Genomic DNA, 115,343 nt, shown 5'->3' with positions numbered 1-115,343 from the left:
CCGCCGCCGGGTCGGACGGCACCTGCCACTCGGCGACCCGGTCGGCGCCCAGTACCCGGGTGCGGGCGACGATCAGCGCGACGTCGTCGCTCGGCCGGGCCGGCAGCCGGCCCAGCACGGCACGGCAGGTCTCCTCCGGCGACGCGTCAGGCGTGCCGCGCAGGGCGTCGCTCAGCAGATCGAGACCCACGTCGATGTCCCGCTCGCGGTCCTCCACCAGCCCGTCGGTGTACAGCACCAGCCGGCTGCCCTCGGTCAGCTCCAGCTCGGCCGTCTCGAACGGCAGCCCGCCCAGCCCCAGCGGCGGCCCCGCGGGCACCTCGGGGAACTCCACCCGGCCGTCGGGGTGGACCAGCGCGGGCGGCGGATGGCCGGCCCGGGCCAGGGTGCAGACCCGCGCCACCGGGTCGTAGACCGCGTACAGACAGGTCGCGCCGGTGATCGCCGCGGTGCCGTCCGCGGCGGTCTCGTCCTGGTCGATCCGGCCGACCAGCTCGTCCAGCAGCCCGAGGAGTTCGTCCGGCGGCAGGTCCAACGCCGAGAAGTTGTGCACCGCCGTGCGCAGCCGGCCCATGGTGGCCGCCGCGTGCAGCCCGTGTCCCACCACGTCCCCCACCACCAGCGCCACCCGCGCGCCGGACAGCGGCAGCACGTCGAACCAGTCGCCGCCCACCCCGGCCTGCGCCGGCAGATAGCGGTAGGCGAGCTCCAGCGCGCCCTGCTCGGGCAGGCTGCGCGGCAGCAGACTGCGCTGCAGGGTGACCGCCATGCTGTGCTCGCGCGTGTATCTGCGGGCGTTGTCGATGGACACCGCCGCCCGCGCGACCAGCTCCTCGGCGAGGGCCAGCTCCTCGGCGTCGAACGGCTGCGGCTTCTCCGCCCGCCAGAAGTTCGCCACGCCCAGCACCAGGCTGCCCGCCCGGAGCGGCACGGTGATCAGCGAGTGGATGCCGTACGCCAGGACCTGGTCGGTGCGCTCCAGGTCCTGCGCGCGCCAGCCGGGCGCCTCGCGCAGCCGGGGCACCAGCACCGACTGCCCGGTGGTCAGGCTGCGCGCCTGCGGCGAGGTGGCCACGAACCGGATCCGCTCGCCGACCGGGTACAGGGGTTCGTCCTTGCGGATCCCGGCACAGGCGGCACGGCGCAGCGCCGTGCCCGGCCTCGGCTCCTCGCCGTGCAGCACCGCGTCGAACAGATCGACGGTGGCGAAGTCCGCGAACCGGGGCACCGCCAGCTCGGCCAGCTCCTCGGCGGTACGGCTCACGTCCAGGCTGGTGCCGATGCCCACTCCGGCGTCGTACAGCATGTTCAGCCGTTCCCGTGCCACCTCGGCACGGCCGGACAGGGCGCGCAGCTCGGTGGAGTCGCGCAGCGTCGTGACACTGCCGGCGGGGCCGCCGCGCAGGTCGGTGGGGCGCTGGTTGATGGCCAGCAGCCGGTCCTTGACGAGGTGCACCTCGTCCGTGGCCACCCGGCCCGAGGCCAGCAGCGCCGCCGTCTCGCCGTCCAGTCCCAGCTCCAGCACGCTGCGCAGCTCGGCGTTCCGCGGCAGGTCGAGCAGGCGGTGCGCCTCGTCGTTCGCGAGCAGCAGCCGGCCGTCGCCGCCGACGATGAGCACACCCTCACGGACCGCGTGCAGCACCGCGTCATGGTGCTCGTACATGCGCGTCATCTCGTACGGTCCCAGGCCGTGCGTCTGACGCAGCAGCCGTCTGCTGACCAGGGCCGTGCCCGCGGTGGCCAGCGCGAGCGCCGCCGCTGCCGCCGCGAGCAGCAGGGGCAGCTGCTGGGCGGCGGCCCCGCCCACGTGCGCGGTGGTGATCCCGGCCGACACCAGACCCACCACCGTGCCGCCCGCGTCCTTCACCGGCACCACGACCTGCACCAGCGGGCCTATCGTCCCGTTGACGTGCTCGGTGACCGTGCCCCCGGCCAGCGCCGGGCCGATCGTGCCGACGAACTTCTTGCCGATGCGGTCGGGCTTGGGGTGCGTATAACGGATGCCGTCGGTGTCCATCACGACGATGAAGTCCACGCCGGTCGCCTTGCGGGCCGCCTCCGCGCGCGGCTGCAGCACGGCCGTGGGATCGGGGGAGCGCAGCGCGGCGGCCGTGCCGGGCGCGTTCGCGAACGTCTCCGCGACGGCGAGCGACCGGTTCTGCGCCTCCAGATCGCTGTCGTGCCGCACCTGCAGCACCTGCGCCACCACCGCCGAGACGACCAGTAGCAGCACGATCACCACTTGGAGGACGAAAACCTGCCCGGCGACGCTGCGCCCGGTCACCGCGGACCGCAGCACCCCGGGCCGGCTGCCGTTTTCACCCGGGCCGTCGGGCCGCGGGCCCTGCGCTGCGCGCGGGTGCCCGAAAGGACGGGGCGGCCGGGTCGCAGGCCTGCCGGGCAGTCGCACCATGTGCCCATGTCTACACTGCCCGGCTCCGTCAGGCGAGACTGCGGCCCGTTGCGGCGGTTGCCGATCGGTGTGACATGCTCCGGTCACCGGTGACGCAGGGGAGCCGAACGGCGGGCGGCGAGCAGCAGCGCCACGTCGTCGGGGCGGTCGGTGGCATGCCGGGCGGTGGCCGTGAGCCGGTCGGCGACCCCGGCCAGGGACCGCCCGCCGCGCCGTCCGGCCGCGGATCCGGCCCTGTTCAGCGCCAGCCGCAGCGCCGTGATGCCGTCGTCGATGTCCGCACCCGGCCGCTCCACCAGCCCGTCCGTGTACAGGGCGAGGATCGCGTCCGGCTCCAGCACCAGCTCGGTCACCGGGTACCGGGCCCGCGGGTCGACACCGAGGACGACACCGCCCGGGATGTCCAGTACCCGGGTCGGTCCGCTGGGCGGGCGCAGCAGCGGCGGCGGATGCCCCGCCCGGGCGATCCGGACCCGGCCGGTGGCGGGGTCCAGCCGCAGATAGCAGCAGCTGGCGAACTGACCGGGATCGAGGTCGATCAGCAGGTGGTTGGTGCCGCTCATCACCTCGTCGGGCGGCCGGTCGCCCAGCGCGAACGCGCGCACCGCGGTGCGCAGCTGCCCCATCGTGGCCGCCGCCTGCACCCCGTGCCCCTGCACATCACCGATCACCAGCGCGAGCCCGTCACCGGCCTCCACCACGTCGTACCAGTCGCCGCCCACGTCCATGCCCTGCGTGCCGGGCAGATACCGGCCCGCGGTCTCCACCTGCGGATGCGCCGACAGCCGGCGGGGCAGCAGAGCCTGCTGCAGACCGCGGGCGAGGGCCGCCTCGCTGTCGTAGCGCTGGGCCCGCTCCATGGCGTGCGCGATCAGCCCGGCGAGCGCGGTGAGGACCGTGCGCTCCTCCGTGCTGAAACTGCGCTGCCGTTCGAAACCGAGGATGCAGGAGCCGACCGGCCGGCCGGACGCGATCAGCGGCAGGAAGGCGCGGGCGCCCTCGTCGGCGTCCAGCGGGATGCCCGGGTAGGCGACCGCGATCTGCTGCATCGACTCGAAGAACAGCGGCCGGCCCGTGGTGAGGGTCTCCACGCCCGGCACGCGCGCGTCCAGGCCGACTCCCTCGAACGGGGCCAGGAACCCTTGCGGGAAGCCGGTCTCCCAGGCGAGGTACAGATGCCGCTCCTGCAACAGGTAGATGGCGAGGCGACGGCCGCCGAACGCGGGCAGCAGCTCCTGCATCACCACGGCCGACACCTGCCGGGCGGTCACCGCGTCCGTCAGCGCGATGGCCAGGGCGATCGGCCGGTACAGCGGGGCCATCGAGTGGTCGGCCGCCGCGGTGTCCTCCGGGACATGCTCCTCGACGACCGGTTCGACCGGTGTGTCCATGCGGCTGGCCGGGACGAGTGTGCAGGTCAGCAGGTCTTCACCGGGATGCACCGACACGGCGAGCCAGTCGCCCGCCCCCGGCTCGGCGCGGTCGTCGGCCGGCCGGCGCACATGGAAGTGCACCGGCTCCTGGGCCAGCAGGGCGCCGCGCAGATGGTCGTCGTACGGCGGACCGGCCAGCCACGGCATCGCCTCCCACAGGGGCCGCCCGAGCAGCCACTCGCGCTCCCGTCCGGCGAGCCGGGCCGCGGCCTGGTTGGCGTACACGACCAGACCCACCCGGTCCAGGCAGAACACGCCCTGCGGCAGCAGGTCGGCCGCGCCCTCCGCGGAGGCGGCGGGACCGGGCTCGAACACCACCCCGCCGACCCGCTCCGCCGCCCCTTCCGGGGCGGCCGGCCACAGGTGCAGCAGCCGCGGTGTGCCGTCCCGCCCGCGCAGGCACAGCGGCGCGGCGGGCGGCCTCCCGGCGGCGGTGTCGCGCAGCGCGGTCAGGATCCGGTGCGCGTCGTGCGGGGCCACGGCGTCCGCGAGTGCCGCGTCACTCCCCACGACATCCCCGGGGCGCAGACCGAGGAGGCCGTTCAACCGCTCGTCCGCGTGTACCGCGCAGCTCTCGGGATCCCAGTCGAACTGCGCCACGACCGCCTGCGCGGGCCGGCTCACGGGCGGCCGTACGCACAGCGGCTCGCCGTCCCAGACCACCGCGCCGGCGTCCCCGTCGGCGAGTGCGAGCAGCTCGGCGCCCAGTCCCTCGGCCAGCCGGGCGAGCAACTCGGGGTCCGGCAGTTCGTCCGCCGTGTCCGCGACCGCCGGGTGCAGCACCGTGAGCACCCCGAGCGGCTCGCTCCCGCCCGGCACCGGGACGTGCACCGACCCGAACGGGAAGGGCAGGCCCGCGGCGAACTGCGGATACCGGCGCACCGTCTCGGCGGCGTTCGGCAGCACCACCTGCACGCCGAGGCGATAGGCGTCGGCGACGGGGAAGGGGCGGCCGATGTGCAGCCGCCACCAGGCCCGGAACAGCGGGCCGGGAAGCCCGGCGAGCACCGCCAGACGCAGCAGACCGGGGGTGCCGGACCGCAGATAGACACCCGCCACCCGGCCGCCGGCCGCGCCGAGGGCGCCGGTCGAGGCCTCGGCCAGCAACGTGGCCAGCCGGGTCCGCATGCGGACCACCTGCTCGCCACCGCTCCCAGCCATCGCCCCTGCCTCGTCCCATGCGCCTTCGGGTGGATGACACAGCAAGAATGCGCCCGGAGGACCATGCGACGCACCTGGGAGAGGGCGGTGAAACCTGGAGAAGGCCCGCACCCGCCGGGCCGCCTCACACCAGTGCCCCACCGGAGTGGCGGGCGCACCGACACGCTCCTACTAATGGACTGCGTAATGCCGCGGCCGTGCGCGGGGGCGCAGCCGCGCCCGCACCCTGCGACTGGAGCCGAGATGACGACCCGCTCTCCGTCCCCCCGTCCCGACGACGCCCTCATATCCTCCGCGCCGGTCCTCACCCCGTCCCCCCAGTTCGTGACGTGGCCGCCCACGCCCCCGGAGCCGATCCCCGAAACCCCCGACGAGAGTCCTCCGGACGGTCCTCACGAGCGGTCCGCCGGTACCGCGCACGCCGGCACACCGTGCGACGACGCCCCGCGCGAGGACGCCCCGTGCCAGGGCGACCTTCCGTACGACGACCCGTTGCAGGGCCTGGTCCGCGCGGCCGTCGCCGACCGCCCGGTCGAGGACGTCGTCCGGCTCATCACTCTGTTGGAGAACTCGGCCGAGCACCCCCGGGCGACGGCCGACGCGTTGCGCGCGATCGGGGTCGACCGGTCCGTGGAGGACCTCGCACGCCTGGTGGCCCTGCTGACCGAGCCGCCGCGGAACACCGACAGCGCCGACGAGGTGATCCGCGCCGCCGCCGAACGCCGGCCCCTGGACGAGGTCGCCCGGCTCGTGCAGCTGCTGCACCGAGCAACCGTCGAACCGCACTGCGGACAGGCCGCGCTGCGGGCCGCGGCCGCCAACCGGCCCGTCGAGGAACTCGCCGAGCTGATCGCCCGGCTGGCCGCGGACCGCCCGGGCCACGAGACCCTCCTGTTCGAGGCTCCGCTGCCCGAGACCCCCTCGCCCCAGCCCCCTTTGCCCCAGACCGCGCTGCCGGGGTCCCCGCTGCCCGGCGCCGCGCTGCGTAAGACGCCGCTGCACGAGATGCGGTACTCCGATCCCGCCACCCTCGCGTCCGCCGGACCCGTGGCTGCGGAACCGGGGGCCGTCGAACCCGTGGCTGCGGAACCCGTGGCCGCGCCCGACGACACGGTCGCGGCGGCCCCCGGCGGGAGGGGCGGCCCGGGGAAGGAACGGCCGGCGAAGGTCAGGCCCGCAGGCGGCCGGCCGGTGCCGCTTCGCCCGGCGAAGGGCCGGGACCAGGACGCCTGGAGGTCCGTGGCTCCCGCGTGGGGCGTGCGTGGCGCCGCGCTGCTGGTCTTCCTGTGCGGGGTGGCCCACGCCCCGCACTCCTGGCCCGGACCGTCCCAGGGCGTCGTCCCGGCCACCGTCATCGCCTCGGTCCTGTGCGTCCTGCTGGCCCTCGCGCTGCCCGCCCGGTCGTCGCAGGCCCGGCTCGTCACGGCGACCGCCGCGCTCGGTGTCACGGCGGCGCTCGCCGCCGGACAGCTGCTCGGCGGATGGTCCGGCGTGCCCGGCCCGTCCCGGCCCTGGGACGCGACCCTGGCCCCGCCGTGGCTCGCCTACACTTCGGCAGCGGTGGCCGCGCTCGCGGCCCTCGCGGTGCTGCTGGGCACCCTGGTGGCGGGCAGCGACCGCCGCGCGGACGCGGGCTGACTCAGACCGCCGGGCGCGCCGGTCCGCCGCGGCCCGGATCCCCGCTGCCGGCGTCCACCGGACGCAGCACCAGACGACCGTCCACCCGGTCGGCCGCCATGGCGAACGGGAAGGCGTCCGCCTCCAGGCACATCGCCACGTCCTCGGGGTGGACACCGGCCCAGCCCCGCCGCACGCCGTCCGCGAGCCGCGCGGCGGCGTCGGAACGCCGGGCCCGCTCGAGATAGGGGGCCGGGTCGGCGTCGGCCGTGCGGACGCGGTCCGCGATGTACTCGGCGCACGCGCGATCCTCCTCCGCCCGGCCGCCGTCCCCGGTGACGACGAAGGTCACCGTCTCCGGCCGGGCCCGCCGCAGCACCTGCGCGGTCGCACCGGCCACCACGAAACTCGCGCACAGCAGCAGCCCGGCCTCCGCCACGGCCAGCGCCCCGGCCGTCCCGGCGGTGGTCTTCTGCACGACCGTACGGCCTCGCACGTCCAGCGAGCGCAGCCGGGCAGGGGAGTTGGCCAGGTCGAACCCCGGCACCGGCGCGCCGTCCTGGAAGGCGAGCCACCCCGGGTGACGGGCCTTCAGGTCCAGGGCCTCCTGCTGCGTGCCGGCGAAGACGATCCGCTCGGCACCGCGCCGGAACGCCCAGGCGGCCACGGTGAACGCACGCATGACGTCGATGACCACGGCCACGTCCGGGGCCGTCGGCGTACCGGGTGTACCGGTGAACTCGGTTCGCATCGCTCCATGATGAGGCCGCGGCGGCCGTTCAGGGCTCGGTCGGACCGGGCGGCAGCGGCCGGGCGGCGCGCAGGCTGCGCAGCGCCAGCAGCAGGACGGCGATGTCGTCCAGGTAGACAGGATCGGGCAGCAGGTCGGTGGGGAGCAGCAGATAGGCGATGGCGCCCCAGAACACCCAGCGCGGCCCCGTCGGCAGTCCGGCCCGCTGCAGCGCGCGCCGGGCACGCACCAGCCGCACGAGCAGTCCGAGGGCGACGACGAGCAGCACGGCCGCGACGACGGCGCCGATCACCAGCAGGGTGGTGGCGGAATCCATCCGGCCTCCTCCTTCCGGCCTCCGACGAGACGGCTCCGACGAGACGGCTGCGACGAGACGGCTACGACGAGACGGCTACGACGAGACGGCTACGACGACTTCCGGCTCCTACGGAGAGGGTGTGCGCCGACTGCCGGTCCCAAACCGTGCCGTCGCAGCGGGGCCGGGAGCCGTCGTGACCGTCCCCCGTAGGACCCGGCGGCCGGCGTGACCGACGGTCACGACCGCCGCTCCGTCCCGTCGCAGGTCTGCGTGCCGCCGCTCTGCGCCGCGGGTCCGGCCGACGCCGGTGTGTCCGGTGCGCCGCGGCTCGCCGGGTCCTCGGCGGGGCCCTGGGGGGCCGGCGGCAGCTGGCGGCGGGCCTTGGCCGCCGACCTCAGGCGTTCGAACGTCCGCGTCAGCGGCTGCAGCGCACCCGTTGTCCGGGACTCGGGCCGTTGCTGCGGCAGGGCGGGGACGGGGACGTCACGGTAGGCGGCGAGGGCCTCCAGGGCCTGCTCGGCGGCCTCCTTGTACAGGTCCCGGGACTTCGTCATCGCCTCCAGCGCCTCGGCGTACACGGCGACCAGCCGCCGTTCACGCTCCAGCTCCTCCTGGAGGGTCATCAGGGTCCAGTTCTCCCGCAGGTCGGTCAGCGCCTCCTCGACCTCGCGCGGTACCGGCCGGGGCAGGGCGACGAAGTGCCGCAGCACCGCGACGAGTTCGGCCGGTTCGGAACCGTCCAGGAAGACGCTGCGCACGCGGTGCTCGCCGCCGTCGTAGCCCTCCGGAGCAGGATCCGGAGGCAGCAGCACGGCGCCGCCGCGCGGCACCTCGACGCCGAGGTCCTTCAGTGCCCAGTTGACGGCACGGAACTGGTGCGGCGCGGCCCGGTGCTCGACGACGCGGTGCCTGAGGCCCGGCGGCAGCAGCCGGGCCAGCGGCAGCCGGCCCTGCTCGTCCGGGGTCATCGCCTCGTGCACGACGACGTTGACGCACCACGCCTCGCGCGCCGCCTCCCGCAGCCTGCGCCGCATCTCCTTGTCGTCCGCGGGCAGCGCGTTGACCTGCCGGAAGCGCACGCCGGCGACCGTGGCGTGGTGGTCCCAGGAGCCGTCCTCGCCGCCACCGCCCGCGGGCCAGAACAGCGTCGCCGGTGAGGGCCACGCCTCGTCCCACGGGCGCTCGGCCTCCGCGACGAGCCGCCACTCGTGCCCGGGGGGCCGGCCCTCGCGCGCCACAAGGGTGAGCCGGGCCCGCACGGTGACCGTGCCGCCGGCGCGCCAGCGCGCCTCGAAGACCCGCCGCCCCGAGTCCTCGCGGGGTTCGGCTGCGGGGGATTCACCTCCGGGGGATTCACCTACGGGGGGTTCGGCGAAGTCGTCGATGTCCCCGTTCTCCTTGTGCCGGCGCAGGGTGCGGCGGACGACCTCCTCGGGGGCGGGACCGGTGTGGCGGCCCCGGGCCGCCCAGAGGGTCTGCGGGATGGTGGCGCGGTCGGTGGCGGAGTTCGACATGAGCCAATCTGCTGATGGGGGCGGGTGTGTCTCCCAGTATCACCGCTCGCCCGTGCGTGACGTCGTCCGGGGCCGGGAGGCGGCGCGTGGCGGATCCCGCGCGCCCCCGCGCACGGGACGCGCGCCGTACACCCGGGGCGCGTGGGGCATGCGTCGGCCCGCCGTCCCTCACACGTGGTCGTGCCGTCGTACGGCGCCCAGAATGGTCCGCGAACGGGGTCCGCCCGTCCATCCGCTCAGGGGCGGACCCCGTTCCCATGGCACGCGGGTTCCGTCGGCACGCGCACGTGTCAGCCTCTCGATATATATCGGCAGGCGATATATTCTGGCTTCATGACAGCGAAGAGCATGACCCGGGCGGCGTTCTTCGTCCTGACGGCGCTCGCCGACCAGCCTCGGCACGGTTACGGCATCCTGCGCGAGACGGAGGAACTGTCCGGCGGAGAGGTGCAGTTGCGGGTCGGCACGCTGTACGGGGTGCTGGACCGGCTCACCGCCGACGGCCTGATCGTGCTGGACCGGGAAGAGGTCCAGCAGGGCCGGCTGCGGCGCTACTACCGGCTCACCGACGGCGGCGTCGCGGCCCTGGACGCGGAGGCCGAGCGGATGGCCGCCGGGGCCGGGGCGGCCAAGCGGCGCATCGCCGAGGGCCGCCGCGCCGGTGCCGCCGTCCGCCCCGCCGCCGAAGGCCCGGCCGGGCTCGAACCCCCCACCGCACCCGGACTCGCGGGAGGTTACGCATGACCACGCTGCTGGAAGCCCGCTACCGAGCCGTCCTGCGCCTGCTCCCCGCCTACTACCGGCGCGAGCGGGAGGAGGAGATGGTCGAGACGTATCTGGGCGACCTCGACCGCGACACACAGGACCAGAGCCGGCCCACGCTCGGCGAGGTGGCGAGCATCGCCGCCCTGGCGGTGCGCAGCCGCCTCGGCGCCGCAGGGGCGCCCCGCCCCTACGTGCTGCTCGGATCGGGCGCCCGGCTCTTCGCGCTGGTCGCCGTCCTGGTCCTGGCGGCCTCCGCCGTCGTCGAGCCGATCCTGCAGCTGACCTGGTCGTTCACCCGGGGAAGTGCCGAACGGCGGATGTTTTTCTCGGGGTTCACCGGCCAGGGGCTCCTGGGCGGGACGGTCGCCGTCGCCCAGTGGGTCCTGCCGCTGGGCTGGACAGCCGCCTACTTCGGCCTCCTGTACGGCCGCCGCCGCCTCGCCCGGACCGGTGTCCTGGTGGCCGCACTGCCCACTCTGTGGCCGCTGGTGTCCTCACTGACGGGGGCGACGACCATCGCGGAGCCCGCGTTCGTGGTGACGCTGGCGCTCCTCGCGTGGCTGCCGGCCCTCATGCTGTGCGCCGCCCACCACCGCGACGCGCCCCCGGCCCGGCTGCCGGCCGGCACCCCCGGGCTGGCCCTCATGGCGGCGTGCGTGGTGACGGGCGCGTCCCTGGTGCTGCTGCCCGGCGCCTCCGACCTGGTGTGGGGCCCCGGCAACTGCTTCGTCGTGGGCGCCCTCGGCTGGCTGCTGTGGAGCGTGCGCCGCACGGAGCGGGCCGCGCCGGGCGGTGCGCTCGCCCTCGCCGCGCTCGGCCTGCTCCTCCTGACCGTGCGCGTCGCCGCCCTCTACCCGTGGCTCGGGCTGCCCGAAGCCGCCGCGTACCTCCGCGGCGAGATCGCCCAGGCGGTTGCGCTCGCCCTGCTGACCGTGGTCCTGGCGGTGGCCGGCCGCCGCGAGTTCGCTCCACGCTGAGCCGCCTCGACGCCGGCGACACGCGGGAGACCGAGACGTCTCAAGCCCGGTGACCCGGAGGCGGAGAGGAGCGCGCTCGCGCCGGGTGCCGGACGCACGGCCTTCCCACGCGGCGCCTTGGAGGCTCCGGGGGCACTCCGTCTGCCGCTGGGGAACGGCAGGTTGACCGCCCGAGTGGGCGGGCCACCCAGGCCTGAACGGGGCGAGGGGGCCGGCGCTTCGGCGCCTGCCCCCTCGCGAGCCCTGCGGAATCGGGGACCTACGCCCCGCTCTCCCGCAGCATGTCCTCACGCTCGACGAGCTTCACGCGCTCGCGGCCCTGCGGCTCGCCCAGGGCCCGCTCGGCGGCGTCCAGCTTGTACCAGCCCTCCCAGGTGGTGAAGCGGACCTCGTGCTCGGCGAGGAAGGCGTCCACCGCCTCGGGGTCGGGCGCGCTGGGGGTGTGCAGCCTGCCGTTCGCGTAGTCGTCCAGCAGGTTGGCGACGGTCTCGTTGGCGTCACCCTTGGTGTGGCCGATCAGACCGATCGGGCCGCGCCGGATCCAGCCGGTGACGTAGGTGGACTGCAGGGGGGTGCCGCCCTCCTCGATGACCCGGCCGCCCTCGTCCGGGACCGTGCCCGTCTCGAGGTCCCAGGGCAGCTTGGGCAGCTTCTCGGAGAGGTAGCCGACCGCGCGGTAGACCGCCGTGACGTCCCAGTCCTTGAACTCACCGGTGCCCTTGACGTTGCCGGTGCCGTCCAGGGCGGTGCGCTCGGTGCGCAGGCCGACGACCTTGCCGTCCTCGCCGAGGATCTCCGCCGGGGACTCGAAGAAGTGCAGGAACAGCTTGTGCGGCCGGTCGCCGACGTCACGGATCGCCCAGTTCTCCAGCGTCTTGGCGACCATGTCGGCCTGCTTGTTGCCGCGCCGGGTCTCGATCGAGCCCTCGTCGTAGTCGATGTCCTCGGGGTCGACGATGACCTCGATGGTGGGGGAGTGGTCCAGCTCGCGCAGCTCCATCGGGCTGAACTTGGCCTGCGCCGGGCCGCGGCGGCCGAAGACGTGGATCTCCACGGCCTTGTTCGCCTTCAGGCCGTCGTAGACGTTCGGGGGTATCTCGGTCGGCAGCAGCTCGTCCGCCGTCTTGGCGAGGATCCGGGCCACGTCGAGGGCCACGTTGCCGACGCCGAGCACGGCCACCTTCTCGGCCTCCAGCGGCCAGGTGCGCGGCACGTCAGGGTGGCCGTCGTACCAGGACACGAAGTCGGCGGCGCCGTAGGAGCCGTCCAGGTCGATGCCGGGTACGGACAGCTCGCGGTCGGCCGTCGCGCCGGTGGAGAAGATCACCGCGTCGTAGAAGGCACGCAGGTCGTCGAGGCCGATGTCGGTCGGGTAGTCGACGTTGCCGAACAGGCGGATCTGCGGCTTGTCGAGCACCTGGTGCAGGGCGGTGATGATGCCCTTGATGCGCGGGTGGTCGGGGGCGACGCCGTACCGGATCAGGCCGAACGGGGCGGGCATCCGCTCGAAGAGGTCGATGGACACACCGGGGTCGGCGGCCACCTCGGACTTGAGCAGGGCGTCGGCGGCGTAGATCCCGGCGGGGCCGGCTCCGACGATGGCTACCCGCAGGGGGCGCGGCATGATCAGGTTCCCTTCGAGCGTGAATGGCGACTCGATCAAGAAGCCTAAACTAAGGCACACCTAAGTTGGTACGAGGGTCCCGTCTATGACCTCATAAGGGGATCTTATGACTCGCCCAGTGCTGTCTTATGGCCCGGGCTGCTCCCCGGAACCGTCCGGCACCGCCGCCGACCCCGGTCAGGCGGGCCGCACGATCCGGTGGATCGCCGACTCGCCGGCACCGTAGACCGACTCCTCGCGTATCGACGCCCCCGGGCCCGGCGCGTGCACCATCATGCCGCCGCCGACATGGAGGCCCACGTGCCGGTCGTCGTCGAAGAAGAGGACCAGATCACCGGGCTCCATCCCCGCGAGAGTGACCGGGGCGCCGGCGAGTGCCTGCTGGTGCGCGGCCCGCGGCAGCGTCACGCCGGCGGCCTTCCAGGCGGCCTGGGTGAGACTGGAGCAGTCGTACGAGTCCGGCCCCGTCGCACCCCACACGCACGGCTTCCCGATCTGTGCCCGAGCGAACGCGATGGCCTTGGCGGCCCGCACCGCCCGGGGTGACTCGGGCAGGGGCGGGAAGGAACCGGTACCGGTCACGGAGGCCCCGGTGGTGGACCAGGAGGACCAGGTGTCCTCGGCCGGTATCGCGGCGACCAACCCGTCCGGTGACGTCCACTGCGACTGCTGCCACTGACCGGTTCCGGGGTCCGAGGCGGGCTGCGCGGGAGATACGGGCGCGAGGGGCACGGCAGTGAGGGCGGTCGGCGGTGCGGGCGCAACGGGTGCGGCAGTGAGGAGGGCCGGCGGTGCGGGCGCAACGGAAGCGGGCGGCTCGGCCGCTAGGGACATGGGTGGTGATACCGGGACCGGTGCGGCCGGTGTGGTCGTCATGGGTGTCGGTGGCGCGGCCGTAACCGGCGTGGGCGGTGCGACCGAAACGGCAGCGGGCGGTGCCGCCGCGCTGGACGCGGGCGGCATGGCCGTGGCGGACGCGGGTGGTACGGCCATCGCGCCGACGAGTTGGGCGGCGTACCGGGAGATCACGTCACTCGCGGCGGCGAGCTTGCGCTGGTTGCCGGCCTTGGACGCGGCGGGGGAGGGGCGGCCCGGCGCGGTGGGGCCGGAGGGCGTCCACGGTTCCTGGGCCGGGACGTCCTGGGGCGCGGGCAGTCCGGTCACCGGAAGGACCGCCGTCTCGCCGGGGCCCGGGCCGGCCGGTTCCAGCGGAAGACCGAGCCCGGGAACATCCGGCACCGGTCGCGGCATCCCGACGTCGGCCGGTACTGCCTGCCCTTGCGCACCCACCAGGGCCGCGGGGCCCGGCAGCGCCGGTGCCGGTGTCCGCGCGCCGCGCGCTCCCGTACCGGCAGGGCCGGTCAACTCGTCGGCCACGCCGGGAAGTTCGGGGCGCCGAGGGGTGGGCAGCGCCGCGCGTCCGCCCTCTCGCGCGGCTCGGGCCAGTTGCTCGGGGTCCGGTGCCGGGCCGGCCGTCAGCTCGGCCACCGCGCGGTCGGCGGCCCGCTCCAGGGCCTCCGGCCGCCGAGCCGACAGGCCCGTTCCCAGCGCGTCCGGTGTGCCGCCCGGAAGGTCACCCCCCGTGCGCCCCCGGAGGCGCCCCGGAGCCGGGCGGTCGGGAAGCCGGTCGGCGGGCAGCACGGCGGGGACGGTCGGTCCGAGCTTGGCGCGCGCCATGTCGAACCACGGCCGGGCGACCTCGTCGAGAGCGGGATCCGGCCGCCGGCCCGACCGCTTGGCCAGCGGAACGCCCCGCGAGCGCGTCACCGAGGCCATGGCCCGCGTCGCGTTGTAGTTCCCCGTCGCGTTCTCGGCCTGGTCGTAGAGGGAGTTGATCCGCTGCCGGACCTCGTCCCGGTGCGGAACCTCGTCGCGGCTCTCCGGCGCCATGGAAGACATGCTCCTTCCTTGCCCCACGGGGCAGTTGGGCCGTCTCGTCCGGCTCCGTCGAGCGCCGGGCGGCCTCGCGTCAACCTAACCAACGTGTGTACCTCGTGTGAAGGTTGAGGCGTGGAATGTCCGATACGTATTTGTGATGTTCGTGGCGGCGTTCGAAGGGGAAGGGGAGGGATCCGCGTTTTCCTGTGAGATACCGGTGAATTCACGAGGCCGTTGAACACATCGCCGCCGCCCTCCGTATCAGGCGGGGGAGCTCCATGCCCGACCGGCGCACACACCACACAGGGGACGACCTTGGCACGCAACAACCGCAGACGCCCGACCGGCGTACGACGCGCGACCTTCGCAGCGGTCGCCCTGATGCTGGGTGGAGGCGGCCTCGTCGCGGCGAACGTCTACGCCTCGGCGACCGAGGGCTGGGGTGACGGGGCCGGCGCGAACGGCACCGGCCACGTCCTGTCCGCGGGCATGGCGACGATCGACTGCCCCGATGTCGGCAGCCGGCTGACCGCAGTACCGGACGCGGCCCGTTCCGACGTGGACCGCGAACTCGCCCTGCTGGACCGGCAGACGGCGGCGGCGTACCGGCAGCTCCAGCAGCAGCCGGGCCAGGCCGCCGGGCAGTCCACGGGCCAGGCCACGGGCCAGGCCTCCGGCTCCGTCGACGACACGATCATGAACCCGCTGAAGGAGCAGCGGGCCGCGGCGATAGGACGGATCGCCGACGCCATCGACCGGGTGGGGGAGCGCCCGCAGGGCCTGGACGCCCTGGCCGCCTGCACCCTGCGCCCCGCCGGCGGCGGGGCGGGTGACGCTGCTCAGGCGACCGCCGCCCCGAGCGGGGGTGCCCAGCAGACCGGAGCCGGCCAGGGCGGCAACGGACCGGTCGTCTCCGACTACGCGGACATCACCTCCGTACAGCCCGGCCTGCCGACCCCGCCGCAGCAGGCGGACGCCTCGCGCGGCACCTTCTCCTCCGAGTGCGGGGTCAACGCGAACGGCCTGTTCAACTCCGACAACGTCATCGTCGCTCCCGGCGTCTCCAACGGCGCCCACCACTTCCACGACTACGTCGGCAACCAGGGCAACAACGCCTTCGCGAGCGACGACGACCTGGCGAAGGCCGGGACGAGCTGTGCCGACCAGGGCGACAGGTCCACGTACTACTGGCCGGTGCTGCGCCTGCAGAACGGCACACAGGAACGCGACGCCGGTTCCCCGGGCGGCGGCACGGAGGGCAACGCGGGCCAGATCGTCACGCCCCGGCAGGTCACGCTGACGTTCGTGGGCAACCCACGCGGCAAGGTCACCGCCATGCCGCGGTTCCTGCGCATCATCACCGGCGACGCCAAGGCCTTCGTCAACGGGCCCGGCAACGCCAACGCGTCCTGGAGCTGCACCGGTTACGAGGACCGGCAGCTCAAGGACAAGTACCCGCTGTGCCCGCCGGGCAGTGACGTGGTGCGCACCTTCCGGTTCCAGAGCTGCTGGGACGGCCGCAACATCGACAGCGCCAACCACCGCACCCATGTGGCCTTCACCGCTCCCGACGGCTCCTGTCCGGCCGGCTTCCGCGCCATTCCGCAGCTGGTGCAGCGCATCGTCTACGACGTCAAGGCGCCGAGCGTCCAGGACGGCGGCCGTACGGTGCCGCTCTTCGCGGTCGATTCCTTCCCCGAGCAACTGCACAAGCCCGTCACCGACCACGGCGACTTCATCGACGTCTTCGACGAGGACCTGATGCGCGAGATGGTCGACTGCATCAACTCCGGCCGCACCTGCGGCCATGGCGGCGACGGCTCCGGTACGACGCCGGCCCCCACGGCGAGTTCCGGTTCCGGTGCTACGGCTGTCCCGGGCGACGGTGTGACGGAGCAGCCCGGCGGCACCGCCACCTCCGCACCGGCATCCTCGGCCGCCCAGCCCACCGAGAGGCCGAGGACCGACGCGACGACCACACCGCACCGCTCCACCCAGCGGCAACAGCAACAGCCCACCAAGCAGGACCAGCCCACCAAGCAGGACCAGCCCGCCGAGCCAGGTCAGCCCACCAAGGCGCAGAGCCGCCCCTCCCAGCAGAACGGCGGCACCACCCAGCACGGTCCCGCCCGGCAGGACAGCTCCGCGGCACCGGCCACACCGACACCGACACCGACACCCACACCCACGGCCGTCCAGTCCCCGCCCGCACAGGCCACCGCCGCCGGAAACGTCCCGCCCGCCTCCGCGCGGCCCCAACCGCAGGGCACGCAGGGCGCGCTCGCGGAGACCGGGGCGCATCTGTGGCCCGCGGCCCTCGGCACCCTGCTCGCCCTGTCGGGCCTGATCATGCTGCTCCGGGCCAGGCGCCTGCGCTACTGACCGCCGCCGCCCACGCCTTCGGCGACCGGCTCGGCCGCCACGGGATCCCCGTCGCGGACGCCGGATCTCTCACGTACCCGGGCCGGTCCATGACGTCGAGTGAGCGCGGCCCGCAGCTGCGCTCAGCTCAACTTCAGTGTCCGCTTGGCGAGTTCGTACGCGGGCCGCATCGCGTCGTGCTCCTCGCTGTCCATGCCGCCGAGGTGCAGGACGACCGGGCCGTCCGGCGTGCTGACCGCGAGGGCGGTCTCCTTCTTCGTCTCTTCCAGGAGCTTGCTGGTGTAGAGGTACTCCACTTCCACGCCGCTCAGTCCGCCGCCGGTCTTGACGGAGTGGTACTTCTCCTTGCTGACGTTGTCCTCCGCGGCGATGAACCGGCGCAGCACGCTGCCCGCGTCGGCGTCCCCTGGCTTGCCCGTCCACACGCGCAGGAAGCCGATGTGGCCCGCCGGTTTGGCGTCGATCTCGCAGGCCGTGGTGACCGGCCCCTGGCGCAGGAAGGCGTCGGCGAGTGCCCCGTTCAGGTCGCCGCCGGAGCCCTTCGAGGCTTTCGACAACTCCTTCCGGGCGTCGACCGGTTTGGCCCTCCAGTCCTTGGCGATGTCGAAACGGACGGGCAGTTCGCAGTTCGAACCGGCCGCACCGACCGAACCGCCGCTGGCCGTCGCCCTCCCCTCGGCCCCCTCGCTCCGGGCGCTCGGCGACGCGCTGGAAACGCGCTTCCCGTCACCGTCCGCCGACTCCGCGCACCCGCCCAGCACCGCCGCAAGCGTCACCGCCACGACCGCTCTGCCCCGCACGGACCCCACCCTGACCTGCACGTCCTTCTCCCCCTCCTGTTCAGGGGCGTCACTGTAACCGAGGGCACCGACAACGCCGAACGCCATGTCCCGCCGCCGCAGGTCCCGGTCAGTCGGTGACGAGTGCCTTGCAGTAGACCGTGGAGCTGCGCCGGACCGTCATGCCGAGGCGCTCGTAGAGCGAGAGCGCGCCGGTGCCGGAGTGGGTCCACAGGGTGCAGGCCGGCCTGCCGTGGTGGCGGAAGGCGCGGAACGCCTCCCACAACAGCGTGCGGGCGATGCCCCGGTCGCGGTGGTCGCGCCGTACCGCGACCCGCTCGACGTACCCCTCGTCGTGGCCCGGCACGTCCAGCGACAGCACCGCCCCGACCATCTGGTCGCCGGCGAGGGCCACCGGTGAGGCCGCCGGCAGGAACGTGGTGCGTTCGACGGTGCGCCGCGCCCACTCCGCGTAGCTCTTCCGCCGTGGCTGCCACTCGTCGAAGGCGTCCTCGGTGAGCCGGTACGCGGCCTGCTCGTCGCCGTGCCGGAACGGCCGTACGGTGATGCCCGCCGGCGGATCGGGCACCTCCGGTTCGTGCGGCAGCGCGATCTCCAGCAGCCACTCGGTGACTAGCCGGGAATACCCGCCGGCCCGCAGGAGCGCGGTGGCGGCGTGATCGGTGTCGGAGACGGTCTGCGCGATCCGGTCACTGCCCTGTTCCCGTGCCCGGGTCTCGGTCCAGGCGAGCAGCGCACCGCCGAGGCCCCGCCCCTGGTGAGCGGGGTGCACCTGGACCCCGGCCCGCCGTCCCCGCACCCAGCCGAAGCCGGCCGGTCCGCCCGCGCGGTCGTGCACGAGCAGCGTGTCGGACTCCGGCCGCACACCGGGCAGGGTGAGTTCGGCGGTGATCCGGTCGGCGCCGGTCACGGCGCGGCCGTCCAGCTCGCGCTCGCACGCGGCGACCAGCCGGCGGATCGCGCCCGCGTCCGCGATGCCGGCCGGCCGGCACCGGTAGCCGTCCGGCAGCCACTCCGGGGAGAGACCGGCCATGAGTGCGTCCGTACCGGTCACGGCAGCCCCTCCCGTCCGTCCCGTGCACAGCCTCTACCCCGCCGCGCCGCCTGCCACGCCCGCCGTTTGCGAGGGGACACGGGCGCACGGCAGGGTGCGGGGTGTGCCTACCTTGCTGATCGTCCATCACACCCCGTCGCCCAACTGCCAGGCGCTGTTCGAGGCCGTCGTCTCCGGCGCCACGACACCGGAGATCGAGGGTGTCCGCGTCGTCCGGCGGGCGGCCCTGTCCGCGACCGCCTCCGACGTCCTGGAAGCCGACGGCTATCTGCTCGGCACCCCGGCGAACCTGGGCTACATGTCCGGTGCGCTGAAGCACTTCTTCGACCAGATCTACTACCCCTGCCTGGACGAGACCCGCGGCCGGCCGTTCGGCTACTACGTCCACGGCGGCAATGACGTCACCGGTGCCGTCCGCGCCATCGAGGCCGTCACCACCGGCCTCGGCTGGCGCCGCGCGGCCGACGCGGTGACCGTCACCGGCGAGCCCGGCAAGGCCGGCACGCAGGCGTGCTGGGAACTGGGGGCGACGGTCGCGGCGGGGCTGATGCCGCAGGCGTGAGGCCGGACGGGCCCGTCTGCACGGGCCCGCGGGGCCGACCGAGAGCGACGGCGTGGTGTCCTCTGCCTGGACGGATGGAGGTGCGGGCCCGGTGCCGCTGGCCGACGATGGGACCGGGGTCGCGTCCCGCCGGCGCGGCCGAAGCCCGTCGTATGACGTCCTACTCGTCCTACGTCGTCGTACCTCGTCGAGCCAGGGAGCGTCGGATGCGAGCGGACGGCCACGCCCCCGGACGGTCCACGCCGGACGGCCAGGGCGCCGGTGAACTGCTGCGCCGGTGCGCGCGCGACATGGCCGGCGTCGCCGAGGACATCCTCGCGGTGTCGGTTCGCACCGGTACCGTGCTGCGGGCGGCGCCCCTGACCGTCACCGCGCGCCGGCGCCCCCGGACCGGCCTCGCAGCCCAGTGGGCGCTGCTGCGGGCCCTGACGAGCCGGCAGGGCCTCGGTGTCCCGGCGATCACCGCGCCGAAGGGCGGGAGCCGGGTGCCGGGCCGGGAGAGCCTGGCCGCGCTGGTCGCCGTCGCCTCGCTGCGTCTCAGGATCGCCGCCGTACTGGTCGACCACCCCGGGCTCGCCCGCGACCCGGGCATGCGCCGGCTGCTGGAGGCCGTCACCGCCGACCGCGACCCGCAGGCCGTACGGGCCCTGCGCGCGCTGTTCCGGGACCGCGGCGCCCAGCGCGCCCTGTCCGGACTCGCCCCGCTGATGACCGAACTCCTCGCCGTGCGCGCCCTGCTGGTGGACGGGACGGAGAACGGCGGTGCCGGCCGGGCGCTCGCGGCGGGGCGCGCGCCGGCCGCCGGCCCGCTCGGCCGCATCGGCACCCCGCACCCCGCGGCCGTGGACAAGGAAGAGGGCGCCGCCGAGCCCGTCGACCTCACCGACCAGGAGAAGCAGTTCATCGCCACCGAGGGCTCGTTCCTCGGGTTCCTGCGGAACATCGAGGTGCTGTCCACCGGCGGCCGGATCCTCGTGCAGAACGTGCGCGGTCCCGACGGGGTCGTCCGCTACGTCGTCCAGGCACCGGGCACGGCGCCGGGCCGCCCCCGCAACGACTCCCCGCAGGACTACGTCGACGCCTGGCGCGATCTGTTCACGACCGACTCGTCCTGCACCCGCTCGATCCTGGCCGCCCTGAAGGACTACGGCATCCCGCGCGGCGCCGACCTCGCGCTCGTCGGGCACGGCGAGGGCGGGACAGCGCTGCTGAACCTCGCCCACGACGAGGAGTTCTGCGGCACCTACCGGGTGACGCACGCCGTCACCGTCGGCTCCCCGGCCGGCACCGGCAAGCCCGCCGACCCGCGCACCTGGACCGCGAGCATCACCAACCGGCACGACCTGGTGCCCGCCCCGGACGGCCGGAGCCCGAGCACCGCCTTCGACCCGCACCCGAACCGGTACGCGGTCGCCTACCCCGGACCCACCCGCGAGTTCCCGCTGTGCCACATGCTCCGCGAGTACATCGAGCACCTGCGCACGGTCATCCCGGAGGTCCGCAAGAGCGTCGACGAGGCGCTCACACCGTACCGGGGCCCCATCGTGCGCACCCAGGCCTACCAGCCCAGGGACCGCGCCCACCCGCCCGAGGGCCACCCCTTCCTCACCCTGCCCACCAGCTCGGTGCCCACGACGGCCGGCCCGGTCGACGTACCGGTGCGCTTCTACGACTCCTCCGCCGCCCACCTGTGCTTCCCCGTCCCCGCCGACCCGGCACGCGGTCTGCTGCCCGGCGTCACCTGGCTGACCCCGGGCCGGCTGGGCCGGCGGGCCCTCGCCGTGCTGTCGCTCTACGAGCACCGCTGCACCACCATCGGCCCCTACACCGAGATCGCCCTGTCCGTCCTGGTCGACGACCTGTGGCGGCCCCGCCGGTACGACATCGCCGCGGACCTGCTGCGCCGCGCCGACCTGCGCCGCACCGGCCGGTACGTCCTCGCCGTGGCCGTCACCAGCGAGGAGGCCCGCGTGGTCGCCCGGGAGATCTGGGGCCAGCCCGCGACACTGACCACCGCCGAGGCCGACCTGACGGGCCGGCGGATCGACGTACGGTCCCGGGACCTCGGCCTCGCCGTCCACGGCCGGCTCGGGCCGGGCATCCGCTGCCCGCAGGCCGACTGGGTCCTCTACGGCCGCCGGGGCCAGAGCACCGTACGCACCCTGGTCCGGGCCCACGGCAGGCCGCGGCTGCACCCCGGCACCGGCGTACGGCTGCGGCTGGACACCGCGGCGGCCGAATCCCTCGCCGGACCGCTGCGGCGGCTCGGCATCGGCACGGCCCGGCCCCTGTTCGTCGTGACCTGTCCCCAGGTCCTGGTCCACCGCAGTGCCGGCGCCGTCCTGCCACGGTGACGCCCGTGCCCCCGAACCCGTCGAGTGGAGCCGTCATGGTGACCGAGTCCCCCCGAGCGACCACGGCCTCGGCCCGCGAACTCCTCGCCCATGCCGCCATGTTGCGTGCCGACGCCGCCCTCATGGCCGGCTGCGCCCGGAAACTGCTGGCCACCGCGGCGACGCTGAGCGGCTGCCCCGCGACACCCGAGGGGAGCCGCCCCGCCCTGGAGCGGCAGGCCGCCGCCTGCACCAAGGCAGCGGAGCACCTACGCGTCGCGGCCGAGGCGTTGGACACCCACGCGCGAGCCGGGGACTGAGCCCGCAACCTCCTGGCGGTGATCCCGGCACCGCCCGCCCCGTTCCCCTCAGCGGACCCGTTCGGCCGCCGCACGGGTGAGGTGGCGGCGCGGTGCGGAGGCGTCACGGGCCCGGCCCGCACCGCTGCCGTGGCTCTCGGCGAGCGGTCGTACGAAGAGGCTGACGGTGGCCTCCTCCGTGAAACCGTTGCGGCGCATCAGCTCGGCGGAGGCGGTGTTGCGCCGCTCCACGTCCGTGACCACGCAGACCGCTCCGGCCGCCGCGAGCCGCGCACAGCACTCCTTCACCAGCCGGGACGCCACCCCGCGCCCCTGACGGGCGGGCCGGCATTTCGCAGCATATGTCCCCTCCGGTGGTCCGGCACGGCTGACCGTGCCGGACCTCCCCGGACCCGCCGTATCAGGGTTTGCGGGCCACCCCGACGTACACCGGCTGGTCCTCGAGGACCCGCATCCCCGGCTCCGGGTGCCAGCGCGGGGCCGGCACGACCCCCGGCTCGTGCAGCTCCAGGCCGTCGAAGAACCGGGTCACCTCGGCGAGCGTGCGCGCCTGGACCGGGGTGCCGCCGGCGCGGTAGACCGCCTCGATCCGCTCCCGGACCTCCGGGTCGAACTCGCCGCTGCCGTGGGACAGCACCAGGTGGCTGCCGGACGGCAGGGCGTCCAGCAGCGCGCGAACGACGCCGTGCGGGTCCTGGTCGTCGGTGACGAACGGCAGCAGCGCGATCAGCGACAGGCCGACGGGCCGGGTGAGGTCCAGGTGCTCGCGGGCGTACTCCACGATCCGTTCCGGCTCCCGGACGTCGGCGTGCACGTAGGCGGTACGGCCCTCGGGTGTCCCGTGGAGGAGGGCTTCGGCGTGCCGCAGCACGATCGGGTCGTTGTCCGCGTAGACCACGCGGGCGCTCGGGGTGACGGCCTGGACGATCTGGTGCAGATTCGGCTCGGTGGGGATCCCGGTGCCCACGTCCAGGAACTGGTCGACGCCTCGGCGGGCGACGAAGCGGGCGGCCCGGTGCATGAACTCGCGGTTGGCCCAGGCCGTGTCCTTCACACCGGGGAAGAGCTCCAGCACGCGCTGCGCGGCTTCGGCGTCGACGGGGTAGTGGTCCTTGCCGTCCAGGTACCAGTCGTACATCCGGGCGGAGTGCGGCTTCCCGGTGTCGATGCGCTCCGGGCTGAATCCGGTGTCTGTCACGTGGGCTCTCCGTGAAAGGTGGGGGGTGGATGGCTCGCTGCGCCGGACGGGCGGGCGAGCGGGTGGTCAGCGGCAGCGGGAGGCCGCCGTGCTGTCGTGCCGGTGCCAGACGGTGTCGACCACACGGCCGTCGGGCAGGGTGTGGCGGGGCGGTCCCTCGTCCGCCACGAAGCCGGCGCGGGCCAGGGCCCGTCGGCTCGCGGTGTTCCCGGGCTCCGCGCCCGCCCGGACCGTGGTCAGTCCGGCATGGGTGTGGGCGAGCGCCGCACCGGCGCGGAACAGCTCCGCGCCCAGGCCCTGGCCACGGCAGGCCGGCGCCAGCCAGCCGCCCATCTCGCCCGTGCGGTGCTCGAGTTCGAGGGCGCCCGCATAGGCGAGGTCGGATCTGCGCACACACACCAGGAGCAGCGGATCGTCCGGGCCGGGGACGTACGGCTGCGCCAGCTTCCGGGGCAGCCGGCGGCCGTCGTCACCGGCCGGCCGCCAGGCGAGGAGGGCCCTGCGGGTGCCGGAATCCGGGAGGACCTGGTCCGCCTGGGTGCCGAGCCACCGCTGCGCCTCGGCGTCCGCGCTGGCGGCGAGCGCCGCCGCCACGTCGAGCCGGGTCCGGGGCGTGAACAGCAACAGCCGTTCGGTGACCAGGGCGTGCCGGCCGCATCCGGGCTCGCACCGCCCGGGCGCGGGCAGCCCGGATGAGGCCCGCCTCCGGCGGATCACCGACCAGACCATGCACACCCCCGACGGAACGCTCCGCGTGGCGGACCCGGCGCCCGCACGAACCCCGAGCCCCGACGGATGCGGACGCCCCGCACCGGCGGCGAATTTACCGGGCTTCGGGGATGGGTGGGGTATGGGCGGGGTGGTTTCGGTCTCGGGCGGGGTGGCGCGGGGTGGCGTGCGGGTGGTTCGGGGTGGTGGTCGCTCGGGGTGCGGGGACGGTGGTTGCCGGTCGGTTGGCGTGCGGGGGAGTCCGGGGTGCGCGGGCGGCGGGCGGTGTTCCGGGCGGGAGTGGCGTCCGGTGCGGGGTCGGTGAGGGCGGGCCGGTACCGGAAGGGGGAGGCCGGCCGGTCAGAGTGGGCCGGTCCGGGACGCCCCCGGATCCGTACCGCCCTCCTGCCCCGCCCTCTTTCCGGGAGCGCGGCAGTCCGCGCCCATGGCCCCCTCCCACGTGTCGAGGTGGCCGGATCCGGGTGGGGCGCCCTGACGCGTGGGGCGTTCGGTTCAGTCGGCGTGTTCCTGGGAGCTGGGCTTGGGGTGGGTGCGGGTCCAGGAGGGGTCGGCGGACGGCGTGGGGACGGGTGCGGTGTGGCGCATCGGAATCCTTCGGACGAGTGGGACGGTCCGGGGCGGGCGGTGGGGCCGGATCGGCGGGGGTGGGTTCAGTCGTGGGCGGACGGCAGCTCAGCCCAGACGACTCGGGCGGGCCGGCCGGGCAGCGGCGTCACGCCCCGGTCGAGGCTCAGCGCGTCGACCAGGAACAGCCCGCGCCCGTGCTGGTCATCGGGTCCGGGGCGGCGCGTCACCGGGAGCGCGGGGCCGCCTTCCCGGTCCTCGACCTCGATCCGTATCCGGTCCGCCGCGCCGTGCAGCCGGCAGGCGATCCGCTGACCTGCCGTGTGCACCAGGGCGTTCGTGACCAGCTCCGAGATCACCAGGACCGCGTCGTCCCGGAGGTCTTCCGGCACGCCCCAGGCGGTCAGCAGGTCCCGCACGACACGGCGGGCCGTGCCGACGGCCGCCGGCTGGGCCGGGAGGTCGAAGGCCGCCGCGGAGCGGGACAGCGGGGCCCTGGAGGCGAGCCGGTCGGGACCGAGGGGTCCAGGGAGTCGACCGAGGCGCTCACCTCCGGGCGGTCTGCGGACACCGGCCGGGCCCGGCGGCCGATGCGGAAGATCCACGGCGTCCGCCGCGGGGAGCGGGTGGTCCCCGGTGTCCGGGGCCGCTCGCGGGGCGGCAACCGCCGCGTCCGTCCACCCTTCGGCGGTCTCCGGAACATGGTGCGGCCGGTACGCGCGGTCCGGAACGGCATCCGGCCGCCCGGCGTTGTCCGGCACTCGGCGTGCCGCGTCGACGGTTTCGGGAGCGTGGTGCGCCTGGTTGGCGGTGTCCGGAAGGGGGTGTGTCCGGTCGGCTGTGTCCGCGACGAGGTGTGCTTCGTCGGTGGTGTGCGGCCGGTCGCTGCCGTCGGGAGGGTGAGGCGCCTGACCGGGCGTGTCCGGAACGGGTTCGGGCCGGTCGGTCGTGTCCGGGGCTCGGTGTGCCGCGTCGACGGTTTCCGGAGCCTGGTGTGGGCGGTCGGTGTGCGCCGCGTCGGGTGTGGCCGGGAGCCGGTGTGCCCCGTCGGCGATCGTCCGGGCCCGGTGCGTCTGCTCCGCGTCGGCAGGATCGCGGTGCGGGCGCGTCGTGGAGTCCGGGGGCGGGATGCGGGCCGGGTCGCCCGTGGGCCGGTGCTGGTGGCGTACCGCGGGCAGGTGCAACGGGCTGGGTGACAGGGGCGCTCTCCGGTCCCCGGGTGGTCGGTGGAGCGGTGGGGGGAGGGAGGGCGGAGCCATCGCCGTGCGCCTTTCGTCCGGCCTCGCGTGGGGGTGTCGGATCCGTGGCCGGCCGCTCGCGCAGCAGACGACACACCGCCTCCCACGAGGCCGTGGTGCGGCCCGGTCTCCCCAACCCGGCCGCGCCGCCCGCTCCTTGGTCAGCCGGAGCAGTGCGTCCACTGTGGCACCTGCCAACAACGCTCCGCAACCGGCAAGTTGAAATTTGCAAGTAGCCAAGTGCATGCTGCTTCGGCCAGAACGTGATCGAATGGGCTGGCGGAAGCGATCGTGTGCGACGGTGTCACTGTGACCCGGTGAGGGGGTGTGGGGCGTGACCGCGGAGACCGACTGGGGCGGCGCCCCCTCCGTCCTGCGCATGATCCTGGGCCGGCAACTGGAGGAGCTGCGCACCCGGGCGGGTCTCGGCTACGCCGAGGCGGGCGCCGCCATCGGGGTCAGCCACTCCACGATCCGCCGCATGGAGGCCGCCAAGGTGGCCCGGCTGCGGCTCGCCGACGCCGAGAAACTGCTCCAGGTCTACGGCGTCACCGACCAGGACGAGATCGACACCTTCCTGCAGTCCGTGCGCGAGGCGAACAAGCGCGGCTGGTGGCACACCTACCGCGATGTGATGCCCGACTGGTTCGCCGCCTATCTCAGCCTGGAACAGGCCGCGTTGCAGATCCGGGCGTACGAGAACCAGTTCGTGCACGGCCTGCTGCAGACCGAGGACTACGCCCGTGCCCTGCTCGCCGCGGACCATCCGCACGCCTCCGCCGAGGCCACCGAACGCCGGGTCGCCCTGCGCATGCGCCGCCAGGAGCTGCTGGCCCGCGAGGCGCCGCCGCGGGTATGGGTGGTGATGGACGAGACCGTGCTGCGCTGGCCGGTCGGCGGACCGCGGGTGATGCGCGCGCAGGTCGACCACCTCCTCGAGGTCAACCGGCTGCCTCATGTCACCCTGCAGCTCATGCCGTTCGCCCACGGCCCGCACCCGGCGCTGCGGGCGGGGGCCTATCACCTCTTCCGGTTCCGGGCCCGCGAACTGCCCGACATCGTCTACCTCAACGGCCTCGTCGGGGCCGTCTACCTCGACAAGGCCGACGACGTCGTGGTGTACCGGGAGGCGCTGGACCGGCTCGGCGCCCAGGCCGCGCCCGCCAAGAAGACCGAGTCCCTGCTCGGCGCCATCCGCAAGGAGCTGTGACACACCCACCTGCGCGTACGCAAGCCCCCACCCCCCTCGACCGAATGGGAGACACGGCGTTGCCCGACAACGGATGGCCGGCCGACCGGATCGACACCGAGAACGCCCACTCCGCCCGCATCTACGACTACATCCTCGGCGGCAAGGACTACTACCCCGCCGACAAGGAGGCGGGCGACGCCATGGCCCGGGAGTGGCCCGCGCTCCCGGTCCACATGCGCGCCAACCGCGACTGGATGAACCGCGCCGTGCGCCGGCTCGCCGAGGAGGAAGGCATGCGCCAGTTCCTGGACATCGGCACCGGCATTCCGACCTCGCCCAACCTGCACGAGATCGCCCAGGCCGTGGCCCCCGAGTCCCGGGTCGTCTACGTCGACAACGACCCGATCGTCCTCACCCTCTCCCAAGGTCTCCTCGCCAGCGCCCCCGAGGGCCGTACCTCGTACATCGAGGCCGACTTCCGCGACCCGGCGGCCATTCTGAACGCCCCCGAACTGCGCGAGACGCTGGACCTGGACAAGCCGGTCGCGCTCACGGTCATCGCCATCGTCCACTTCATGCTCGACGAGGACGACGCGGTCGGTGTCGTACGCCGGCTGCTGGAGCCGCTGCCGTCCGGCAGCTGGCTGGCGATGTCCATCGGCACCGCCGACTTCGCCCCCGAGGAGGTGGGCCGGGTCGCCCGTGAGTACGCCGCCCGCAACATGCCGATGCGGCTGCGCACCCTCGACGAGGCCCACGGGTTCTTCGAGGGACTGGAACTGGCCGAGCCGGGCATCGTCCAGGTGCACAAGTGGCACCCCGACGGCACGGGCGAGAAGGACATCCGCGACGAGGACATCGCGATGTACGGCGCGGTCGCCCGCAAGCCGTGACCGACCAGGGGCCGGGGTCCGCACCCACCTCCCGGACCCCGGCCCCGCCTCCTTGCGTACGGCGGGCCGGGCGGCTCCCCCGGCCGGCGGCGTGAGCCCGCGTCACGCCACCCGCTTCTCCCGGCACGTGCAGGCGCCGGGCGTCCCCGACGACACCCCCCCCGCGAGGACAACGAACAGGGCACCCGGACGGCGCTCGACAACCTGGCCCGGCTCGTCGACGGAGCGCGCAACTCCCGGCCGCGCGAGGCGGAATGACCGAAAGGGCACCGAAACCCGACCGGAATTCGGCACAACCTTCCGGCTGCCTCATGTTCTGTGACGGGAGTGGGAAAAAAGCCCGGAGGAGCGGAACCGGCGCGAGAGAAATGCGGTCTTAAGGTCCGTCGACGGCCGGGATCAGCCCGGACGTAACGAAACCGGGGGAATGAGACACATGTCCGTTCGCAGTCGTAAGACCCTCCTCACCGCCGTGGCCCTCACCGGCGGCCTCACCCTGGCCGCCGTGGCGCCCGCCCTCGCGGGCACCGGCGCGAGCCACACCACCCGCGCCGCCGCCGTGTCCTCTGCCCAGGGCGACCCGCGCAACGTCACCCAGCACGTGGCCGACTTCTACGGCGCCTACATCGACGCCGTCTGGTCCACCGACGACAAGTCCGCGGGCGACGCCGCCAAGGCACTGCGGGCCTTCTACCTCTCCGCCGCCGCGCAGAAGAAGGTGGCGGCCTTCGAGAAGAGGGAGCACGCCGACGGCATCCTCTTCGCGCAGAACGTACCGGTGAAGTGGAAGGTGACCTACACGGGCTCCGGCGCCGGCCACGCCACCAGCCGGGTCACGCTCACCTGGAGCGACGGGCCGCACGCCGAGGTCAGCAAGATCGACGTGCAGTCCGACCTGAAGACCCTGAAGATCACCGACCTCAGGTCGGTCCGCTGACCGGGGGCGTGCGGTCCCGCCCCGCCCCACTCGGGGCGGGACGCACGCCTGCCGTGACGGTCGAGGTTTCCTGTGGGTCCCGCATGCCGGTCGCGCTCAGCCGTGCCGGAAGGCGTCCGTGCCGGAGGCCCGGCCGTGGTGGCGGCGCCGGTCCACGGGCGTGCGGTGCAGCGCGATGAGCGCGGCGTCGTCGTCCAGCCGGCCCCCGGCATGGGTGAGCAGGTCGCGCCGCACATGGTGCATCAGCGCCTCGGGACTGTCGTCGGTCCACTGCAGGGCCCGCTCGGTGAGCGGATAGAACCGGCCGCGGGCGTCCCTGGCCTCCATCACGCCGTCGGTGTAGAGGAGCAGGGTGTCGCCGGGCTCGAAGGAGAACACGTCCAGCGTGTGCTCGCTGCCGCTGTGCACCCCGAGCGGCGGTGACGGGTGCAGGCTCGGGACGGTGACGGCGTGACCGGGGCTCAGCAGCAGCGGCGGCGGATGGCCGCAGCTGGTCATCCGGGTGACCGGATCCCGGTCCGGGATCTCCACCAGCAGCGCGGTGGCGAAGCGCTCGCCCGCCTCCTCCGGCGACTCCAGGTCCGCGGCGTGCCGCGCGATGCTCTGCTCCAGGACGGTCGCCAGCTCCGCCAGCGGGATGTGCCGGTGCGCGCTCTCCCGGAACGCCCCGAGCAGCAGGGCGGCCTCACCGATCGCGGCCAGGCCCTTGCCGCGGACGTCGCCGATCAGGACGCGCACCGCGTCGTCGCACCGGGTCGCCGCGTACAGGTCGCCACCGATCTGGGCCTCGTCCTCGGCGGCCAGATACAGCGAGGCGATCCGCAGCGGCCCGATCTGCTCGGGCAGCGGCCACATCAGCACGTGCTGCGCGGCCTCGGCGACCGTGCGGACCTGGGCCAGCTGGGCCTGCCGGCGCTCGCGCAGCGCGCTGTAGAGCACCAGCAGCGCCGAGAGCACGGCGAGGGTGATGATCTGCACGACGTGGTTCGTGGTGCCGAGCCCGCCGTGGGTGACCCCGATGACGATCTGGGCGGCCAGTGCGAGCGCCCCGATGGCCGCGGTGGTCCGCGGACCGGCGATGGAGGGCGTCAGCGCCGGGGCGATCACCAGGGCCGGGCCCAGGTGGACGCTGTAGGGGGTCTGCAGGTCCACCACCGTGATCACCACGATGAGCGCGACCGGGAGCAACAGCAGCGGGTGCGCCGACTGCCACACCTGCCGCGAAGCCGCCCTGAGCCGGGGTTTCACTCCTACAGCGTCCTCCCGGGCCGGACCCGACGCACGTCACACGGGGAAGGGATCCGGTCCCTGCGCTTCCACCGCGGCCCCGCCCGCTCACGCCGGGACGGCGCCCCCGGGGCCTGTTCCCGGTCCCGGGCGACCTCGGCCGACCGCCGTGCCCGCGGACCGAGCTGCCGCCAACCGCCGGGCGGTGCGCCGTGTCGGTGCGGTCGCGCCGGGTACCCGTACCACCCCGGGGCCGGACCGGCCGCCCCTGGGGCGCCGGGTGCCGTGAAGGAGAGGTCATGACACACAACGGGGAGGACACCGCGCCCCTCCGGCGACCGGAGGTCACCGGACTGCGCCTCGCCCAGGAGGGCCCGGACCGGCCTGCCGCATCCGCACCGGGACAGCCGGACCTGCCGCACGACCGCAGCCAGGCGATCCTGGAGGCCGCCAAGGAGATCGGCGCCCTCCTCAAACGCGCCGGCCACCCCTTCGCGCTCGCCGGGAGCGTGGCCGTCTACGCCCACGGCGGCAGCCGCTACCTCCAGCACGACGCCGACTTCTGCGTCCTGCCCGACGACGCCGAGACGGTCGCCGCCACCCTGCGCGAGGCCGGCCTCGCCGTCCACACCCCGCCCGAGGACTGGCTGCTGAAGACCACCTGCCGCGGGCAGAACGTCGACATCATCTTCGCCCTCGCGCACCAGCCCGTCACCAAGGACCTCCTCGAGCGCGCGCACGTCCTGCCGGTCGACTCGGTGCTGATGCCCGTCCTGTCCCCGACCGACCTGATCCACAGCCTGCTGAGCGCCTTCTCCGAGCACTACTGCGACTTCGGGGCCGTACTGCCGGTCGCCCGGGCCGTGCGCGAGAAGGTCGACTGGGACGAGGTCCGGGCGGCCTGCGGCGAGCAGCCCATGCCGGCCGCCTTCCTCTTCCTCCTCGAACGGCTGCACGTGATCGACCCCCAGGAGGGGCAGCCATGACCGACACGAGCCCGCCGGCGGCCGGCAGCCTGGACTACCGCATCGCCCACCTCGCCGAGCACCTGGCCGCCGGGCCCCTCGGGGAACTCGGCGTACGACTGGAGATGCGCGGTGACGCCGTCCTGCTCACCGGCACCGTGCCGTCGGCCCAGTGCCGGGACGAGATCTGCCACATGGCCCGGGAGGAACTGGCGGGGCATCCCGTCCACTGCGACGTCCTCGTCGCCGGGACCTCCTCGCCCGACCACGGAGAGGACCTGACATGATCCGCGTCGCGGCCGTCGGGGACATCCACATGGGCCCGGAGAGCCAGGGCACGCTGCGCCCCTCCTTCGAGAGCCTGCCCGAGTGCGCCGACGTCCTGCTGCTCGCCGGCGACCTCACCCGGCACGGCACCCCGGAGGAGGCCGCGGTCGTCGCACGGGAGATCAAGGACCTCGGGGTTCCGGTCGTCGCCGTGCTGGGCAACCACGACCACCACGACGAGCGGCCCGAGGAGGTCACCACGATCCTCCGGGACGCCGGCGCCCACGTCCTGGAGGGGCAGGCCACCGTCGTCGGCGGCGCGGGCGGAACCCGGATCGGGGTCGCCGGGACGAAGGGCTTCGGCGGCGGGTTCGTCGGGCGCTGTGCCGGGGAGTTCGGCGAACCGCTCATGAAGGAGTTCGTCCGCTACAGCCGCCGGTGCGCCGACGGTCTGCACTCCGCCCTGAAGGACCTGGCCGACTGTGACGTGCGGATCGCCCTGACCCACTTCTCGCCCGTGCCGGACACCCTCGCCGGCGAGCCGCCGGAGATCTACCCCTTCCTCGGCAGTTATCTGCTCGCGGAGGCGATCGACACCGCCGGCGCCGACCTCGCCGTGCACGGCCACGCACACGCGGGCAGCGAACACGGCATGACCAGCGGCGGCGTCCGGGTGCGGAACGTGGCTCAGCCCGTCATCGGACAGGCCTTCCACGTGTACCACCTGCCGGGCCGGGAGGAGCACACGCAGGAGTGAGCCGCCCAGCCCCGGGGGCCCGGCCTCAGGCGGCCGTGCCCAGGGCCGCGCGGCCGGTCATGTCGCCGTCCTTCGCGGTCACGGTCACCGGCATCGGCCCGCCGGGCCGCCGGACCAGCAGACCCGCGCCGATCGACCCGGCGATCAGCAGGCCGCCGGCGACCAGCGCGCCGCGCGCACCGGCCCACTCCATGAGCAGGCCCAGCAGGGGCGGCCCGCCGAGGCCCCACACCGTGCCGACGCTGCTCCACACCCCGAGCACCCGGCCGCGCAGATGGGCGGGAGGATCGGTCTGCAGGACGGCCGTACCCGCGGTGTCGGAGACGGACTCCACCACGGCCATGGGCAGCACCAGCACCATCAGCACGGCCAGTGACGGCGACAGGCCGGCGACGACCTGGAGGAGGGCGCCGGCGGCCGCCAGCAGACCCACGGTCCGCACCGAGGGCTTACGCAGCCGGGCGCCGAGGACGGCACCGATGATGCCGCCGACCGCCAGCACCGTGGAGACGGTGCCGAAGGAACCGGCGCCGCCCGCGAGCGGTCCGGTGACGAGGACGGCGAGCGTGAGGCCGTAATTGCGGCCGAAGACGGAGCTGATCCCGGTGATCCCGGCGAGGGCCATCAGCCGGGGCCGGCGCACGAAGAACCTCAGCCCCTCGCGCACGCTCATCGCCGCGGGCGCCGGAACGGCCCGCGCCTCGCCCGCCGGCTCGGCCACGGCCCCGTGCACCGGCCGCAGGAAGGGCACCACCGACGCCACGAACAGGAAGGACAGCCCGTTGGCCGCGTACGCGGAGGCCGTGCCGAGGAAACCGACGGTCACACCCGCGAGCGCGGTACCGGCCAGCCGGCCCGCGCTGTGCACGAGAGCGCCCACACCGATCGCCGACGGCACGTCCTCCCTCGGCACGAGATCGTTTCCGAGCAGCGCGCAGGCCGGGCCGTCGACGGTGGCGATGACGCCGGTCACGGCGGCCAGCACCAGCAGCACCGGCATGTCGATCCGGTCCAGCGCCACCAGCAGCGCCGTGGTGAACGCCACCGCGCCGAGCAGCGCCTGGCTCACCGCGACCGTCAGCTTCCGGGGCCAGCGGTCCACGGCCGCGCCGCCCAGCAGGCTCACGAACAGCGCCGGGGCCGCCTGTACGGAGATCGACAGGCCGGTCGCCGCGGCGGAACCGGTGATCTGCAGCACGAGCAGGTTCTGCACGGTGAGCTGCATCCAGGTGCCGGCGTTCGAGACGAAGTTCGCGGCCGACCACCAGCGCATGCCGCGATGCCGCAAGGAACGCCAGGGCGAGCGTGAGGCGGGAGCGGAGCTGGGCACGGACGTGGTCAGGGCAGAGGCAGAGGACACGGCGGGGTACTCGACAACCGGGAGTGGGACAGGGACCGGCGGAACCCGTCGGGCCGGCTGCGCTGCGCGGCCGGGCCATCCCGGTCAGGGCGCCGACCATGCTGGCAGACGGGAGGGGCCAGTGGTCGCCACGGCTCTCGCCGGAGTGGCGCCACGAGCCCCAAAGTCCCGAATGCACAAGCCTGTTGGGGCGCGCGTGTGCTTCCTCACAGGCCCCGGTGTGGCGCACTGCGCGGCCGGCTGAGGAAAGTCGCCGTGCGCTGCCGAAACAGGCCCGCATCCGTGACGCGCACCACGGCCGCACAACGGCGAACCCCGGTCACGCTCCGGTACGTTCGCTCACCGCCTCCCGCGCGGTACCTGGCCGGGGCCGACGCGGAACGCCGCCGTCTGGCCCACAGGCCGCCCGGTCTCCCGCCCTCCGGCCCCGGAGAACAGCGGACCCGCAGCCGCCGGACGGCAGTTCCCGGCGCCCCCTCGCCGTTCAGCGATCGACGGTCCGCATTCCTGCCTCGTCGTACCGCTCGCCCGCCGCCTGGGGCAGCTCCGCGTCGATGCGGGTCAGGTCCTCCCTCGTCAGCTCGACGCCGGCCGCGGCAGCGTTCTGCTCCAGGTAGCTGCGCCGCTTGGTGCCCGGGATCGGGACCAGGTCCTCGCCCTGGGCCAGCACCCAGGCGATGGCCAGCTGGGCCGGGGTCACGTCCTTCTCGGCGGCGATCTCCTTCACCTTCGCCGCCAGCCGCAGGTTCGCCTCCAGGTTGGCGTCCGTGAAGCGCGGGTTGGCGCGGCGGAAGTCGTTCTCGTCCAGCTCGTCCGGCGAGGTGAAGCGGCCCGCGAGGAAGCCCCGGCCGAGCGGGGAGTACGGCACGAAGCCGATGCCCAGCTCCCGGCACGCGGGCAGCACCTCGGCCTCCACGTCCCGCGTCCACAGCGAGTACTCGCTCTGCACCGCGGTGACCGGGTGCACGGCGTGCGCCCGCCGGATGGTCTCCGCGCCCGCCTCGCTCAGGCCGATGTACCGCACCTTGCCCTCGGCGACCAGCTCGCCGAGAGCGCCGACGGTCTCCTCGATGGGCACGTTCGGGTCGACCCGGTGCTGGTAGTACAGGTCGATGTGGTCGGTGCCCAGCCGCTGCAGCGAGCCGTGGACCGACTCGCGCACGTGCCCGGCGGAGCCGTCCTGCCGGCCGATCGTGGTCATGTCGCCGGGTACGGCGTCGTCCATGCGGTAGTTGAACTTGGTCGCGATCACGTACTCGTCGCGATGTCCCCGTATCGCCTCGCCGACCAGCGACTCATTGGTCAGCGGGCCGTACACCTGGGCCGTGTCGAGGAAGGTCACGCCCAGTTCCAGGGCGCGCCGGATGGTCGCGATGCCCTCCTCCCGGTCGGCGGAGCCGTAGAAGGCGGACATCCCCATGCATCCGAGGCCGATGGCCGATACCTGGAGGTCCCGCAGACTGCGCTTCTGCATGCGATGTCCCAGCCTTTCCTGCACACTCGATCGTCGTTCCGTACGGCACGGGCCTTGGTCCGCCCTGGTTCCATCTAGCGACGGATCGCGGCACCCGGCATCCCGTGGGAGAGGCCGGGTGCCGGCACCCGCGTGCCGGACGTCCGCGACGCTACGAGTTGGAGCGCTCTCCAAGTCAAGGCGCGCTCCCGGCCGGGCCCCAGCCGGACCGGCAGCTCCCGGGGCAGGCGTGCGGCCCGTGCCCGAAGGAGGTGCGCCGGTTCCTCGTCTCCGCGTGCGGCCGAACTCCCCGGCGCTCGGACCGTGCGCCCCCCGGTCACGGCCGATCCCGCCGTACGCCGTGCGCACCGGGACGGTCTTCGCGGCAGGACGGGCATGTGGCGCGGGAACGTTCGGGTGGTGCACCGTGAAGAGGGCGACTCGGGCGGTGCGGGCCCGCGTGCCCCGCCGAGTTGTACAGGAGCCTTGTTCCGGAGGACGGGTCCGCGGCAGTGGAGGTTGCCTCCCGGCCCCGGAATCACGGCCCCGCGGACCTGTGGGTCTTCCCACACCGGCGCGTCCCGGTAAGGGATCTTGACGCCCGTCTCCCGGCTCGCTGAACTGTCACCGATCAGGCCTCAGAGATCCCTTTATCTATACGATGGCGCCCGAAACGGTTGAATGTCGGTAAAACGCCCCGCACGGTCTGACCGCCGGAAGCGGGGTGAAGGGGGCGATGGACATGACGGGCGAGCCGAAGGCGACGGGCTGCCGTGCCTCATGACCGCTGAAGGACACCTGGACCGGTGCCGCTCCCTGTTCGCACGGCTCGTCCGGTGCACCGGACGGACACTGCGGGCCGAGTGGCACGCCATCGTCGTCGACCCGGTGCACCGCCTCACGCGGCGCGGACTGTCCGCACTCCTGCTCGGCTTCGTCGCCGCGTTCGGGGTGGTCTTCTGCCACGACATCGCCCAGCACCCGCTCGGCCGGCTGTGGGTCCGGCGGCTCGGGGGTGTCACCGGTGATCTCCCGCTGTGGCTGTCGCTGCTGCGCACGCCCGTGTCGCTGTACGTCCCCGCGCTCGACCTGCCCGTCTGGGCGGGCATCACCTCACTGTTCCTCGCCTTCGCACTCGCCGAACTGATCCTGGGCCGGGCCCGGACCCTGGTGATCGCCTACGTCACCACCCTGGCCGGCACGCTCACCGCCCGGGTGATGATCGCTCTGGGCCCCGGCTGGTGGGGCTTCGGCCTGCCGCACGCGGCCGGGCGGGTGCTCGACACCGGGCCCTCCGCGGCGGTCGTCGGTCTGTTCACCTATCTCTCGGTGATCCGGCGTGCGCCCGTGGTGTTCCTCCTGACCGGCGGCTCGATGGTCTGGGAGTCCCTCGCCGTGCCCAACCTGGCCGGGCGCGAGCACCTGGTCGCGGTGGGCTCGGCGATCGTCCTCGGCCTCCTGCACGGCCGCCGCACCCGCCTGCGGGCGTACGTACGGCGCCTGCCGCCCCCGCGCCACCGCCCACCCGCGCCCGCAGGGATCCGGGACGGCCGCCCCGTGTCCCCCCAGCCCCGGCCCGGCGCCCCCGCCCCCGCCGGGCCGCGGATGATCCCCGCCCCCGCCCCCGCCGGGCCGCGGATGATCCCTGCCCCCGCGCCCGCCGGGCCGCGGATGATCCCTGCCCCCACGTCCGCCGGGCCGCGGATGATCCCTGCCCCCACGTCCGCCGGGCCGCGGATGATCCCTGCCCCCACGTCCGCCGGGCCCGTGATCCCCGCCCCCGCGTCCGCCGGGCCCGTGATCCCCGCCCCCGCGTCCGCCGGGCCCGTGATCCCCGTCCCCGCGTCCGCCGGGCCCGTGATCCCCGTCCCCGCGTCCGCCGGGCCCGTGCCCGCTGCGGCGTCCGCCGACCGTCCGCACGACGCGGCGATGACATCCCTGTAATGCTGATGTCAGAGCGCGCGAGTGTGGCGCCGCCCACCCCGTCGGTGTGATGGTTTTCGCACGTCGACACGCTCGGCCACCCCCTAGGGTGTGCCGCGAGGTACGGCAGGGCGTGGCTGACACCATGGTGTTCGTCGCCGGCAGGCAGCTGAAGGGAATCCAGGATGTTCCGCAAGGTGCTGGTCGCCAACCGTGGCGAGATCGCGATCCGCGCGTTCCGGGCGGGCTACGAACTCGGCGCGCGCACCGTCGCCGTGTTCCCGCACGAGGACCGCAACTCGCTGCACCGGCTGAAGGCCGACGAGGCGTACGAGATCGGGGAGCCGGGACATCCGGTGCGGGCCTACCTCTCCGTGGAGGAGATCGTGGGCGCCGCCCGCCGGGCCGGGGCCGACGCCGTCTACCCGGGCTACGGCTTCCTGTCCGAGAACCCCGAGCTGGCCCGCGCCTGCGAGGAGGCGGGCATCACCTTCGTCGGCCCGAGCGCGGCCACGCTGGAGCTGACCGGCAACAAGGCCCGCGCGGTCGCCGCCGCCCGGGCGGCAGGCGTGCCCGTGCTCGGCTCGTCCCAGCCCTCCACCGACGTCGACGAACTGGTGCGGGCCGCCGAGGAGATCGGCTTCCCGGTGTTCGTCAAGGCGGTCGCGGGCGGCGGCGGGCGCGGGATGCGCCGCGTGGCGGACCCCGCGCAGCTGCGCGAGTCCATCGAGGCCGCCTCCCGTGAGGCCGCCTCCGCGTTCGGCGACCCCACCGTCTTCCTGGAGAAGGCCGTCGTGGACCCGCGCCACATCGAGGTGCAGATCCTCGCCGACGGCGAGGGCGACGTCATCCACCTCTTCGAGCGCGACTGCTCCCTCCAGCGCCGCCACCAGAAGGTCATCGAGCTGGCCCCCGCCCCCAACCTCGACCCCAGGCTGCGGGACCGTATCTGCGGCGACGCCGTCCGCTTCGCCCGCGAGATCGGCTACCGCAACGCGGGCACCGTCGAGTTCCTCCTCGACCCCGACGGCAACCACGTCTTCATCGAGATGAACCCGCGCATCCAGGTCGAGCACACCGTGACCGAGGAAGTCACGGACGTGGACCTGGTCCAGGCCCAGCTGCGGATCGCCGCCGGCGAGACCCTCGCCGACCTCGGCCTCGCCCAGGACACCGTCACCCTGCGCGGCGCCGCCCTGCAGTGCCGTATCACCACCGAGGACCCCGCCAACGGCTTCCGTCCGGACACCGGCCGGATCAGCGCCTACCGCTCCCCGGGCGGCTCCGGCATCCGCCTGGACGGCGGCACCACCCACGCCGGTACGGAGATCAGCGCGCACTTCGACTCGATGCTGGTCAAACTCACCTGCCGGGGAAGGGACTTCAAGGCGGCCGTCGGACGCGCCCGGCGTGCCGTGGCCGAGTTCCGTATCCGCGGTGTGGCCACCAACATCCCGTTCCTCCAGGCCGTCCTGGACGATCCCGACTTCCAGGCGGGCCGGGTCACCACCTCCTTCATCGAGCAGCGCCCGCACCTGCTCACCGCCCGCTCCTCCGCGGACCGCGGCACCAAGCTGCTCACCTACCTCGCCGACGTGACCGTCAACAAGCCGCACGGCGAACGGCCCGACCTGCTCGACCCCGTCTCCAAGCTGCCCTCGCTGCCGGCCGGCGAGCCCCCCGCCGGCTCCCGCCAGCTGCTGGTCGACCTCGGCCCCGAGGGCTTCGCCCGCCACCTGCGCGAGTCGCCGGTCATCGGGGTCACCGACACCACCTTCCGCGACGCCCACCAGTCCCTGCTCGCCACCCGCGTGCGCACCAAGGACCTCCTCGCCGTCGCCCCGGTCGTCGCCCGCACCCTGCCGCAGCTGCTGTCCCTGGAGTGCTGGGGCGGCGCCACCTACGACGTCGCGCTGCGCTTCCTCGCCGAGGACCCCTGGGAGCGGCTGGCCGCCCTGCGCGAGGCCGTGCCCAACATCTGCCTGCAGATGCTGCTGCGGGGCCGCAACACCGTCGGCTACACCCCGTACCCGACCGAGGTGACCGACGCCTTCGTGCAGGAGGCCGCCGCCACCGGCATCGACATCTTCCGCGTCTTCGACGCCCTCAACGACGTCGGCCAGATGCGCCCCGCCATCGACGCCGTACGCGAGACCGGGACCGCGATCGCCGAGGTCGCCCTCTGCTACACCGGCGACCTGAACGACCCGGCCGAGCGGCTCTACACCCTCGACTACTACCTGCGCCTGGCCGAGCAGATCGTCGAGGCGGGTGCGCACGTCCTCGCGGTCAAGGACATGGCCGGCCTGCTGCGCGCCCCGGCCGCCGCCAAGCTCGTCTCGGCCCTGCGCCGCGAGTTCGACCTGCCCGTGCATCTGCACACGCACGACACGGCCGGAGGCCAGCTCGCCACCTACCTCGCCGCGATCCAGGCGGGCGCCGACGCGGTGGACGGCGCGGTGGCCTCGATGGCCGGTACGACCTCGCAGCCGTCGCTGTCCGCGCTGGTCGCCGCCACCGACCATTCCGAGCGGCCCACCGGCCTCGACCTGGGGGCCGTAGGCGACCTGGAGCCGTACTGGGAGAGCGTCCGGAAGATCTACGCCCCGTTCGAGGCGGGTCTCGCCTCCCCGACCGGCCGCGTCTACCACCACGAGATCCCCGGCGGCCAGCTGTCCAACCTGCGCACCCAGGCCGTCGCCCTCGGCCTCGGCGACCGCTTCGAGGACATCGAGGCGATGTACGCCGCCGCCGACCGGATCCTCGGTCGCCTGGTCAAGGTCACCCCGTCCTCCAAGGTGGTCGGCGACCTCGCCCTGCACCTGGTCGGCGCCGGAGTCTCCCCGGAGAACTTCGAGGAGACACCCGACAGGTTCGACATCCCGGACTCGGTCATCGGCTTCCTGCGGGGCGAGCTGGGCACCCCGCCCGGCGGCTGGCCCGAGCCGTTCCGCACCAAGGCGCTGCAGGGCCGGGCCGCGCCCAAGCCCGCGCCGGAGCTGTCCACCGAGGACCGCGAGGGTCTGGGCAAGGACCGCCGCGCCACCCTCAACCGGCTGCTGTTCCCCGGCCCCACGCGGGAGTTCGAGACGCACCGGCAGGCCTTCGGCGACACCAGCGTCCTGGATAGCAAGGCGTTCTTCTACGGACTGCGCCCGGCCAAGGAGTACGCCGTCGACCTCGAGCCCGGCGTCCGGCTGCTGATCGAGCTGCAGGCGGTCGGCGAGGCCGACGAGCGCGGTATGCGCACCGTGATGTCCTCCCTCAACGGCCAGCTGCGCCCGATCCAGGTCCGCGACCGCGCAGCCGCCTCCGACGTGCCGGTGACCGAGAAGGCGGACCGCACCAACCCCGGCCATGTGGCGGCGCCGTTCGCCGGTGTGGTGACCCTGGCGGTGGCCGAGGGCGACGAGGTCGCGGCCGGCGCCACCGTCGCCACCATCGAGGCGATGAAGATGGAGGCCACCATCACCGCGCCGAAGGCGGGCCGGGTGTCCCGGCTGGCGATCAACCGGATCCAGCAGGTGGAGGGCGGCGACCTGCTGGTCGAGCTGGCCTGAGCCGCGATCGCCCGGCACGCATGACAAGGCCCCGTGGCACCGGAAGGTGCCACGGGGCCGACGTCGAGGGCGAGGAGAGCGAAGGGACTACTTTTGAGCGAGGGTGCCGCGCATTGCGGCATGGGCGCAGAGGTGGACGAACCGCCGCACCGCAATGTGCCGGGCTTCCGCCCGCCCGCCGCCGGAGCGGTCAGTCCCACAGCGGGTAGGTCATGACCTGCTTGAAGGCGTCCGGCCGGGCGTCGGTGTAGGTGAGACTCATCCGCGTGAAGTGCTGCACGGACGGGTGCTTCTTCCAGGACCTGGGCTCGTCCAGGCGGACGGTCACCCGGTAGCCGTGGAAACGACCGGCCGCGCAGTACGGCTTGCAGTCGTTGACGAAGTTGATCCCCGTGGCCGTCGCCGCGGCCGGGCCCCACTGCGTCCAGTGGAGTCCCACGAGGCGGCTGTTGCCGTCGCCGCAGGCCAGGATGAAGTCGGCCGGGCGGACGTTCTGGCGCCAGGTGCAGTCGACGAGCACGGGACGCGGGGTGTCGGCCTTGCCGGCCGCGGCCGGCGGACTCGCCGAAGCGGTGGTCATGGCCGCCGTCAGCAGGGCGCCCGCCGCGAGGGTGACCGCCGTGCCCATCACTGATCCGCGCATGGTCGCTCCCACCCGTCGTGCTGTGTCCGACCGCGTGCACCCGACGCTACGACCGTACGGCCGTTTGCACCAGTCGCGCAGGTCGGGCCATGTGTCGGCCGCGTTCAGCGGTGCGTGACGGTCAGGCCGTAGAACGCGACGCGGGCGCCGTTGGTCGTGCTGTCCGAGGAGGACTGGTTGTAGGAGCCGGCCTTGAAGTACTGCTTGTACCGCTGGAACGACGACGGGATGCCGTAGTGGGTGGTGGTGCCGTTGACGGTCAGGTCGATGGTGTTGCCGCCGGAGACGGCGATGGTGTAGCTCCAGGTCCTGCCGACCGCGACGTGTCCCACGGCGTGCGCGGTCTGCCCGCCGGAGGGCGAGTTCTCGGTGCCGAGGACGATGTCGCCGTTCGCGTGGTAGTACAGCTCCAGCAGCGGCTTGGTGGAGGAGCCGCCGCTGCCGAGGTGGATCTGCCCGACGCACACGTTCCTGGTCACGGACACCACCCGCAGGGTGGCGCTCATCCGGTGCGAGCCGGACAGCGCCCAGTCGGCGGCGCTGCCGTCGCGGTTCATCTCGCGCAGCTCGGAGCGGGCGTAGTTCGAGTTCGGCGTCGTCACCCCCTTCTCGGGCGCCCAGAAGGTCATCGCCCCGTCGCGGGTGTCGGTGTAGAAGTACGCGTCCTGGTAACCGTTCGCGCCTTGGAGCCGGGGCGACGGGATGGTGGTCGGGTGGCCGGGGGAGCCGACGGGCTCCTGCAGTTCCCAGACCGACAGGTCGAAGGTGCCGCCGGGCGCGGCCTGCGGACCGGCGGCACCTGCGCCGGTGCTGCCGAGCAGGGTGAGGGCGAGGGCGAGGCCCGCGGCGGTCGGCACCGCGAGGAGCCGGGCTCGGATCATGTGGGGGGTCCCTTCGTCGGACCAAGGATGCATTCAGTCATGTGAACACTGGATGCATCCTTGGTCGCCGGTGACCCGGGAACCTAAAGGTCTGAACCAGACACGTCAAGAGGTTCAGCAGGAGCCCTCGTCCTGCCACGGCCCCCACTGCGAGGCGCCGGGCACCTCGTTCTGGGTCCACCACTTGGCCTTCCAGTTGTGCTTGTTGTAGGAGACCTCGTTCCCCTGTGTGTACACCCCCGTCGAACTCCACGCGGGCTTGCAGGAGGTCGGCGTCGGCGTGGGGGTCGGTGCCGGGGTGGTGGGCGGGGTGACGCCCGCGAACTTCACCGAGTACTTCGCGAAGTCCCAGGAGTTCTGGGTGACGCTGGAGCACGTGCCGGACGTACGGCCCCCGTTGTCCGGCGGACTGCACTGCCGGTCGCGGTTCAGGGACCAGAACGTGAAGCGGTCCATGTTGTGGCTCGTCGCGTAGTCGAGCACCGTCTGGAAGTCCGCCTGCGTGAAGTACTCACCGGTGTCGCTTCGGCCGTTCATGCCGGAGAAGCCCTCGTGGGCGTACGCGGTCGCCTGGTCCCAGCCGAAGGTCGACTGCAGGATCGAGTTGAAGTTGGTCAGCGCGCCGGTCTGGCTTGCCGCCCCGTTGAAACCGCCGTCGAAGGGCATGATGGAGAAGTTGTTCGGGGTGAACCCCTGCGACTTGGCCTCCAGCAGCATCTGCTTGCCGAACCAGCCGGTGCCGTCCGCGGTGCCGGCCGTCGTCACGGAGACGTACAGGCCCGGGTTGTTCTGCTGGAGGATCCGGGCCGCGCCGATCTCGTTCTTGATGGCGGCGGCGTTCTCGTACTCCGGCTCCTCCAGGTCGAAGTCGATGGCATGAAGCCCGTACTTGGTGATGACCTGCTGATAGGCCGCCGCCGTGGAGGCCGCGTCGGAGCAGGCCTGGCCCAGCTTCGTGCCGCCGTAGCCGCCGATGGAGACCGATACGTCACCGCCCTTGGCGCGGATCGTGTCGATCGCCGACTGCACGGCCGTGTCCGAGGAGACGGGCGCCGTGCCGCCCCACGTGGGCGAGCAGCCGCCGCCGTTCGGAGCGAGGACGAAGGCCAGCTGGAAGGCCTTGAGACCGGTCGCGTCCATGATGGCGGCCGGGTCCGGCGGGTCGTTGTCCAGTGGCATCAGATAGGGGGCGGCGGCGTACCAGCGGTTGTTCAGCGCGGTGGTCGCGCCCGAGGCGTTGCTCGCGACGAGTGCGGTGGTGCCCGCGGCGGCGAGTGTGACGGCCGCCGCCGCGCTCAGACATGCCCGAAGAGGTCTCACTGTGTGTGCCTCCGGAGAGTGGGGGTGGGGAGGTCCCCAGAGCGGGGAGCCCCACCCTCCGGGAGCTGTTGCGGTCACGTCAATAACTTGGACTAGACCAACCTGGACTTTGGACTAGACCATACGATCTCTTTACCTCCCGCCGACCAGTCGCACCGTGAAGCCCCGGTCCAGCGGCAGGCTGGGCGTGGTGACGGCCGTGATGTGCGTGGCGGGATCGAACGACCAGGCGGAGGCGGGCAGGCGGTGGCCGTCGACGGTCACCTGCGCGGGCGCCGAGCCGCCGTGCACGGTGAACCGGTAGCCACGGGCGTCCGCCTTGCCGGCGTAGTCACCCCTGCTCGCGCCCACCGTGACGGTCGTCCCCTTGCCGTCGGCGCGCACGGACACCCGCTGGGTGGCGGCGGCGCCCTCGGCGAAGTCGCGGGTCACCCCGTCGTCCTCGTACAGGGTGTAGTGACTCGTGCCGTGGGCCGCCGGGTACACGTCCCAGTCCAGCTCGTGCCGGTCCCGGGTCTGCCAACTCGTAGTCCCCTCGGGCCACATGGGGACGACGGCGCCCTCGCGCACGAACAACGGCAGCGTGTCGAGCGGGGCGTGGTAGCCGTTGACCGTGGTCGGACCCTGGTAGGTGCGGCCGGTCCAGTAGTCGGTCCAGGTGCCCTTGGGCAGGTAGATCCCGTCCCGGGTGTCGGAGTCCTGGTAGACCGGGGCGACCAGGAAGTCGCGGCCCGACAGGAACTCGTACTTCGCGTGGTCCCCCAGGGTGTTCGGGTCGTCCGGGTACTCCAGCCACAGCGGGCGCACCGCTCCCACACCCGTCTTCGCGGCCTCGGCGGACAGCGTGTACATGTACGGCAGCAGCCGCTCCTTGAGCTGGAGGTACTTGCGGTTGACGGAGGTGTACGGCTCGCCGTCCCGCCAGGGCTGCTGGTCGGCGGTCTTGCCGGTGGTGAGGTCGGTGGCCCAGCCGTCCATGGTCATGACGGCCGGCAGGAACGCCTTCCACTGCAGGTCCCGGGCGTACATCTTGGCGTCGTGGCGGTAGATGCTGCCCACGTCACCGGTGTTGTAGGCGATGCCGGACAGGGTCGCCCCGGCGTAGGTCGGGATCTGCCAGCGGATGTAGTCCCAGGACAGCTTCTGGTCGCCGCTCCACAGCACCCCGCAGCGCTGGGCGCCCGCCCAGGACACCGGCAGCCACACGAAACCGCGCGCGTCGCTGTTGTCCTCGATCCCCTTCTTGGCGGCGTCGCACGCGTCCAGGGCGAACTTGTAGCCGTTGCCGACCCAGGCCACGTCCAGCTTGGCCACCCGCTGACCCGCCTTCACCTGGTCGGCGAGCTTGTCGATGCCGTCCTGGGTCCACAGGCCGAGCTGGGCGTGGTGGTCCTGCAGCCCCTTGGCGGTCTGCTCCAGGTTCTCGTACCCGCAGCCGTAGCCGTCGTTGACCAGCATCCAGCCGAGCGGCATCTGGTTCTGCGTGTACCCGTCAGCGATCTTCAAGGCGTCCAGGGTGTGCCGCTCGCCCCGGTTGGCGTTGTGCAGGTAGCAGTCCGAGTCGCCGGGTTCGAGACCGTACACCGGAGGCATGAACGGCTTGCCGGTCAACGCCGTGTACCGGCCGATCACTTGCTTCGCGTCACCGAGGAAGTAGTAGGCGTCCAGGCGCCGTTCCTGCTGTCCGGTGGTCACGGGCTGCCCGAAGGTGTACACGCCCGGGGTGAAGGTGTTGCGGAAGACGCCGTAGCCCGCGCTGGAGAGATAGAACGGCTGGGAGTTGTTGTAGCCGCCCTCGTTCCAGTCGAAGCTGTTGGAGACGTACATGGTCTGCCCGCGGTGCGAGAAGCTGCCGTTCTGCTCGCCACCGCCGAAGAACTGCTCGTCCGCGCCGCGCACGAGGCTCTGCCGCATGCCGCCGGTCGACCAGCGCAGCGGTTTGTCCTCCTGCCAGATGCGGGTGCGGTTGTCGGGCTTGTACAGCCCGAAGCGCAGTGGGCTCTTGTACACGCGCAGGACGGCCCGCGGGGAGCGGATGCCGTAGTAGTCGCCCGCGTCGAAGGACGAGGTGCGCCGCTCCGGGGCGGGCTGCCGGCGCACGATGGCGGTACCCGCGGGATCGCTCAGCGAGCCGGACGGGTCGGCCTGCAGCCGCAGTTGGCCGTCTGCCAGGAAGTCGGCGCGGGCCGTCAGCTTCCCGGCCCCGATGGTGTAGCTGCCGTCACCGCCCGCGAAGGACGTGAGGTCACCGGCGTCGGTGGTGGCGGGCAGGTACGCGGTGCCCGTGAAGGAGTTGTCGTGCACGTCGTACGGCACGACCACCACGTGGTACGTCCCCGACGCCCGCGGGATCACCGTGGCCTCCGGGTCGGCGGTGCCCGCGCTGGACGCCACCTGCTTGCCGTGGCCGTCGTACACGTACAGGTCGAAGTCGTCCGAGGGCTTCTCCCACTTGACCGACAGTGGGACGCCGCCCTCGGGGTTGTCGTCCCAGTAGCCGTCCGGCACCGAGACCGTCAGGTCGAAACGGTCGCAGACCTTGTTGTCCGGGTCGGCCGCGGCATCCGGGCAGCTCTCGGTGCCGCCGCCGGTGCCCTTGGCGTACAGCGGGCTCTGCCAGCTGACGCTGCCGTGAGCGGGGTCGAGTACGGCCCCGGTCCCGGTGGCGGCGGCCTGGGCGGGCGCCGGGGCGGCGAGCGCGGTTCCCGCCAGGGCGGCCGCCAGCCCCAGCGGTATCCAGGCCGGCCACGGCACACGGTGGCGCAGTCTTCGCGGTCTTTGCACGGCGGAACAGCTCCCCTCGCAGCACTGCGGACTGTCTGTTCTTGCTCTCATGCTCGGAAGAGCTCGAAACGCGCTTCAATCGAGCAACTTCAAGCAGGAAGCCTCGGGGTTGGCGCAGGTTCATGTCAAGAGTGGGAGGGGAAGGTGGCCGGGTCCCGGTTCGTCGGGGAGCCCTTTACAAAGGGTTGTCCTCGATGTCCGCGTATCCGTGGCGGACCGTCCGTCGCCTGAGGCACCCTTGACAGTGTGCGTGCTGTTTCGCGACGTTTGAGCAGTTGCGCACGGAGGGGATTCGGCGCACATCGGTACCAATGGCAGGGCGCGCCCGGCGCGTCGTGGGGGGAGCGGTCGCCCATGCGATCCATGAGCCATGATTCACACGCCTCACCGACCGGTGCCGCCTCGGGCACACCGCTCGCCGAGCCCGCGAAAGGGCGACCTGCGGAAGGGCGGTCGAACTGAGGTGGAGATAACCATCCACAGACCCGGTGAGCTGACGCCCGAGCTGCGCGGGGCCTGGCACCGCGCGATGGACGAGTCACCCGAGTACGCCAACCCCTTCCTCGCGCCGGAGTTCACGATCGGCGTCGGCCGCTACCGCGGCGGCGCGCGGGTCGCCGTCCTGCGCGAGGGCGGGGAACCGGCCGGGTTCTTCGCGTACGAGCGGGGGCCGCTCGGCACCGGACGGGCCGTCGGGCTCGGACTGTCCGACTGCCAGGCGCTCGTGCACCGGCCCGGGGTCACCTGGGACGCGGGGGAACTGCTGCGGGCCTGCCGGCTCAGCATCTTCGAGTTCGACCATCTGGTCCAGGAGCAGCGGCCGTTCGCCCCGCACGTCACCGGAACCTTCGCCTCGCCGGTGATCGATGTGAAGCCCGGCGACGGCGACTACCCGGAGTGGCTGCGCGGCACCTATCCGGGCCTGGCCAAGACGACGCTGAAGAAGGAGCGGCGGCTCGGCCGGGACATCGGTGACGTGCGGTTCGTCTTCGACGAGCGTGACCCGGAGGCGCTGCGCACGCTCATGCGCTGGAAGTCGGCGCAGTACCGCAGGACCGGCCGCATGGACCGGTTCTCCCGGCCGTGGATCGTCGGTCTGGTCGACCATCTCTTCCGGGTCCGCGAGGAGCACTTCACCGGGGTGCTGTCCGTGCTCTACGCGGGCGACCGGCCGGTCGCGGCCCACTTCGGCCCCCGGTCGAGCACAGTGCTGGCGGCGTGGTTCACCGCCTACGACCCCGAACTGCACTATTACTCACCGGGGTTGATGATGCACCTGAGGACCGCCGAGGCCGCCGCCCGGCACGGTGTGACCCTCGTGGACCTCGGGCGCGGCGACAAGGAGTACAAGGACTGGCTGAAGACCCGTGAACTGCGGGTCGCCGAGGGCTTCGCGGCCCGTCCGCACCCGGTGGCGCTGGCCCAGCGGCTGTGGCGCAGGCCGGTACGCGGACTGCGGAACACGGTGCTGGCCCATCCCGGGCTGCGGGATCCGGCCGACCGGCTGCTGAAGGCGGCGGGCAGGCTCCGCACCCAGAGCGCGGCGACGCCCCAGGCCGCCCGGGAGAGCCGGCTTCCGGACCGGTAACTACTGGCAGGTTCTCGTCAAAACTTTCTCAAGCGGCGGACGTTGCCGCGTCCGCGTGGTCGGGTCTCCTGCGTCAGCAGTGTCGCTGCACCCCGGGAGGTCCTTGGTGTCCCTGCCAACCCACAGAAGACGGTGGCTGACCGTCTGCGCGCTCACCGCATCCGCCGCGCTCGTCGCGATACCCCCGTCCACCGCCTCGGGGCGGGGTGCCGGCCCCTTCGGAGTCCGCACGCTCAGCCAACTCGCCAAGCAGCGCGAGCAGTCGGCGGACACCGCGTCACCGCACGTGGCGGGGGACGACGACGACGGCAACGAGGCGGACGAGATCGCCGAGGGCGCCGACCAGTACGCCGAAGCCCGCACCTCACCGGGTGTCGTCGCACCGGGCGCGTACGGCACAGCCTGGCACGATCTCGCCGGCCTCAGGAGCGCGGGCGGCCGTTGGCGCAACATCACCGACCTGCCGTACAACTCCGACGACCCGCGCTACCGTGACATCGACTCCAACTCCAGCGGCGGCAGCGGGAACGTCACCGGCCGGATGGCGGCCATCGCCGCCGACGACGACGGCTACGTCTACGCGGGCAGCGCCGGTGGCGGGGTGTGGCGCTCGCGCACCGGCGGCGGCCACTGGCAGCCCGTCAGCGACCGGCTGCCCGCCCAGTCCACCGGCGCCCTGGCCCTCGACCGCGCGGGCCGGCTGTGGCTCGGCACCGGCGAGGCCACCACCAACTCCGACGCCTACCTCGGCAGCGGCGTCTACGTCCTCGCCCACCCGCACCACGGCACCTTCTCCGTGCGCAGCCGGGTCGGCGGCGACGAACTGGAGAGCACCACCATCCACGAGCTGCGCTTCGGCGGCGACACGGTGTGGGCGGCCACCGGCAAGGGCGTGTGGAGCCACTCCACGAAGAAGCTGAGCGGCCCCTGGAGACTGGAGTTCGCGCCCAACCCGGAGTTCCTGCCCGGCGGTTCCGAGGCCGGCGACCCGGACGCGCCGTACAAGAACATCGCCAACGACATCGCCATCGACCCCAAGGACCCCTCCAAGGTGGTCCTCGCCGTCGGCTGGCGCGGCGGCGACGACTACAACGGCTTCTACACCAGGGCCGGCGGCACCTGGACCCGGATCACCAGCGGCCTCGGTGACCTTCCGGCCGACGCGGACAACGTCGGCAACGTCACCTTCGCCCGCTCCGCCGACGGCTCCCGCTACTACGCCGTCGACCAGTCCCCGGAGCAGCTGAGCACCAACCCGGACAGCGGCCTGGAAGGCATCTACGTCTCCAGGTCCGGTACGCCGACCGGGCCGTGGACGAAGATCGCCGACTACAAGGGCCTGGCAGCCGACAACTCGGCGCTGACCACGGCGGGTTACATGCCGGGGGTGCAGGCCTGGTACAACCAGTTCCTCACCGTGGACCCGGCCGACCCGCAGCACGTGTACGCGGGCCTTGAGGAGGTCTACGAGACCAAGGACGGCGGCGCGAACTGGTCCACGGTCGGCCCGTACTGGAACTTCACCTTCCCCTGCTGGAGCATCGACCCGGCCAAGCAGACCGGCGACTGCCACCAGACCACCCACTCCGACCAGCACGGTGTCGCGATCGGCAGCCGTCACGGCAAGAGCTTCGTGTACGTCGGCAACGACGGCGGCATCTACAGGCGCCCGGTGAACGGCGCCCAGGACGCCTCCGGCCACGCCACCGACTGGACCTCGCTCAACGACGGCACCATCGACACCCTGCAGTACTACTCCGTCGGCATCGGCAAGGACCTCGACCACGGCGGCCTGTCCGTCACCGGCGGCCTGCAGGACAACGGCCAGTCCATCCTGCGCGGCGACGACAAGGTCATGGGCTCCAACTTCGGCGGCGACGGCGGCGACACCCTCACCGACCCCGCCAACGGCTGCGACATCGCCCAGGAGTACGTGTACCTCGCCGTCCAGGTCACCCGGAACTGCGCGGTGAACGACGGCGGCTGGACCGCCGATCCGGGCAAGGCCACCTCGTACTCGGTCGCCCCGCCCGACAACGCCACCAGCGAGGCCCGCTTCATCGCCCCGCTCACGGCGGACCTGAAGAACGGCGACACCTGGGTGGCCGGCGGCCGGCACATCTGGGTCCAGACCCATGGCTACGCCATCCGCAGCGGCACGGAGTGGACCGGCGTCCACGACCTCGGTGCGGGCCGCACCGCGACCGCCGTCGCCGCGTCCGGCGGGAAGATCTACGCCGCCTGGTGCGGCCCCTGCAACAACCAGGGCTTCGCCCGGGGCATCGCCGTCGGCAACGCGGACGGCACCGGCTGGCACGACATCAGCCTGCCGGTGGACGGCACCGTACCCAACCGCTACCTCAGCGGTTTCGCCGTCGACCCGAACAACGCCGACCACGTCTTCCTCGCCGTCAACGGTTTCTCCCGGCACTGGACCGAGGGCCCCGGCGCGGGCGTCGGCCACGTCTTCGAGTCCACCGACGGCGGCACCACCTGGAAGGACATCTCGGCCAACCTGCCCGACGTGCCCACCGACTCCGCGCTGCTGACGGCGGACGGCGGCCTCGCCGTCGCCACCGACCTCGGGGTCGTCTACCGCGCGCCGGGCCGCACCACCTGGCAGCGGATCGGCAGCCTGCCGGCCGTCGCCGTCCTCCAGCTGAAGACAAGCCCGGACGGCGGCACGCTGTACGCCGCCACGCACGGCCGGGGCATCTACACCGTGAGGGTGCGAGACCTCCACTGACGGCCGGGGACGGGTGGCCCCGGGCTCTTCAGAGCCACCCGTCCCACCTGCCAGGACGCTCAGCCGCCACCGCGAACCGCCCGTCCCACCTCCGTGCGCAGCCGCACGAACCCGGGCAGGCCGCGCGTGCTGATCTGGTCCCGCTCGCCGGGCAGGTCGACCGGCAGGTCGCGGACCACGTGGGAGCCGGGGCCGGGGGAGAGGACCACGACGCGGTCGCCGACGTACACGCTCTCGTCGATGTCGTGGGTGACGAACACGATGGTCGTGTCGTTCGTGCGATGGAGTTCCAGCAGCAAGTCCTCGAGGTCCTCGCGGGTGCCCGCGTCCAGGGAGCCGAACGGCTCGTCCATGAGGAGCAGGGACGGCCGGCAGACCAGGGCACGGGCGATGGCGACGCGTTGCTGCATGCCCCCGGACAGCTCGCGGGGATGGCGCCGGGCGGCCCCGGGCAGGCCGACGCGTTCGAGGATCGTCTCGGCCTCGGCCCGGCGGGCCGCCCGCCCCAGGCCCCGACGGCGCAGCGGCAGGGCCACGTTGTCGCGGACGGTGAGCCAGGGCAGCAGTGAGCGGCCGTACTCCTGGAAGACGACCGCGAGCCGCTCCGGCACGCCCGTCACCGGTGTCCCGTCGACCGTGACCGTGCCCTCCTGCGCGGGCAGCAGCCCGGCGATGGTGCGCAGCAGCGTGGACTTGCCGCAGCCGGAGGGCCCGACCACGCTGAGGAGCTGGCCGTCGGGCACCGTGAGGCTGATGCCGTCCAGTACGTGCTGGTCGCCGAATCGCCGGCTGACGGAGTCGAGGCGCAGCATCCCTCACCCGGCCCAGGGCTCGTACAGGGTGCCCGCGCTGCCGGTGACCGGCAGGTGCAGCAGGAAGGGGCCCGCGTCGTCGCCACGGCCCAGGGCGTGGTCCAGCGCGGCCGGCAGCTCCCCGGGGTGTTCGGCGCGGGCCGCCGGGCAGCCGAAGGACTCCGCGAGAGCCACGAAGTCGATGCCCGTGATGTCCGTGCCGGGGACGGGTGCGACGCCGATCCGGCGGCCCAGCGCGCGGACGGCCGCGTAGCCTCCGTTGTCCAGCAGGACGTAGGTGACCGGTGCCGCGTGCCGGGCCGCGGTCCACAGGGCCTGCACCGAGTACAGCGCCGAGCCGTCGCCGACCACGCACACCACCCGGCGCCGGTCGGCGAGCGCCCGGCCGACCGCGAGGGGCAGGGCCCAGCCGAGTGCCCCGCTGCCCGTGGTGAGGAAGCCGCCGCCCGACTCGACGGGCACGCGCGCGTGGAGGGTGTCGCGGTGGCTCGGTGCCTCCTCGACCAGGACCCGGTCGCGCGGCAGCCGGGCGCGCAGCAGGTCGAAGAACAGTTCCGGAGTGGTGTGCTCCCCGGCGCGGGCCGGTGCGGGGGCCGGCCGGGGTGGGGGCGGGTCGCGGTCGGGTTCCTTCAGCAGCTCCGTGAGCCGGGCCAGGGCGGGGCGCAGGGTGGTGACGATGCTGGTGCCGGTGGGCAGCCAGGCGGCCTGGCCGGGATCGCAGTCCAGATGGAACAGCTCGGTACCGGGCGCGAGCGGTGGACCGTCGTCCGCCACGTGATAGGTGAAGACCGGTGCGCCGAGGGCGACCACCACGTCGTACGGCGCGAGCCGCGCGGCCAGTTGCCGGGCCACCGGCGGCAGGAACCCCTGGAACAGCGGATGCGACTCCGGGAAGCCGGAGCGGCCGGAGAGCGGGCTGATCCACACTCCGGCCCGGATCCGCTCGGCCAGCGCCCGGACCAGCTCCAGCGCCTCCTCGTCGTCCACGCCCGGCCCCACCACCAGCGCCGGGCGGGCGCAGGCAGTCAGCCGGGCGGCGAGCGCGTCGAGGGCGTCGGGACCGGCGGTGAACGCCGTGTGCACCGTGCGGGGCGTCACGGGCTGGGCGGGCCGGTCCCAGTCGTCCTCGGGCACGGACACGAACACCGGGCCGCGTGGCGGCGTCATCGCGGTCCGGTACGCCTCGGCGAGCACGGCCGGCACGTCCTCGGCCCGCTCCGGCTGGCGGGCGGACTTCACGTACGGGCGCGGGAACAGGGCAGGTTCGTCCGCGCCGAGGAACGGCCGCACCTGGATGAGGGAGCGCGCCTGCTGCCCCGCCACGATCACCAGCGGCACCCGGTCGCGGAAGGCGTTGAAGACGGCGCCGAGCGCGTGCCCCACCCCGCCGGCCGAATGCAGGCTGACGAACGCGGCGCGCCGGGTGCCGAGCGCATGCCCGGCCGCCATGCCGACGGCGACGGACTCCTGCAGACCCAGTACGTAGGTGAAGTCGTCCGGCCAGTCGCGGAACATCCGCAGTTCCGTGGAGCCCGGATTGCCGAAGACCGTGGTCAGGCCGGTGTCGCGCAGAAATTTCACGACCGCCTCGCGGACCGTGCCCCTCGTCATACCGTCCTCCCCGCGGATGCCCTCGGGCCGACGAGCCGCTTCTCGATCGCCAGCAGCCCGGTGTTGAGCAGATATCCGAGCGCCCCCAGCAGCACCAGCGCGGCCCACACCGTGAGCAGGTCGGAGCGGGTCTGGGCGTCGGTGAGCGTGAAGCCGATGCCGTTGTCGCTGCCCGGCAGCAGCTCCGAGAACACCATCAGGATCAGGCACAGCGACAGACTGAGCCGCAGCCCCGCGAAGATACGGGGCAGGGCCGAGGGCAGGATCAGGAACCACAGCCGTTCGGGCGCCGTCAGCCGCAGCACGGCCGCCACCTGGAGCCGCAGCGGGTCGGTGGCGCGGGCGCCCTCGGCCGAGTTGACCAGCACCGGCCACACGGCGCTGAACACGATCGACGCCACCTGCATCGGCGTACCGAAGTCGAAGACCACGACGAAGACCGGCACCAGGGCGGGCGGCGGTACGGCCCGGGCGAACTGGAGCACCGGGTTGCACAGCGCGTACGCCCGGCGTGAGCGGCCCACCGCGATCCCCAGGACGACCCCGGCGACGGCGGCGAGCGCGAACCCGGCCGCCATCCGGCCCAGGCTGGGCAGGATGGTGTCGACGGCGGCCGGGGTGAGGAACAGATGGCCGGCGGGCCCGCAGAACCACAGGCCGCGGGCGTGCCGGACGATGCGCAGCGGCGGCGGGAAGTACACGCTGCCCCGCGCACGGGCGGCCCCCTCCCAGCAGACGACGGCGAGGAGCAGCACGGCCCAGCGCAGGACCAGGGACAGCGCCGTGCGGCTCATCGCCGCGCCCCCTGCCGCATCCGCCCTGCCGCTTCCGGAGGTTCCTGCGCCCAGGCGAACAACCGCCGCTCCGCCCCGACCAGTACGCCGTTGATCACCAGCCCCAGGCCGCCCGCCCACACCACCCCCGCCAGCACATCGCGCGTACCGTCCGTCGCCGTCTCCGCCTGGGCGATGAAGATGCCGAGGCCCTGGCCGAAGCCGGAGAGGATCTCCGTCGCGACGGCGAGGATCAGGGCGACCGCGGCCGAGATCCGCACACCGGCGGCGATGAACGGGGCGGTGGCCGGCAACTCCACCCGCAGCAGCACCGCGAGCCGCCCGAATCCGAAGGCGCGCAGGGTGTCCTTGGCCAGCGGATCGGTCTCGCCGAGGCCGTAGACGGTGTTGAACAGTACCGGCCACAGCGACGCGTACGCGATCAGCGTCACCTCCGTCTGCATGCCCGAGCCGAGCAGCAGCGACACCAGCGGGATCAGCGCGACGGACGGCAGGGGCCGCAGGAACTCGATCACCGCGCGTGCGGCGGCCTCCACGACCGGTACCGCGCCCAGCAGCAGCCCCAGCGGTACGGCGATCGCACAGGCGAGCCCGAGCCCCACCGCCCACGCCCGCAGCGTCACCCCGACCCCGTCGACGAAGGCCGGGTCACCCGCCAGCCGGGCGGCGCGGGCGAGGACTTCGGAGGCGGGCGGCAGGTAGCTGCGCCGTACGAGCCCGGCGCGGGCGACAGCCTCGCAGACCCCGAAGGCCGCCACCGCACCGAGCAGGCCCAGCAGGACCTCCTGACGCCGTGTCATTTCACCAGCACAGGTGCCGGATCGACGTCCTTCTTCAACAGGCCCTGGGCGCGCATGAGCCGGACGAGCCGGCGCAGCGCGGCCGGATCGGCGGTCGCGGGATAGGCGGGCAGGTGGATCGACTCGGCCTGGTCCGCGCTCACCTTGGCGTACTTCGGCAGTTCCGTGCGCACCGCCCCCGGATCCTCGGCGGCGAGCCTGGAGGCCGCTTCGACGGCGCGCCGGAAGCCCGCGGCGGCCTTCGGGTGGTTGTCGACGAAGTCGCGCGTGGTGATGTACCCGCTGGCCGGCAGGCCCCGCGCGGGGCCCGACCCGGCGTCCAGCAGGACCCGTGCGCCCAACTCGCCCTGGACGGCGGTGTCGAAGGGCTCCACCACGTGTGCGGCGTCCACCTGGCCCTTCTCCAGGGCCGGGCCCATCTGCGGGAACAGGATCTGCCGGTAGACGGGCCGCCCGGCGTGCCGGGCGTCGAGGATCGCGTTCAGGGTCAGGGACTGGATGTTGTTCAGGACGGCGACGGCGACCTTCCTGCCCGCGAGGTCCTTCGGTGACTTCAGGGCGGAGTCCTTGGGCACGAGGACGTCCATCATGTGCGGGGCGATCCGCACGCCCTCGGCGAGGATGCGCAGATCCAGGGTGCCCTTCTCGTACGCCTGGAAATAGGTGACGTAGTTCGCGCTCGCGATCACGTCCACCTGGCCCTTGAGCAGCGCGGGCAGCGCCTGGATGCTCTGCTGGACGGGCTGGATGCGCACGTCCAGGCCCTCCTTGGCGAACAGCCCGCGGTCCCGGGCGAGATAGAGGGCGGCCGAGTCGGTGAGCGGCAGCGCCGCCACGGTCAGCTGCTGCCGCCCGTCGCCGGTGGATGAGGTCCCGCCGCCGTCGCAGCCGGCGAGGACCAGCGCCGCGGCGGCGACGAGCGCGGCGAGGGGTTTCGTACCCGAACGTGATCGACGTAATGCCATACCGGCATGACTACCCGCCATTTGTCATGATCGCTACAGGCTGACGACGGGTTTCGGGGTCCTTGGAGAAACACGAACCGAGGGCAAGCCGGTGCGGCGGTCCCCGTCGGCCGAGGTCGTTCAGGCCGGTGGGCCGGCGATGCGCAGGGGTGCCGCGGCGGGTGGCGTCACGGAGTGCGGTGCCGCGGTGCCGGTGGTGCCGGTGACGTCCGTCCACCAGTCCGCGCCGTCCTCGATGTAGCGCAGCAGCACGCCCTCGCGGATCGCCCACGGGCACACGACGGCCCCGCCCAGCCCCATGAGCTTCAGCGCCGTGTGCCCGACGACCGCTCCGGCCAGGCTCTGTGCGGCGCGCGGCGCGGAGATCCCGGGCAGCTGGGCCCGCTCGGCGGCGGGCAGCGCGGCCAGGGTGCGGACCGCCTCGCGTAGATCCCGGCAGCGCATCTCCCGCGGCACGAACGGGCCGTACCGCCCGGGCGCCGCCCCGCACAGCCGGGCGAGCTGCTGGAACGTCCGCGAGCTGACCGCGGCGGTGCGCGGCCGTTCCCAGCGGATCCGCGAGGCCACGTCCCGCAGCTCATGGCGGATCCGGCGGCGCAGTACCTTCAGCTCGGCCTGTCCCGGCGGATCCTGGTCACCCAGGTACTCCTGGGTCAGCCGGTTCGCGCCGAGCGGGAGGGAGGCGGCGAAGTCGGGCAGCCGGCCCCGGCCGAAGGCCACCTCCAGGGAGCCGCCGCCGATGTCGAGCACCGCGAGCGGACCGGCCTGCCAGCCCAGCCAGCGCCGGGCCGCCAGGAAGGTCAGCTCGGCCTCGGTCTCCCCCGGCAGGGTGCACATGCGGATCCCGGTGCCTGCCGCGACCCGCCGCAGCACCTCCTGCCGGTTCGGGGCGCCGCGCACCACCGCGGTCGCGAAGGCCAGCGGCCCCGCCGCATGCCACCTGCGGGCCGTGGCACCCGCCGCGCCCACCGCCTTCACCAGTCGCTCCACCGCCTCGTCGGCGATGGCGCCGTCCGGACCGACGTGTTCGGACAGGCGCAGCTTCCACTTGACGGTGTGCACCGGCAGCGGAACACCACCCTCCACATCGGCGATCACCAACCGGACCGTGTTCGACCCCGCATCCACCACACTCACCCGCATGGCCGGGGAGTACCCAATTCTCCGTGGACGACCCTTCGCACAGGGGGCGCGCCTGTGCACGGCGGCACGCCCGCGTGCTCCTCAAGGACGGCTCGCGGGACGGCCGGAAGCGATCCAGGAGCGGACCGCGCACGGACCGGCGTCCGCCTGCCTGACCGTCGTGTCCGACGCGGCGTCGCCGTACGGACCCTGTCCGGATCTCGGCCCCCGAGCCCCCTCGAACCCCCCGACAAGCCCGCTTCTGCCCTTAGATGGTCACCCAGACGGGCACCACCACTGTCGGCGCGAGGAGCGGCACTTGAGCGGGACGGATGTGACGAGGGTACTGGTGGTCGGCGGCGGTATCGCGGGGACCGCGGCCGCGCTCGGGCTGCACAAGGCCGGACACGACGTCACCGTGTACGAGGCACAACCCGAGACGGCCCAGGACATCGGGGCGTTCCTGACCCTGGCGAGCAACGGCATGCGCGCCCTGGCCCAGCTCGACGCCACGGACGCCGTCACCGCCGTCGGTTTTCCGCTGACTTCCCTGCGCCTGCTCGACAGCCGGGGAACCGAGCTGACGCACGCCCCGCTCGGCGAGATGACCGACCCGGACCTGCGCTACCGCTGTCTGCGCCGCGGCGAGCTGAACGCGGCCCTGCGGGGTGCGGCGGTCCGGCGCGGCATCCGCCTGCGCCACGGGGCCCGTCTGACCGACGTCACCGACGGCCCGTACGGCGTCACCGCCCGGTTCGCCGACGGCAGCACCGCCCACGCGGACCTCGTCGTCGGCGCCGACGGCCTGAACTCCACCGTGCGCGGGATCGTCACCCCCGGGGTACGGCCCACGTACGCGGGGCAGCGGGTCTTCTACGGCTACAGCGGCGCCGCACCCGCCACGGACGGCACCGGCGTCATCACCATGGTCCGGGGCAGCGAGACCGCGTTCGGATACGCGGCGTCCCCCACCGGGCAGACGTACTGGTTCGCCCGCGTGAGCACCGCACCCCTGCCCGCCGGCACAGCCGCGCACCGCGCCCCGTGGCACGAGGAGCTGCTGCCGCTGCTACGCAAGGACACCACCCCCGCCGCGGACATCGTCGCCGCGTCCGAGGGACCCGTGATGGTCACCAACGCCACCGAGATGCCGCTCGGCGCGGCGTGGCACAAGGGACGCACCCTGCTCATCGGCGACGCCGCCCACGCGGCCTCCCCGGCGACCGGCCAAGGCGCCTCGATGGCCCTGGAGGACGCCGTCGTCCTCGCCAAGGCTCTGCGCGATCTGCCCGATCCCCAGGCCGCGTTCACCGCCTACGAGCGACACCGCCGCCCGCGCGTGGAGCACAACATCACCGTCAGCGGCGGCATCTCCCGCGGCAGCCACACCCCGTCCCGCCCGTCTCCCGTCGTGGCCCGTCCCGCGGAGCCGGACGAGGCGCTGATCCGCCAACTGGCCTGGGACAGCCCGCTGCCCGCCGCCCCGCCCGAGCAGCCCTGAAGGGCGCGGCCGAGCGGTCCTCGCGCGCGAAAGTGCAAGAGACGGAGCACTGGAGTCCATTGCCGGGGAAACCGCCGGGCCGGATCGTTCCGTGCAACCGGCCCTTCGGCAACAAGGAGCACAGTTGCGACTCTTGAGCAGAGCAGGCGGCGCCCTGGCCGCGACCGCCGCCCTGGTCCTGGGCGGCGGCACCGCGTCCCCGGCATCGGCCGCGCCCCCCGCCGACGCCACCTACACCGTGACCGTGGGGACCCCGGTGCCCTTCACCCACCCCACGGACACCCCCGCCAGCCCCTACCTCGACCGGGACGGCACCTTCCACTACCAGCAGTCCGCCGCGCTGTACGGCGCCAAGGACCCGCGCACCTGGGACTTCTACACCGGCAAGGACTTCGATTCCGCCACGTTCGACAAGACCCTGAGCAAGGCCGTGAACCCCGCCAATCCCGCCGACCGCAACGACGACACCACCTGGCGCTGCAACAACAGCCCCACCGGCCGTGAGGCGACGTACGCCCCGAGCGGCTCCGGCTACGCCCAGAAGAACTACTGCGACCTGTCCGGGGTGTGGGTCGACCCCGACACCGGCGACTGGTACGGCCTGGTCCACAACGAGTTCACCCCGCAGCCCTTCGGCGACGGACTGCACTACGACGCCGTCGACTACGCCGTCTCCACCGACCGGGGCCGCACCTGGACCGTCAAGGACCATGTGATCACCTCCCCGTACAGCACCAGGCGCGGGGACACCACGGCCTTCCCGAACCAGACGTACTCCTACGGCGACGGCGACCAGCGCCTCTTCGTCGACACCGCCTCCGGCTACTTCTACGTCTATTACGGCTCCCGGATCATCGACAAGAACGGCGGCTGGAAGGCGTTCCACGAGCACGTGGCCCGCGCCCCGATCTCGGCCAGGATGGCCCCCGGCTCCTGGCGCAAGTGGTACGACGGCGCCTGGTCCCAGCCCGGCAGCGGTGGCAGGGAGAGCAACATCGTCCCCGTCGACGCCGGCCACCCCACCGGCTACACCCCCGCCTCCGCCGAGTACGACCCGGCCAACACCGGCACCGCCGCCCAGCAGATCGCGGCCGGGAAGATGCCCCCGACCTCACCGCTGTTCGTCATGAACATCGCCTACGACGCCCATCTCGGCCTGTACATCGGCGAACCGCAGGCCGTCGACCAGAGCGGGAACTCACCGCAGTACCTCTACGCCACCGACGACCTGACCACCCAGAAGTGGCGCCTCATCGGGGACACCGGCGGCTACACCGACGCCTCCTGGTACCGCTGGTTCCTGGACAGCGCCAACCGCACCGGCTCCACGATCGTCGGCAGGTCCTTCCGCTCCTACTGCTCCTTCGGCTGCTCGCACGACGCCTCCGGCGAGTACGTCGACATCACCATCGACGCCCCCGCACCCGCAGCCGCGCCCATGGACACCAGTCGTGCCTACCGCATCGCGAGCGGCGCGGGCCGGATTCTCGCCCAGGCGGCCGGCGGCAGCGCCACCACCTCGCTGGCGCGGCCCACCGGATCCGGCCGCGACACCTGGGTGTTCACCCCGACCGGCGACGGCGCCTTCACCCTCGCCAACGCCGCGAGCGGACGGCTGCTCGGCGTCGCCTCCGGCTCGGCCGCGGGCCGTGCCTGGGGCGCCAAGCCCACCGTCACCAGGGAACCGGCCGGCGGGCCGGCCGTCGGACAGCAGTGGTTCGTGATCCCGGACACCTCCGGGGGCACCTACCGCCTGGTCAACCGCTACAGCGGACTCGTGCTCGGCCTCTCGGGCACCTCCGGCCGGTTTGCCGAGACCACGCCGGTGCGCACCTGGACCGACCACAGCGGCAGTTCTGTCGGCGGGGGGCGCTCCGCCGCGGAACAGAGCCTGTCCCTCACCGGGACGTAAGAGCTCCATGTGCGTGCCGCGACAGCCCGTCAGTCGTCGGCGGACTCGTCGTGGCCGGCCGCGCCCCGCGGCGGAGCCGCACCTCACACACAGCCCCGCGCCCGTTCGGGGGCGCCAGGTGAATTCCAGTTATCCTGCCGCCATGTCAGTCATCAACGGGGAATCCGACGCCCGCCTGGCCCTGACCGCGGCCCAGGCGGGCGCCGTCGTGGTCCGTGACCTCTATGGTGGCCGGCTCGCCCGCTACGACAAGTCCGCCGGCGACTTCGCGACCGAGGCGGACCTCGCCGCCGAGCGGGCCATCCTGGACGTGCTGCGCGCCGCCCGCCCCGACGACGCCGTGACCGGTGAGGAGAGCGGCCGTTCCGGCGCCGCCGACGCCCACCGCCGCTGGCTCGTCGATCCGCTGTGCGGCACCCTGAACTACGCGGTGCGGAACATGCTCGTCGGCGTGAACGTCGCCCTGCGCCAAGGGGATCGGGTCACGGCCGCCGCGACCGCCGACCCCTTCAGCGGCGAGGTCTTCTGGACCGACGGCGAGGCGGCCCGGGTCCGCAGGGACGGCGCCGACGAGCCGCTGACGCCCTCGGCCGGGTCCGCGCTGGTGGACGTGAACCTGGACCCGCCGTTCCCCAACGCGCCCGGTTTCCAGGCGGTCCGGCTCCTCGCCGACCCGGGCTTCGCCGAACGCTTCCGTCCCCGGGTGATCTCCAGCACCCTCGCCGTGGCCTGGGTCGCCGCCGGCCGCAGGGCCGCCTATGTCACCGACGGCGACCTGCGCGACAGTGTGCACTTCGCGGCGGGCATCGCCCTGTGCCAGGCCGCCGGCTGCATCGTGACCGGCCTGTACGGCGAACCCGTGCTCACCGGCGCGGGAGGACTGATCGCGGCGGCCGACCCGGAGACGCACGCCGCACTGCTGGAGATCGTCAAAGTCCAGGCGCGGGGAGGAAGTTGACGGCGTCTCGACGTACGCCGCGCCGTCTGATGTGATTCCGGCATGACGCCGGCCCACGACCTCGCCACCCGCCTCGGCGGGGCTCTGGACACCCGCCCGGAGACGCTGCGCGCATGCGCGCAGGACTTCGGGCGCATCGTGCGGGCCACGCCGCTCGGTGTCCTGCGCCCGCGGTCCGCCGCCGAGATCCAGGACCTGCTGGAGAGCGCCGGACCCCGGGGTGTCCCGGTGAGCGTGCGGGGCGGCGGGCACTCCCTGTACGGCCAGGGCCAGGCAGACGGCGGGATCGTGCTGGACCTGCGGGCGATGAACCGGGTCGGTCCCGTGGCGGACGGGCAGGTGACCGTCCAGGCAGGCGCGTTGTGGCGGGACGTGCTGGCCGCGACCCTGCCGCACGGAAGCACCCCGCCGGTCCTCACCGACTACCTCGGCGCGGGTGTCGGCGGTGTCCTGTCGGCGGGCGGACTCGGCGGCGCCACCCACCGGCACGGCCTGGTCGCCGACCAGGTCCTGGAACTGGAGGTGGTGACGGGAGCGGGGGAACACCGGGTGTGCTCACCCGACCGGGATCCCGAACTGTTCCACGCCGTGCGGGCCGGCCTCGGCCAGTGCGCCGTCATCGTGACCGCCACCCTGCGCCTGGTCCCCGCGCCCGACCGGGTGCGCCGCTACTGCCTGTACTACGCCGACCTCGCCCGCTGCCTCGCCGACCAGCGGCGGCTCGCCGAGGAGCAGCGCTTCACCCATCTGGAGGGGCAGGCCCGGCCGGCCGGGGAGGACGGCTGGCAGTACATGATCGAGGCCGTGGCCCCCCACGACGGCCCGTACCCTCCCGACGACAGCACCCTGCTCGCCGGGCTCTCGCACGATCCCGCCGCCCTGGAGACGGAGGATCTCGGATACGGGGAGTTCGCGCACCGCGTGGACACGGACGAGGAGGCGCTGCGGGCGACGGGGGAGTGGCTGCACCCGCATCCCTGGCTGAACCTGCTGCTGCCGCACGACAGCGCCGAGTCCGTCGTCCGCGCGGTACTCGCCGACCCGGCCTTCCGTGACCTGCGGGACACCGGTCTCGTCCTGCTGTACCCGGTGCTCTCCGGCCGGCTGCGCGCGCCTTTCTTCAGCCGCCCCTCCGGTGAAGTCCTGTACCTGTTCGCCCTGTTGCGCACGGCTGCGCCCGGCAGCCCGGAGACGGTCGCCGCGATGGTGGCCGCCAACCGTGCCGCGTACGAACTCGCCCGGTCCCGGGGGGCCGTCGCCTATCCCGTCAACGCGCTGCCCCTGTCGGACGCCGACTGGCGGCACCACTACGGCAGCCGCTGGCCGGCCTTCGCCGAGGCCAAGCACCGCCATGACCCGCATCTCATCCTGGCCCGGGGGCACGGGCTGCGATTCTGAGGCCGCACGACCGTGAAACCTTGTCTTCCGAGGGAGTAGGCGGGGGTGTGACGTGAGCGGCGGCACGGACCGCTGAGCGGGGGATACGGGGTTTCGAGTGGGCGACGAGTGCAACACGAAGGGTGCGGCCCTGTTCGCGGGCCGCGCCCCGCGTACGCCGGCTCAGGAAGAGGAACACTCATGGATCACTCGCGCGCCCCCGTACTCGAGGCCCTGGAGGAGTTCCGGCGCCGCGGCGACGTGGTGTTCGGGCCGCCGGGACACAAACAGGGCCGCGGCACCGACCCCCGGGTCGCCGACGTCCTCGGCCTCGACGTCTTCCGCTCGGACGTACTGACCCTCAACGGCCTGGACGACCGCCGGGAGTCCCAGGGCGTGCTGGAACAGGCGCAGGAGCTGATGGCCGACGCGGTCGGCGCCGAGCACGCCTTCTTCTCCACCTGCGGCAGCTCGCTGTCCGTGAAGACCGCGATGTGCTCGGTCGCGGGCCCGGGGGAGAAGCTGCTGCTGTCCCGCAACGCGCACAAGTCGGTCATCGCCGCGGTGATCATCAACGGCGTGGAGCCGATCTGGGTCCACCCGAAGTTTGACGCCGAGCGGCACATGGCCCATCCGCCGGAGCCCGACGACGTCCGCGACCGGCTGCGCGAGCACCCCGACGCCAAGGGCATGCTGCTGATCACACCCACCGACTGGGGCACCTGCGCCGACATCCGGGGCGTCGCCGACGCCTGCCACGCCTACGACGTACCGCTCATCGTGGACGAGGCCTGGGGCGCCCATCTGCCCTTCCACCCCGCCCTCCCGGCCTGGGGCATGGACGCCGACGCCGACCTGGTCGTCACCAGCGTCCACAAGATGGGCGGTGCCATCGAACAGAGCTCGGTGTTCCACCTCCAGCACGACCGGGTGGCATCCGATGTGCTCAGGCAGCGCGAGGACCTCCTCGGCACCACCAGCGCCTCCTGTCTGGTGTACGGCGCCCTGGACGGCTGGCGGCGGCAGATGGCCGAGCAGGGCCACGAACTGCTGGAGCGGGCCGTCCACCGGGCCGAGCGGATCCGGGCGGCACTGCGTGAGCTGCCGGGGCTGCGGGTGATGGGCGGCGAGGTCATCGAGGAGGGCCTCGCGGCCGAGTTCGACCCGATGAAGATCGTCATCGATGTCCGGGACCTCGGCATCAGCGGTATGCAGGCGGCCGAATGGCTGCGGGCCGACCGGCATGTCGACGTGGGCGGCTCGGACACCTGCCGGATCAGCGCCTCCATCACCCACGCCGACGACGACGAGACCGAGAAGATCCTGCTGGACTCCATGCGTTCCCTGGTGGAACACGCCGGTGCGATGGAACGACGGCCCGCCGTCCGGCTGCCCGAGCCGCGCGCGCTCGAACTCGAACAGGCGGTCCTGCCGCGCGAGGCGTTCTTCGGGCCCGCCGAACAGGTGCCCGCCGAACGCGCCGCGGGCCGGATCGCCGCCGAGATGATCAGCCCCTACCCGCCCGGCGTACCCGTCGTGGCGCCCGGCGAGGTGATCACGAAGGAGGTGCTGGAGTACCTGCGCAGCGGAGTGGAGCACGGCTTCCTCATCGCCGACGCGGCGGACCCGTCACTGAAGACCATCCGGGTCACGACCCGCCCGTGAGCGGGCCTCCCGAACTGCGGGGGCCGGGGGCAGCGCCTAAGGTGGCGGTGCGGGCGGCCGGGTGCTTGCCTGCTCGGGTCAAGAAGCCGGCCCTCCTGGCGAAGAAACCCTCGGCAGGGGGCACTTGGCCCTGCTCGACGGTCCCCGGGCCGGACGGACGCGTCCGGCGGGCCAGCCGTCCCGGCTACTCGATGGGAGACGGCCCGACTTCACCCCGACCGGAAATCCTCCGCGATTGCCGGTTTCGGACGCACCGGCCCGGGGACCTCGGTACGAGGCCGCGCCGCCCCCCTTTTTCTCCTGATGTGTTGGTGTTGCCGGCCGTATGCCCGGGTGTGGCCACCGCGTGTCGGACACCCCGCCTCGCCGGTGCCGGGCCCGCCCCCGTGACCAGCGAAGGAATGGTGGAGATGAGCGAGACGAACCCCCTCAAGCGAGCGGTGGACAAGGTGGCGGACGCCTTGCAGGGTGACGGCGCGGGCCCCGAGGAGGGCATCCCCGGCAAGCCCGGCCCCCGGACGCCGCCGGTCGCCGAGCCGACCGAACCCCATGAGCCGTTCCCGCCCAAGCCCGACCAGACCGGCCCCGACACCGTTTCACCCACCGGCCAGCCCACCGGCGCCGACCAGGCCCGGATGGCGCAGAGCGGCAGCTATCTGACCAACGCCCAGGGCACCCGGCTGTACGACACGGACCACTCGCTCAAGGCGGGCCCCCGTGGCCCGGTGCTCCTGCAGGACCACCACCTGCGGGAAAAGGTCATGCACTTCGACCACGAACGCATCCCCGAGCGTGTGGTCCACGCCCGCGGCGCCGCAGCGCACGGGGTCTTCCGCAGCTACGGCACGGCGGCGAACGTGACGAAGGCGGCCTTCCTCGCCGAGGACGTCGAGACCCCGGTGTTCGTCCGCTTCTCCACCGTGCTCGGCTCCCGGGGCTCCGCCGACACCGTCCGGGACACCCGCGGATTCGCGACGAAGTTCTACACCAGCGAGGGCGTCTTCGACCTGGTCGGCAACAACATCCCGGTCTTCTTCATCCAGGACGCGATCAAGTTCCCGGACGTCATCCACGCCGGCAAACCGCACCCCGACCGCGAGATCCCGCAGGCGCAGAGCGCCCACGACACCTTCTGGGACTTCGTCACCCTGCACACCGAGGCCACCCACCACACGCTCTGGAACATGTCCGACCGGGGCATCCCGCGCTCGTACCGCACCATGGAGGGCTTCGGCGTCCACACCTTCCGCCTGGTCGACGAGGCCGGCGGGACGACGCTGGTCAAGTTCCACTGGAAGCCGAAGCTGGGCGTGCACTCGCTGGTGTGGGAGGAGGCGCAGATCATCAACGGCGTCGACCCGGACTTCCACCGGCGGGACCTCGCCGACGCCATCGAGGCGGGCGCCCACCCCGAGTGGGAGTTCGGCATCCAGACCTTCCCCGACACCCCTGACCAGACCTTCGAGGGCATCGACCTGCTGGACCCCACCAACATCGTCCCCGAGGAACTCGCCCCCGTGCAGCCCATCGGACTGCTCACCCTCGACCGCAACCCCTCCAACTTCTTCGCCGAGACCGAGCAGGTCGCCTTCCACGTCGGCCATCTCGTCCCCGGCATCGACATCACCGACGACCCGCTGCTGGCCGGCCGGCTCTTCTCCTACCTGGACACCCAGATCACCCGCCTGGGCGGCCCCAACTTCCCGCAGCTCCCGATCAACCGGCCGCACGCACCCGTCAACGACATGCTGCGCGACGGCATGCACCAGACGGCGGTGCACCGAGGCGCCGCCCCCTACCGCCCCAACTCCCTGGACGGCGGCTGCCCGTTCACCGCCGGCGCCGACACGGCGTACGTCGAGGCTCCCGTGCGCGTCCCGGAGGCGACGAAGGTGCGGGAGGCACCCGAGTCGTTCGACGACCACTTCAGCCAGCCGCGCCGGTTCTGGCTCAGCATGAGCCCGGTGGAACGCGAGCACATCATCGGCGCCTACACCTTCGAACTCGGCAAGTGCTACGAACAGGCCATCAGGGAGCGGGCGTTGCAGGTGCTGGCGAACATCGACCCGGAGCTGTGCGCGGGCGTCGCCACCGGTCTCGGCCTGCCCGCCCCGCAGCCCACCGTGGCCCTGGCCGACGTCGCGCCCAGCCCCGCCCTGTCCCAGGTCGGGCGCACCTGGCCCACCGACGGCCGGATCATCGGCATCGTCACCGGCCCCGACGGCGACCTCGACGGGGTACGGGCCGTACGCCAGGAGGTGCTGGACGGCGGCATGGTCCCGCTGGTCGTCGCGCCGACGGGCGGCACCCTCGGATCCGGCGCGGACGCGCTCGGCGTCCAGCGGACCTATGCCACGGCACGGTCGGTGGAGTTCGACGCCCTGCTGGTGGCCGGCACCCCGGGCGTCGGCGCCGACGCCTACGGCGCCCGCGACGCCAAGGCGGGCCTGCCCACCGACCGGAACGGCACTCCCGACCCGCGTGTGGGGCTGCTGCTGGCGGAGGCGTACCGGCACGGCAAGGCCATCGGCGCCGCGAAGGGCGCACAGAGCGCGCTGGAGGCGGCCGGCATCCCCCTCGACGCGCCCGGGGTGATCGCCGGCGACGGCGCCACGACGGTCCTGCAGCAGCTCACCCGACTGCTCGGCTCGCACCGGGTCTGGGACCGTTTCCCGTCCACCGCCTGACCGGCCACGCACAAGCGGCCGGGGCCCTGCCTTCGGGCCGCCCCGGGACCCGGCCGCCGCCGCACGGCTGTTCAGGTCCGGGCGGTGCGGCAGAGCAACAGGCAGATGTCGTCGTCGTGTTCGGAGTCGTACAGCATGGGCTTCAGCAGCGAGTCGGCCGCGGTCTCCAGGTCCTCCAGCTCCACCGCGCCGAGCGCGCCCACGGCCCGCGCCAGCCGCTCGATGCCCGCGTCGATTCCGGCGGACCGCCGCTCCACCAGCCCGTCCGTGTACAGCGCGAGCGTCGAGCCCGCGGCCAGTTCGACGGCGTGCTCCTCGTACTCGAAGGGAACCGGGACGCCCAGCATGATCCCCGGCCTGGCGTCCAGCACCCGCACCTCGCCGTCGGGGCCGCGCACGACGGCCGGCGGATGTCCGGCGGCCGCGCACACCACGCGGGGATCCCCGGGTGTGAACCGGGCGACGGCACAGGTCGCGTACAGCTCCGGCTGCTGGTGACGGAGCATCCGGTGCAGCAGCGTGAGGATACGGGCGGGCCCGTTGCCCTCGACGGCGTACGCGCGCAGGGCGGTGCGCAGCTGGCCCATGATGACCGCCGCCCTCAGTCCGTGCCCCGTGACATCCCCTATCACCGCCAGCACACTGCCGTCGGGCTGCGGGAAGGCGTCGTACCAGTCGCCGCCGATGTTCATCCCGTGCGTGGCCGGCAGATAGCGCGCGGCGAGCGAGAGGCCCGGCGTGGCGGGCAGGTCGGTGAGCTGGGCGCGCTGCAGTTCCTCGGCGACGTTGCGGTGCTGCTGGTACTGGCGGGCGTTGTCCAGCGCGATGCCCGCCCGCCGGGCCAGCTCGACCAGCATCACGGTGGTGTCCGGATCGAAACGGTCGCCGTGCGCGGCCAGGGTCAGCACACCTTGGACCGTGCGCACCCCGAGCGGCAGACACAGCAGCGGACGGTCCGGGGACAGCGCCGAGGCCGGCAGGTCGTCCACACCCGGCAGGCCACCCGGCCGCGGGCCCGCGTGCTGGGGCCGGCCGGTGCGGGCCGCCGTCACCGAGGCCGCCGCCCGCTCGGCCGGGGGCGTCCGCTCGTCGTCCACGAGCCACACGTCGACGTAACGGGCGTACTCCGGGACCAGCAGCTCCGGCAGCCGGCACAGGATGTCCTCGTGGTCCAGCGAGGTGTTCAGAGCGGCGCTGGCATCGGCGAGGAAGGTCAGCTGCCGACGGGCGTTCTCCGCCTCCGCGCGGGCGGCCCGCTCGGCGTCCAGCAGCTCGCGCTGGGCCAGCGCGGCGGCCTCCAGCTCGGCGTGCAGGGCGAGCACACCCTGGTTGGTCTGGTGCAGCTCCTCCCGATGGAAACGGATCAGCTCCTCCGTCTCCGCCAGCCGTGCGAGAACGGCGGACGCGTCCTCGTCGGCGTCCAGGAGGGCCTCGGCGAGCCGGGCGTCGTCGAGGTCGGCGGGCCTGGGCAGCACCCCGGCGACGGGGGTGGGGCAGACGAGGGTGTGCTGCCACGGATCGGGCCCGCTCAGCAGCACGTGCAGGGTGCCGTCGGCGTGGGCGGTCACGGTCAGCTCCACGCGAGCCCCGGTGCGGCAGGGCCGCAGCCGGGTGCCGAGCGCGGCCAGGAAACGGGTGCGGTCCGGCGCGGGTACCGCGGCGTCCGCGGTGAGCCGCGCCAGCAGCGCACGGGCGCGGGCCGCGTCGGCGGCACAGGCGAGGATCCAGGTGTCAGAGACGGCTGTCATGGGTGCTGGTCCGGCGGTCGGGGGCCAGTACGGCCACGCTGGTGTCGTCGCGTACGGGGCGGGCGGGGCTGCTCGCGCCGCGCAGGACGGCCGCGGCCAGCACCGACGGATCCTGGGCGAGCAGCGAGGGGTCGTCCGGCGGCGTCCAGCGGCTGGGCAGCCCGTCACTGTGCACCACGAGCAGACTGCCCGGGCGCCACGGCGTCCTGCGCACGGGGATGTGCGCCGGGAAGTACGCCCCGACGATCCCCGGATGGGAGAGGAGGGACGCCCAGCCCTCCCCGGTACGCAGCCGGGCGCCGGCGTTGCCGACTCCGGCGAAGCAGAGTTCCGCGCGCTCGGTGTCCAGCTGGGCCACGGCGACCGCCGCGCCGCGGGTGGGCCGCAGCGCCGTGTGCAGCCGGCGCAGGATCTCGACGGGCGGCAGGTGTGCGGCCCGGTGCAGCTCGGCCACCGCGGTGGCGGACGCGTACGCGGCCTTGGGGCCGTGTCCGAGACCGTCCGCGAGGAGCAGGGTCAGCAGGGCGCCGGAACGCACCCAGCTCCAGGCGTCACCGCACTGCTCGGCCTCGGCCAGCGACACGCAGATCCCGCCCGCCGGCGGCTGCCCCGCCGGCACCTGCCCCGCGGGTGTCCCGGGCCCGGCGTGCTCCGGGTCGATGCGGGCCGTCGCCACCGTCCCGCGGCCCGGCGCACTGTACAGATGGAAGGCGTCGGCGCTGCGCAGACAGCTGCCCAGACCGGCGCCGAGGGAGACCCCGGCGGTGGTGTAGCCGTCCCGCAGTGCCGCGGGGACATCGGCGATGCCCGGCCCGTGGTCGAACGAGAAGAGCTGCACCGACACACCCGGGCCGCCGGCCGGCGGCCCGACGAGATTGACCACCATGCGGCCGCCGCCGGCGTGCCTGAGCAGGTTGGTGGCCAGCTCCGTGGCGACGAGTTCGGCGGCCGGGGTCCGCCGCGGGCCGAGGCCCGCGTGCACGCATGCCTCCCGGGCGGCCGTCCGGGCGTCGCGTACCCGCGTGGAGTCGCCCACCGGTACCTCCCACACCCGGCTCATCCCGCCCCCTGACGCGACGAGGGAACCTGCGTCACCCAGGCGACGGCCGTGACGGTCGTGCCCCGGCCGGGCTCGGTGTCCACGGCGAACTCGTGCACCAGCCGCCTGGCGCCGCTCAGGCCGAGGCCGAGACCGCCTCCGGTGGTGTAGCCGTCGGTCATGGCCAGCTCCAGATCGCGGATCCCCGGGCCGCTGTCGGTGAAGCACATCCTCAGGCCCCGGTTGCGGCCGTTGTCCAGCGGAGTGATCTCCGCCCGCCCGCCGCCGCCGTGCACCAGCGTGTTGCGGGCCAGCTCGCTCGCCGCCGTGACCAGCTTGGTCTGCTGGACGAGCCCGAAGCCGAGCTGGGCCGCGCACCGCCGCACCTGTTGCCGCACCCAGGCCAGATCCGCGTCCGAGCCGATGGGCAGGCTGGTCGCGGACGCCTGGCCGGACGCCTGCATCACGTCCCCCTCCGGGCCAGCAGCTCCAGGGCACGGTCGACGTCGAGGGCGGTGACCAGACCGGGCAGGGCGAGCCCCAGCTCCACGAGCGTGATCGCCACGGCGGGGCGCATCCCGGCGAGAACGGTACGGGCCGCCAGCAACCGGGCCGTGGAGGCGATCTCGGCGAGCACCCGGCCGAGGAACGAGTCGACGACGTCCACCCCGGAGATGTCGAGCACCACGCCGGTCACCCGGCTGGTGGCGATGCGGCTGGTGATGTCCTGCTGCAGCTGTTCGGCCATGCCGTCGTGCAGCTCGCCCTGGAGCGAGACGAGCAGGACGTCGCCCAGGGCTAGTACCGGCACCTGAGCCGGCTGACCGGGAGTGGGCTGGTTCACCGCGCGCTCGCACCCGCGTCCGCACGGGAGACCTCGATGCCCTGCCGGCCCAGTGCGTAGGCGAGGGCGTCGGCCAGGGAGGCACGGGTGAGTACCGAGCCCAGGTCGATGCCCAGCTGCACGATCGTCTGCGCGATGGCCGGACGGATGCCGGAGACGATGCACTCGGCGCCCATCAGCCGCGCGGCGGCCACCGTCTTCATCAGATGCTGCGCGACGAGTGAATCGACCGTGGGCACACCGGTGATGTCCAGGATGGCGAACCGGGCACGCTGCTCGACGATGGCCTCCAGCAGCGACTCCATGACGACCTGGCTGCGGGCGCTGTCCAGTGTCCCGATCAGCGGGACGGCGACCGTGCCCTCCCACAGCTTGATGACCGGGGTGGCGACTTCGAGCAGCTGCTGCCGCTGCCGCTCGATCAACTCCCCGTTCGCGTCCAGCGCCGTCTCCATCACCACCAGGCGCAGCGTACCCAGCAGCAGGGTCAGCGCCAGGACACTCTCCTGGGCCTGCGGGGCGGCGGCGTCGGGGAACTCCTCGCGCAGCAACTCCACGGCAGGCACCCGCAGTCCGGCCACCTCGTCGGCGATCTGGGACGGGCTAGAGCCGGTGAGGGCCCTGGTCTGTGTCATGCGTCCCAACTGGTCGCGCACCGGCTGGAATCCGGCTGCCGCGATGTCCTCCAGACGTCCGCTCACCGCCACGTCGGACAGCGAGTCCACGACGGCCTTGCACGCCTCCACCGCCTCGTCGCGGGAGACGGTGAAGACCGAGCGGAACAACGGGGCGTCGGCCCAGCGCTGGGCGATCTGCTCCCGGCGCCGCTCCAGGAAGGAACTCACCACCTGGGGCGCCGATCCGGCCATGTCCTGCTCGGGCACTCTCATTCTCTCCTGCTCCCTTGATGTGGAGGTCACTCAGCCTGCGGACTGCCCGCGCACGTCGATGCAGCTCCTCAGAGGCGTCAAGCGGTCCCGGCCCGGCGGCGGATGCCACCGGGCCGGTGTCGGTGGGCCGACTACCCCGAATCTCGCCGGACTCTCCGGGCTGTTGCCGACGTCACCCGTGCGTGCGATCCGGCCGGGAACTCCAGGCGGGGCGCGGGACCGGCCGAGCGGGACGGCGGAGGAGGGCCGTCCACAGGAACTCCTCCCCGAACAGCGCGGAGTCCGCCGGTTGCCGCCGCTTGGCGCGCAGTGCGATCTCCTCCAGTCCGGAGAAGACCCGGCGTAGTGCCCCGGGGGGTAGGCGAGCCCGCCGCGCAGGCCGGGCTCGCGGTGGAAGGGCGCGTCGGGGAGTTCGGATCCCATCCGGCCCGCGGCGGGGCAGGTGGGAGCGAAGTGCCTGCCGGGCGCCGGCACACGTTCCCGCAGCGCGAGACGGCTGACGCGGGGTGCGGTGGCAGAGGGTGAAGGCAGCCGGAGTCGTAGACCAGGTCGTACGGGCCAGTCAGCTCGGCCGTGGCGCCCGCGGTCAGCCCGAAGGCGTCACCGCGGTGGAACCGCACGCCGCCCCCGGCCCGGACAATCAGGCCAGGGGGCTGGGCCCGAGGACATCGCAGGGCGCGAGCGGGGCGGAGGGGAGGCCGGGGCCGCTCCCCGGGGTCGGTCGGCAGGCCGTCCGGACGTCAGGGCGCAGCCTCAACCGGCCTTCCGCGGCCGAGCCGAAGCCGCTTTTTCACCGCGCCCTCCCAGGCGTCTTCGCCAGCCCACGGACCCTGCTCAGTCCCGTGCCGCGGCCGGCGCCTCGCCACGTGCCTCCACCCGCTCCGGCTGGGGCGCGGGGCGGCGGCGCCGGCGCAGCAGCAGACGTCTCGCCGGGCATTCCACCGCCTCGTAGAGGACCCAGGACAGTCCGAGCGACACGGAGAACGCGACCGAGGTGACGGCCAGTCCGGCGAGCAGCCCGAAGTGCGGCTTCGTACCGAGCAACTGGGTGCCGGCGCGCAGCACCAGCAGATGGATCATGTAGAAGGCGAAGGACAGTTCACCGAGCCGCACCAGCCGCCGGCGCCGCCACAGCGAGGGCAGCCCCTGGACATCCGCGACCGCCGCGGCCGGGATGAGCAGCGTGAACCCGACGATGGTGCACACGGTGGCGGAGTAGCCGGGCGTGACCTGCGGGACGAGGAAGTAGCCGATGATCGCGAGGGCGAGTGACGCCTCGAGGCCGGGCCCGCGCCACCGGCCGAGCAGCACCAGCCGCGCGGTCACCGCGCCGAGGACGAACTCCGGCAGCCGGGCCGCGGGGAACGAGTACAGCGCGTACGTCCACCAGTGGTGGGCGTCCGCCCAGGCCAGCACGATGACGGCCACCACCGACAGTGCCCCCAGCGCGGCCGAACCGCGCGCACCGAGCCGGCGCAGCAGCAGGAACAGCAGCGGGAAGGAGGCGTAGAAGAACGCCTCGCAGGCAAGGGACCAGCTGACCGGGTTCAGAGTCTGCCACCAGGGGTGCCACCAGGAGTGGAGCAGCAACAGGTTGGACAGGGCCTGCTTCGGCGTCGGCCTCGGCTGGTGCGCCAGCGAGTACGCCATGACGAAGGCGACGGCCAGGGTGACCAGATGCACCGGGTAGATGCGCGCGATGCGCCGCCGCCAGAAGGCGAGCGTGCGGTCGCGGGGCCGCGCCGACCAGGTCAGTACGAAGCCGGACAGTACGAAGAAGAAGGACACCCCGGTGGCACCGGCGCCGAATGCCCAGGTCACGAGGCGGCCACCGGTGCCTCCGAAGTAGCCGAAGTTGTTCACGTGCAGTCCGAACACCAGGAGCGCCGCCATCCACCGAAGTCCCGTCAGGGACGGCAGTGAGGGCATGGCGGTGGCCGGGGAGTCCCTGGCGGTCGTCTCGCCGGTACGGGCGGGCGGCGTCGTCCGGAACGCCCGGGTCGTCGCCGTGGTCATCGAATCACCTGCCGCAGAGGATTGGCGTGGGGCATGAAGGGGTATCTTGCCCGTTCACCCCTGGTCCATCACGTCACATGGCAAACATCACACTCGCTGCCGAACGACGGACCCCTCCCCGATGCCACGGACGTCCGGACCGGGTGCACCCGTACGAGTGAGCCCCGCACAGCGCCTTGATCGGCCCCTCGGCCCACCGGGCGAACCAGGACCGCATCCCTCAAGGCCACCGGGTGGGCACACAACGGCGGTGACCTCCGTTCACCAACTCCGCGCACCCTACGGCAACTTGCGGCAGACAGCGCAGGTGGACGGTTGCCACCGCACAGGCGGTCGGCCAGCCGGGGCCGCCCCGGCCGGCACCCGCCGGACCGGCCCCGCCACCTCCGCGCCGGACAGGCCCCCGCCCGACACCCTCGTCGTAACCGACGACGGAGAGAATGGTGCCGGCCTGACGGCCGTACGCCAGGACGCCCGGAACTGGAGCGCGGAGAGGCGGAGTTGGACTCGTCGTGTGGGGACGAGCGGGCCGCCGCCGGCGTGAGCCCGGTGACGATCGGTCAAGCCGTCTTGAGGTCAGCGGCCTTCACGAGCCGTCCCCTCGTCTTGGCAACGCGCCGGCCAAGTCCGGCAAGGCCGGGAACCTGTTCCGGTTGCCATTGGAGTCACTGAGGAAGCCCGGTGAGGTTGCGGGAACCGTCTGTGGGATGTCAGCGTGATCCGTCACGCCGCATTCTTCGGCATGGACGGGTCACGGGGGGTGGCGGGTGGAGCGGGGTGCCCTGATCGCGGGCCGGTACGAACTGACCGAACTGCTCGGCCGCGGAGGCATGGGCGAGGTCTGGGCCGGGCGTGATCGCGAGCTTCATCGCAACGTCGCCGTCAAGCTCCTGCACAGCGACGACCACGGCCAGCCTGAACTGGTCCGGCGCTTCGAGCGCGAGGCGGTGGCCGCGGCCCAGATCAACCACCCCCACATCGTCGCCCTCTACGACCGCGGCACCCACGGTCACCTGCGCTACCTCGTCATGGAGCACGTGGCGGGCGCCTCTCTGGCTGACTACCTTCACCGGCACGGCCCCCTGGACCTGGACCGGGCCCTGGAGATCACCCAGGAGATCTGCGCCGCCCTCGTCGCCGCGCACCAGGCGAACGTCGTCCACTACGACATCAAGCCGTCCAACGTCATGCTCACCGCCGGCGGCTCCGTCAAGGTCGTGGACTTCGGTATCGCGGGCTTCACTCACACCCACACCTTCACCGTCGCACCGACGGCCGCGCTGTCCCCGGTGGGGACCGCCCAGTACGGAGCGCCGGAGCAGTTCCTGGACCAGCGCGGCGACGAGCGTTCCGACCTCTACGCCCTGGGCAGCGTCCTGTTCGCCCTGCTGACCGGGCAGCCCCCGTTCGGCAACGGCACCGCGTTGTCGGTGATCCGCCGCAAGCTCGACGAACAGGCCCCGCGGGTGACCACGCTGCGTCCCGGCGTCCCCGCACCGGTTGCCCGGCTGCTGAGCGACCTCCTCCAGCGCGACCCCGACGATCGTCCCGCCACAGCGACGGCGGTACAGCAACGCCTGGCCGGCCTCCGTACGGAAGCGACCGCCGACGAGGCCGAGACCGAGCCCGTTCCGCCGCCTGCGTCGACCCGCAAGCTCGGCCCTCCGGGTCCGCCGTCTCCCGACACGGCCGGCAACGCGAACGCCGGGCCGCTGAAACCCCAGGTGCCTGCACGCCGATGGGCCGCGCACAGAGGAGTGCAGTTCTGCGCGGGCGTATTGGTGGCACTCGCGCTGACGACAGTGGCCGCCCTCGCCTACTTCTCCGGCGACCACGACCGGAGCGCGGCCGGCCCGCGGCCGAGCGTCAGCGCCACCCGGGCCGCCCAGTACCTGCGGATGCCGGACTTCTGTGGGTACGTGCAGCGCAACGAGATGCGGGGCCGCGACGAACTGCGGCCCGGGCGCGATGAACCGGGGCTGGACGGCACCAACAACAGCAAGCACGCGAACTGCGGGTGGGGCAGCGCCGACAGCGTGAAGTGGAACAGGTTCTCGGTGATCATCACCGCACAGCTGTACGGGAACGCGGCAGGCGCGAAGGACGCCATGGCCGCCATCAAACCCGGCCGCACCACCATCGACGTCGCCCTCACGACCAGCAAGGTGGACGACATCGCGGAAGAAGCGAAGAAGACGGTCGAGGACGAGGACCTCACGAACGGAGACCGGTACAACAGCACCTCCGTCTACTTCCGACGCCACAACGTGGTCGTCGAGGTGTGGTACACGGAGTCCAAGGTCCAGATGAACGACACGCACAACAAGGACATGGTCACCGAGCGCACACTCAGCTGGGCAAGGTCCCTGGACGCGTTCCTCACGGACGAACCGGAGAACCACGAGAAGCCCGTCTGGGGCTGAACCGCCTCCCCCGGGAGTGGTGGTAGCCGTACCGGGCACGCATGCCGCCCTGACCGCCCGGCGATTCGCCGTATCAGTCAATACGCCGTATCGCCCAGGCGATGTATTGTCGGCGGCATGTTGGTGTGGGAGCGGCCGGAGCCGCCGGATCGACCGGTGTCGGCCCCGCTGAGCCGGGAGCGGATCGTACGGGCGGCGATCCGGCTGGCCGACGCGGACGGCCTGGAGGCGGTGTCGCTGCGCAAGGTCGCCGCCGCGCTGGGCGCGGGGCCGATGCGGCTGTACGGCTACATCGCCACCAAGGAGGAGTTGCTCGACCTGATGGTCGATGCGGTCCACGCCGAGATCCGGCCGGCCGGAGACGGTTGGCGAGAGGTGCTGCGCTCCCTTGCCGAGACCACCCGGCAGGCCGTTCACCGGCACGAATGGTTCGCCGACCTGATCGGTGGGCGACCCCGGCTCGGGCCGCACGCGCTGGCCAGGGGTGAGGCTGTGCTGGCAGCGATGGACGGCGTCGACCTGGACACCGTCGTGCCGGTGGTTGCCGCGGTCGATGCGTACGTGATCGGCGCGGTGCGCCGGGAGATCACGGAGCGGCGCGCCGAGCGTGCCACCGGGATGGACAAGAAGCAGTGGCAGGCCGCCTTCGGGCCTTATCTGGAGCGGACCTTCGCGACGGGTCGATTCCCCGCACTGGCGTCGGTCGTACGCGATGGCCCCCACCTGGACGCCGACCAAACCTTCCGTACCGGCCTCGACTTCCTCCTGGACGGCATCGAAGGCCGCATCTCAGGCTGACGCGCGGCCGAGGGGCCGGAGAGATCCAAGCCGCATGTGCCACGCGATGTGAGACCCTGCACGTCCGTCCCGGGCTACCTGGTGACCAGCCGGTTCCCGCGACCCGGGGACGCGCGGTCCTCCCGGGCGCCGGCCAGTCGTTCCGCCTGGGCCGCGGTCGTCTCGGCGTGCCGCCGGGCCTGCCGTAGGGTGCGGTCGGCCTGCCGAGCCCGGTCGCGTGCCGCCTGCTCGTCCGTACGCGCCTGCCGCTGCTCCTCCTCCGCGTCGCGCAGCGCCGCGCGCAGCTCGCGTACGCGCTGCTCCGCCTCGGCCACCCGGTCGCCGGCCTCGTCCGCCTCCCGTTCGGCGGTCCGGGCCTCCGCCTCGCGGGCCCGCAGGTCCCCCTCGGCGTCGCGGGCGGCCCTGCGGGCCTCGTCGAGACGGCGCCGGCGTGCCAGCTCGTCCTCGCGCTCCTCCGCCCTGCCGCGCTTCCTGCCCACCGCCCCGCGTCCGCCGGCCCCTTCGCCCTCGGCGTGCTGCCTTCCCGCCCCGCGTCCGCCGGCTCCCTCCTCCTCGGCGCGCTGCTTCGCTCTGGTCGCCGGTGGGGCGGCGGGACGGCGTTCGAGGACCCCCTCGTCGGTCTCCGGAAAACCGAACGTGGAGCTGAGGGGCTTCACGAGCCGCCCCGCCGCCCACTCCCGGGCGGCCTCCTGATCGGCGAGCACGGCGTGCAGGGTCTCCTCGACCTCCCGCTGGACGCCCTCGCCCACCGGACGCCCGGCCTGCGCCGCCAGCCGGCGGGCCTGCCGCCCGAGCGCGCCGATCACCTCGCTCTGCCGGCGGGCGAGCTTGCGCAGCTGCGGACCGTCCAGTTCACGATGGGCCCGGCGCAGTTCCTCGCCGAGGGCCAGCAGGGGTTCGACCTCCTCCCGCTGCCGGCGTACGAGCAGATTGCTGACCCAGGCTCCCAGGCTCGGCCGCCGCAACGCGCCGATCTCCTTGGCGAGGGCCTGGTCACCGGCCTTGCGGGCGTCCAGGGCGCGACGATCGCGGGCGGCGACGAAGTCCTCCGGCCGCAGCCCGTACAACTCGTCGGCGACGGCGTCCAGGTCCACCAGCGTCCCTCTCGACGATCCCTCCAGGTGGAAGCCCGAGTTCCGCACTCTGGGGGCTTTATGTGGCATATGGGGGGGACTATCCGTGTGGGGCGGGGTGGAGGAATGGCTACCGGTACGACTTCTGACGCCGGCCCCCACCCTTCGGCGCCCATTGGTCACCCTTCGGTCCCTCGCCGTAGACCGTCGGCGGACGGTGCCGGTGCGGCCGGGCCCGGCAGGGTGACCGTATGCAGAGGAGCAAGGGAATCAAGCGCGCACGGTTCCTGGCCGGCATGGCGTCCGCGGGCCTGGCCGCGGCCGTGCTGCCGTCGGCACAGGCCGGCGCCGCGCAGGGCGGACCGCGTCAGGCGCCGCACCGCGGACTGCGCCACCACGGGGTGGTGTACACGGTGGGTGCGGGGGAGACGCCGGGTACGGCCTTCAACGCGGCGCGGATGCGGGAGGACATCCGGGTCATCCGCGACGAGTTGCACGCCGACACCGTCGACGTGACGGGTGACGGGGTGGAACGGCTTACGGCCACCGCCGCCGAGGCGGCCGAACGGGGACTGCGTGTCTGGCTCCAGCCGACCCTCGGTGACGTCCCGGAACGGGACATCCTGGAACACCTCGCCGAGGCCGCCCGGTTCGCGGAGCGGCTGCGGCGGCACGGCGCGGCCGTGGATCTCAGTGTGGCCTGCGAGTTCTGGCTGTTCGTGCCCGGGATCGTCCCCGGGGACACCGTCTTCGAACGCATCCGGAACCTGCTCGACGGCACGGTGGACCCCGTCGCGATGCAGCGCCGTCTGGACCGGTTCACGGCGAAGGCGGCCGCGGTCGGACGGTCCGTCTTCCACGGCCGGCTGAGTTACGCCGCCGCGCAGGACGACAAGGTCGACTGGCGCCTCTTCGACATCGTGGGCATCGACTACTACGCGTACTTTCCTCACCAGGCCGACCACATAAGGGAGTTGAGCCGCTATCTGCGCTGGGGCAAACCGCTGGCCATCACCGAGTTCGGCACCTGCGCCTACGTCGGGGCGCCCCAGACCGAAGGCATGGGCCGGGACGTCGTCGACCACGACAAGAAGCCCCCGGAGATCAAGGGCGACCTGGTCCGCAGCGAGCGGACCCAGGCGGCCTACCTGATGCAGCTGCTCGACGCCTTCTCCTCGATGGACCTGTACGCGGCCATGGCCTTCGAGTTCGTGACCCCTGACGCCCCGCACCGCCCGGGCGACCCGCGCCACGACCTCGACCTGGCGAGCTACGCCCTCACCAAGACCCTCAAGGACCACCCGGACGACCCCGCCTCGGGCTGGCACTGGGAACCGAAGGAGGCCTTCCACGCCCTGGCCCGCCGATACCGGTACGCCCGTACCGCCGGGCGGCACACCGGCTGACCCCGCGTCCGTCTGAACGCCGTCGGGTCGACCGGCCACGTCCTGATACCGGGGTCGCGTCCAGGGGGTCGTACAGGGCGCCGGCGTGGGAGTACCTCGCGTATCTTCCCGGCCCCCGTGCGCGCCCTCGCTCACCCGTTGGGAGGATCGTCCGGCTTGCCGCGCCACCGGCGTCTGTCCGGGGCCACATGATGCGGGCATGCCCCCGACCCATGCCCCGACACGTCCTCCGACGCATCCCTCGGCCCGTCCCCCAGCCCGTCCCCTGGCCCGGCCCCGCACCCATTCCCCGGCCCGCACCCATTCCCCGGCCCGCCCCCTGACCCGCCCCGCGACCGTGCACCGGATCGCTCGCGCCGGCCACGCCGGGCACAGCCACCCGACGGCGGACGCCTGCTGCTGGCGGAGTCATGCGCAGGCAAACGGGGACGCAAACGCTCGGGCGGGCGCGGGAGCGGGAGCCGGGGTGGACGCGGAGACGGCCGGCAGGCGACGGGACGCGACCAAAATTGCATCATTCGTTTTCTTGAACCCTTCGTGTTTATGAGGGTAGGTTCGCCCTCATGACCGCCTCCCCGCCCCCGACCACCGCCGAGGAGCTCCGCGGTGCCGGCCTGCGCGTGACGGCAGCCCGCGTCGCGCTGCTGGAGACCGTCCGGGCGGGCGACCACCTCGGCGTCGAGGCGATCGCCTCCGGGGTGCGCGACCGCGTGGGCCACATCTCCCTGCAAGCCGTCTACGAGGCCCTGCACGCCCTCACCGCGGCGGGTCTGGTCCGCCGTATCGAGCCGGCCGGTCACCCGGCCCGGTACGAGGGACGCGTGGGCGACAACCACCACCACATCGTGTGCCGGTCCTGCGGTGCCGTCGCCGACGTCGACTGCGCGGTCGGCGACGCGCCCTGTCTGACCGCCTCCGACCACCGCGGCTTCGCCATCGACGAGGCCGAGGTCGTCTACTGGGGCACCTGCCCCGACTGTTCCACCGGCCGCAGTTCCTGAGCACCGAGTTCCGCACAGTTCGGAAGGATTGCCATGACTGAGAACCACGACGCGATCGTCACAGACGCGAAGGCGGAGGGGGCGAGCGGCGGCTGCCCCGTCGCCCATGACCGGGCCCTGCACCCGACCCAGGGCGGTGGCAACCGCCAGTGGTGGCCGGAGCGGCTCAACCTGAAGATCCTGGCCAAGAACCCGCCGGTGACGAACCCGCTCGGTGAGGAGTTCGACTACGCCGAGGCGTTCCAGAGCGTGGACCTTCCGGCCCTGAAGCGGGACATCGCCGAGGTGCTCACCACCTCGCAGGACTGGTGGCCGGCCGACTTCGGCCACTACGGCCCGCTGATCATCCGCATGGCCTGGCACAGCGCGGGCACGTACCGCATCAGCGACGGCCGGGGCGGCGCCGGCGCCGGCCAGCAGCGCTTCGCGCCGCTGAACAGCTGGCCGGACAACGCCAACCTGGACAAGGCCCGCCGTCTGCTGTGGCCGGTGAAGAAGAAGTACGGCCAGAAGATCTCCTGGGCCGACCTGATGGTCCTCGCCGGCAACGTGGCCCTGGAGTCCATGGGCTTCACGACCTTCGGCTTCGGCGGCGGCCGCGCGGACGTCTGGGAGGCGGAGGAGGACGTCTACTGGGGTCCGGAGACGACCTGGCTGGACGACAAGCGCTACACCGGCGACCGCGAGCTGGAGAACCCGCTCGGCGCCGTCCAGATGGGCCTGATCTACGTCAACCCCGAGGGCCCCAACGGCAACCCGGACCCGCTGGCCGCGGCCCGCGACATCCGTGAGACCTTCCGCCGCATGGCGATGAACGACGAGGAGACCGTCGCGCTGATCGCGGGCGGCCACACCTTCGGCAAGACCCACGGCGCCGGCCCCGCCGACGCGGTCGGCGCCGACCCCGAGGCCGCCGGCTTCGAGGAGCAGGGGCTCGGCTGGAAGAGCACCCACGGCACCGGCAAGGGCGCGGACGCCATCACCTCCGGCCTGGAGGTCACCTGGACCGCCACGCCGACCCAGTGGGACAACGGCTTCTTCGACATCCTCTTCGGCTACGAGTGGGAGCTGACCGAGTCCCCGGCCGGCGCCAAGCAGTGGGTGGCCAAGGACGCCGAGGCGATCGTCCCGGACCCGCAGGACCCGTCGAAGAAGCGCCTCCCCACGATGCTCACCACCGACCTCTCGCTGCGCTTCGACCCGATCTACGAGCCGATCTCCCGCCGGTTCCACGAGAACCCGCAGGAGTTCGCGGACGCCTTCGCCCGTGCCTGGTACAAGCTCACGCACCGTGACATGGGTCCGAAGTCGCTGTACCTCGGCCCCGAGGTCCCGGCGGAGACGCTGATCTGGCAGGACCCGCTGCCGGCGCGCGAGGGCGAGCTGATCGACGACGCCGACGTCGCGGCCCTGAAGACCAAGCTGCTCGACTCGGGCCTGTCCGTGGCCCAGCTGGTCACCACGGCCTGGGCGTCCGCCTCCACCTTCCGGGGCAGCGACAAGCGCGGCGGCGCCAACGGCGCCCGTATCCGCCTGGCCCCGCAGCGCGGCTGGGAGGTCAACGAGCCCGACGAGCTGGCCCAGGTGCTGCGCACCCTGGAGGGCATCCAGCAGGACTTCAACGCCTCCTCCGGCGCCAAGAAGGTCTCTCTGGCCGACCTGATCGTCCTCGGCGGTGTCGCCGCGGTCGAGAAGGCCGCCAAGGAGGGCGGGTTCGAGGTCCGCGTGCCCTTCACGGCGGGCCGGGTGGACGCGACCGAGGAGCACACCGACGCCGAGTCCTTCGAGGCACTGGAGCCGACCGCGGACGGCTTCCGCAACTACCTCGGCAAGGGCAACCGCCTGCCGGCCGAGTACCTGCTGGTCGACAAGGCGAACCTGCTGACCCTGAGCGCGCCCGAGCTGACGGTGCTCGTCGGTGGTCTGCGCGTCCTGGGCGCCAACCACCAGCAGTCCCAGCTCGGTGTCCTCACGAAGACGCCCGGTGTCCTCACCAACGACTTCTTCGTCAACCTGCTCGACATGGGCACGGTCTGGAAGTCGACCTCCGAGGACCAGACCACGTTCGAGGGCCGCGACGCCGTCACCGGCGAGCTGAGGTGGGCCGGCAGCCGCGCCGACCTGGTCTTCGGCTCCAACTCCGAGCTGCGCGCGCTCGCCGAGGTCTACGCGAGCGACGACGCGAAGGAGAAGTTCGTCAAGGACTTCGTCGCCGCGTGGGACAAGGTCATGAACCTGGACCGGTTCGACCTGGTCTGAGCATCGCTTCGAGGGCGTCCGGCCCGGCCTGTACAGGTCGGGCCGGACGCCCTTGTCGTTCGCCGGGGGCTTCCGCAGAGGGGGGTCTTTCCCCTTCGCCCCTCACGGAACTGTCACAGATGATCCACAACGGTCACAGCCGATCCACAGCGGAAACCCGGGGCCTCACGGCTCTGTCTCCCCCGGTGCGTACCGGCAGAGAGCCGGTCGGACACGTACACCGGAATCGGGGGACCTCATGGACCACCGCAACACCATCCGCCTTGCCGCATCGGCGACGGCCGCGATCGCTGCCGCGCTGTCGCTCACGGCGTGCGGGCCGGGAGGCGGCGACGGAACGGCCAGGACGTCCTCCCCGACCCCGGCCTCCGTAGCCCCCTCCGCTTCCTCCCCCTCCGCCCCCACCACCGCGAGCCACAGCCCCGCGGCCACCTCGGCCCCGGGAACCTCCGGCGGCGGCGCGTCGGCCGCTTCGGCTGCCCCGGTCTCTCCCGCGGCCCACACCACGGCCGCCACGGCGCCGTCGTGCACGGTGTCGGCCGTGAAGGCGACCGCCTACCAGGCGGCCGACCGTCCGGACGGTACCGGTACGGGCGCGGCGATAGTCGAGTTCACCAACGTCTCCGCACATGCGTGCGTCCTGCAGGGCCACCCGACGGTGGCCGGCGCGGGCAACGGTTCCCCCGGGCACAACAGCCCGCTGAAGGTGACCCCCACGGGCACCGCGTCGGCCGTGCGCGTCGCGCCGGGCGGCAAGGCATGGGTGAAGCTGACCTTCCACCAGGTCCAGGGCGAGGCCGACGGCTACTGCAAGTCCGGCGCGAAGCCCGCCGTCTACCCGACGCTCGTGGTCGGCCTGCCCGGCGCCGGCGCGCACCAGGTCGCGCTGAACGACGGAGAGTTCGCCGAGTGCGACAACACCGTCACCGCGACCGCGGTCACGGCGGCGAAGCCTGTCTGACCGGCACTTTCAGCGGGTGGCCCCGCCGCAGACCGCGGCCGGGCCGCCCGCCCCGTCGCCGCGCAGGGTGATCGGGATGGCGCCGTGAGCCAAGCCGTCGACCGCACCTTCGGACGGTCTTCACACGTCGCGGTGGTGGACGAGGACCAGCGTCAGGCACACCGCGACGAGCGGCCAGACGGCGTAGGTGATCCATGAACCGGCGATCGTCTGGGGGTAGGGCCCCTGGCCGAAGGGATGGCTTACGGTGACGAGGTTCTCCCAGGCGTTGCGGGGCAGCGCGTGGGAGATGTCGGCGCCGACGCGCCGGCTGTCGTTGAAGACGTCGGGCAGCAGGAGCAGGACCCCGGCGGTGGTGACCAGCGTGGTCGCGCCGTGCCGGATCACCGCGCCGAAACCCATGCCATGAGCGCGGACACCGGCGCGAGCAGGGCGGAGGCGGTGACGGCCCGCAGCACCCCCGGGTAGCCGATCGACAGGCCGATGTGCCGGCCGGACAGGATGCCCTGGCTGACGGCGAACGAGGTCGTCGAGACAACTCGGCGCCCGTGACCGCGTACAGCTGGTGATCACCGCCTACGAGACGGGCCTGGTAGCACCCGCCCGATGAGCCGCCCACGCGTGCAGCCGCCGGCCGGGTCCGCGAAGCCGGGCGAGGCGGCACTCCACGACGCCGACCGGGAACAGCGCCCTGAAAGGGGCGCGGGGAACCGCGCGCGCCACCACGTCGCACCCGCCGCCTGACCACGCACACCTGCACGGCGCCGACGCGAACGCCCCTTCACCGACGCAACACCTCGAACGCCTCCCGCCCCGCACTCCCGATCGCAAGGTCGCCATCCGCCGCAAGTCCGGCGCAGCGCCCCACGTGGGTCAGCGCAGCCACGGCCACCCGGTCCCCCGACTCGGACTCGACCACACCGATCTCGTGCCGCAGATGCAGAAACGTCCCCGTCTTCCCGCTCCACCGCAACGTGTCCGCCCGCAACTCGCTCGCCAGCCGGTGCGTGAAGACCTGCAGACCCATCAGTCGCCGCAACTCCGCGGTCGCCGCGGGCACGGAGATCTCGTCGCACCACACCCGCCGCAACAGCCCCACCAACGCCGCGGCCGACCCCACGTTCGCGTACGCCGGATCCAGGGTCTCGATGGTGTGCCGGCCCGCCCGCTCGTCCCGCACGGCCAACTCCAGTGCGAGGGAGAAATCGTTCCCCGCCGCACCGGCGGCGCACTCGTACATGTGGTTCATCCGGTGCCGCATCCGGAGGTCCCCGCACCCCCAGTCACGCAGCCGGGCGTCCACGTCCGCCACCGGCACCAGATCGAGCAGGGCGTCCGCCGCCGCGTTGTCGCTCACCGACAGCATCTGCAGGACGAGGTCGCCGACGGCCACGCTCGCCGGGTACCGGAACGCGGCGAGCCCGGTGGGACCCACGCTGCTGCGTGCCGGGTCGACCGTCACCGGGTGCGCCGGATCGAGGTCCCCGGCCGCGATCCGGTCCAGCACGACGAGGGCGAGCGGGACCTTCGCCACCGACGCGAGCGGCATCATCTCCTCGACGTCGAAGCCGAGTTGTTCGCCCGTGTCGAGGTTCCGGGCGAGGAACGAGCCGCGCACGCCGAGGGCCGACCAGTCCGCGGCGATCGCCTCGGCGACGTCCAGGAGGGCGCCGTAGTCGCCGACGTACACCGGGTGGTGCACCGCCGCCGCGCTCATCCGCGTGCCGCCAGCCGAGCGGGGGCGTTCTCGGCGCCGGGGCCCGGCGTGCCGGGACCGGGGGCGACGGCTCCCACGGCCGACGCCAGCAGGGGCACCAGCCAGTCCGGTGCTTGCGCCGCGCCGGCCCGGTCCGGGGCGGCGCCCACGTCGTACCCCCGGTGCAGCGACCCGTCGCCCAGCGGCGCCCACCGGGCCCCGTGCTGCCGGGCGAACGGTTCGGCGCACAGCAGCAGCGCCCGACCGGCCAGGGTCTCGGCGAGTGCGGTGGCCGCGGACCCGGCCGGCCGGAACCGGCCCGGGGGCAGCCCGGCCCGGGCCACGGCACGCTCCAGACGGTCCTCGCAAGCGGGCAGGTGATCCTCCGGCAGGGTCAACACCGGCAGGGGCGCGGGGAATCCGGCGGTACGGCGGCGGGGCCGCAGGTCGTCCAGGTGGACCGCGCGCAGCGAGCGGTCGTACGCCGGGAGCCGCTCGCCGTCCGCTGCCTCGGGCGCCGACGCAAGGCCCAGCGGCACCCGGAACGCGCCCCGCTCCGGAGGAACTCGCACCAGCGCGTAGCCGAGCGAGCCGTCGGCGAGCCCGGAAACCCTTTCCCCTGGCGGCAGTTCACGCATGCCGAGGGTGATTCCGCGCTCGGCGCCGGCGCGGATCGCGCGTGCCAGCGCCGCCGGGGCACAGTTCGCGGGCACCCCGACGGCTCGCATCCGCGTCCGCTCTGCCGCACCGGCGACCTGCCGCAGCCGCTGGGCCCGGTCCAGCACGTCGCGCGCGTACGGCAGCAGCAGCACCCCCAGCTCCGTGGTCGTGATCTGCCGCCGCGCACGGTCGAACAACAGGCCGCCGAAGTGTTCCTCCAGCGTCTTGATACGGCGGCTGAGCAGCGGCTGGGCGATACCGAGCCGGTCGGCCGCCCGGGAGAAGCTCGCTTCGTCGGCCGTCGCGACGTACGCCTCGAGGTGCGCCAGGAGATCCATGCTGCACTCATACCAATAAGACATGGAGGGTTCAAAGTTCCCTCTTGGACATGAGGCGAGTCCGAATGTTTCGCTGGCCCCGTCGAAGATCCACGACTCCCGTCACGGACGACCAGGAGGACTGTGCCCATGACCAGCTCCCACCGCCCCGGCCCCCAGGGCCCCGGCCCCCACCCCATGGCCCGCCGCGGTCTGTTCAGGGCGGGCGTCGCGCTCGCCGCCTCTGCCGCCGCGGCCGGCGCGGTCTCCGCACCCGCCGCCTCGGCGGCCGCCGACCGTGAACAACGCGGTGCGGAAGCCGAGTTGACTGAGCTGGAGCAGCGGCACGGCGCCCGGCTCGGTGTGTACGCCCGCAATCTCCGCACCGGCCGGACCGTGGCGCACCGGGCGGGGGAGCGGTTCGCGATGTGTTCGACGTTCAAGGCGTTCGCCGCGGCGGCGGTGCTGCGCGACCACGGCGGGTGCGCGCCGCTGGACAAGGTGATCCACTATCCGCCGCACGACATCCTGCCCAACTCGCCGCGCACCCAGGAGCACGTGGACACCGGCATGACGGTGGCGGACCTGTGCGCGGCGGCGATCCAGTACAGCGACAACGCGGCCGGCAACCTGCTGCTGCGCGAGATCGGCGGACCCGCCGGACTCACCCGCTTCTTCCGCTCGCTCGACGACCGGGTGAGCCGGCTCGACCGGTGGGAGACGGACCTGGGCAGTGCGATCCCCGGGGACTTGCGCGACACCACCACCCCGCAGGCCCTCGGCCGCAGCTTCGAGCGGCTCACCCTGGGCCGGGCACTCGCCCGCGCCGACCGGGAACGGCTCGTCGGCTGGCTGAAGGGCAACACCACCAGCGCCGCGCGGTTCCGCGCCGGACTGCCGCGCGACTGGGTCCTGGCGGACAAGACCGGCACGGGCGACCACGGGAGCGCCAACGACATCGGCGTGGCCTGGACGACCCGGAGGACACCGCTGCTGCTGACGGTGCTGTCGGCCAAGCCTGCCCAGGACGCACCGGCGGACGACGCGCTCGTCGCGGACGCGGCGCGGATCGTGGCCGGCGTCCTGGCGCCGGGCGAGTAGCCGGCCAAGCTCACTGAGGCTGTTTCAGGAGCTCATCAGGCCGGTTCTGGACCGGCACCAACGGCTCCCGGTGCTCCGCGGGTCAGGCCGGCCAGCCGCCGTAGGGGACGGTGATCAGCTCCATCGCGTGGCCCGCCGGATCCATGAAGTACACGCCGCGACCGCCGTCGTTGTGGTTGATCGTGCCGGGCTGCCGCCGGTGCGGATCGGCGTAGTGCTCGATGCCGCGCTCGGCGATGCGCGCGTACGCCGCGTCGAACTCCTCCTCGGAGACCAGGAACGCGTAGTGCTGTGACGTGATCCGGTCCGCCGGAATGGTGGCGAAGTCCAGGGTGACTCCGTTGCTCAGGGCCACCGCGACGAACGGGCCCCATTCCCCGGTGATCTCAAGACCGAGCAGCTCGGCGAAGAACTCGGCGGACTCCCGGTTGTCCCGGGCATGGACGATGGTGTGGTTCAACTCGACCGACAAGGAATGCCTCCAGGGCATGTCCTGGCACCTCCATGCCTCACCCGGCTGGTGACCGGCACGCGATGCCGCCGTCGATCGTAACCACGCGTGCGGCGACGCGTCGATGCCGTTTCCGGTGGCTCAGGCGAGCATGTCTGCCGCGGCCACGGGACGTGCCTCCAGGTCGGTGCCACCGCCCAGGCACCAGGCCCGGTCCCCGGCCACCGCATGGCAGCTCGGCGAAGCCGTCGGGGGACACCGGCGAGACGGCGTCGGCCTGGCCGCACAGCGTGTTCGTCGCGGCCGGCCGGTCCCGCGGCACGTCCCCGGCACGGCACAGAGGACACGATCTGACCTAAGTGCTCTCTAGGGTCGGACCATGGTCACTTCTTCGGAGAACCGCCAGTCCCTGCCGTCCGGCGAGCACGCCGAGCTGCTGCAAGCCCTGGCCGAACAGCGCGCGTTGCTGTTGATCACCGTGCGCGGCCTGACCGATGCCGAGGCCGCGCGCCGGACCACGGTGAGCGGCTGCTGGAGGAGTACGCGGCAGGGACCCGCGCGATCGAGGAGGCCGTCACGGCTCTGCCGGACCTGGGCCGGACCGTGCCGCTGCCCAGGACCCCCTGGTCCCCGCCCGAGACCGGGTACTGGTCCGCCCGGCGCATCCTGCTGCATCTGATCCGGGAGACGGCCCAGCACGCGGGCCACGCGGACATCGTCCGGGAGGCGCTGGACGGCGCGAACACCACCGCACAGCGGTGACCGACCGCACGGTTTCCCAGTACCGCAAGTAACATGATGACCTTGTCTCCGGGTGTACCAGTCAGTCAACTTTGGCGCCGTCCCAGGGCGGCGCCCTGCCGGAGATGTCCATGTCTACTGTCAACGACGCGCTGGAGAACGCGCGCCTCACCTACGAGCAGCACATGCGCACGTGCCGTCAGTGCCATGCCGACCGCGCGGCCTGCGCCGTGGCCAAGCACCTCCTGCGGATCTACAACCTCGCCCGCAGGGACCACATGCGCGCGGGAGGGCGGCACACGGCGGCGGACTGACGGCAGCGGGGCGCGGCGGATCGGCGCCAGCGGGCCGCGGCCGGCCGACCGGGCTTTTCGGCCCGTGTGATCCGGGAACCCGGTCGCGGTCCTGTCCGCCCGAGACGCAGGAGGCCACCGTGACGGACCAGCGCGGTGACCGGCCGAACCCGGTCACCCAGCACGCCCGCCCAGACTTCCCCTCCCAGCACCAGCCGCATCCGGGCTGGACCGGCCCGATGGACCCGCCGCCCGACCACGGCGAGGAGTCCTACCGTGGCGCGGGCCGGCTGGACGGCCGTAAGACCGTGATCACGGGCGGGGACTCCGGCATCGGCCGGGCGGTGGCCCTCGCCTTCGCCCGTGAGGGCGCCGACGTGCTGTTCACCCACCTCGCCGAGGAGGAGGACGAGGCCCGCGAGACGTCCCGGCTGGTGGAGGAGGCCGGGCGCAAGGCGGTCGCCGTCTCCTGCGACATCCGCGAGGAGGCCGACTGCCGGGCGCTGATCGAGCGGGCGGTCGACGAGTTCGGGCGCATCGACGTGCTGGTGAACAACGCCGCCTACCAGATGTCCCAGCCGGACGGGATCGAGGCGATCAGCAGCGAGCAGTTCGACCGGGTCATGCGGACGAACCTGTACGGCATGTTCTGGCTCACCAAGTTCGCCCTGCCGCACATCCCGGCCGGCGGCTGCGTCATCAACTCGACGTCCGTCCAGGCGTACCGGCCCAGCCCGCACCTGCTGGACTACGCGATGACCAAGGGCGCGATCGTCACCTTCACGCAGGGCCTCGCGCAGATGGTCGCCGAGCGCGGCATCCGGGTCAACGCGGTCGCACCGGGGCCGGTGTGGACGCCCCTGATCCCGTCGACCATGCCGGACACGGCGGAGTTCGGCAAACAGGCCCCGCTCGGCCGCCCGGCCCAGCCCGCCGAACTGGCTCCGGCCTACGTCTACTTGGCCTCGCCCCAGGCGAGCTACATCACCGCCGAGATCCTCAACGCGACCGGCGGCACACCGCTGCCCTGAGGTCAGGCCTCGTCGTACAGCGCCGCCGCGTTGGGGCGGGGCGGCGGGGCGTGCCGCGCCGCGGGCCCCTTCGCGAAGGTCCGCAGAAGGTTCTCCGTGGTGCGGGTGGCGAAGGCGCGGGTACGGGCGTCCATGCCGTGGTCCCGCCCGAACATGCCCGTCCCGGCCACCAGGCCCTCCACCCAGCGCATGGTGCCGGTCGCGAACACGCCCGCGCCGCCGGCCGCCGTGTAGTACGCCGAGTCGCTGTGGCTGGGCCGGCCGCCGCAGACCAGCGGGGAGTGCGCGGTGATCTCCAGGGGCCCCGGGGTGGGGGCGCCGGGGGTGACGCGGTCGTACTCGACGCCGACGAGATGGGCGAAGGAGTCGCCGGAGCGTACGCCGGTGCCGTCGTACAGCCAGTGATCGGCGGCCTGGACGACATAGGGCGCGTCGACCGGATACCCCTCGTAGAGCACGCCGGTCAGCGAGGACTCCGGGTCCGCGGCGGGCGGGAGCCGGTAGTCGGTGGTCACCAGGGCCGGCTGCGAACCGTAGCAGGGGTCGGCCCGGTAGGCGCTCTTGTAGCAGACCACCGTACGGTCGTCCGCGGCTTCCCCGGCCTCCAGCCGGACGCGGCGGAAGCAGGTGTTCGCGCCGAGGAAGGCGAGGTTCGTCCCGGCGTCGCGGGCAGCGGCCACATGGGCCCGCTGCCGCGGCGTCCAGTACTCGTCGTGCCCCAGGAAGACCGCGGCGTGCGCGCCCCGCAGCACCCCGGGATCCCGGTGGACGTCGACGCCCGTGCTGTAGGCGAGCGGAATGCCCAGCCGCTCGGCCAGCACCACCAGCGCCCACTCGTACACCAGGAACTTCTCGGCACCCACGCCGTCGTAGGGCCGGTCGAAGCTCACCGCGAGGGAGCGGGTGGCGTACGCCCCGGAGGAGCCGGCGTAGAGGCTGCTGCCGCCCCAGCGGTTGTACGCCTGCCAGGTCGCCGGAGCGTGCACAAGGACCGTGCGGCCCGCGCCCTCGGCGGAGCGGACGATCAGCGGCACGTACCTCTGGTGGCCGGAGTCCGCCTCCAGCCGCAGCAGATAGGCGCCCTCCGGCCAGCCGGAGGTGTCCACGGGCAGCGTCCGCGGCCAGTCGGCGCGCACGGTACGGGTCGCGGGCAGCACACGCGGGGCCGGCCGGGCGCGGCCGGGTATGCGCTCCGACGCCCAGACCCGGCGGGCCCGCCGGCCGCCGTACCAGCCGACCCGGAACGCGGAGACGCGGAAGGACACTGCGGTCGTCGACACATGCAGAGCGAACGCCTCGCCCGGGGTCACGCTCACCCGGTCCGTGTAGCCGGCCACGGCGTCCGGTGGCCCGGCCGGCCCCAGACGCCAGTCGGCGGTGCCCGGCGCGTCACGCTCCGCCTCGGGTCGCAGCCGCCGCCCGCCCCGGCCGGCCGTGTCGTGCGGATGCGGCGGCGCGGCCGTGCACGCGGCGGCCGTGCCGAGGCCCAGACCGGCGCACAGGGTGAGAAAACGCCGGCGGCCGGGGTCGGCGGACGGTGTCGTTCCGTGTCCCGGAGCCACATGACCTCCCGGAGGCGTGTCCGCTCCAGCGTTCCGGTGTCTGCCCGCGCGCCGCAACCCCGCACCGGGGCTAGAGGCCGGCGGTGGTGGGGCTGCTCCCGGGCGGCGAGGACACCGGGGCCGCGGCCATCCGGGTGACGCTGTCAGATGCGGAAGCCGGTGTGCACGTGGCCGTGGTGGGTGGCGTCGCTGAAGAACCGACCGGCGGAGCCGCCCGCCGGCGGCACCGGCACTCCGAGGTCCCCGCCCACGCGCAGGCCGCGTGCGGCGAGCTGCTCCGCCACCCAGCCGGGGGCCGCGGCCCGCCAGGAGTCCTGCTCCCACGGACAGGGGGTACGACTGCGCCCCCGGAAATCGTCCGGGGGCGCAGTCATCCGTGGTGGTACGGGCTCAGGCGGTGCCGTGCTGCCTGCGGCGCAGGGTCAGGTACGTGCCGGTCGCACCCGCGGCCAGCAGGGCGCCCACACCGAGGCCGACCGGCAGGACCGGGAAGCCGGAGGCGTCGGTCGACGCGGCCGTGTTCTGCATCGCCGGACCCGGGGTGATGCTCGTGACCACCGGGGCGATGTGCCGGACCGGGCCGACGTGCCGCACCGAGCCGTCGGAGTTCAGCAGCACCTGCTTGTCGTTCGGGTGCCGGAAGTCGAACATGCCCGCCAGCGAGCCGGCCGTGGCGTCGAAGGAGTGGTCACCGATCCGGCCGGTGCTCCAGTTGTCCTCGATGAACCGGGTGATGGACGCCTGGTTGGTCAGGGTGTGGTCGACCTTGTTCACCTTGCTGTACGGCGAGATGACCAGCAGCGGCTGGCGGGTGCCGGGGCCGCAGCGGTCCGCGTAACCGCCGGCCGCCTTCGGGCCCTTCTGGCAGGCCGGGCTGTCGGTGGCCTTGCCGTTGGAGCCGGCCGAGGTGTCCGTCGAGCCGTTCCTGGGGGCGACGTAGGCGTGGTCGTACCAGCCGTCGGAGTCGTCGTAGGCGACCACGACCGCGGTGGACTTCCACTGCGGCGAGCTCTGGATCGCGTTGATCTGCTTGACCAGGAAGTGCTGTTCGTCGACCGGGTCGGAGTAGCCGGCGTGGCCGTCCTGGTACGCACCGGCCTTGACGAAGCTGACGGCCGGCAGCTTGCCCGCCTTCAGGGCGGCGGAGAAGTCGGTCAGGTCGTAGTTGTGGTTGGCCCGGCCGTTGTGGCCGATCTCCGAGACGCTCTTCGGCGCCAGGTGGTGCGGGTTCGCCGTCGACTTGTAGTAGGAGAACGGGTTGTGGTGCGGGCTGTAGTCGACCACGGCCGCGCCGCCCGTGTTGGTGTGCGTGGTGTCGCACTTGGCGTAGGAGCCGGACGTGCCGTTCCACGCGGCCGACGGGCGGAAGCCGCCCTGGAACCAGCCCCAGGTCACCTTCTGGGCGTTGAGCAGGTCACCGATGTTCCTGCCCTGCATCGCCGCCAGCGCGTCGCTGCTGGTGTGGCCCTTGCCGGAGCAGTCGTCCCAGGCCGGGTCGGGGTCGTTGATCATCGTGCCGACACCCTTGGCGTCGGGCGACTGGACCGCGTACGGGTCCGGCTTTGCCGTCTGCTTGCCGGTGGCCGGGTCGACGGAGACGACACCGTGCGTGTTGCCGGAGATCAGGTTCAGGGCGCCGGGCGTGGACGGGCCGTAGTTCGAGCTGTAGGCGCGGTCGCTCAGGGAGTAGTGCTGGGCGTAGTTCCACAGCGCGGTGACGGTGTTTCCGTCGTAGTAGTCCATCGCCAGGCCGGGCTCGCCGAACAGGCCGCCGCTGCACTTGTCGACCTCGGTGTTCTGCACGAACTGGTCGGCCCTGCCGCCGTTGTAGGCGTACTGCTCGGCGCCGTAGGAGTGGTTCTGGTCGCAGGTCATCGCCTGGGACGGGGACAGCCGCTTGGGCACGTACTGGTTCGGGTTGTGCTTCAGCAGCCCGGCGTGCGCGACGGTGTCGATGTTCTTCGGGGTGTTCTTCGCCGCGTGGAACTTCGTGCCGTCGGTGTTGGCGGCCTTCGGGTACGTGGCGAAGTAGTGGTCGAAGGAGATGTTCTCGTCGAAGAGCACGACGACGTGCTTGATCGGCGTCGCGGTCGAGGCCTGGTCTGCGGACACGGCCGCCCAGCCGGGCGCGTTGCTGCCGAGCGCGGTGAGCGCGGCGGCTCCCGCGAGCGCGCCGAGAGTGCGCAGCGCGGCTCGTCTTCCTCTGGTGGCCATGGTGGACTTCCCCTCCGGACTGAACGTTTGTGCGTGGTACGAGCACGGATGCTGCGCCCGTTGCGGGGCGCGTCGGCGGAGCCATGATGACCTGTGGGTGAACACCGAGTCAGGGATGTTGGGGTAAAACTTGACTGTGTGTTGACCCGGTCGGCGGCCGAGTTGTCCGGACAGGTTCAGCCCAACAGCGCACGCCCGTACCAGTCAGAGGCGTCCCGTACCCCGGGCAGCGCGAAGAAGTAGCCGCCGCCGAACGGGCTGATGTAGTCCGTCAGCGGCTCGCCCGCCAGCCGGTGCTGCACGGTTTCGAACTGCCGCTTCAGGTCCTGCTGGTAGCAGGAGAACAGCAGGCCCATGTCGAGGTTGCCGTTGGCGTCCATGCCCCGGTCGTAGTTGTAGGCGCGGCGAAGCAGGCGCTGTTCGGCGGTGCCGGGCGTACGCGGGTTGGCGAGGCGTATGTGCGCGTCCAGCGGGATGACGTCCCCCTTGGGATCGTCGGCGTACTTCGGCGTGTCGTGCTCGTGGTCGCCGTCCAGCGGCGCGCCGGAGACACGGGCGCGCCCGAACATCCGCTCCTGTTCGCCGAGCGAGACCCGGTCCCAGAACTCCACCAGCATCCGGATCAGCCGTACGACCTGGTAGCTGCCGCCGACCGCCCAGTCCGGCTCGCCCGTGCCCTTGCCCACCCACACCAGGCGGTTCATCTCGCGGGCGCTGGACGCGTCCGGGTTGGCGGTGCCGTCCTTGAAGCCCATCAGGTTCCGCGGAGTGCCCGAGGGCCGGGGTGGGCTGGAGAAGCCGTCCAGCCGCCAGCGGATCTGCATCGCGCCCCGGGTGTGCCGGGCGATGTCGCGCAGTGCGTGCAGGGTGATGTCCGGCTCGTCGGCGTGCAGTTGGAGGCTGAGGTCGCCGTGGCACCAGTCGGTCTGCAGGTCGTCGTCGGGGAAGGCGGGCATGGCGGTCAGCCGCCGGGGCCTTTGAGCGGCCAGCCCGAACCGGTCGTCGAAGAGCGAGGCGCCGACGCCGACGGTGACGGCCAACTGGCCGGGGGGCAGCGGGTCGCCGAGGACGCCCGAGTCCGCGGGCGGTCCGGTGATGCCGGCGGGGGAGGGCGTGCCGCCCGAGGTGAGGAAGCGGGCCCGGTCGGTGAGCGTGTGCAGCAGGTCGCTGAGTTCCGCGCGGCTCCCGGCGGTCACGTCGAGGGAGGCGAACACGCAGGACCGGCGCGGGGCCGCGAGGGCCGAGGCCTGGTGGACGCCGTGGAAGGGAGCGATCGCGGGGCTGGTGCCGGCTGTGCTGTCCGGGGCGGCGGCGCTCGTGGCGAGGCCCGCCCCGGCGAGGGCGGCGCCACGCAGGAAGCGGCGCCGGCCGAGGCCTTCGGGCAGTCCGGCGTCGCTTACCCGGTCGCTGGGACGGTCGTTCACACGGTCCTCCGCGGGTCGCACAGGGTGGCCACCGACGCCAGCCGCTCCACCAGGTCACCGAGGAGGGCGTTGATCTGCTCCCGCCGGGCGCGGCTCAGACCGTCGAGCGGGGCCCAGCGGTCGCCGTGCCGGAAGCCGTCGAGGGTGTGCTGCGCCCGGCCCAGGTCCCTGTCGAGCCCCGGCAGACCGGCGTACCGGGTGGTCAGCAGCGGGCGCAGCCGGGACAGCACCTCGCGCGTGCCGTCCAGGTTGGCGCGGGCGGTGGCGAGGTTGCTGCCGCTGCCGTAGTCGGTGCGGCCGGTCAGCTCGAGGAGGACGGTGTTCTCCAGGATCTCGTGCGCGCGCAGGCCCAGCTGGGCGGGGTCCATACGGGCCTGCGACCAGCTGTCCCGCAGCCCGGTCAGCGCCTTCACCAGCGCCGCCGCCGGGGCGCGCAGCCCGTCGGCCGGCTCACCGTGCCACAGCCCGTACTCGACGCGGTGGAACCCGGCGAAGTCCTTGTCGTGCACCCCGCCGGGCAGGCCCGCGTCGGTGCCGTTGATCTCTGCGTCCGCGTCCCCGAAGGCGTCGTACGCCGCCCCCAGCCGCTCGTACTCCAGATGCGCCGGCAGCCAGGCCGACCGGGCGGCTGCCAGGTCGCCCCGGTCGATCGCGTCCCTGAGCGCCGTGGTGAGCCGGACGGCGTCGTCGAGGCCGCCGCCGACCCACTTCTGGTAGGCGAGGGCGGGCGGGATCAGGTCGTGCTGCGTGACCGGTACGGCGCCCGGACCGCGCTGGCCGGCGGTGATGTGCACGCTGGGCCCGGTGACGGCGTCGGCGTCGTCGGGCACGCACTTGAAGGCGTACGTCCCCTTGCCCAGCCGGACGGTCAACTGCCGTGTGGTACCGGGACCGATGCCCTCCACCTCGCCGTACACCACCTGGCTGCCCGGGTCCTCCAGATACACCTCGGCGGCGCCGTCGGAGGAGTTGTGCAGGTCGAAGGTCCGCATCCCGGGCTCGGGCCGGGTCCAGCCCCGGCCGCAGCGGCTTTCCGACACGTCGATGACGATGTGCCCGGACGAGGCACCGCCGGACCGGCCGTGCCGCGCTCCGTCCGGCGAGACCGCCAGCACCGTGCCCGCGAGGGCCACGGCGAGGACGACGAACACGGCAGGGGCCGTCCGGAGCCGGACGGACCGCGTGCCGAGGCGAGGCAACGGCATGGCGAGCCTTTCCGGGACGACGTACGCAGAGGGCTCATGGTAGACACCCTCCGGATCCGAACAGCTGTCGCAGGGTGCCGATGACCGAGAATTTCCACGGGGTTCACCGTCATGTGGCCGGTCGCGGGTGTGCACGGCGGGAGCCGTCGCTCAGCATGAGCCCGCACGGTCCGAGCCGACTCGGGTGTGGCGGGGAGGCGGTGCACCGTCCCGCTCGCCACGGCCCTCGTGCCGGTCACCCTCGGCATGCTGCGGTGCGCGCCCGCAACGGCCACCGCCGCGGACGGCGGCTGCACGCCCGTGCCCGGGTGTCACCGGCTGAAGTCACCTGCCGGGGCGGCCCGTTCAGCGGACCGGGAAACCGAAGGAATAGCCCTGCTGCTTCAGCCACGGCAGCAGGATCCGCAGCGCGGCCACGGTCTGCGAGCGGTCGCCGCCCGCGTCGTGGAAGAGGATTGTCGGCCCGAGGTGCAGCTCGCGCTTGACCGTGGCGACGATGGCCTCGGTGCCCGGCCGCTCGAAGTCCTTGGAATCCACGTTCCAGCCCAGCGGCCGCATCCCGTGCGAGGCCGCCAGATGCCGGCTGTACGGGGTGAAGGCGCCGCCCGGAGCCCGGTAGTACATCGGCCGTACGCCGCCGGACGCCTTGGTGATCTGCTGATCGGCGCCCAGGATCTGCTGCGACTGGTAGGCCTCGGGCTTCTTGTCCATCGTCGTGTCGTGCGACACCGTGTGGTCGCACAGCCGGTGCCCGGCCGCCGTCACCTGCCGGACCAGCTCCGGATGCGCCTGGGCCTGCGGGCCGACCATGCAGAAGGTCGCCTTCACACCGTTCGCGCGCAGCAGTTGCAGCACCTGCGGGGTCCAGACCGGGTCCGGGCCGTCGTCGATGGTGATGTTGACCGCGTGCGCGCCCCCGTCCGAGGCGTGGGCGATGTCGGCGGACACGGCCGCGGGCTTGGGCGCGGCGTGCCCGGACGAGACGCCCGCCCGCGGCGCACCGCCGCCCGGCTGTCCGGCCTGTGCGCTCCACACCGACGCGGCCGCCGCCACCGCCGTTACCCCGACCGCCGCAGCGATCACCCGGCCGTGCCATCCCCGCCCGCCATGTCGCGCCATGCCCCGCCCCGTTCCGTGCCGTGTCCCTGTGTTGTTGTGCACCTGGTCGCTGTGCACCTGTCAGGACGGCCGGGGTTGAGCACAGGATCCGGCTGTTACAGATCACGGACAATTCCGAGGCGCTTCTGCGACAGAACGCTCCGTTGTGGCCCGAGGGGGCCGGGACGCAGGACAGCGCGCCCGACGGGGTACCCCGTGTCGTACGAGCACCGCAGCACTACGGACCCGAGGGACGGGATGATCCGGATGCCGTCACCAGCAGCGCGGACGTACCACACAGCCGGCGGGCCGCCGCGGCCCGAGGCCCTGACGAGGATCATGCTGAGGCCGCTGGCCAGCAGCCTGCCCCTCGGCTTCTTCGCCTTCGGCACCGGAAGCATTCTGCTCACCGCCGTGCAGTTGCCGTGGGTGCCCGTGGCCCAGAGCCGGCCGCTGATGCTGCTGATCCTGGTGTTCGTCGTGCCCCTGGAACTGCTCGCGGGGATCTTCGCGTTCCTCGCCCGTGACGGCGGCGCCGCCTGCGGCCTGTCCGTGCTGGGCTGCGCCTGGGCGGGCAGCGCGCTGGTCACCCTGTCCGGGCCGCCGGGACAGCCCAGCCCCGCGCTGGCCGTGTTCCTGCTGAGCGTCGCCCCGCTCATGCTCCTCCTCAGCGCCGCCGCGGTCCCCGGCAAGCCTCTGTTCTCCGTGCTGCTGCTGACCGGGGCCTGCCGGTTCGTGCTGACCGGCATCTACGAGGCCGGCGGAGCGACCGTGCTGCGGACCGCCGCCGGCTGGACCGGGGTGGCCCTCGCGGCCTTCGCCCTGTACGGCGGCTTCGCCCTCCTGCTGGAGGACACCGCCCAGCGCACGATCCTTCCGCTGGGCCGCCGGGGCCGCGCCCGTACGTCCCTGCAGGGCGACCTCGGCCACCAGCTGGAGCAGGCGGAACGGGAGGCCGGCGTACGACGTCAGCTGTGAGCGGGGTCTCCGGCAGCAGCGGCCGGAGGCGCCGCCCGAGGCGCCAGGGTGCCCGGATGTCCCTCTGGCCCGAGACAGCACCGTACGCGCACGGCATGCCCGAGGTGGGCGAGGGCAACCACGTCTACGACGCGTGGACGGGCCGGGACGGCGGGCGGCCTTCCTGGCCGGCGCCGGCCCCTGGGGCCGGGACGCCGCGCCGTACCCGCACCCCTGGCCACCGCCCGTCACGACCCTCGCATGGCGGCTGAGCCACCTCTCCGAGATGCTGGCCCTGCGCGCCGACCACACCGCCGGCAGCCGCTCGGCGACCCGGGAGGACCATCCCGTCCCCGGGGACGCCGCCGGCGCGATCGCTGCCTTCGAGACCGGCGCCGCCGCCTGGCGTCGGGCACTGCTGGGCGCCGACGACGCGGCGCTGGACACGGCCGGGTACTGCACCTACCCGTACGGCGGCGACGCGGAGGAACCCTTCCTCGACATCGTGTGGTGGGTCAATCAGGAAGTGCTGCACCACGGAGCCGAGATAGCCCTGCTCCGCGACCTCTACCGAGCGGGCCGGGCGTCCTGACGCCCACGGCCGGTTCACTCCCCGGCCAGCGCCGCCCGTACGATCGCCGCGGCCGCCGTGCCCGCGGCCCGCACCGGTTCGGTGCTGCGCGCGGCCCGGCCCAGCATGAAGGCGCCTTCCAGCAGGGCGACGACCGAGCTTGCCGTCTCCCGGGCGGCGGCCCCGGGAATCCCGCCCTGGGCGTAGTACGCGGCCAGGTGCTCGATCCAGCTGTCGAACACCTCCGAAGTTGCCTGCCGCAGCGCCTCGTTGGTGCTCGCGACCTCCATCGCGACCGTCGCGATGGGGCACGGGTCGGCGAAGTCCAGTTCGGCGAGCGTACCGGCCGCGGCGGCGAAGGCGTCGGCGGTGGCTGCGGCCCGGTCCTCGTACGGCGTCATCAGCGTGGCGATGAGCCCCAGGTAGACGGCCCCCGAGGTGCGGATCACCTCCTCGCCCAGCTGGGCCTTCCCCCCGGGGAAGAAGTGGTAGATCGAGCCGAAGGGCGCACCGGCGGCCTCGGCGATCTGTTTCATTCCCGTGCCGGTGTAGCCCGAGCGCCGGAACAGCTCGGTGCCGGCGTTCAGGATCCGCTGCCGGGTCTCGTGGGTGCTGATCGCCTTGCCGTCGTTCATGCGGTGGCACCTCCGGGGCACGCCGTTGCCAAAAGGCGGTCGGCGTCTATTCTGTCACTAGAACGATCTATCAAGAGACGGGATCGGTCGTCACGGCGGCCGACGGGCGGAGGCGCGGGTATGCCGGAGATCGAGCTGAGCGCGGGCACCATCGACTACCAGGACACCGGAGGCGACGGCCCCGCCGTGGTCCTCGCCCACGGCCTCGGCTTCGACGAGTCGGTCTGGGCCGACGTCGTGTCCGCCCTGCGCCCCGACTTCCGCGTCCTGGTCCCCGTGCTGCCGCTCGGCAGCCACCGGCGCCCGATGCGACCGGACGCGGACCTGTCCGCGCACGGCATCGCCCGCCTGCTCGCCGAGTTCATGGACCGCCTGGACCTGCGGGACGTCACCCTCGTCCAGAACGACACCGGAACGGCCCAACTCCTGGTCGGCGTACGGGACGAGCGCATCGCCCGGCTCGTCCTGACCTCCTGCGAGGCCCTCGACAACTACCCGCCCGGCATCCAGGGCCGGATCCTGTACGCGGCCGGGAAGGTGCCCGGCGGTCTCTTCCTCCTCCTGCAGTCCTTCCGCTTCCCCGCCCTGGCCCGGATGCAGACCTCGCTCGGCGGTATGGCGAAGAAGCCGCTGCCGAAGGAACTCATCGCCCGCTGGTACGGACCGCTGCTGACGAACCGTCATATCCGCCGCGACTTCGGCAAGTTCTGCCGTACGACCCGGAAGGACTGCTACCTGGAAGCGGCCCGGAACCTGCCGGGATTCACCCGGCCGGCGCTGGTCGCCTGGGGCGCCGAGGACCGCATGATGCCGCCCGCCACGGGCCGCCGCCTGGCCGGGCTGCTGCCGAACGCCCGCCATGTGGAGATCCCCGATGCCCGCACCCTGGTCCAGCTGGACAATCCGGCCGCCCTCACGGAGGAGATCCGCCGTTTCGTCAAGGACCACCCGCTGCCCGGGGAGGGGTGACAGGGTGCGCCGTCGGGGACGGGCCCCGTCCCCGACGGCCGGGACGTCACCCTTCGAGCGAGACGTACAGTCGCGTGCCGCCGGGCCGGAAGCCGACCCTCTCGTACACGCGGCGGGAACCCTCGCCGGAGTACTCCAGCCACACCGACCTCGCTCCGCGGCCGAACATGGTCTCGGCCAGGTTCGAGGTGACCGCGGCGGCGATGCCACGGCCCCGGTACGCGGGAAGGGTGCCCACGCCGGCCAGTTCGGCGGTGCCCTCGGCCGGCGCCGAGCACAGGGCGCCGCCGGCGCAGCCCCCGTCGGGCGTGCGGACGAACCGGACGGCTCCGCCGCCCTCCGCGGTGCGCCGCAACCGTGCCGCGCCTTCCGGGGAGGGCTCCCACTCGCCGCCGAAGGCCTCGGAGAGCGCGATGTCGAGCCCGGTGTAGTCGGCCTCCGTGGCCGGGGCCGCCACGTGGACCGGGCTCGCCGAGCCGTGTCCGGAGCGGGGCACGGCCAGCGTGGCCGGCGTGCAGACCAGGTACTCGTGCACCGCCTCCGTGCCGAAGCCGGCCCGGAGCAGCGCGGGTTCGACGGCGGGCGCGGCGTCCGGGGCGAACTCCAGGCGGGGTCGCAGTCCGCGCTCACGGAACGCGGCGATCAGGTCGGCGACGTCCCGGTCGGTGGGCTCGGCGCCGGGGAAGGGGGTGGCGTAGTTGATGTAGGGGCTGGTCGTCGAGGGATCGAATCCCCCTACGAAACCGCCGACTTCGCACGCCGCCGGGCGGCGCAGGAGATGGGCGACGGCAAAGCGCTGGACATCGGTGCGCATGGTGAAGAGACCTCACGGTGAAGGCGGCCACGGGCGTTGCGGGCCGGGCGTGGCCGGGCATACGGGAACGACCTCCGCGAGGAGGTGGGCGGTGTGCGGGACACCGCGTCGTCGGACCGCCGTGAGGGGGTGCGGGGGATACCGGAGAACGCTGCCTCGGGGCAGACGGCTCAGTATCGACGGCGGCCGCTGGGGGACGCCGGAACCATGGACTTCAGTCCTTCGTGAAGAGTGGTGGGATGCGCTTGGGAGGGATCTTGCCACGGCGCGGGCGGACATGACAACCGGCTCTCCCGGGCCAACGGGCAAGGTACACAGACGACATGGAGATCCGCGCCCGCATGAGCATGAGCATGAGCGCCGACGGGCCGACCGGGGCGGTGACATCCACCTCGGTTCGGTGGCGGGATGCGGCTGGCCCCGGCCCTCGGTCCGGGCGGCCCCGCGAGCCGGCGCCGATCCTCAGCGGCTCGATCGCTGCGCCGCCACGATCGCTTTCATCGTCGGCTCCGCCCCCGCCAGCCGCTGCACCCGCTCCGCGAACCCGGGGAACTGCGACGCGACCTTGGTGAGGAACCGCAGCTCGACGGGTGCCACGTTGATCTCGGCGACATCGCGTTCGATCGCCCGTGTCACCCCTTTGCAGACCCGCTCCGGGGAGACGGTGCGGACGCCGCCGGGCGTGGCCGAGCCCGTCTTCGCGAACATGCCCAGATCGCGTACGAAGCCCGGCTGGACGATCGAGACGCCGACGCCCGTGCCGTGCAGATCCTGACGGAAGGCCAGTGAGAAGCCGCGCAGCCCGAACTTCGTCGCGTTGTACAGGGACGAGGACTTGGTGGCCGCCATGCCGGACAGCGACCCGACGAAGCAGATGTGACCGCGTCCGGCCGCCACCATGCCGGGCGCGAGCAGCCGGGCGAGTACCGCGGGGGCGCGCAGGTTCACGGCGAGGGCCCGGTCGATCTGCTCCGGGGTGTAGTCGAGGACGTCGCCGCTGGAGGGCAGGGCCGCGTTGGCGACCAGGATGTCCGTACCGGCGGCCTCCTCCGCCAGCCGCCGCACATCGTCCGGGTCGGCCAGATCGGCCGGGACCGTGCGGGCGCCGTAGCGCTCGGCGAGCGGTTCGAGTGCCTCGGGCCGCCGGCCGGTGAGGACGAGGCGGGCGCCGCGGGCGGACAACTCGGCGGCGAGCGCGCCCCCGATGCCGCCGGTGACGCCGGTGAGCAGAACGGTTGACCCGGCAATGTGCACGGCTACCCTCCAGACCTGTTCGTTCGAACGAACAATAGGGAGCCCGCGCCGCCATGTCCACAGGAGATGGGAGAATGCGCGTCATGCCGCATGCCGCCCCCTCCGCGCCGACGCGCCAGCGCATCATCACCGCCGTCCTGCAGATCATCGGCGAGGACGGAGTCGCGGCGGTCACGAACCGGCGGATCGCCAAGGAGGCGGGGGTGTCCCTCGGTTCGGTCACCTACCACTTCGAGACCCAGCACGACCTGCTGCGGGAGAGCCTGCTGCACTTCGTGCGCGAGGAGGCGCGGCACTTCACCGCACTGGCGGAGCAGTGCCAGACGGAGGGCCTGGCCGTCGAGGACGCGGCGTCCCTGGCCGGCCAGGTCGCCTGCGGCTCGGCCCTGGACAGCGCCCATCTCGCCCCGTTCGAGCTGTATCTGCACGCCGGACGTGACGAGCGCCTGCGGGAGGCGGCGGCCGAGGCGTTCCGGGCCTACGACCTGCTCGCCGCCCGGATCCTCACCGCGCTCGGCGTCCCGGACGCGGAACGCCTCGCCGCCACGACGGTCGCCCTCGTGATGGGCCTGCAGCTGCGGCGTCTGGCCACGGGCAGCCCCGCCGACGACCTGGTCGACGCCCTTCTCCTGCTCGTCGACGGGCCCGCCGGCCGGTCGCTCCCGGCCGGTTCGGCGCAACCGGCGGCACAGTAGGACGCCGGGCCCGGCGGCTGCCCGCTCGGCTTGCGGAGGCGATTGCGCGGCATACCCGCCGTCGGCGTCGGCGCTGCGTCTACAGGGCCCTGGCGACGAGCAGGGCCACGTCGTCGTGGTCGTCGGGGTGACGCAGCCCGTGCAGCAGGATGTCGCAGGTCTCCTCCAGCGGCCTGCGCGGCTCGTCGAGGAGCTCCAGCAGGGCGTTGAGCCGGTCGTCGATGGGGTGCTGACGGGTCTCCACGAGCCCGTCGGTGTAGAGGACCAGCACATCGCCGGGGCACAGCGCGACGGCGGTCGTCTCGAACCGCACGCCGCCGACGCCGAGCGGTGCCCCGGCCGGCAGGTCCAGGAGCCTCGGCGCGGCGCCGGGCCGCGCGAGCGCGGGCGGCATGTGTCCGGCGTTGGCGACGCTGCACCGCCCGGTCCCGGGGTCGTACGCCGCGTACAGGCACGTGACGATGTAGTGCTCCAGGTCGCAGGTGATCTTGTCCAGGTGCTGCAGGACCGCGCCGGGGTCCAGGTCGAGATCGGCGTAGGCGCAGGTGGCGGTGCGCAGCCGGCCCATGGTGGCGGCCGCGTCGATGCCGTTGCCCATGACGTCCCCCACCACCAGGGCGGTCTTGTCGCCGGCCAGCGGGATGACGTCGTACCAGTCGCCGCCGACCTCGCTGGTGGCCTGCGCCGGCTGGTAGCGGGAGGCGAGTTCCAGGCCGGTGTGGTGCGCCGAGTGCTCGGGCAGCAGACTGCGCTGCAGGGTGAGGGCGGTGTTGCGGACGCTCTGGAACCAGCGTGCGTTGTCGATCGCGACGGCGGCCCGGCCGGCGAGTTCGACGGCCAGGACGACGTCGTCCTCGTCGAACGGCGCCGGATTGCGGGTCCGCTTGAGGTCGAGGGCGCCGAGCACCTCGCCGTGGGCGATCAGCGGCACGGCCAGATACGAGTGGACACCGGCCCGCGCCAGCAGGGCACCGGCCGCGGAGTCCCGGGCGATGCGGGGCAGATCCCGCGGCCCGACGTGGCGGACCATGACCGGCCGTCCGGTGTGGACGCACAGGGTCACCAGCCGGTCACCCTCGTAGGCGGCGAGGTCGCCCGGAGGATCGGCGGCGTGCAGCGCGACCGTGGGATGCGCCGCTTTCAGGGCGAGGGCCCGGAAGATCTCCGGGCCGTTGTCCCGTCTGCGCATACGACGGCAGGACAGGGCGGAGTCGAGGACGTCCACGGCGACGACGTCGGCCAGGGCCGGCGCGGCGATCTCGGCCAGTTCATGGGCCGTCTGTTCCACGTCCAGCGCGGTGCCGACCCGCGCGGAGGCGTCCGCGATGAGCGCGAGGCGCCGCCGTGCCCGGTCGGCCTCGGCCGCCGCGCGGTGCCGCTCGGTGACGTCGACGACCGAGGCGGCGGCGCCCAGCACCCGCCCGCCGGGATCCTCCAGCCGGTAGAAGGACAGCGACCAGGCGTGCTCGTGGCCGGGATCGGCCGAGGGACGGCCGACGTGGTACTGGTCCAGCAAGGGCGTACCGGTGGTGAGGACCTGGCGCAGCGCGGACTCGACGGTGTCGACGTCCGGGAAGGGCAGGGTCTCGCGCAGATGGCGGCCGATGTGGTCCTCGGCGGGGATCCCGTCGATCCGCTCCAGCGCCGGATTGACCAGGAGGTACTTGAGATCGGGGTCGAGGAGGGCCAGACCGATCGGGGACTGGTTGATCAGCTGCTCGCACAGCGCCAGGTCCGTCTCGACGCGCTGGAGCAGGGTGTGGTCGGCCGCGATACCCAGGGCGTAGACGTCCCCGAGGTCGTCCAGCAGCCGCATGGTCCGGAACTCCGTCAGCCGGCTGCCGCCGTCCTTGTGCCGGACGGGAAAGGTGCCGGCCCAGCCCCGGCCGGTCTCCAGCACCTCCGTGAACAGACTCACCACGGCCTGCAGGTGTTCCGGGTGGATGAGCAGACGCGCCGCGTGCTTGCCGAGGGCCTCCTCCGACGAGTAACCGAACAGGTCCTCGGCCTGCGGGGTCCAGAAGACGATACGGCCGCGGGCGTCCAGGGCCACCGCGGCCACGCTCAGCACGTCCAGCAGCCCGGTCGGCCGGGGCAGCCCGGGGCGCTGCTCGTCGTGGCCGGCTTCGAAGGATTCCAGTGCCATGCCTGCTTCACCTCCACCGGCCGGGCACGCGCAGGCGCTGACGACCGGTACTCCCATGGTCCCTCCGGCCTCGGCCGGGCCCAACCGCACAGCGGGACGTGGGCTGTCCGGCCCCTGCGCATCACCCCGCAAACGGGCTCATAGTGGTGTATGGGTGTCACTGATGGAACGTGCACGGAAGGGCTTCTCCGCGGCCACACCCGGGGAACCGGGTGAGTTCTTCGACGCGTCGACCGACGCGACCGCGGTGATCTCGGAGTACGGCGTGGTGGTGGGCTGGACCCGCAGCGCCGAAGCACTCCTCGGCTACGCGGCCCCGGACGTCCTGGGCGTCTGCGCCGCGCGGCTGCTGGCCGCGCCCGAGGACCCCGTACGGCTCGCCGGCGTCGTGGAGCGGTGCCGCGCCGGAAACGGCTGGAGCGGGCAGACCGCCGTACGGCACCGTGACGGCCGGCCTCTCGACCTCCAGCTGCGGGTCTCGGCGTCCTTCCCTCTGGGCGACACCCAGTGCTTCCTGGTGTCGGCCCGTGAAGAGCGGCAGCGGTGGACCATGGGCCTGTCGGTCCTGGACGGGTTCCTGACCCGTTCACCGGTCGGCATGGCCGTCATGGACACCGAACTGCGGTACGTCTGGCTGAACGACACCCTGGAGCGGTTCGGCGGGGTCCCCCGGGAGGAGCGGCTCGGGCGGCGGCTGAGCGAGCTGCTGCCCGGGCTGCAGGCGGAGGCCCTGGAGAGCCTCATGCGCAAGGTCCTCGCGACGGGCCTGCCGGTGACCGACTACGAGTACACGGGCTGGAGCTGGGCCGACCCGCACCGCCGGCACGCCTACTCGACCTCGTTCTTCCCCCTGGTGGACGCCGACGACACCATCACCGGAGTCTGCTACATGGTCCAGGACGTCACCGAGCGGTGGAACGCCCGCCAGCTGCTGACCATGGTGAACGAAGCCGGCACCAGCATCGGCACCACACTCGACGTGCTGCGGACCGCCCAGGAACTCGCCGACTTCGCCGTCCCGCGCTTCGCTGACTTCGTCATCGTCGACCTGCTGGAACCCGTGCTCAGCACCGAGGGCCACGGCGCATGGCTGACCGACGCGGGACCCGCGCCCGCCCGGCCCGTGATGCGCCGCGCCGCACTGCGGTCGGTGCGCGAGGGCTGCCCCGAGGCCGTCGCACGGGTCGGTGACCGGGTCCACTTCCTCCCGCCGCCCCACGACGGGAGCCTGCTCACCGAGGGCGAGCCGCTGCTCATCCCGGTCCTCGACCCGTCCGACGAACTGTGGCTCACCCGGGAGCCCGAGCGCGCGGAACGCATCCGCGAGTTCGGCCTGCACTCGCTGATCGCCGTGCCGATGCGGGCGCGGAACACCGTCCTCGGTCTCACCACGTTCGCCCGGTCGCTCAACCCCGTCTCCTTCGGGACCGACGACGTCCTGCTGGCCCGCGAGCTGGTGGCCCGCGCGGCGGTGTGCGTCGACAACGCCCGCCGCTACACCCGGGAGCACACGGCGGCGCTCACCCTGCAGCGCAGCCTGCTGCCACCCGCCCTGACGGGCGGCACCGCGCTGGAGGTGGCCTCCTGCTATCTGCCCGCGGACCCCTCGGACGGTGTCGGCGGCGACTGGTTCGACGTGATCCCGCTGTCCGGTGCCCGGGTGGCCCTCGTCATCGGCGACGTGGTGGGGCACGGCATCACCGCGGCGGCGAGCATGGGCCGGCTGCGCACGGCGGTGCAGACCCTCGCCGCCATGGAGATGCCTCCCGACGAACTGCTCGCCCATCTCGACGACCTCGTGCTCCGGCTGAGCGACGAGGAGACCGCCGCCGGCACGGCCGCCCGGAGCACCTTCATCGGCGCGACCTGTGTCTACGCCGTCTACGACCCGGTCACCAGGCGGTGCGCGATGGCCCGGGCCGGACACCCGCCGCCCGTCGTGGTGGCACCCGGCGGACCCGCCTGCTTCGCCGAGATCCCCGCCGGACCCCCGCTCGGACTGGGCGGCATGGCCTTCGAGGCCACCGAGATCGAACTGCCCGAGAACAGCCTCTTCGGCCTGTACACCAACGGTCTGATCGAGGGCTGCGACCGCGACGTGGAGCGCGGCATGTCCCAGCTCGGCGAGGTACTCGCGTACACCGGGGAGGACCTCGACGCCCTGTGCGCGTCCACCATGCGGGAGCTCGTTCCCGTGCCGCAGCCCGACGACATCGCCCTGCTCCTGACCCGCACCCACGCCCTCGGCGCCGACCGGGTCGCCTCCTGGGACGTACCCGCCGACCCGGCCGCCGTCGGCGTCCTGCGCGCCCAGGCCACCCGCCAGGTCGAGGACTGGGGCCTCGGCGAACTGGCCGTCACGACGGAGCTGGTGGTGAGTGAACTCGTCACCAACGCCATCCGCTACGCCACCCCGCCCATCCGGCTACGGCTCCTCAGGGACACCCGCCTCACCTGCGAGGTCGCCGACGGCAGCAGTACGGCCCCCCGGCTCCGGCACGCCCGGATCACGGACGAAGGCGGTCGCGGGCTCTTCCTGGTGGCCCAGCTCACCCAGCGCTGGGGCGCCCGGTACACCGGGGACGGGAAGGTCATCTGGGCCGAACAGGACATCCCCTGAACCCGGACTTGCCTTAGAGTGCACTCCAGCACCCAGACTGTCGGCGACCGGATCCAACGCCGAGGACAGAACAGGACGGCGGCAGCCGATGGCAGCGACCAACAAGGCGGAGCACCCTCTGCCGTACGACACCTACCGTGAGGCCATCGCCCGCGAGACCCTGCGCTTCGCCGAGGTGGTCAGGGGCGCCGACCCGGCAGCCGCCGTGCCCTCCTGCCCCGACTGGACCCTGGCCGACCTCACCCGGCACGTGGGTTCGTTGCAGCGCTGGTTCAGCACCCTGCTGACGCGGCTGGTGCAGGAGCCTCCCCGCAGCCGCGACGTCGAGCTGGGGCTGCCGGAGAACCCGCGGGAGTATCCCGACTGGGTGGCCGCGGGGGTGCCCGGAGTGGCGGCCGTCCTGCGGGACACGGATCCCGAGGCGCCGATGTGGGTCTGGGGCGAGGACCGGCACGCGCGGTTCTGGGCCCGGCGGATGCTCTTCGAGACACTGCTGCACCGGGTGGACGCGGAGCTCGCCGTCGGCCTGGACTCCGACCTCGACCCCGTACTCGCCGCGGACGGCGTGGACGAGTTCCTCGTCAACCTGCCCTACGCGGGTCTCTTCGCTCCCGGCGTGACGAAGCTGCGCGGCCAGGGCGAGACCCTCGCGTTCCGGTGCACGGACCTCGGCGAGGCACCCGGTGGGGAGTGGCGGGTGCGGCTGGACCCGGACGGCTTCGGCCCGCTGCCCCGTGCGGACCACGCGGCAGGAGAGGCCGGGCCGGTCACGGCGGCGGTGCGCGGGCGGGCGGCGGATGTGCTGCTCCTGCTCTACGGCCGGCGGTCGTACCAGGACCCCGCCTTCGACGTCTCGGGACAGACGGCGGTCCTGGACAACTGGTTCGCCCACACCGCCTTCTGACACGAAGGGCCTCACACGGCCCTGCCGACACCGGCCGTGCTCACGCGGCCGGTGACCTGGCCGGCGGCTCCTCGGGAAGCAGGCAGACCGCGAGGGCCGCGGTGTCGTCCCGCAGGCCGTTGTGGCTGTAGGCCAGCAGGTCGTCGTGGAGCCGTGCCAGCAGCTCCTTCGGCGGGAGGGAGCCCCAGCAGCGCAGACGCTGCAGCAGCGGATAGAAGGTGCCGGACGCGTCCCGTGTCTCCGTGACGCCGTCCGTGTACAGCAGCAGCTGCTCGCCGGGCCGGAAGGGGTACACCTCGAGGCGGAACGGGTCCTCGACGAGCATGCCGAGGTTCAGGGGCGGGGCCGGCCGCTCGCTCTCCAGTTCGCGCACCTCGCCGGCGCTGAGCGAGACGGGAGGCGGGTGGCCGCAGTTGACGATGCGGACGAGCCCGCCGTCGGCGGGGATCTCGGCGAAGACCGCGGTGACGAACCGTTCGCTCGTCTCCGTACCGCCGAGCTGCGTCGCCCTGCGGCTCATGCTCGTGTCCACCCGGCCGGCCAGAGCGGGCAGCTCCGGCTCGTCGTACGCTGCCTCGCGGAACGCCCCCAGCAGAGCGGCGGCGGTCTCGACCGCGAGCAGTCCCTTGCCACGGACGTCGCCGATGACCAGGCGGACGCCGAACCGGGTGGGGACGGCCTCGTACAGGTCGCCGCCGATGCGGGCCTCCGCCGCCGCGGAGAGGTAGAGGCTCTCCAGACGCAGGTGGCCGATCCGATGCGGCACGGGACGCAGCAGGACGTGCTGCGCCATCTCGGCCACGAACCGTACGTCGGCGAGGGTGCGTTCGCGCCGGATCCGGTGGGCGGCCAGGATCGTGCCGAGGGCGCCCACCAGGGCCGTACAGATGTAGGACGCGACGTAGTGACGGTCCCAGAGATAGCCGACGGACCGGCCCGCGCAGCACGGGGTGCCGGCCAGCACGCCTTCGAGGGCCACGGCGAACGCCGCGGCGGCGCCGACCATTACGGGGCCGTGCGCGAACGCGGTCACCAGGGGCACGGCGATCAGCACGAAGCTCACCGGCCAGTCCACCGGCGTGGCGGGCTCCAGCAGCAGCACGACCGCGACGTACAGGAGCGGAAGCCAGCGCAGCCACGCCGGAGGCGCCGGCAGCCGGGGCCGGGGCATCGAGCCGTCCTCCGGCTCCCGGCCGGTCCGTTCGTGCGTCACCCGACCAGCCTGGTGCGCGGTGCGTCCGTACCCCGGGATTGCTCCACTCAACGGCATGTTCCGGCACCGGCCCCCCGCACGGGGTCAGCCGTCGCCGAAACCGATCGCGAAGACGTGCAGCCCCCCGGCGGCGACGTCGGATGGCAGGCGCACACCGCTGACCGTCTTGCCCGGACTCAGCGCCACGGGCGCCGTGGCGAACACATACGTCTTGGTGCTGTCGGACGCGGTGCCCGCGTGGTTGCGGTACGGCAGGGTCACCGCGACGGTGTTGTCGGCGAGCGGTGAGGCGGCGCCCCCGCTCAGCGTCCAGTCGGAGAGGCCGACGGTGACCGACTGGGTCGTGCCGTCCGTGTAGGTGACGGTCGCCGTCCCGGAGGCCGGACCGTTGTTGGCGGCACCCAGGAAGGAGATGCTGCCCGAGCCCGGTGCCCGTACCGTCTGCCCGTTCGCCTCGTAGTTGTCCGGTGCGCCGGCCGCCACGTCGGGCCAGGTGAACGTGATCCCGTTGACCGTGACCTTCGAGCCGGGGGTGATGCCCGCGCCCGCCAGGGCGTGCGCGGAGTAGCTGTAGCCCGCCCCGTCGAAGTTGGCCGAGGCCGCGGCGGTGTCGTTGGACGTTCCGACGTCGGTGTAGCCCGGCGCGCCCGGGTAGGAGCGCGGGGCGGCGGAGGCGTCCGACGCCCAGGACGTGTCGGGCGCGGTGCCGAGTACGTAGCTGAGGGTGCCGCCGCCGGTCAGGGCGCCGTCGGGTGCGTGCGCCGCGTTCCAGTCCGTGCCGTTCCAGGTGGCGGACTGGACGTACGGGGCGTCGTCCGCCGCACCGTTGCCCTTGATCGTGAGCGTGTGTCCGGACGGGAGGGTGATCACCGCCTGGGGGAAGAGCGGGCTGCCCAGGGCCAGGTCGGCGGTGCCGGGGGTCTCGGGGTACATGCCGAGGGCGGACCACACGTACCACGAGCTCATCTCGCCGAGGTCGTCGTTGCCCGCGAGTCCGGCCGGGCCGGCGGTCCAGATCTGGTCCTGGATCTGCCGGACGACCTTCTGCGTCTGGTACGGGCGGCCGATGTAGTCGTACTCCCAGGGGATGTTCAGGCTGGGCTCGTTGCCCAGATCGGTGTATCCGCCGGCGCCGGTCAGCGAGGACAGGTCCGTGTCCAGGTACGTGGCCATGGCCGCGTCACCACCCATGGCTGTCGCCAGCCCGTGCAGGTTGAACGGCACCATCGGCGTGTACTGCCAGGAGTCGCCCTCGACGAAGTTCCTGCCCGAGGTCGGCGAGAAACCCGCCGTCCACGTGCCCGACGCGTCGCGCGGCTGGATGAAGCCGCTGCCGTGGCGGAACAGGTTCTGCCAGTCCTGCGCCCGGTCCGCGAACCGCTGCTGGTCGGCGGTGTGGCCGAGGGCACCGGCGAGGGCCGAGACGGCGAAGTCCGCCGAGTTGTACTCCAGGGTGGTGGCGGCCGCGCCGTAGAAGTTGCAGCAGCCGTACTTGCCGTTGCTGGGCAGCCAGCCCAGTTGCTCCAGGTAGGTGAGGCCGGGCCGGTTGTCGTTGGGGACGGTGGCCTCCGCGATCAGTCCCTTGAGGGCGGTGGCGGTGTCGAAGGCACGGGCCCCGAAGGCGTAGTAGTCGGCGATGATCTCGTCCGCCGGGTCACCCACCATGACGTGGGTCTCGCCGTTGTTCTCCGACCACTTGGGGAACAGGCCGGTCTGGCGGTAGTCGTCGACCATCGACTGGGCGGTGTCGGAGGCGACCCGGGGCGCGACGAGCGCCTCGAGCTGGGCCTGCGAACGGTAGACGTCCCAGCCCGAGTAGTTGGCATACGCGGCGCCATGGCCCTGGTCGACGGTGTGGGTCCTGCCGTCGAAGCCGGGATAGCGGCGGTTGGTGTCACTGATCACGTTCGGATGCAGCAGCGCGTGGTACAGCGCCGTGTAGAAGACGGTCTGCTGGGCGGGCGTCCCGCCGGCGATCCGGACCCGGCCGAGGAGGGACTTCCAGGCGTCGTGCGCCGCGCCGCGGACCTTGGCCAGGTCCCAACCCGGGTTCTCCGCCTGGCGGTTGCCCGCCGCGCCGGCGGCCGACACATAGGAGATGCCGACCTTGGCCTGAACGGCCCGGTGCGCGGTGGTGTCGAACGTGACGTAACCGTCGGAGCCGCTCGCCTCGGGAGCGAAGGGGTGCGGGGGACGGGGCACGGCGCCGTGCAGCACCGGCTTGTTGGGCGCCTCGGGGGCGCTGGGGGAGGCGTCGGTCCGGGGGGTGGTGGGCGTGGCGGCGGCCAGCGCGGTGCCGCTGTGGCGGAACGGCTGGTCGAAGACCATGTCGTAGTAGACGGTGTAGGAGTTGCCCTCGCCGCAGAAGTTGCCGCTGGTGACCTTCCCCCGCACCTCTGTGTCGTTCACCACGTCGAACTGCGCGGCGGTGTCGCCGTTCTCGCTGCCCGTCAGCTTGAACAGGAGGTTCGCCCGGGTGGTGGACGGGAAGGTGAACCGGGCCATGCCGCTGCGGGCGGTGGCGGTCAGTTCCGTCGTGACGCCGTTGTCCAGGGACACCGTGTACGAGCCGGGCGTGGCGGACTCGTCGTCGTGCGAGAAGCCGACCGTGGCGCCCGTGTCCACCGTGCCGATGGTCGGCAGCACCGGGATGTCACCGGCGGCCCGGCAGCCCGGCCCCGCTATGTGCGTCAGACCGAATCCGGTGATGGCGGAGTCGCCGTACTCGTAGCCGCCGCCGTCCGGGCGGTGCGGGCTGGTGTCGGGGCTCCACTGGACCATCCCGAACGGGGTGTCGGCCCCCGGGAAGTCGTCGGCGGCGTGCGTGGTCCCGATGAAGGGATTCACCAGCGACGCCGGGTCGGAGACCGGCGCGGGCGGGACGGGATCGGCTTGGGCGGGGGCGTAGGCGGCACCCACGGTCAGGGCGCCGGCGGCGAGCACGGACAGAAGGCGGAACGGCACCATCGACCATGTCCCTTCGACAACGTTGTCCCGCAAAGTGGCCCCTCTGGCCCCTGCTGTCAAGGACACGCGGTACAGAACCAGCCGTATGCCTGACGCAACGTCACATGCTGGCCACAGCCAACGCCTTGAAGCAGGGCCGCAGGCACGGCCAGGAGCGGATCTGGGGCTGCCATGACCCCGCGGCCCGGACGTTTCGGCTGAACCGGCGGTTCAGCGGGGCGAGCGCGTGTCCACGGGCAGACTCAGCCGGAACAGGGCCCCGCCTCCCGGGGCCTGGTGGGCGGTGAGTTCGGCGTGGTGGGTGTGGGCGATCTGACGGGCCATGGCCAGGCCGAGGCCCGAGCCCGGAAGGGCACGAGCGGCGCGGGCCCGGTAGAAACGGTCGAACACATGAGGAAGGTCGGCCGAGTCGATGCCGGGACCGTGGTCGCGGACGGTGATCTGCAGCCTGTCGCCGCCCGCCGACCGGTGCGCCGCCACCTCGACCCGGCCGCCGGGCGGCGAGAACTTCGCGGCGTTGTCGAGCAGGTTGGAGAACAGCCGGGTCAGCCGGCTCGGCACCGCGGCCGTCAGGGCGGACGCCGTCGAGGTGCCGGTGTCGAGGACGAAGGGGACGTGCGGCCAGTGCTCGCGGGCGGCCGCCACCGCGTGCTCCAGCAGGGCGGCCGGCCGCACCGACTCCAGCGCCTGGTGCGGCTCTTCGTCGCGGGCCAGGTCGATCAGGTCGTTGACCAGCGTGGTCACCTCCCGCAACTGCCGGGTGAGGGCGCCGGTCGCCCGCTCCCGCTGGCGCGGGGTCAGCCGCTCGGCGCGCAGCAGGATCTCGGCGTTGGCGCGCAACGCGGTCAGCGGCGTGCGCAGTTCGTGCGAGGCGTCGGCGACCAGGCGCCGTTGCGCGGCGAGCGACTCCTCCAGGGCGTCGAGCATGGTGTTGAAGGTGACGGCGAGCCGGGTGATCTCATCCTCGCTGCCCCGCTGCCCGGGCGGCAGCTCGATACGGAGTCCCGCGTCCCGCGTGGCCGTGATCCGCTCCGCGGTCGACGTCAGCCGGGAGACCGGAGCCAGACCCGAGCGGGACACCCAGTAGCCCAGCAGGGCCGCGACCGGCACGCCCGCCCCGCCGATCGCGGCGAGCAGTCCGGCGGCCTGCCGCTCGGCGTGCCGTACCCCGTCGGAGCGCAGCGCCACCTGCATGGCCAGCCCTCGGCGGGCCGGAGTGGTCAGCACCCGCACCGGTTGACCGTCCACCGACGCCGTGCTGTAGTACGGCGCCCGCCGGCGGCCGGCGACCTCGCGCACCGCGGGGGTGACGGGCAGCAGATAGGGCCGGCCCGGGTCGTGCGCGGAGGACTCGGGCACCAGTTGGGCGCAGGCCGGCGCGGCCAGGTACCGGCACTCGCCTGCCTGCACCCCGGGGCCCTCCTGCTGGTGCTGCTGGACGGCCAGCGTGGCCGCCTGCGTCAGCCGCAGGTCGAACTGCCGGTGCAGGGTGTAGACGGTGACGGCGTACGCTCCCGCGCACACCGCCAGCGCCACGCCCGCCACCGCGGCCGAGGCGGTCACGGCGAGCCGGCGGCGCAGCGGAGGGCGACGGTGCCGGTGCGGCCGGCGGGACGGGCGGGGCCGCGTCACCGTTCGTCCAGCCGGTAGCCGATGCCATGCACGGTGTGCACGAGCCGCGAGGCGCCGTCGGCCTCCAGTTTCCGGCGCAGATACCCGATGTAGACGGCCAGCGAATTGGAGTCGGGGCCGAGATCCCGGCCCCACACCCAGCGCATGAGCGTCTCCCGCTCCAGTACCTGCCCGGGGTGGCGCAGCAGCAGATCCAGCAGGCTCCACTCGGTGCGGGTGAACTCCAGCCGCCGCCCGGCCCGCTGTCCCGTGCGGGTCCGCGGGTCCACGACCAGATCGGCGAAGCGCAGGTGCGCGGACGGGGCCGGCCCGGTGGGGCCGACGCGGCGCAGCAGGGCGCGCAGCCGGGCAGCCAGTTCGTCCAGCGCGAACGGCTTGACCAGGTAGTCGTCCGCCCCCGCGTCCAGGCCGTCCACCCGGTCGCTGACCGCGTCGAGCGCGGTCAGCACCAGGATCGGCGTACGGTCGCCCAGCGCCCGCAACTGCCGGCACACCGCGAGTCCGTCCACCACCGGCATCATCACGTCGAGCACCAGCGCGTCCGGCTCCCAGCCCGCCACGGCCGTCAGAGCCGCGTGTCCGTCCGCCGCACCACGGACGGTGAAGCCCTCCAGGGTCAGCCCGTCCTCCAGGGCGGCGCGTACCTCGGGGTCGTCATCCACCACCAGCACGCGCGCGGCACCGGCGGGGGACACGTGCTGAGCTGCGTCGTTCATGGGACCAGCCTGCCAAACGGCGTTCTTAACAGCCTCTTAGTGGGCGTTCAGGTATGCCTCATGCCGGTATGAGAGTTCTGTCGCTGTGCCAGTTTGAGGCCTTTCGACGTATCGATGCGACTCATCACTTCCAGACTTCTGGACCCGCCCGCCCGTTTCGCTCGGCTTCGATCCGCGAAGTGCGTCTGACGTAGAGATAGCACAGAACCGCCCGATAATCAGCGGAACCCGATCTTCCACCACACCCATGATCCCTCTGGGACGTGAGCCAGCGAAAACCGTACCCCAGCGACCTGTCCGACGCCCGATGGGCCCTGATCGAGCCGACGCTGACGGCCTGGAGAAAAGCCCGGCTCGACCGCAGACCCACCGGGCAGCCGGCCAAGGTCGACCTGCGCGACGTATTCAACGCACTCCTCTACATCAACCGCACGGGAATCCCCTGGAAATACCTCCCACACGACTTCCCGAACCACGGCACCGTGTACGCCTACTACGCCTCCTGGCGCGATGAGGGGATCCTCGCCCAGCTCAACTACCACCTGACCGGGCTCGCCCGCGTGAAGGAAGGACGCAAGCCCGAACCCACAGGGTCCGTCATCGACACCCAGAGCGTGAAAACCTCCACCAACGTGCCCCTGACCAGCCAGGGAACCGACGCCGCCAAGAAGATCGTCGGACGGAAGCG

General features: G+C 73.1%; 88 protein-coding genes and 4 pseudogenes (1 of these 92 running past the window's edge). 40 read left to right on the top strand and 52 right to left on the bottom strand.

The features are described 5' to 3' along the window. Window positions 1-2,413, bottom strand: partial view of a SpoIIE family protein phosphatase gene (locus ACZ7GZ_RS21385; protein WP_471026339.1) — the 5' portion only. It extends 326 nt beyond the left edge of the window; the window shows 2,413 of its 2,739 coding nt (coding positions 1-2,413); its start codon is at window positions 2,411-2,413; its stop codon lies off the left edge, out of view. Between the two features lie 83 nt (window positions 2,414-2,496). Beyond that, a complete protein-coding gene (locus ACZ7GZ_RS21380) occupies window positions 2,497-5,007 on the bottom strand; it encodes a SpoIIE family protein phosphatase (RefSeq protein WP_471026336.1) in 2,511 nt (836 codons plus the stop codon). A 243-nt stretch (window positions 5,008-5,250) separates the two neighbouring features. Between ACZ7GZ_RS21380 and ACZ7GZ_RS21375 the strand changes: the two genes are divergently transcribed. Then, window positions 5,251-6,645: a hypothetical protein gene (locus tag ACZ7GZ_RS21375; RefSeq protein WP_471026334.1), complete on the top strand. Its 1,395-nt coding sequence runs from the start codon at window positions 5,251-5,253 to the stop codon at window positions 6,643-6,645. Between the two features lies 1 nt (window position 6,646). Here ACZ7GZ_RS21375 and ACZ7GZ_RS21370 read toward each other — a convergent pair whose 3' ends face one another. The 3 genes from ACZ7GZ_RS21370 to ACZ7GZ_RS21360 all read right to left on the bottom strand — a co-directional run bounded on the left by ACZ7GZ_RS21370 (window position 6,647) and on the right by ACZ7GZ_RS21360 (window position 9,187). Next, complete coding sequence (locus ACZ7GZ_RS21370) at window positions 6,647-7,375, bottom strand: 2-phosphosulfolactate phosphatase (protein WP_471026332.1); 729 nt, start codon at window positions 7,373-7,375, stop codon at window positions 6,647-6,649. A gap of 28 nt (window positions 7,376-7,403) precedes the next feature. After that, window positions 7,404-7,691 (bottom strand): DUF1232 domain-containing protein, encoded by a 288-nt coding sequence (locus ACZ7GZ_RS21365; RefSeq protein WP_471026330.1) that lies wholly within the window; start codon window positions 7,689-7,691, stop codon window positions 7,404-7,406. A 218-nt stretch (window positions 7,692-7,909) separates the two neighbouring features. Continuing rightward, on the bottom strand, window positions 7,910-9,187 hold the full coding sequence (locus ACZ7GZ_RS21360; RefSeq protein WP_471026329.1) for a hypothetical protein: 1,278 nt from the start codon (window positions 9,185-9,187) through the stop codon (window positions 7,910-7,912). 348 nt (window positions 9,188-9,535) lie between these two features. On the opposite strand from ACZ7GZ_RS21360, the gene ACZ7GZ_RS21355 reads away from it, so the two are divergent. Together ACZ7GZ_RS21355 and ACZ7GZ_RS21350 are read left to right on the top strand one after the other, a co-directional pair. Continuing rightward, window positions 9,536-9,931, top strand: coding sequence for a PadR family transcriptional regulator (locus ACZ7GZ_RS21355; protein WP_471026418.1), 396 nt, complete (start codon window positions 9,536-9,538; stop codon window positions 9,929-9,931). Beyond that, the gene (locus tag ACZ7GZ_RS21350; RefSeq protein ID WP_471026327.1) at window positions 9,928-10,929 is read left to right on the top strand and encodes a hypothetical protein; all 1,002 of its coding nucleotides are present in this window, start codon (window positions 9,928-9,930) and stop codon (window positions 10,927-10,929) included. Before ACZ7GZ_RS21355 ends, ACZ7GZ_RS21350 begins: the two co-directional genes overlap by 4 nt. Window positions 10,930-11,188: 259 nt before the next feature. Here ACZ7GZ_RS21350 and ACZ7GZ_RS21345 read toward each other — a convergent pair whose 3' ends face one another. Together ACZ7GZ_RS21345 and ACZ7GZ_RS21340 are read right to left on the bottom strand one after the other, a co-directional pair. After that, window positions 11,189-12,553 (bottom strand): FAD-dependent oxidoreductase, encoded by a 1,365-nt coding sequence (locus ACZ7GZ_RS21345; protein WP_471026416.1) that lies wholly within the window; start codon window positions 12,551-12,553, stop codon window positions 11,189-11,191. A gap of 177 nt (window positions 12,554-12,730) precedes the next feature. After that, window positions 12,731-14,443 (bottom strand): C40 family peptidase, encoded by a 1,713-nt coding sequence (locus ACZ7GZ_RS21340; protein WP_471026326.1) that lies wholly within the window; start codon window positions 14,441-14,443, stop codon window positions 12,731-12,733. A 369-nt stretch (window positions 14,444-14,812) separates the two neighbouring features. On the opposite strand from ACZ7GZ_RS21340, the gene ACZ7GZ_RS21335 reads away from it, so the two are divergent. Continuing rightward, window positions 14,813-16,813 carry a DUF1996 domain-containing protein gene (locus tag ACZ7GZ_RS21335; protein WP_471026415.1) on the top strand — a complete coding sequence of 667 codons (2,001 nt, stop codon included), beginning with the start codon at window positions 14,813-14,815 and terminating at the stop codon, window positions 16,811-16,813. Window positions 16,814-16,935: 122 nt separating this feature from the next. On the opposite strand, the gene ACZ7GZ_RS21330 is transcribed toward ACZ7GZ_RS21335, so the two are convergent. Further along, complete coding sequence (locus ACZ7GZ_RS21330; RefSeq protein WP_471026323.1) at window positions 16,936-17,634, bottom strand: lipoprotein; 699 nt, start codon at window positions 17,632-17,634, stop codon at window positions 16,936-16,938. 88 nt (window positions 17,635-17,722) lie between these two features. Next, window positions 17,723-18,667 (bottom strand): GNAT family N-acetyltransferase, encoded by a 945-nt coding sequence (locus ACZ7GZ_RS21325; protein ID WP_471026321.1) that lies wholly within the window; start codon window positions 18,665-18,667, stop codon window positions 17,723-17,725. A 103-nt stretch (window positions 18,668-18,770) separates the two neighbouring features. On the opposite strand from ACZ7GZ_RS21325, the gene ACZ7GZ_RS21320 reads away from it, so the two are divergent. The 3 genes from ACZ7GZ_RS21320 to ACZ7GZ_RS21310 all read left to right on the top strand — a co-directional run bounded on the left by ACZ7GZ_RS21320 (window position 18,771) and on the right by ACZ7GZ_RS21310 (window position 21,882). Then, window positions 18,771-19,229, top strand: a complete 459-nt coding sequence (locus ACZ7GZ_RS21320; RefSeq protein ID WP_471026319.1) for a flavodoxin family protein — start codon at window positions 18,771-18,773, stop codon at window positions 19,227-19,229. A gap of 206 nt (window positions 19,230-19,435) precedes the next feature. Then, on the top strand, window positions 19,436-21,583 hold the full coding sequence (locus ACZ7GZ_RS21315) for an acetoacetate decarboxylase family protein (protein ID WP_471026318.1): 2,148 nt from the start codon (window positions 19,436-19,438) through the stop codon (window positions 21,581-21,583). 35 nt (window positions 21,584-21,618) lie between these two features. Next, window positions 21,619-21,882 carry a hypothetical protein gene (locus tag ACZ7GZ_RS21310; protein WP_471026315.1) on the top strand — a complete coding sequence of 88 codons (264 nt, stop codon included), beginning with the start codon at window positions 21,619-21,621 and terminating at the stop codon, window positions 21,880-21,882. Between the two features lie 48 nt (window positions 21,883-21,930). On the opposite strand, the pseudogene ACZ7GZ_RS21305 reads toward ACZ7GZ_RS21310, so the two are convergent. From ACZ7GZ_RS21305 to ACZ7GZ_RS21290, 4 genes and pseudogenes are all read right to left on the bottom strand, one after another. Further along, window positions 21,931-22,197: pseudogene (locus ACZ7GZ_RS21305) on the bottom strand (GNAT family N-acetyltransferase); the annotation flags it as partial. An 85-nt stretch (window positions 22,198-22,282) separates the two neighbouring features. Beyond that, window positions 22,283-23,080: an SAM-dependent methyltransferase gene (locus ACZ7GZ_RS21300; RefSeq protein ID WP_471026313.1), complete on the bottom strand. Its 798-nt coding sequence runs from the start codon at window positions 23,078-23,080 to the stop codon at window positions 22,283-22,285. A gap of 66 nt (window positions 23,081-23,146) precedes the next feature. Next, entirely contained in the window at window positions 23,147-23,797 is a 651-nt protein-coding gene (locus tag ACZ7GZ_RS21295) for a GNAT family N-acetyltransferase (protein ID WP_471026311.1), read from the bottom strand. Between the two features lie 662 nt (window positions 23,798-24,459). Beyond that, complete coding sequence (locus ACZ7GZ_RS21290; protein WP_471026309.1) at window positions 24,460-25,557, bottom strand: ATP-binding protein; 1,098 nt, start codon at window positions 25,555-25,557, stop codon at window positions 24,460-24,462. A gap of 388 nt (window positions 25,558-25,945) precedes the next feature. On the opposite strand from ACZ7GZ_RS21290, the gene ACZ7GZ_RS21285 reads away from it, so the two are divergent. The 3 genes from ACZ7GZ_RS21285 to ACZ7GZ_RS21275 all read left to right on the top strand — a co-directional run bounded on the left by ACZ7GZ_RS21285 (window position 25,946) and on the right by ACZ7GZ_RS21275 (window position 28,633). Continuing rightward, complete coding sequence (locus ACZ7GZ_RS21285) at window positions 25,946-26,821, top strand: helix-turn-helix domain-containing protein (protein ID WP_471026307.1); 876 nt, start codon at window positions 25,946-25,948, stop codon at window positions 26,819-26,821. Window positions 26,822-26,880: 59 nt separating this feature from the next. After that, the gene (locus tag ACZ7GZ_RS21280) at window positions 26,881-27,696 is read left to right on the top strand and encodes an SAM-dependent methyltransferase (protein ID WP_471026304.1); all 816 of its coding nucleotides are present in this window, start codon (window positions 26,881-26,883) and stop codon (window positions 27,694-27,696) included. Between the two features lie 436 nt (window positions 27,697-28,132). Next, window positions 28,133-28,633 (top strand): hypothetical protein, encoded by a 501-nt coding sequence (locus ACZ7GZ_RS21275; RefSeq protein ID WP_471026303.1) that lies wholly within the window; start codon window positions 28,133-28,135, stop codon window positions 28,631-28,633. Between the two features lie 96 nt (window positions 28,634-28,729). On the opposite strand, the gene ACZ7GZ_RS21270 is transcribed toward ACZ7GZ_RS21275, so the two are convergent. After that, on the bottom strand, window positions 28,730-29,881 hold the full coding sequence (locus ACZ7GZ_RS21270; RefSeq protein ID WP_471026300.1) for a PP2C family protein-serine/threonine phosphatase: 1,152 nt from the start codon (window positions 29,879-29,881) through the stop codon (window positions 28,730-28,732). 278 nt (window positions 29,882-30,159) lie between these two features. On the opposite strand from ACZ7GZ_RS21270, the gene ACZ7GZ_RS21265 reads away from it, so the two are divergent. The 3 genes from ACZ7GZ_RS21265 to ACZ7GZ_RS21255 are packed head-to-tail and all read left to right on the top strand — an operon-like array spanning window position 30,160 to window position 31,849. Further along, the gene (locus ACZ7GZ_RS21265; RefSeq protein WP_471026298.1) at window positions 30,160-30,846 is read left to right on the top strand and encodes a nucleotidyltransferase family protein; all 687 of its coding nucleotides are present in this window, start codon (window positions 30,160-30,162) and stop codon (window positions 30,844-30,846) included. Beyond that, complete coding sequence (locus tag ACZ7GZ_RS21260; protein WP_471026296.1) at window positions 30,843-31,112, top strand: BON domain-containing protein; 270 nt, start codon at window positions 30,843-30,845, stop codon at window positions 31,110-31,112. Before ACZ7GZ_RS21265 ends, ACZ7GZ_RS21260 begins: the two co-directional genes overlap by 4 nt. Then, entirely contained in the window at window positions 31,109-31,849 is a 741-nt protein-coding gene (locus tag ACZ7GZ_RS21255; RefSeq protein WP_471026293.1) for a metallophosphoesterase family protein, read from the top strand. The genes ACZ7GZ_RS21260 and ACZ7GZ_RS21255 overlap by 4 nt, the downstream gene beginning before the upstream one ends. A 25-nt stretch (window positions 31,850-31,874) precedes the next feature. Here ACZ7GZ_RS21255 and ACZ7GZ_RS21250 read toward each other — a convergent pair whose 3' ends face one another. Together ACZ7GZ_RS21250 and ACZ7GZ_RS21245 are read right to left on the bottom strand one after the other, a co-directional pair. Then, window positions 31,875-33,179 (bottom strand): MFS transporter, encoded by a 1,305-nt coding sequence (locus tag ACZ7GZ_RS21250; protein ID WP_471026413.1) that lies wholly within the window; start codon window positions 33,177-33,179, stop codon window positions 31,875-31,877. 514 nt (window positions 33,180-33,693) lie between these two features. Beyond that, window positions 33,694-34,683: an aldo/keto reductase gene (locus ACZ7GZ_RS21245; RefSeq protein ID WP_471026290.1), complete on the bottom strand. Its 990-nt coding sequence runs from the start codon at window positions 34,681-34,683 to the stop codon at window positions 33,694-33,696. A 759-nt stretch (window positions 34,684-35,442) separates the two neighbouring features. On the opposite strand from ACZ7GZ_RS21245, the gene ACZ7GZ_RS21240 reads away from it, so the two are divergent. Then, window positions 35,443-36,606 (top strand): hypothetical protein, encoded by a 1,164-nt coding sequence (locus tag ACZ7GZ_RS21240; RefSeq protein ID WP_471026288.1) that lies wholly within the window; start codon window positions 35,443-35,445, stop codon window positions 36,604-36,606. Between the two features lie 164 nt (window positions 36,607-36,770). Further along, a complete protein-coding gene (locus tag ACZ7GZ_RS21235; RefSeq protein ID WP_471026286.1) occupies window positions 36,771-40,145 on the top strand; it encodes a pyruvate carboxylase in 3,375 nt (1,124 codons plus the stop codon). Window positions 40,146-40,335: 190 nt separating this feature from the next. On the opposite strand, the gene ACZ7GZ_RS21230 is transcribed toward ACZ7GZ_RS21235, so the two are convergent. From ACZ7GZ_RS21230 to ACZ7GZ_RS21215, 4 genes and pseudogenes are all read right to left on the bottom strand, one after another. After that, a complete protein-coding gene (locus tag ACZ7GZ_RS21230; protein WP_471026283.1) occupies window positions 40,336-40,788 on the bottom strand; it encodes a hypothetical protein in 453 nt (150 codons plus the stop codon). Between the two features lie 104 nt (window positions 40,789-40,892). Further along, a complete protein-coding gene (locus ACZ7GZ_RS21225) occupies window positions 40,893-41,669 on the bottom strand; it encodes a polysaccharide lyase family 7 protein (protein WP_471026282.1) in 777 nt (258 codons plus the stop codon). 114 nt (window positions 41,670-41,783) lie between these two features. Then, window positions 41,784-42,989: a chitinase gene (locus ACZ7GZ_RS21220; RefSeq protein ID WP_471026280.1), complete on the bottom strand. Its 1,206-nt coding sequence runs from the start codon at window positions 42,987-42,989 to the stop codon at window positions 41,784-41,786. Between the two features lie 135 nt (window positions 42,990-43,124). Further along, window positions 43,125-45,293, bottom strand: a pseudogene (locus ACZ7GZ_RS21215) (glycoside hydrolase family 31 protein); the annotation flags it as partial. 943 nt (window positions 45,294-46,236) lie between these two features. On the opposite strand from ACZ7GZ_RS21215, the gene ACZ7GZ_RS21210 reads away from it, so the two are divergent. Further along, the gene (locus tag ACZ7GZ_RS21210) at window positions 46,237-47,361 is read left to right on the top strand and encodes a GNAT family N-acetyltransferase (RefSeq protein WP_471026277.1); all 1,125 of its coding nucleotides are present in this window, start codon (window positions 46,237-46,239) and stop codon (window positions 47,359-47,361) included. Between the two features lie 106 nt (window positions 47,362-47,467). Further along, entirely contained in the window at window positions 47,468-50,107 is a 2,640-nt protein-coding gene (locus ACZ7GZ_RS21205; protein ID WP_471026275.1) for a WD40/YVTN/BNR-like repeat-containing protein, read from the top strand. A 59-nt stretch (window positions 50,108-50,166) separates the two neighbouring features. Here ACZ7GZ_RS21205 and ACZ7GZ_RS21200 read toward each other — a convergent pair whose 3' ends face one another. The 6 genes from ACZ7GZ_RS21200 to ACZ7GZ_RS21175 all read right to left on the bottom strand — a co-directional run bounded on the left by ACZ7GZ_RS21200 (window position 50,167) and on the right by ACZ7GZ_RS21175 (window position 56,232). Further along, window positions 50,167-50,919, bottom strand: coding sequence for an ABC transporter ATP-binding protein (locus tag ACZ7GZ_RS21200; protein WP_471026273.1), 753 nt, complete (start codon window positions 50,917-50,919; stop codon window positions 50,167-50,169). A gap of 3 nt (window positions 50,920-50,922) precedes the next feature. Continuing rightward, on the bottom strand, window positions 50,923-52,530 hold the full coding sequence (gene mdlC, locus ACZ7GZ_RS21195; RefSeq protein ID WP_471026272.1) for a benzoylformate decarboxylase: 1,608 nt from the start codon (window positions 52,528-52,530) through the stop codon (window positions 50,923-50,925). Continuing rightward, window positions 52,527-53,324 carry an ABC transporter permease gene (locus tag ACZ7GZ_RS21190; RefSeq protein WP_471026270.1) on the bottom strand — a complete coding sequence of 266 codons (798 nt, stop codon included), beginning with the start codon at window positions 53,322-53,324 and terminating at the stop codon, window positions 52,527-52,529. The genes mdlC and ACZ7GZ_RS21190 overlap by 4 nt, the downstream gene beginning before the upstream one ends. After that, window positions 53,321-54,124 carry an ABC transporter permease gene (locus ACZ7GZ_RS21185; RefSeq protein ID WP_471026267.1) on the bottom strand — a complete coding sequence of 268 codons (804 nt, stop codon included), beginning with the start codon at window positions 54,122-54,124 and terminating at the stop codon, window positions 53,321-53,323. The genes ACZ7GZ_RS21190 and ACZ7GZ_RS21185 overlap by 4 nt, the downstream gene beginning before the upstream one ends. Beyond that, window positions 54,121-55,089 (bottom strand): ABC transporter substrate-binding protein, encoded by a 969-nt coding sequence (locus ACZ7GZ_RS21180; RefSeq protein ID WP_471026265.1) that lies wholly within the window; start codon window positions 55,087-55,089, stop codon window positions 54,121-54,123. The genes ACZ7GZ_RS21185 and ACZ7GZ_RS21180 overlap by 4 nt, the downstream gene beginning before the upstream one ends. A gap of 120 nt (window positions 55,090-55,209) precedes the next feature. Continuing rightward, a complete protein-coding gene (locus tag ACZ7GZ_RS21175; RefSeq protein ID WP_471026262.1) occupies window positions 55,210-56,232 on the bottom strand; it encodes a Ppx/GppA family phosphatase in 1,023 nt (340 codons plus the stop codon). A 313-nt stretch (window positions 56,233-56,545) separates the two neighbouring features. On the opposite strand from ACZ7GZ_RS21175, the gene ACZ7GZ_RS21170 reads away from it, so the two are divergent. The 6 genes from ACZ7GZ_RS21170 to ACZ7GZ_RS21145 all read left to right on the top strand — a co-directional run bounded on the left by ACZ7GZ_RS21170 (window position 56,546) and on the right by ACZ7GZ_RS21145 (window position 66,311). After that, window positions 56,546-57,712, top strand: coding sequence for an FAD-dependent oxidoreductase (locus tag ACZ7GZ_RS21170; protein ID WP_471026410.1), 1,167 nt, complete (start codon window positions 56,546-56,548; stop codon window positions 57,710-57,712). Between the two features lie 133 nt (window positions 57,713-57,845). Beyond that, window positions 57,846-59,624, top strand: coding sequence for an RICIN domain-containing protein (locus ACZ7GZ_RS21165; protein ID WP_471026261.1), 1,779 nt, complete (start codon window positions 57,846-57,848; stop codon window positions 59,622-59,624). A 142-nt stretch (window positions 59,625-59,766) separates the two neighbouring features. Further along, window positions 59,767-60,582 carry an inositol monophosphatase family protein gene (locus tag ACZ7GZ_RS21160; RefSeq protein WP_471026258.1) on the top strand — a complete coding sequence of 272 codons (816 nt, stop codon included), beginning with the start codon at window positions 59,767-59,769 and terminating at the stop codon, window positions 60,580-60,582. A 42-nt stretch (window positions 60,583-60,624) separates the two neighbouring features. Continuing rightward, on the top strand, window positions 60,625-61,980 hold the full coding sequence (locus tag ACZ7GZ_RS21155) for an FAD-binding protein (protein ID WP_471026257.1): 1,356 nt from the start codon (window positions 60,625-60,627) through the stop codon (window positions 61,978-61,980). 180 nt (window positions 61,981-62,160) lie between these two features. Then, window positions 62,161-63,624 carry an aminotransferase class I/II-fold pyridoxal phosphate-dependent enzyme gene (locus ACZ7GZ_RS21150; RefSeq protein ID WP_471026256.1) on the top strand — a complete coding sequence of 488 codons (1,464 nt, stop codon included), beginning with the start codon at window positions 62,161-62,163 and terminating at the stop codon, window positions 63,622-63,624. Between the two features lie 410 nt (window positions 63,625-64,034). Then, window positions 64,035-66,311, top strand: coding sequence for a catalase (locus tag ACZ7GZ_RS21145; protein ID WP_471026254.1), 2,277 nt, complete (start codon window positions 64,035-64,037; stop codon window positions 66,309-66,311). 71 nt (window positions 66,312-66,382) lie between these two features. Here ACZ7GZ_RS21145 and ACZ7GZ_RS21140 read toward each other — a convergent pair whose 3' ends face one another. From ACZ7GZ_RS21140 to ACZ7GZ_RS21110, 7 genes and pseudogenes are all read right to left on the bottom strand, one after another. Beyond that, window positions 66,383-68,059, bottom strand: a complete 1,677-nt coding sequence (locus ACZ7GZ_RS21140) for a PP2C family protein-serine/threonine phosphatase (protein ID WP_471026252.1) — start codon at window positions 68,057-68,059, stop codon at window positions 66,383-66,385. Next, window positions 68,043-69,119, bottom strand: a complete 1,077-nt coding sequence (locus tag ACZ7GZ_RS21135) for a SpoIIE family protein phosphatase (protein ID WP_471026250.1) — start codon at window positions 69,117-69,119, stop codon at window positions 68,043-68,045. The genes ACZ7GZ_RS21140 and ACZ7GZ_RS21135 overlap by 17 nt, the downstream gene beginning before the upstream one ends. After that, a complete protein-coding gene (locus tag ACZ7GZ_RS21130; RefSeq protein ID WP_471026408.1) occupies window positions 69,116-69,562 on the bottom strand; it encodes an ATP-binding protein in 447 nt (148 codons plus the stop codon). The genes ACZ7GZ_RS21135 and ACZ7GZ_RS21130 overlap by 4 nt, the downstream gene beginning before the upstream one ends. Further along, the gene (locus ACZ7GZ_RS21125) at window positions 69,562-69,942 is read right to left on the bottom strand and encodes an STAS domain-containing protein (RefSeq protein ID WP_468513803.1); all 381 of its coding nucleotides are present in this window, start codon (window positions 69,940-69,942) and stop codon (window positions 69,562-69,564) included. The genes ACZ7GZ_RS21130 and ACZ7GZ_RS21125 overlap by 1 nt, the downstream gene beginning before the upstream one ends. Beyond that, window positions 69,939-70,832, bottom strand: a complete 894-nt coding sequence (locus ACZ7GZ_RS21120; protein WP_471026248.1) for an STAS domain-containing protein — start codon at window positions 70,830-70,832, stop codon at window positions 69,939-69,941. The genes ACZ7GZ_RS21125 and ACZ7GZ_RS21120 overlap by 4 nt, the downstream gene beginning before the upstream one ends. A 172-nt stretch (window positions 70,833-71,004) precedes the next feature. After that, window positions 71,005-71,464: pseudogene (locus tag ACZ7GZ_RS21115) on the bottom strand (SAM-dependent methyltransferase); the annotation flags it as partial. 202 nt (window positions 71,465-71,666) lie between these two features. Beyond that, a complete protein-coding gene (locus tag ACZ7GZ_RS21110) occupies window positions 71,667-72,848 on the bottom strand; it encodes an acyltransferase family protein (protein WP_471026246.1) in 1,182 nt (393 codons plus the stop codon). 767 nt (window positions 72,849-73,615) lie between these two features. Between ACZ7GZ_RS21110 and ACZ7GZ_RS21105 the strand changes: the two genes are divergently transcribed. Continuing rightward, window positions 73,616-75,271, top strand: a complete 1,656-nt coding sequence (locus ACZ7GZ_RS21105) for a serine/threonine-protein kinase (RefSeq protein WP_471026243.1) — start codon at window positions 73,616-73,618, stop codon at window positions 75,269-75,271. Window positions 75,272-75,388: 117 nt separating this feature from the next. Then, a complete protein-coding gene (locus tag ACZ7GZ_RS21100; protein ID WP_471026242.1) occupies window positions 75,389-76,069 on the top strand; it encodes a TetR/AcrR family transcriptional regulator in 681 nt (226 codons plus the stop codon). A gap of 74 nt (window positions 76,070-76,143) precedes the next feature. Here ACZ7GZ_RS21100 and ACZ7GZ_RS21095 read toward each other — a convergent pair whose 3' ends face one another. Then, on the bottom strand, window positions 76,144-77,163 hold the full coding sequence (locus ACZ7GZ_RS21095) for a hypothetical protein (protein ID WP_471026240.1): 1,020 nt from the start codon (window positions 77,161-77,163) through the stop codon (window positions 76,144-76,146). 230 nt (window positions 77,164-77,393) lie between these two features. Here ACZ7GZ_RS21095 and ACZ7GZ_RS21090 point away from each other — a divergent pair, with 230 nt between their 5' ends. The 4 genes from ACZ7GZ_RS21090 (at window position 77,394) to ACZ7GZ_RS21075 (ending at window position 82,769) form a co-directional block, all read left to right on the top strand. Beyond that, entirely contained in the window at window positions 77,394-78,548 is a 1,155-nt protein-coding gene (locus tag ACZ7GZ_RS21090; protein ID WP_471026238.1) for an abortive phage infection protein, read from the top strand. 563 nt (window positions 78,549-79,111) lie between these two features. Then, the gene (locus ACZ7GZ_RS21085) at window positions 79,112-79,549 is read left to right on the top strand and encodes a Fur family transcriptional regulator (protein ID WP_471026237.1); all 438 of its coding nucleotides are present in this window, start codon (window positions 79,112-79,114) and stop codon (window positions 79,547-79,549) included. A gap of 33 nt (window positions 79,550-79,582) precedes the next feature. Continuing rightward, complete coding sequence (gene katG, locus ACZ7GZ_RS21080; protein ID WP_471026236.1) at window positions 79,583-81,808, top strand: catalase/peroxidase HPI; 2,226 nt, start codon at window positions 79,583-79,585, stop codon at window positions 81,806-81,808. A gap of 238 nt (window positions 81,809-82,046) precedes the next feature. Then, on the top strand, window positions 82,047-82,769 hold the full coding sequence (locus ACZ7GZ_RS21075; RefSeq protein ID WP_471026233.1) for a DUF4232 domain-containing protein: 723 nt from the start codon (window positions 82,047-82,049) through the stop codon (window positions 82,767-82,769). Between the two features lie 120 nt (window positions 82,770-82,889). Here the strand turns inward: ACZ7GZ_RS21075 and ACZ7GZ_RS21070 are convergent, their stop codons facing one another. From ACZ7GZ_RS21070 to ACZ7GZ_RS21060, 3 genes are all read right to left on the bottom strand, one after another. Continuing rightward, entirely contained in the window at window positions 82,890-83,171 is a 282-nt protein-coding gene (locus ACZ7GZ_RS21070) for a hypothetical protein (protein WP_471026231.1), read from the bottom strand. A gap of 379 nt (window positions 83,172-83,550) precedes the next feature. Then, window positions 83,551-84,486: a serine hydrolase gene (locus tag ACZ7GZ_RS21065; protein ID WP_471026229.1), complete on the bottom strand. Its 936-nt coding sequence runs from the start codon at window positions 84,484-84,486 to the stop codon at window positions 83,551-83,553. After that, complete coding sequence (locus ACZ7GZ_RS21060; protein ID WP_471026228.1) at window positions 84,483-85,463, bottom strand: LysR family transcriptional regulator; 981 nt, start codon at window positions 85,461-85,463, stop codon at window positions 84,483-84,485. Before ACZ7GZ_RS21060 ends, ACZ7GZ_RS21065 begins: the two co-directional genes overlap by 4 nt. Before the next feature lie 129 nt (window positions 85,464-85,592). Between ACZ7GZ_RS21060 and bla the strand changes: the two genes are divergently transcribed. Beyond that, entirely contained in the window at window positions 85,593-86,543 is a 951-nt protein-coding gene (gene bla / locus ACZ7GZ_RS21055; protein ID WP_471026226.1) for a class A beta-lactamase, read from the top strand. Window positions 86,544-86,625: 82 nt separating this feature from the next. On the opposite strand, the gene ACZ7GZ_RS21050 is transcribed toward bla, so the two are convergent. Further along, window positions 86,626-87,015 carry a VOC family protein gene (locus ACZ7GZ_RS21050; RefSeq protein ID WP_471026407.1) on the bottom strand — a complete coding sequence of 130 codons (390 nt, stop codon included), beginning with the start codon at window positions 87,013-87,015 and terminating at the stop codon, window positions 86,626-86,628. 507 nt (window positions 87,016-87,522) lie between these two features. Here ACZ7GZ_RS21050 and ACZ7GZ_RS21045 point away from each other — a divergent pair. From ACZ7GZ_RS21045 to ACZ7GZ_RS21035, 3 genes are all read left to right on the top strand, one after another. After that, entirely contained in the window at window positions 87,523-87,756 is a 234-nt protein-coding gene (locus ACZ7GZ_RS21045; protein WP_471026405.1) for a mycothiol transferase, read from the top strand. Between the two features lie 110 nt (window positions 87,757-87,866). Next, the gene (locus ACZ7GZ_RS21040) at window positions 87,867-88,049 is read left to right on the top strand and encodes a hypothetical protein (protein WP_471026224.1); all 183 of its coding nucleotides are present in this window, start codon (window positions 87,867-87,869) and stop codon (window positions 88,047-88,049) included. A gap of 119 nt (window positions 88,050-88,168) precedes the next feature. Then, entirely contained in the window at window positions 88,169-89,059 is an 891-nt protein-coding gene (locus ACZ7GZ_RS21035; protein WP_471026222.1) for an SDR family oxidoreductase, read from the top strand. 2 nt (window positions 89,060-89,061) lie between these two features. On the opposite strand, the gene ACZ7GZ_RS21030 is transcribed toward ACZ7GZ_RS21035, so the two are convergent. The 6 genes from ACZ7GZ_RS21030 to ACZ7GZ_RS21005 all read right to left on the bottom strand — a co-directional run bounded on the left by ACZ7GZ_RS21030 (window position 89,062) and on the right by ACZ7GZ_RS21005 (window position 96,583). Then, window positions 89,062-90,621: a N,N-dimethylformamidase beta subunit family domain-containing protein gene (locus ACZ7GZ_RS21030; protein ID WP_471026220.1), complete on the bottom strand. Its 1,560-nt coding sequence runs from the start codon at window positions 90,619-90,621 to the stop codon at window positions 89,062-89,064. 143 nt (window positions 90,622-90,764) lie between these two features. Beyond that, window positions 90,765-90,995, bottom strand: a complete 231-nt coding sequence (locus ACZ7GZ_RS21025) for a hypothetical protein (RefSeq protein ID WP_471026218.1) — start codon at window positions 90,993-90,995, stop codon at window positions 90,765-90,767. A gap of 16 nt (window positions 90,996-91,011) precedes the next feature. Next, window positions 91,012-92,835 (bottom strand): phospholipase C, encoded by a 1,824-nt coding sequence (locus ACZ7GZ_RS21020; RefSeq protein WP_471026215.1) that lies wholly within the window; start codon window positions 92,833-92,835, stop codon window positions 91,012-91,014. Between the two features lie 176 nt (window positions 92,836-93,011). Next, a complete protein-coding gene (efeB, locus tag ACZ7GZ_RS21015) occupies window positions 93,012-94,259 on the bottom strand; it encodes an iron uptake transporter deferrochelatase/peroxidase subunit (protein ID WP_471026214.1) in 1,248 nt (415 codons plus the stop codon). After that, a complete protein-coding gene (locus ACZ7GZ_RS21010; RefSeq protein ID WP_471026212.1) occupies window positions 94,256-95,464 on the bottom strand; it encodes an EfeM/EfeO family lipoprotein in 1,209 nt (402 codons plus the stop codon). The genes efeB and ACZ7GZ_RS21010 overlap by 4 nt, the downstream gene beginning before the upstream one ends. Before the next feature lie 345 nt (window positions 95,465-95,809). After that, the gene (locus ACZ7GZ_RS21005; protein ID WP_471026211.1) at window positions 95,810-96,583 is read right to left on the bottom strand and encodes a polysaccharide deacetylase family protein; all 774 of its coding nucleotides are present in this window, start codon (window positions 96,581-96,583) and stop codon (window positions 95,810-95,812) included. Window positions 96,584-96,829: 246 nt separating this feature from the next. Between ACZ7GZ_RS21005 and ACZ7GZ_RS21000 the strand changes: the two genes are divergently transcribed. Further along, window positions 96,830-97,540 carry a GPR1/FUN34/YaaH family transporter gene (locus ACZ7GZ_RS21000; RefSeq protein WP_471026210.1) on the top strand — a complete coding sequence of 237 codons (711 nt, stop codon included), beginning with the start codon at window positions 96,830-96,832 and terminating at the stop codon, window positions 97,538-97,540. A 127-nt stretch (window positions 97,541-97,667) separates the two neighbouring features. Continuing rightward, a pseudogene (locus ACZ7GZ_RS20995) lies at window positions 97,668-98,111 on the top strand (DinB family protein); the annotation flags it as partial. Window positions 98,112-98,125: 14 nt separating this feature from the next. On the opposite strand, the gene ACZ7GZ_RS20990 reads toward ACZ7GZ_RS20995, so the two are convergent. Further along, window positions 98,126-98,725, bottom strand: coding sequence for a TetR/AcrR family transcriptional regulator (locus ACZ7GZ_RS20990; protein WP_471026208.1), 600 nt, complete (start codon window positions 98,723-98,725; stop codon window positions 98,126-98,128). 120 nt (window positions 98,726-98,845) lie between these two features. Here ACZ7GZ_RS20990 and ACZ7GZ_RS20985 point away from each other — a divergent pair, with 120 nt between their 5' ends. Continuing rightward, on the top strand, window positions 98,846-99,694 hold the full coding sequence (locus tag ACZ7GZ_RS20985; RefSeq protein WP_471026207.1) for an alpha/beta fold hydrolase: 849 nt from the start codon (window positions 98,846-98,848) through the stop codon (window positions 99,692-99,694). Between the two features lie 46 nt (window positions 99,695-99,740). Here the strand turns inward: ACZ7GZ_RS20985 and ACZ7GZ_RS20980 are convergent, their stop codons facing one another. Beyond that, window positions 99,741-100,508 carry a GNAT family N-acetyltransferase gene (locus ACZ7GZ_RS20980; protein WP_471026205.1) on the bottom strand — a complete coding sequence of 256 codons (768 nt, stop codon included), beginning with the start codon at window positions 100,506-100,508 and terminating at the stop codon, window positions 99,741-99,743. Window positions 100,509-100,970: 462 nt separating this feature from the next. Then, the gene (locus ACZ7GZ_RS20975) at window positions 100,971-101,762 is read right to left on the bottom strand and encodes an SDR family NAD(P)-dependent oxidoreductase (RefSeq protein ID WP_471026203.1); all 792 of its coding nucleotides are present in this window, start codon (window positions 101,760-101,762) and stop codon (window positions 100,971-100,973) included. 83 nt (window positions 101,763-101,845) lie between these two features. On the opposite strand from ACZ7GZ_RS20975, the gene ACZ7GZ_RS20970 reads away from it, so the two are divergent. Further along, window positions 101,846-102,457: a TetR/AcrR family transcriptional regulator gene (locus ACZ7GZ_RS20970; RefSeq protein ID WP_471026202.1), complete on the top strand. Its 612-nt coding sequence runs from the start codon at window positions 101,846-101,848 to the stop codon at window positions 102,455-102,457. A 79-nt stretch (window positions 102,458-102,536) separates the two neighbouring features. Here ACZ7GZ_RS20970 and ACZ7GZ_RS20965 read toward each other — a convergent pair whose 3' ends face one another. Then, complete coding sequence (locus ACZ7GZ_RS20965; protein WP_471026200.1) at window positions 102,537-104,603, bottom strand: SpoIIE family protein phosphatase; 2,067 nt, start codon at window positions 104,601-104,603, stop codon at window positions 102,537-102,539. A gap of 163 nt (window positions 104,604-104,766) precedes the next feature. Between ACZ7GZ_RS20965 and ACZ7GZ_RS20960 the strand changes: the two genes are divergently transcribed. Both ACZ7GZ_RS20960 and ACZ7GZ_RS20955 read left to right on the top strand, forming a co-directional pair. Next, a complete protein-coding gene (locus tag ACZ7GZ_RS20960) occupies window positions 104,767-107,223 on the top strand; it encodes a SpoIIE family protein phosphatase (RefSeq protein ID WP_471026198.1) in 2,457 nt (818 codons plus the stop codon). Window positions 107,224-107,311: 88 nt separating this feature from the next. Then, on the top strand, window positions 107,312-108,127 hold the full coding sequence (locus ACZ7GZ_RS20955) for a maleylpyruvate isomerase family mycothiol-dependent enzyme (RefSeq protein ID WP_471026196.1): 816 nt from the start codon (window positions 107,312-107,314) through the stop codon (window positions 108,125-108,127). Window positions 108,128-108,167: 40 nt separating this feature from the next. Here the strand turns inward: ACZ7GZ_RS20955 and ACZ7GZ_RS20950 are convergent, their stop codons facing one another. The 4 genes from ACZ7GZ_RS20950 to ACZ7GZ_RS20935 all read right to left on the bottom strand — a co-directional run bounded on the left by ACZ7GZ_RS20950 (window position 108,168) and on the right by ACZ7GZ_RS20935 (window position 114,655). Continuing rightward, window positions 108,168-109,340, bottom strand: a complete 1,173-nt coding sequence (locus ACZ7GZ_RS20950) for a PP2C family protein-serine/threonine phosphatase (RefSeq protein WP_471026194.1) — start codon at window positions 109,338-109,340, stop codon at window positions 108,168-108,170. 84 nt (window positions 109,341-109,424) lie between these two features. After that, the gene (locus ACZ7GZ_RS20945; protein WP_471026193.1) at window positions 109,425-112,307 is read right to left on the bottom strand and encodes a lectin; all 2,883 of its coding nucleotides are present in this window, start codon (window positions 112,305-112,307) and stop codon (window positions 109,425-109,427) included. Window positions 112,308-112,517: 210 nt separating this feature from the next. Further along, the gene (locus ACZ7GZ_RS20940; RefSeq protein WP_471026192.1) at window positions 112,518-113,939 is read right to left on the bottom strand and encodes a sensor histidine kinase; all 1,422 of its coding nucleotides are present in this window, start codon (window positions 113,937-113,939) and stop codon (window positions 112,518-112,520) included. Next, the gene (locus tag ACZ7GZ_RS20935) at window positions 113,936-114,655 is read right to left on the bottom strand and encodes a response regulator transcription factor (protein ID WP_471026190.1); all 720 of its coding nucleotides are present in this window, start codon (window positions 114,653-114,655) and stop codon (window positions 113,936-113,938) included. The genes ACZ7GZ_RS20940 and ACZ7GZ_RS20935 overlap by 4 nt, the downstream gene beginning before the upstream one ends. Window positions 114,656-114,918: 263 nt before the next feature. On the opposite strand from ACZ7GZ_RS20935, the gene ACZ7GZ_RS20930 reads away from it, so the two are divergent. Next, window positions 114,919-115,343 (top strand): transposase (locus tag ACZ7GZ_RS20930; protein WP_471026188.1); only part of this gene is annotated, 425 nt, incomplete at its 3' end.

Source organism: Streptomyces sp. NPDC037288, assembly GCF_055603265.1.
This window is presented reverse-complemented; position numbering and strand designations above follow the sequence as displayed.

What these genes read in the sequence shown, in the direction of transcription:
- ACZ7GZ_RS21380 (WP_471026336.1), bottom strand. Translation starts at nt 5,007, where the DNA reads ATGGCTGGGAGCGGTGGCGAGCAGGTGGTCCGCATGCGGACCCGGCTG.
- ACZ7GZ_RS21375 (WP_471026334.1), top strand. Translation starts at nt 5,251, where the DNA reads ATGACGACCCGCTCTCCGTCCCCCCGTCCCGACGACGCCCTCATATCC.
- ACZ7GZ_RS21370 (WP_471026332.1), bottom strand. Translation starts at nt 7,375, where the DNA reads ATGCGAACCGAGTTCACCGGTACACCCGGTACGCCGACGGCCCCGGAC.
- ACZ7GZ_RS21365 (WP_471026330.1), bottom strand. Translation starts at nt 7,691, where the DNA reads ATGGATTCCGCCACCACCCTGCTGGTGATCGGCGCCGTCGTCGCGGCC.
- ACZ7GZ_RS21360 (WP_471026329.1), bottom strand. Translation starts at nt 9,187, where the DNA reads ATGTCGAACTCCGCCACCGACCGCGCCACCATCCCGCAGACCCTCTGG.
- ACZ7GZ_RS21355 (WP_471026418.1), top strand. Translation starts at nt 9,536, where the DNA reads ATGACCCGGGCGGCGTTCTTCGTCCTGACGGCGCTCGCCGACCAGCCT.
- ACZ7GZ_RS21350 (WP_471026327.1), top strand. Translation starts at nt 9,928, where the DNA reads ATGACCACGCTGCTGGAAGCCCGCTACCGAGCCGTCCTGCGCCTGCTC.
- ACZ7GZ_RS21345 (WP_471026416.1), bottom strand. Translation starts at nt 12,553, where the DNA reads ATGCCGCGCCCCCTGCGGGTAGCCATCGTCGGAGCCGGCCCCGCCGGG.
- ACZ7GZ_RS21340 (WP_471026326.1), bottom strand. Translation starts at nt 14,443, where the DNA reads ATGGCGCCGGAGAGCCGCGACGAGGTTCCGCACCGGGACGAGGTCCGG.
- ACZ7GZ_RS21335 (WP_471026415.1), top strand. Translation starts at nt 14,813, where the DNA reads ATGCTGGGTGGAGGCGGCCTCGTCGCGGCGAACGTCTACGCCTCGGCG.
- ACZ7GZ_RS21315 (WP_471026318.1), top strand. Translation starts at nt 19,436, where the DNA reads ATGCGAGCGGACGGCCACGCCCCCGGACGGTCCACGCCGGACGGCCAG.
- ACZ7GZ_RS21310 (WP_471026315.1), top strand. Translation starts at nt 21,619, where the DNA reads ATGGTGACCGAGTCCCCCCGAGCGACCACGGCCTCGGCCCGCGAACTC.
- ACZ7GZ_RS21275 (WP_471026303.1), top strand. Translation starts at nt 28,133, where the DNA reads ATGTCCGTTCGCAGTCGTAAGACCCTCCTCACCGCCGTGGCCCTCACC.
- ACZ7GZ_RS21265 (WP_471026298.1), top strand. Translation starts at nt 30,160, where the DNA reads ATGACACACAACGGGGAGGACACCGCGCCCCTCCGGCGACCGGAGGTC.
- ACZ7GZ_RS21260 (WP_471026296.1), top strand. Translation starts at nt 30,843, where the DNA reads ATGACCGACACGAGCCCGCCGGCGGCCGGCAGCCTGGACTACCGCATC.
- ACZ7GZ_RS21255 (WP_471026293.1), top strand. Translation starts at nt 31,109, where the DNA reads ATGATCCGCGTCGCGGCCGTCGGGGACATCCACATGGGCCCGGAGAGC.
- ACZ7GZ_RS21245 (WP_471026290.1), bottom strand. Translation starts at nt 34,683, where the DNA reads ATGCAGAAGCGCAGTCTGCGGGACCTCCAGGTATCGGCCATCGGCCTC.
- ACZ7GZ_RS21240 (WP_471026288.1), top strand. Translation starts at nt 35,443, where the DNA reads ATGACCGCTGAAGGACACCTGGACCGGTGCCGCTCCCTGTTCGCACGG.
- ACZ7GZ_RS21235 (WP_471026286.1), top strand. Translation starts at nt 36,771, where the DNA reads ATGTTCCGCAAGGTGCTGGTCGCCAACCGTGGCGAGATCGCGATCCGC.
- ACZ7GZ_RS21230 (WP_471026283.1), bottom strand. Translation starts at nt 40,788, where the DNA reads ATGCGCGGATCAGTGATGGGCACGGCGGTCACCCTCGCGGCGGGCGCC.
- ACZ7GZ_RS21225 (WP_471026282.1), bottom strand. Translation starts at nt 41,669, where the DNA reads ATGATCCGAGCCCGGCTCCTCGCGGTGCCGACCGCCGCGGGCCTCGCC.
- ACZ7GZ_RS21200 (WP_471026273.1), bottom strand. Translation starts at nt 50,919, where the DNA reads ATGCTGCGCCTCGACTCCGTCAGCCGGCGATTCGGCGACCAGCACGTA.
- mdlC (WP_471026272.1), bottom strand. Translation starts at nt 52,530, where the DNA reads ATGACGAGGGGCACGGTCCGCGAGGCGGTCGTGAAATTTCTGCGCGAC.
- ACZ7GZ_RS21190 (WP_471026270.1), bottom strand. Translation starts at nt 53,324, where the DNA reads ATGAGCCGCACGGCGCTGTCCCTGGTCCTGCGCTGGGCCGTGCTGCTC.
- ACZ7GZ_RS21185 (WP_471026267.1), bottom strand. Translation starts at nt 54,124, where the DNA reads ATGACACGGCGTCAGGAGGTCCTGCTGGGCCTGCTCGGTGCGGTGGCG.
- ACZ7GZ_RS21180 (WP_471026265.1), bottom strand. Translation starts at nt 55,089, where the DNA reads ATGGCATTACGTCGATCACGTTCGGGTACGAAACCCCTCGCCGCGCTC.
- ACZ7GZ_RS21175 (WP_471026262.1), bottom strand. Translation starts at nt 56,232, where the DNA reads ATGCGGGTGAGTGTGGTGGATGCGGGGTCGAACACGGTCCGGTTGGTG.
- ACZ7GZ_RS21160 (WP_471026258.1), top strand. Translation starts at nt 59,767, where the DNA reads ATGTCAGTCATCAACGGGGAATCCGACGCCCGCCTGGCCCTGACCGCG.
- ACZ7GZ_RS21155 (WP_471026257.1), top strand. Translation starts at nt 60,625, where the DNA reads ATGACGCCGGCCCACGACCTCGCCACCCGCCTCGGCGGGGCTCTGGAC.
- ACZ7GZ_RS21150 (WP_471026256.1), top strand. Translation starts at nt 62,161, where the DNA reads ATGGATCACTCGCGCGCCCCCGTACTCGAGGCCCTGGAGGAGTTCCGG.
- ACZ7GZ_RS21145 (WP_471026254.1), top strand. Translation starts at nt 64,035, where the DNA reads ATGAGCGAGACGAACCCCCTCAAGCGAGCGGTGGACAAGGTGGCGGAC.
- ACZ7GZ_RS21140 (WP_471026252.1), bottom strand. Translation starts at nt 68,059, where the DNA reads ATGACAGCCGTCTCTGACACCTGGATCCTCGCCTGTGCCGCCGACGCG.
- ACZ7GZ_RS21135 (WP_471026250.1), bottom strand. Translation starts at nt 69,119, where the DNA reads ATGAGCCGGGTGTGGGAGGTACCGGTGGGCGACTCCACGCGGGTACGC.
- ACZ7GZ_RS21130 (WP_471026408.1), bottom strand. Translation starts at nt 69,562, where the DNA reads ATGCAGGCGTCCGGCCAGGCGTCCGCGACCAGCCTGCCCATCGGCTCG.
- ACZ7GZ_RS21120 (WP_471026248.1), bottom strand. Translation starts at nt 70,832, where the DNA reads ATGAGAGTGCCCGAGCAGGACATGGCCGGATCGGCGCCCCAGGTGGTG.
- ACZ7GZ_RS21110 (WP_471026246.1), bottom strand. Translation starts at nt 72,848, where the DNA reads ATGACCACGGCGACGACCCGGGCGTTCCGGACGACGCCGCCCGCCCGT.
- ACZ7GZ_RS21100 (WP_471026242.1), top strand. Translation starts at nt 75,389, where the DNA reads ATGTTGGTGTGGGAGCGGCCGGAGCCGCCGGATCGACCGGTGTCGGCC.
- ACZ7GZ_RS21090 (WP_471026238.1), top strand. Translation starts at nt 77,394, where the DNA reads ATGCAGAGGAGCAAGGGAATCAAGCGCGCACGGTTCCTGGCCGGCATG.
- ACZ7GZ_RS21085 (WP_471026237.1), top strand. Translation starts at nt 79,112, where the DNA reads ATGACCGCCTCCCCGCCCCCGACCACCGCCGAGGAGCTCCGCGGTGCC.
- katG (WP_471026236.1), top strand. Translation starts at nt 79,583, where the DNA reads ATGACTGAGAACCACGACGCGATCGTCACAGACGCGAAGGCGGAGGGG.
- ACZ7GZ_RS21075 (WP_471026233.1), top strand. Translation starts at nt 82,047, where the DNA reads ATGGACCACCGCAACACCATCCGCCTTGCCGCATCGGCGACGGCCGCG.
- ACZ7GZ_RS21070 (WP_471026231.1), bottom strand. Translation starts at nt 83,171, where the DNA reads ATGGGTTTCGGCGCGGTGATCCGGCACGGCGCGACCACGCTGGTCACC.
- ACZ7GZ_RS21065 (WP_471026229.1), bottom strand. Translation starts at nt 84,486, where the DNA reads ATGAGCGCGGCGGCGGTGCACCACCCGGTGTACGTCGGCGACTACGGC.
- ACZ7GZ_RS21060 (WP_471026228.1), bottom strand. Translation starts at nt 85,463, where the DNA reads ATGGATCTCCTGGCGCACCTCGAGGCGTACGTCGCGACGGCCGACGAA.
- bla (WP_471026226.1), top strand. Translation starts at nt 85,593, where the DNA reads ATGACCAGCTCCCACCGCCCCGGCCCCCAGGGCCCCGGCCCCCACCCC.
- ACZ7GZ_RS21040 (WP_471026224.1), top strand. Translation starts at nt 87,867, where the DNA reads ATGTCTACTGTCAACGACGCGCTGGAGAACGCGCGCCTCACCTACGAG.
- ACZ7GZ_RS21025 (WP_471026218.1), bottom strand. Translation starts at nt 90,995, where the DNA reads ATGACTGCGCCCCCGGACGATTTCCGGGGGCGCAGTCGTACCCCCTGT.
- ACZ7GZ_RS21020 (WP_471026215.1), bottom strand. Translation starts at nt 92,835, where the DNA reads ATGGCCACCAGAGGAAGACGAGCCGCGCTGCGCACTCTCGGCGCGCTC.
- ACZ7GZ_RS21010 (WP_471026212.1), bottom strand. Translation starts at nt 95,464, where the DNA reads ATGCCGTTGCCTCGCCTCGGCACGCGGTCCGTCCGGCTCCGGACGGCC.
- ACZ7GZ_RS21005 (WP_471026211.1), bottom strand. Translation starts at nt 96,583, where the DNA reads ATGGCGCGACATGGCGGGCGGGGATGGCACGGCCGGGTGATCGCTGCG.
- ACZ7GZ_RS21000 (WP_471026210.1), top strand. Translation starts at nt 96,830, where the DNA reads ATGCCGTCACCAGCAGCGCGGACGTACCACACAGCCGGCGGGCCGCCG.
- ACZ7GZ_RS20990 (WP_471026208.1), bottom strand. Translation starts at nt 98,725, where the DNA reads ATGAACGACGGCAAGGCGATCAGCACCCACGAGACCCGGCAGCGGATC.
- ACZ7GZ_RS20985 (WP_471026207.1), top strand. Translation starts at nt 98,846, where the DNA reads ATGCCGGAGATCGAGCTGAGCGCGGGCACCATCGACTACCAGGACACC.
- ACZ7GZ_RS20980 (WP_471026205.1), bottom strand. Translation starts at nt 100,508, where the DNA reads ATGCGCACCGATGTCCAGCGCTTTGCCGTCGCCCATCTCCTGCGCCGC.
- ACZ7GZ_RS20970 (WP_471026202.1), top strand. Translation starts at nt 101,846, where the DNA reads ATGCCGCATGCCGCCCCCTCCGCGCCGACGCGCCAGCGCATCATCACC.
- ACZ7GZ_RS20965 (WP_471026200.1), bottom strand. Translation starts at nt 104,603, where the DNA reads ATGGCACTGGAATCCTTCGAAGCCGGCCACGACGAGCAGCGCCCCGGG.
- ACZ7GZ_RS20960 (WP_471026198.1), top strand. Translation starts at nt 104,767, where the DNA reads ATGGAACGTGCACGGAAGGGCTTCTCCGCGGCCACACCCGGGGAACCG.
- ACZ7GZ_RS20955 (WP_471026196.1), top strand. Translation starts at nt 107,312, where the DNA reads ATGGCAGCGACCAACAAGGCGGAGCACCCTCTGCCGTACGACACCTAC.
- ACZ7GZ_RS20945 (WP_471026193.1), bottom strand. Translation starts at nt 112,307, where the DNA reads ATGGTGCCGTTCCGCCTTCTGTCCGTGCTCGCCGCCGGCGCCCTGACC.
- ACZ7GZ_RS20935 (WP_471026190.1), bottom strand. Translation starts at nt 114,655, where the DNA reads ATGAACGACGCAGCTCAGCACGTGTCCCCCGCCGGTGCCGCGCGCGTG.